Consider the following 115,343-nt stretch of genomic DNA (forward strand, 5'->3'; position numbering starts at 1 on the left):
ATTATTGATGCTAAATCAGGGGTTTCAGGTGCTGGCCGTAAAGCGAGCTTAGGCATGATTTATAGCGAGAATGCCGATAACTTTAAAGCGTATGGTGTTGCAGGTCACCGTCACCATCCAGAGATTGTTGAAGCACTAGAAAATATTGCGGGAAAGAAAGGCGGGTTTGATGGTCTATTGTTTGTACCGCATTTGGTGCCAATGATTCGCGGTATGTTGAGTACAATTTATGTGGACTTAACAGAGACAGGTAAGCAAACAGACTTACAAGCTTTGTATGAAAACTTCTATGAAAATGAAAAATTTGTAGATGTTATGCCTGCAAACAGCTCACCTGAAACACGTAGTGTGCGTGGAGCAAACGAGTTACGTATTGCTTTGTATAAACCACAACCAAATAAACTCATTATTTTGGCGGCGCAAGATAACCTTGTAAAAGGTGCATCTGGTCAAGCTGTACAAAATATGAACCTTATGTTTGGTTTTAATGAAGACGAAGGCTTACAAGGGATTGGTTTATTACCATAAAAAACTCTTTTTTGCTTCACACACATTTAAATTTCGATTTAAATGTGTGTCTTGACTCTGATCTTAAACACTGAGATGACGATGCAAAACTCGGAACAGACGACTTCTGTAGAAAGTTCGTTGCAAAAGAAAAAATTTTTAAACACTAATAAACCTTTGTTTATTGGTGCCGCTATTTTAGTAAGTGGTTGTTTTGCGCTCGGCTATACAATTGGACACCGTCAAGGTTTAACTGTTGTAGGTTACGATGCAGATGCAGAGCAATTGGTTGAAGTAGTGCAAAAGCAAAAAACAGCGTTAGATGCAGTCAATAAAAGCCTGAACGCTGCTGTACAAGAGCGTGATGTTGCTGTTACAAATGCGAATGATCTGTTTACAGCACTGAATCAAGCAAATGCTGATAAAACACAACAAGAAGGTATGAGTAATATCTACCGAGAAATTTTAAGACAACGCGGTGGTTTAAGCTTAACGATTCAAAATTTGGCAATTAAGCCATTACCAGAAAATGCTTATGAATATCAGCTTGATCTGGTACAAGTGAGTCCAAGTAAACGCCGTGCTTCTGGCTCAGTAGAGATTAGGCTGATTAAAGATACAGAAGTTTTGGTTGTACCGCTTGAAGATAAGAACTTTAACTTCACTGATTTTGAACGTTTAACAGGCCGTTGGACAATGCCTAAGGGTTTCACACCTCAGTTTATTGAAGTGCGTTTAACGGGTGGTTCTGATACACCTGTGATTAAGCGTTTTAGTTGGCAGCGTGGTGCACCTGTCGAAACACCTTCTGCTTTTGTTGCAGAAATTCCCCAAGCTGAAGCAAATTCACAATAGTAACATCATATGCGAACAAATAAGCGTCAAACAAATTTAAAAGATATTAAGGCTTCTTTTCAGCAGTCTGGCTATGTCGATTGGCACTTCAATCCACGCTTAAGTGATTCGCAAAACGAAGATCATGATGGAGAGGTTGTTGTTCAAACAGCACCTCCCGAACTCAAGCGTCCGCCCTTATATGCAGTAGTATTATTGAACGACGATTACACACCAATGGACTTTGTAATTGAAATTTTACAACAATACTTTGCAATGAATCTTGACCAAGCAACTCAAGTAATGCTAACAGTACACTATGAAGGTAAAGGTACTGCCGGGGTATATCCAAGAGACATCGCGGAAACCAAGGCAAACCTTGTTAATAATTACGCTCGATCTCAAGGTCATCCATTACTTTGCCAGATTGAGCCTAAAGCATAAGGGGGTCACATGCTCAGTCGTCAATTAGAAGTATCATTACGTTTGGCTGTTAGCATGGCTCGTCAAAAGAGACATGAGTTTCTTACAGTTGAACACTTACTATTAGCCTTACTCGATAACGATTCGGCTGTGAATGCATTAAAGGCATGCGGAGCTGATATTGTTTCTTTACGTAAAGAATTAGAAGAATATGTAGAACAACATACTCCTAAGCTTGGCGAAAATAGCGAGCAAGCTCCACATCCAACTGAAAGTTTCGACCGCATTTTGCAACGTGCAATTTTCCACGTTCAATCGAGTGGTGGTGATCGTACTGTTGAAGGTGCGGATGTTTTGGTCGCAATGTACTCAGAGCGTGATTCTTTTGCTGTTTATTTACTTAAACGTCATCAAATTAATCGTTTGACTTTGACTCAATACTTGTCTCATGGGACACGTAAAGACGAAGTTCAGGTTGAAGAAGAAGTTGAAGACATTGAGGGTGAAAGCAATTCAGGCAATGCAGGGCCATTGGAACTTTATACGCTTAATTTAAATGTTGAAGCGCAAAAAGGAAAAACAGACCCACTTATTGGCCGTGAAAAAGAAATTGAGCGTACAGCACAAATTCTTTGCCGCCGTCGTAAAAACAACCCATTGCTAGTGGGTGATCCAGGTGTAGGTAAAACTTCCATTGCAGAAGGCCTTGCGTGGCTCATTGTAAATGGTAAAGCACCAAAACCGCTGAGCAATGCAGAAGTCTATAGTCTCGACATTGGGGCATTGGTCGCGGGTACAAAATACCGTGGTGACTTTGAAAAACGTTTAAAACAATTGCTGAATGCTTTGAAGAAAAATCCAAATGCGATTTTATTCATTGATGAAATTCATATGATTATTGGTGCAGGCTCAAGTATGGGCAGCACTATGGATGCATCGAATCTCATTAAACCAGCTTTGGCAAATGGTACGTTACGTTGCATCGGTTCAACGACTTTCCAAGAATATCGTCAGGTATTTGAAAAGGATCATGCGTTATCTCGTCGTTTCCAAAAAATTGACGTAAATGAACCAAGCATTTCTGAAACTATCGATATTTTACGTGGCTTGAAAACCAAGTTTGAAGATTTCCACCACGTACAGTATGACGACAAAGCTTTGGTTTCTGCGGTTGAGCTTTCTGCGAAATTTATTAATGATCGTTTCTTGCCAGATAAAGCAATTGATGTCATTGATGAAGCAGGTGCTCAGCGTCGCTTGAAAGCAGAAAGTGAAGACAGCTTAATTACTGTTGAAAATATTGAAGACATCGTTTCTAAAATTGCGCGTATTCCGCCTAAGACTGTATCTAAAGATGATAAATCAGTACTTGAAAATCTTGAGCGTGACCTAAAACGTGTTGTCTTTGGTCAAGACGAAGCAATCACTGCTTTGGCTTCTGCAATCAAGTTGTCACGTGCTGGTTTGAAATCGCCAGATAAACCTGTTGGTAGCTTTGTGTTTGCTGGCCCAACGGGTGTTGGTAAAACTGAAGTTACTAAACAATTAGCGAAATTGCTAGGCGTTGAGCTTGTTCGTTTCGATATGTCTGAGTATATGGAACGTCATGCTGTTTCTCGTTTAATTGGTGCTCCTCCAGGTTATGTAGGTTATGACCAAGGTGGTTTGCTCACAGATGCGATCCATAAAAATCCGCATTGTGTCTTGTTGCTTGATGAAATTGAGAAAGCACATCCTGATGTGTTTAATCTGTTGTTGCAAATCATGGACCATGGTGCGTTGACAGACAATAATGGTCGTAAGTCAGACTTCAGAAATGTCATTATTGTATTGACCACAAACATTGGTGCAGAAAGTATTTCACGTGCAAGCATTGGATTTACAGAGCAAGACCATAGCTTAGATAACCAAGATGCAATGAAGCGTGCATTCTCACCAGAGTTCCGTAACCGTTTAGACAGTGTTATTCAGTTTAAAGCTTTACCAACCACAGTAATTGAATCTGTCGTTGATAAATTCTTAACAGAATTACAAGCTCAGTTAGATGAAAAACGTGTGGTTCTAGATGTTGATCAAAGTGCGCGTGACTGGTTAGCAACCAATGGTTATGATCGTTTAATGGGTGCTCGCCCAATGCAACGTCTCATTCAAGAACACTTGAAGAAACCATTAGCTGAAATGATTCTGTTTGGTGAACTTGCAGATCATGGTGGTAATGTGGCGGTATCAGTGAAGAAAGAAGATGGCAAAGCAGTTGGTCTTAAACTTGAAGTTTTTGAAGATCACCATACGGCAGAACCAGCTTAATTTATGTTAATTGATAGTCTTTCTATAACCCGAATACTCAGTGTGTTCGGGTTATTTATTATTACTGCCATCGCTGAGATATTAGGTTGTTACTTTCCTTATCTTATTTTGAAAGAAGGGAAGTCTGCTTGGTTATGGTTGCCAACAGCCTTAAGCTTGGCTCTCTTTGTTTGGTTGCTTACATTACATCCTGCTGCCTCTGGACGAATTTATGCGGCCTATGGGGGTATTTATATTTTTACCGCGCTGATGTGGCTACGTTTTGTCGATCAGGTTGCTTTAACGAGATGGGATATTTTGGGTGGGTTGATTGTACTTTGTGGTGCCAGTTTGATTATTTTACAGCCGCAAGGATTAATCCGTTAATTATGAAAGTGGCCAGTTAAGTTTTAAGTGAAAAAGTAAGAAATATTTTCGCAAAAAACACTTGTCAAACTCATCAACAATGCGTATTTTAGATTTAAGGAACATTTTTTAATATTTGAGATAAAGATGTTAAATCAATCTGTGAATTCTAACGCTTACTTTTATTTCTGGCAATTTAGATAGTTGCCTGAGCGTATTCGGGCACGAAAGTTGCCCATCACAGTTAATACCTGATCGGCAACCCCGATCAGGTTTTTTTATGCTTTATCTTTTTCAAATCGAGGAACTCAAAATGAACAACATGACTTATTCATACTTTAGCAACTTTTATTGGTTTTACTTTTGCCTACCTTTGCCAACGAATAGATCCAAAACGCTTAAATAAATGATCGGACTGATTCGGTTTCAGTCCAAAGGAAAAGACCAATGAATGCTTTAAATACTCTACTAACTCAAAGTAATACAAAAGAAACACCAGTTAGTTTACCTGTCCAGTTAAAAGCTAAATATCCGCTTGTGCAGACCTTCGCACGTCAAATTGCAGAACACCGCCAAATTATTCAAAATATTCTTGCTGGTAAAGATCAGCGCTTAATGGTTATTACAGGACCATGTTCAATTCATGACCCAGTTGCGGTTCTTGAATACGCAGAAAAACTGCAAAAATTACAAGAAAAAGTAAAAGATCAAATATTCATTGTAATGCGTGCTTATATTGAAAAGCCGCGTACAACTGTGGGTTGGAAGGGTTATATGTATGATCCAAATCTTGATGGATCATCTAATCTACAATTAGGTTTAGAAAAATCCCGTGAGCTTTATTTACAAATTATTGAAAAGGGTTTGCCAATTGCGAGCGAAATTTTAAGTCCAATGGCAACTGGTTATTTTGATGATTTGTTGGCTTGGGGAGCAATTGGTGCTCGTACCAGCGAGTCTCAGATTCACCGTGAAATCTCAAGCCACATGCCATATAGCATTGGTTTCAAGAATGGTACAGATGGTTCAATTCAAATTGCTTTAGATGCTATTCAGTCGGCACAAAATGAGCATCAATTTTTAGGAATGAATCAGCAAGGTTTACCTTCTGTCATTCAGAGTGCTGGTAATCCATTGCCACACTTAATTTTGCGTGGAGCAAATCATGGTCCTAATTATGATTTAGCTTCAATTCAGGCAATACGTGAAAAACATAAACAAGATCTTCCTGCTTTAGTTATTGACTGTAGTCATGGCAACAGTGGTAAAGATCCTTTACGTCAACCAGAGGTTTTACAGCAAATCGTTGCTGAGCGCTTAAAAACTCAAGTAAAGGGTGTCATGATTGAAAGCCATTTAGTTGATGGTAATCAGAAAATTTCATGTGAAATGACTTATGGTCAGTCAGTGACAGATGGTTGTTTAGGCTGGGATAAAACGGAGCAGCTTTTGTTAAGCATTGCTGAACAATTAAAGGTAAATGAGTTAGCTCATTCAGCTTAATATTTTATAGATTTAAAAAAAGGGATCTGTTTTAGCAGATCCCTTTTTTTAAGAAGCGTGTTTTAGTTCGGATAAAAAAGTGGTGATTTCATGACCGAACTTTTTCGGTTCGGTTAATAATGGCGTGTGACCTGAGCGCTCGAAATAAATTGCTTTTGCATTTTCAACACTGTGTGCAATAAGTGTTTGACCAGTTTCTGGGTAAAGTGTCGAATTACGACCAATAAAGAAAGTAGTAGGGCACTGTAATTGTTGAAGCGCCTCACGATAATCTTCATTGTGAAAAAGATAATTTTCGACATACCAAAATAAGTAGTCTAAACGTTGAATGGGTAATAGATACTTCTGTAAAAAAGGTTGTTTTAAAGCCGTTTTAAAAACAAATGGGCTAAATGGATTGTTGCTTTGCAATTCAATAAAATCTACCCATAATCGTACAAGTTCCTGACGGTCTGGAAGCGATAATTCATAAAGGTATTTAGCATTTTTGTGTTTTGCCAATAATTGATAAATATCATTGAGCAGTTGTTTAAATTGAACATGTAGTGGACCAAATAAACCATATTGCCACGTCGAATCTACTGATATTTTTGGAGTTTGATCAATATGTAAATAGGCTTTTAATTGCTGCGCCAGATGAGCATGCTTCATACCATGCATTGCTGTGGTAGCACCCATTGAGTAGCCCATTAAAATAAAGTTATCAAGTTTTAATTGCTCAATTAAATGGGCAACATCTTGCCAGTGACTTGATATAGCATCTTGATCGGGAATGGCACAATTTTTTGAACCGCCAAAACCACGCCAGTCAGGAATAATAAATTCGTATTCTTTACGATTTGCATAGATAAACGGTAGCCATTGCCAACTCTGCATACCTAAGCCAGATAATACTAATACCGGTTCACCACGACCAACACGGCGTACAAATAAACTTTCCTGATCGGGCATGGTGTAATAAGGCATGTTTATTCTCCAGATACATTATCTTGAGCAAAAAGTTTTAATTGAGGAATGACTTGTTCTAACCATTTGATCCATTCAGTTTCCATGGTAATACCGAGTTCCAAGATCATTTTGTGGATATATAGCACTCGATTATTCAAGTCATCGTTATCTTTAAAATCTTTATCATAAATACTTTGATAAAGCTTAAGCTTTTCTTTGTGTAAACCAAGATGTCGCAATAGTTCAGGCAATATTTGATTATTGCTCAATTGTGCTTCTGCACGCAATCTTACCATTAAGTCATCTCTAAGCTGTGCAGGTTCACTTTGCTGTGTCATCCATGAAGCCAGTTCTATACGCCCAAGTTGTTCGACCTGATAAGTTTTTTTTCGGCCACTATCCATCTCATTTTCTAAAGTAGAAACCCAGCCTTTTTTTAGCATGTTATTGAGTTCACGATAAATTTGCTGATGCGTGGCATTCCAAAAAAAGCCCATAGAACGGTCAAAACGGCGAGCGAGTTCAAAGCCAGTGCTTGGGCGTTCTAGTAAGCTGGTTAGTAAAACATGGGGAAGTGACATGGCAATCCGTTTGTAAGCAAAAGTAAAGTGTGACTCATAAGATTATGCAACATGTTGCATAAAAGTCAAAATTTGATTATAAATTTGTGCAACAAGTTGCATTAAGCAAGCAGATTAGCAAGCCAAGGAGTTGTTATGTCGTTATATCCACATTTATTAAAACCATTAGATTTAGGTTTTACGACATTAAAAAATCGCGTATTGATGGGATCTATGCACGTTGGTCTAGAAGAGGCGCCAGGTGGTTACGAACGTATGGCAGCTTTTTATGCAGAGCGTGCTAAAGGGGATGTTGGACTCATTGTTACTGGCGGTATTGCACCTAATCAGGCAGGTTTAACCTTTGCTCATGCTTCTAAGTTAGATAGCACAGAAGAAGCTGAAAAACATAAAGTCATTACCGAAGCGGTCCATGCTGCTGGCGGAAAAATTGCATTACAAATATTACATACAGGCCGATATTCTTATCAACCAGAAATTGTTGCACCTTCGGCAATTCAAGCACCAATTAATCCAATTAAACCTAAAGCAATGACTTCGGCTGAGGTTCAACAAACTATTGATGATTTTGCAAACTGTGCGAAGCTTGCGCAATATGCCGGTTATGATGGCGTTGAAATTATGGGCTCTGAAGGTTATTTAATTAATGAGTTTATAGCAGCCAGAACAAACCATCGTGATGATGAATGGGGTGGTAGCTATGAAAACCGCATTCGTTTTCCTATCGAGATCGTAAAACGCACACGTGAAATAGTCGGTGAAAAATTTATTATTATTTATCGTTTATCAATGCTTGATTTGGTTGAAGGTGGCTCTACTTTAGAAGAAGTTATTCAGCTTGCTAAAGCGATTGAAAAAGCAGGCGCTACCATTATTAATACGGGCATTGGCTGGCATGAAGCCCGTATTCCAACAATTGCCACAAAAGTACCAAGAGCTGCATTTACTTGGGTCACCGAAAAATTAAAAGGCGAAGTTTCAGTTCCATTAATTACCTCAAACCGTATTAATACACCTGAAATGGCTGAGCATGTATTAGCATCGGGTCATGCTGATATGGTTTCAATGGCACGTCCAATGCTTGCAGATCCTGAGTTCGTTTTAAAAGCAAGTGAAGGTCGTAGTGATGAAATCAATACCTGTATTGGCTGTAACCAAGCCTGTCTTGATCACATTTTCTCTATGAAAATCGCAACATGTCTAGTGAACCCTCGTGCATGTTATGAAACTGAACTGTTTTTTAAAGAAGCTCAAAATCAGAAGAATATCGCTGTCATTGGTGCAGGGCCAGCAGGTCTCAGTTTTGCTGTATATGCGGCAGATCGTGGACACCAAGTTAAAATCTTTGAAGCAAGCCATCAAATTGGTGGTCAGTTTAATATCGCTAAAACTGTGCCAGGCAAAGAAGAGTTCTACGAAACACTACGTTATTTTAGTCGTCAAATTGAATTACGCCCAAACATTGAGCTTGTATTAAATCATAAAGCAACTTATGAAGAGTTAAGTCAATCAGGCTTCGATGAGATTGTAGTTGCAACGGGCGTAACACCTCGTCAATTGCAATTTGAAGGTATTGATCATCCAAAAGTGTTGAGCTACTTACAAGTACTTAAAGAGCGTGTACCAGTAGGTCAACGTGTTGCCATTATTGGGGCAGGTGGTATCGGTTTCGATACCGCTGAGTACCTAACCCATGAAGGTGAAAGTGGTAGTTTAAATCCTGAAAAGTTCTATGAAGAGTGGGGTATTGATACTCACTATGAACACGTTGGTGGTTTAAAGCAGCCGAAAGTTGAAGCTTCTGAACGAGAAATCTATTTGCTACAACGTAAAGCTTCTTCAGTAGGTGCGGGACTAGGTAAAACGACTGGTTGGATTCACCGTACAGGGCTTAAGAATAGAAACGTGAAAATGTTAGCAGGCGTACACTACGAAAAAGTCGATGATCAAGGTCTTCATATTACGGTTGATGGAAAACCAACAGTGCTTGAAGTTGATAATGTTGTAATTTGCGCGGGCCAAGAATCATTTACTGCAATGTATGACCAATTAAAAGCAGATGGTAAGAATGTTCATTTGATTGGTGGTGCTAAAGAAGCCGGTGAGTTGGATGCTAAACGTGCTATTCGTCAAGGTGCTGAACTAGCAGCGGTTCTTTAATGAGTTAAGTGAGCATTGTCTTAAATAAGAGAATGCTCACTACTAAAACCAATTTGAAGGAAAAGAAAAATGACACTTGAAACAACGAAACAGTCATTAGAAAAATGGCACCAAATGATTCAATCAAACGACTTATCGAACTTAAATGATTTGCTCGCAGATGATGTCGTTTTCCGTTCACCGGTTGCTTATAAACCTTATGAGGGAAGACAAGTTGTTTTCTTTATTCTTACTAACGTGATTCAGGTATTTGAAAACTTTACCTATCACAGAGAATTCTACACAGAAGATGGCGAAAATGTAGTGCTTGAGTTTAGTGCGAATGTAGGCGACAAATCATTGAAAGGGATTGATATGATCCGTTTTAATGAGCACGGTAAAATTATTGACTTTGAAGTAATGATTCGTCCAATGAGTGGTTTAGCTGCATTGGCTGAGCAAATGGGTGCAAGAATTACTCAGTTCAAACCTCAATAGTTTTTTATTAAATAGCCTAAGTTTTTTGAGGTATATTAAAAGTGGTTAAAACTTTCAACATTGCTTTTATTGCCTATATTATTTGTGCAAGGCAATAAAGTCCGAAAGAATACTCCACGTTTATTAGAGCCTAAAGGTGAACGAGAAGGTGGCATTGGTCAAGGCAAGCCTTTATCTCTGCTTATTTTGGGAGATTCAGCAGCAGCTGGCGTGGGTGTAGAAACACAAAAAGATGCTTTGTCTGGTGCTATTATTCAAGAACTGCAAAATGAATTTTTCCTCCAGTGGAAACTTCATGCCAAAACTGGTGATACGACCCGACAAGTTTTTCATGCTTTACAGCATTTAGAAGAGCGGAAGTATGATGTAATTGTGACATCTATTGGTGTAAATGATGTTACTAATTTGACTTCTGCCAAATCATGGATCCAACAACAAAAACAATTATTTGAGCATATTCAGAAACGTTTTCAACCAAAACTAATCATTGTTTCTGGAGTGCCTCCAATGCAACATTTCCCAGCTTTACCCAATCCATTGGCTTGGTTATTTGGGCAATATGCAGAGCAAATGAATCAAAAATTACAGCAATGGTTAGCACCACAGAGCCAGTTTAAATTTCTTCAATATGATATTGAAACTTTTCAAGCCATGAATTTGACAATGGCAAGTGATGGTTTTCATCCTAGTAAGGAAGTTTACGAAATTTGGGGAAGGCAGATTGCAGCTTTAGTGCGGCAATCATTTCACTCATAGTCATAGGTAGTCATTGGATATGGGCATATCTGTTTTTAGTAAAATTAAAGATTTCGGTTCAGAGTTGTTCGATTTAGTATTAGGGGCGGAGCATCCAAAAGTTTATTATGATCCTCAAGGGCAAATAAAAGATGTGTTGGAGAAGCTCCCTCAACTCAAGCAGAAATATCGTCCTACACCTTGGTTGACGAATAATCATGTTCATTTACTCTATTTCGATCTTATTAGAAAACAATCAATAAAATTGGAATATGACCGGATTGATCAACTTACGATGAGTGATGGCGGTATTACCGCAATTGCTTGGTATGGCTATAATTTACCAGCAGATACACCAACGGTTGTAATCATGCATACCATTACAGGTACTCCTGAGAGTATGCGTGAGTTGGTACGCGATTTAAATCAATATACAGGCTGGCGAATTGCATTATGCCTTCGCCGTGGTCACGCAGGTTTACCAATGCCTGTGCCACAAATTTCTCTTTTTGGTTCAACTCGTGATTTAAAAGAACAGCTTGACAATATTCAAAGCTTATTTCCCGCATCAGATTTATATGCGGTAGGTTCATCGGCAGGTACAGGCTTGCTTGTTCGCTATTTGGGTGAGCAAGGTGAAGATACGCCTTTTAAAGCTGCCTTTGCGATGTGTCCAGGTTATAACACGGAAATTGGTTTTAAAAATGTTCATCCTTTTTACAGTAAAATGATGACCAAAAAGCTCTTTAAGTATTTTATTTATCCGTATCAAAATACGTGGAGCAAAATTGCATCTTTAGAAAAAGTTTTATCGACTAACAATTTAGAAGAATTTGAAAAAGAATACTTCGAAATGGCTGGTTTTCAAGATTACGAAACTTACTGTAAATCTATTAATCCAATTTATGTTTTCGAGAATATTAAAATTCCATTAGTGATTCTGAATGCTGAAGATGACCCAGTTTGTTCTATTAAAAATTTGGAGCCATATAAAGAGCCAATTCAACAAATGAGTACGGTGGCTGTAGTGACAACTAAAAAAGGGAGTCATTGTGCATTTTATGAAGGGTGGCGTAGCACTTCATGGGCAGCACGTCTCATGTCTGATTATTTTTTAATTGAACGTAATAAATAGACAATCATCAGATGCATAAATAAAGCCCAGACTTTGGGCTTTATTTTTTACTTTTTAAGATAAAAGTAGTGATCTATCATTTATTCCAAGTTTTACTTTGGTAGCAGCAATCAGAGCTTTCTTATCTGTCTGATTGGGGTGAAAGTTAAAACGATAATATTCAAGAAACTTTGGAATTAAAGCTTTATATTGTGTGCTTGCAAAACCAAAAAAGTTGCGCCAAGTTTTAAAATTAGTCAGTTGTTTGTCGCGTTTCATTAAAACAATTTGGTAAATGGTCGAAAAAGCGGTAATCAGGATTAAACTAAAAGTAAATACTGAAATACGTGGAATATAAGCACTTAATCCGTTGCCATATAAATGCTGATATAAGTCGAATGCAACAGCTTTGTGTTCGGTTTCTTCTACGCTGTGCCATAGCCATAAGTTACGAATAGTTGTGTCAGTCATAAGCTCATTTACTGATTGCATCATGCTAACTACAAGTACTGCGGTGTAGTGCTCTAAACCAACCGTTACAAGTAAATTCCATTTTTTGCTAAAAACTTTTTCAATACCTTTAAGAATAATCCCTGTTGCTTTTTCTAGAGACTCAGGATTTAAACCATGCTGCTGTGCACTAACATGAAAAGCATGATGCTCCTTAGAATGCATTGCTTCTTGGCCAATGAACGCACCAATCTCTCTGTCTAAAGTTTCATTCTCTTTTGCCTTAGTACGTAAAGCGCGGACAGATCTAACAAAGTATGATTCTCCTTCGGGAAACAAAGTAGAAAGACCTGTGAAATAATGGGTGAGTGAGGGCTCGTGATTGCACCAATAACGTGGAATATTTTCAAAATTGTAGTCCATACGACGTACTGGAAAAGAGGCGGGTGCACGGTTTAAAGCTGTTTTCATTTTCTTGCTCCAATCTTTTTATTTGTAAGTTCCAAAAAGGAACTTGTTGATAAAAAGTATAAGTAGATAGGGTTGGAGTCAATGATTTTTGAATGGATGAAACTAGATTGTCCCGAAATGATAGACAAAGAAGTTTTGAAGATAAAAGCAAAGAAATTAAATTTATTTTTATTATGAATATTATATAAATGCCCAAATCAAAAAATTAATTTGGGCATTATCCGACACAGGCTTAGTTCTTAAGCGCTGGTGTTGCAGCGGCAATTGCAGCAGCCACTGCATCATCTTCTGTCTTAGCAGATTCAGTTGCCTTAGCTGGTTTTGACTGAGCTTTTTCAGCTTTAGGTTCTGCTTTAGCCTCAGTTTTCTTTTCTGGTTTAGGTTCTACTTTTGGTGTCTCAGATTTAGGTTGTTCAGCAACTTGTGTCTGTGAAGATTCATCAGAATGTGCAGGACGAGTTTCACGGCGAATTTCAGTTGTAGTGTTGTTTGTTTCTTCACGATGAACTTCAACTTGTGGTTGTGCTTCAACTTGAGCTTCTTGATGAGTATCCACACTCTCTAAAGACTCAAATTTTGCAGGCTTCGCTGGTTGAGGTTCTGAAACAGCAGTTTCAACCTTGTCTTGCTCTTCTTCTTTAGGCGTCTCTTTTTTAACGCATGCGGTTAACAATAGTCCAGCCGCAATTGCAGCACAGATTAAAAGTTTTTTATTTGCCATTGCCCTAAACAACATTTAATTGAGGAATTGGCATTATAACAGTAAATAGCAATGAAAAAATCATGTGAGATTGAGCTAATTTTTTATTAAAAATGCTGCTAGAATAACCAGTTGTTTATTGTTCTTTGAATTGATGCGGTTTGACTTTGCTTTATAGGGGCAGAGTACAGTAAAATTGCCAAACATTGTAGGCCGATTTCGGCTTGATTGTATGAGAAACTTAATGACCCATTTTATTTTTGTCACTGGTGGTGTGGTTTCATCACTAGGTAAAGGTATTTCTGCTGCTTCTGTTGCTGCACTTTTGGAAGCTCGTGGCTTGAAAGTCACAATGGTTAAAATGGATCCTTATATTAATGTCGATCCAGGGACAATGAGCCCATTCCAGCATGGTGAAGTTTTTGTTACCGAAGATGGTGCAGAAACCGACCTCGATCTGGGTTATTACGAACGTTTCTTACGTCGCGCTAAAATGACCAAGCTAAACAACTTTACGAGTGGTCGCGTATATCAAGACGTTTTAAATAAAGAGCGTCGTGGTGATTACTTGGGTGGTACAGTTCAGGTTATTCCTCATATTACCGATAATATTAAAGAACGTGTTCTTCGCGCAGGCGAAGGCTATGATGTTGCTATTGTAGAAATTGGTGGCACCGTAGGTGATATCGAATCATTACCGTTTATGGAGTCGGTTCGTCAGTTAATGGTTGAGCTTGGTCATAAACGTACCATGCTTATGCATTTAACCTTGTTGCCATATATTAAATCGGCAGCAGAGTTGAAAACTAAACCAACTCAGCACTCTGTAAAAGAGTTACTTTCAATTGGTATTCAGCCAGATATTCTGATCTGCCGTACTGAATATGATGTAGATGTTGATACTAAACGCAAAATTGCATTGTTCACTAACGTAGAAGCGCGCGCTGTAGTGGTATGTAAAGATGCGAAAACAATTTATCAAATTCCACGTACATTCTATGAACAAAACGTTGATGACTTGATCTGTGAACGTTTTGGATTTAATGATCTTCCAGAAGCAAATCTAGAAGATTGGGATAATGTAGTCGAAGCATTATTGAACCCTGAATACACTTTACGTGTAGCTATGGTTGGTAAATATGTTGAATTACCAGATGCTTATAAGTCTGTAAATGAAGCATTATTACATGCTGGTATTAAGAATCGCGTAAAAGTACAAATTGATTACGTCAATGCTGAAGAGCTTGAGAGTCAAGATGTATCTATTTTAAGTACAGCTGATGCAATTTTAGTTCCGGGTGGTTTTGGTGAACGTGGTACTGAAGGCAAAATGAAAGCTATTCAGTACGCTCGTGAAAATCGTATTCCTTTCTTAGGAATTTGTTTAGGCATGCAATTGGCAGTTATTGAATATGCTCGCCATGTTGCAGGCATGCCAGAAGCTTCTTCTACAGAATTTAACCGCTCTACAAAATATCCACTTATTGGTTTAATCACTGAATGGTTGGATGAGCGTGGTGAATTACAACAACGTAGTCTCGAATCTGATTTGGGCGGAACAATGCGTTTAGGTGCACAAAAATCAGAATTGGTTGAAGGTACAAAAACACGTGAAGTCTACGGAAAAGCTGAGATCACTGAACGTCATCGTCACCGTTATGAAATGAATAACCGTTTCATCGAGTCGATTGAAAAAGCTGGTATGAAAATTTCTGGTTATTCTTCAGCACAACATTTGGTTGAAACTGTAGAAATTCCTGAACATCCTTGGTTTATTGCTGTACAATTCCACCCGGAATTTACAAGTTCACCACGTGATGGACATCCATTATTTGCTAGTTTTATTGACGCTGCGAAAACTCAGCATCAAAAAAGTAAATAATGCGATTTAAATAAACTGGGAAAGTTTAAATGTCACAATTAAAACCACAAGAAGTTGTACGTTTAGGCGATATACAAATGGCAAATCATTTGCCATTTGTATTATTTGGCGGAATGAACGTACTTGAATCAAAAGATTTAGCTTTTGAAATTGCAGAAACGTATGTAGATATTTGCAAACGTTTAGAAATTCCTTATGTTTTTAAAGCGAGTTTTGATAAGGCAAATCGTTCTAGTCTACATTCATTCCGTGGCCCTGGACTTGAAAAAGGTATTGAATGGTTAGGTGATATTAAAAAGCATTTTAATGTTCCGATCATTACTGATGTGCATGAGCCATATCAAGCTGCACCAGTTGCAGAAGTAGCCGATATTATTCAGTTACCTGCTTTCTTAAGTCGTCAGACTGATCTTGTTGAAGCGATGGCAAAAACACAAGCTATCATTAATATTAAGAAAGCTCAGTTTTTAGCACCTCATGAAATGCGTCATATTCTGCACAAATGTTTAGAAGCAGGAAATGATAAACTCATTCTTTGTGAACGTGGTTCAGCATTTGGTTATAACAATCTTGTTGTAGATATGCTTGGCTTTGACATCATGAAAGAAATGAATGTGCCAGTTTTCTTTGATGTGACACATGCGTTGCAAACCCCTGGTGGTCGTGCTGATTCGGCAGGTGGTCGCCGTGCTCAAATTACAACTTTAGCACGTGCTGGAATGGCAACTGGCTTGGCTGGGCTATTCTTGGAAGCTCATCCAGATCCAGAACATGCAAAATGCGATGGGCCTTGTGCATTACGTATGTCACAACTTGAGCCATTCTTGGCGCAAATAAAAGAATTGGATACTTTAGTTAAAGGATTCAAAAAGTTAGATACCCATTGATGCAGTAATCTGCATCTCGTTATTCATTCAACAGAGGAATTGTTCATGAGCCAAATCGTTGACATTCGTGCACGTGAAATTTTGGACTCTCGTGGTAACCCAACCATCGAAGCAGACGTAATTTTAGAATCTGGCGTTGTTGGTCGTGCATGTGCACCGTCTGGTGCTTCAACTGGTTCTCGTGAAGCTTTAGAACTGCGTGACGGTGATAAATCACGTTACTTAGGTAAAGGCGTTCGTACAGCAGTTAATAACGTTAATACGTTGATTCGTGATGCTTTGTTGGGTAAGTCAGTTTTTGAGCAAAAAGACATTGATAACACAATGATCGCGCTTGATGGCACTGAAAACAAAGAAAAATTAGGTGCTAACGCAACTTTGGCTGTGTCATTGGCTGCTGCACGCGCTGCTGCTGAAGAAAAGAAACTTCCTCTTTTCCAATACATCGCAGATCTTCGTGGTCAAACAATTTTGACAATGCCTGTACCGATGATGAACATCTTGAACGGTGGTGAGCATGCTGACAACACTGTTGATATTCAAGAGTTTATGATTGAGCCAGTAGGCTTCACTTCATTTGCTGAAGCTTTGCGTGCTGGTGCTGAAGTATTCCATTCTTTAAAATCAGTTTTAAAGAAACAAGGTTTGAATACTGCTGTGGGTGATGAAGGTGGTTTTGCGCCTAACCTTCGTTCAAACGAAGAAGCAATTACTGTAATTCTTCAAGCAATTGAACAAACTGGTTATAAAGCTGGTTCAGATATGATGCTTGCACTTGACTGTGCATCTTCAGAATTCTACAAAAACGGTCAATACGTTTTAGAAGGTGAAGGTAACCGTGCATTTACAAGTCATCAATTTGCAGACTACTTAGCTGGTCTTGTAAATCAATATCCGATTATTTCAATCGAAGATGGTTTAGATGAATCTGATTGGGAAGGTTGGAGCTACTTAACTTCAATCCTTGGTGATAAAATCCAATTGGTTGGTGACGATTTATTCGTAACTAATCCTAAGATTTTACAACGTGGTATTGATGAGAAAGTTGGTAACTCGATTCTTATCAAATACAACCAGATTGGTACATTGACTGAGACTTTAGATGCAATCTACCTTGCTAAAGCAAATGGTTACTCAACTGTTATTTCTCACCGTTCTGGTGAAACAGAAGATTCAACTATTGCTGATTTGGCAGTAGGTACTGCAGCTGGTCAAATCAAAACTGGTTCACTTTGCCGTTCTGACCGTGTTGCTAAATATAACCAATTGCTTCGTATTGAAGAAATGACTAAAGCGGCTTACCGCGGTAAAGCTGAGTTCAAAGGTTTAAACTAATCTTTTGAATAATGCTTTGCTTATTTAAATATTGATGAAAAATTAATATTTAAAATAAAAGTGCTATTTCTACTTCTTAGAAATAGCACTTTTTTATTTATCCTAAACGCCGAGTTTTTAAAGATTCAGCCCAACTATGATGATGACAACGAGAACATTGTTGATCGAGTTTATTTAAAACCTTAGTCTCGCCACATTTCATACAAGAATAAAAAGTATTAATTTTAAGTACATCAGCTTTACGATAGGCATCTGGGAATAAAGGAAGTCCCCATTTAACATCTTCATCCTCATAATAAAGTAAGCTCAAAATGCCATCGGATTCAAGTAAGGCTGTTCTGACTTGACCTAAATGTTCTACGTTTTGCTGGCGCATTTCTGAGAAAAATTCATCGTGAGAATATGTTTGTTTCTGAAAATCTTTGTAGACCAAAAGACCCTCTTTGACGACGCAAAGAGCTCTTCCTTCTAACAATGTTTCAATTTTTTTGTGCTTTACCATACCCCAAGTGATAAGGCGATATAAAAAGAGGATTGCAACAAAAACCACTAAAGCGTGTGCAATTGGAACGTCTTTAGTAAACATAGGGTCACCAGCTGCAGATCCTAAACATAAAATGATAGCCAGTTCGAATAAAGAGAGTTGTCGGATACCACGTTTACCAGATAGTCTTAAAAAGCTAATGATAATAATGAACATGACAGTGCATCTTATTAAAATTTCTAAAGCAAAGCCCCATGTGGTATCACCAATAAAAATATTAGAAAGATCCATCTTTATCTCGCTTTTTCAAATTTTACAGATAGGGTAGATTTAAAATTCATAGCAAAATAAAAATCAAAAAACTATAGTTTTTAAGTGGTTATTGTTTAAAAGTACAAAAGATGTGTGATCGTGTATTAATTAAAAATAAATGAAATTCGTAGTGCGATTTTAATACATAGATTATTGTAGTCTCTTAAGAGTAATTATTTTGGTTTGGCCTATGATGTATGTGGCACTTGCTTTTATTGGAGTTCTTTCAGGGCTGATTAGTGGAGTGGTTGGAACTGGATCATCAATTATTTTATTACCAATTCTTGCTTATATTTTTGGGGCCAAACTTGCTGTACCTATTATGGCAATTGCTGCAATTATGGGGAACATTTCACGTGTGATAATGTGGCGTAAAGAGCTTAATATTAGAGCATTTCTTTTATTTACAAGTTTGGGCATACCAGCAACGATACTAGGAGCCAATACATTATGGGTGATGTCACCTACGTTATCCAACTTATGTATAGGTGTATTTTTCTTCTTTTTAATACCGATTAGACATTACGCCAAACGTCATAGTTTTAAATTTAGTTCATGGCAAATGGTCATTGCTGGGGGAGTGCTGGGCTATATCACAGGTGTTGTTTTTTCGACAGGCCCCTTATTACTCCCAGTTTTTAATGGTTTCGGTTTAACGAAGGGGGCTCTCTTGGCAACAGAGGCTGCCGCTTCATTTGGTATTTACGTAACAAAAAGCTTAACTTTTGGTGCACTAGGCGTTTTAAAACAAAATATTTTAATTGCGGGAGTTGCTGTTGGTTTTTCTCAAATTATTGGCAATTATATTGGCAAAACTTTTGTAATAAAGATGTCTGAGAAAACTTTTGATTTATTGCTAGATTGTATGTTGGTGGTTGCTGGTTTTTCGATGATATTGGCAGTTTTTAATCATTCTTAACAGTAACTTTTATATGCATAGATTGATTTATAAACAGTTGTGTTTATAAACATTATTTTCCTTTCCAATTGAGTTTAATTTTGACAAAATGAAACATGTCACAATGGTCAATTTAAAGTAATATGGCCATTCATAGTTTTGCAGGAATTTTGCAGGAATTTTGCATGTCGCTTGTAAATTGTCATACAATACAAAAACTTAATAAAGTTTTTAATTAAAGCTCTTAATGCTATGTTAGAAGTATTTCGATCCACTTCAAGCAAACTTATTTTGCTACTGGTTATTGTTTTAGTAGCTATATTGCAATATCAGTTCTGGTTAGGTGAGGGTGGTTATTTTCCTCATCAAGCACTTATGCAGCAAATTCAACAGCAAGCTGAAGTAAATGATGAGCTTAAAGAGCGAAACCGTATTTTGGCAGCTGAGGTTTTCGACCTAAAAAATGGTACGGAAGCGATAGAAGAACACGCTCGTCTGGATCTTGGTTTAGTTAAGCCTCACGAAACATTTGTTCAAATGAGTACAATTAGTACTAATTATAAGCCTATTTATATTGACCCGAACGCTAAAGTAGATTTGGAAACTAATGAGACACCTCCATCACCAGATATCCCAGACTAAACTATGGGCAGTTATTCCTGCTGCTGGTTCAGGAAGTCGATTTTCCAAAACTGAATTAAAGCAATATCAATACATTCAAGATGCGACAGTGTTAGAGCATACTGTTAAGCGTTTAGCTGAGCTTCCATTAGCTGGCTATGTCTTAGCAATTGGTGCGCAGGATACTCTTGCTTCTACTTTAGCTTTTAGCGAAAAGTATAAGGCACATTTTTGTAATGGTGGTGCTGAGCGAGTCTATTCGGTTTTAAATGCGCTAAATTATCTGTCACAAATTACAGATGAAGATGATTGGGTGTTGGTACACGATGCTGCACGACCTTGTGTAACCCTTGATTGCTTAAATGCTCTTGTTTTGCATGCGATAAGTTCAAATCAAAGTGCTATTTTGGCAATTCCTGTGCGCGATACGTTGAAGCTTGTAGATAAAGAACAACAGATTAACAAAACCGTAAGTCGAGAGTTGTTGTGGCAGGCTCAAACTCCTCAAATTGCAAAAATTGGGACACTTAAAAAGGCGATTGAACAAGCGCTAATTAATAATTTGACTATTACTGATGAGGCAAGCGCGCTTGAGTTTATGGGGGAGAGCGTACATGTAGTTATGGGACGGTCTGATAATATAAAAATTACTTATCCCGATGATTTAGAACTTGCGCGTTTGATTCTGCAATCACAATCTTAATATTTTATATACTTAATAGCAGGCTATTTTATTTTAAAATAGCCTAAGTATACGTTTCATTTCTACACATCTATTCAAAATAATTTATATTTTTTTATAGAGGAAGTAGATAACATCATTATGTAATTTAATTAGATAATGTTCGATAGTCGAACAAAAAAATCCTAAATCGAACAAAAGTGTATGTAGCTTACTAGATCAAAATCTGAAAATTATCAAAAATAATCAAAAGGGAAATCTAAGGGAAACACTCGGGATTGAGTGAAATATTTATCTATCTTATTACCCCAGTGTGCCTATTCTCTTACCTTTCTCTTCTTCAATGAGCACAATGGAGTTGTCTAATGATTGACAAAAGTAAGTCCTCACTAAGCGAGGTTCTATCGCAAATTAAAGATGGTGCAACCATTCTGATTGGTGGTTTTGGTACCGCAGGACAACCCGCTGAACTCATTGACGGTCTTATTGAATTGGGTATTAAAGATTTAACCATTGTCAGCAATAACGCCGGTAATGGCGATTATGGTCTGGCGAAACTGCTGAAAGCTGGTTCGGTTAAAAAAGTGATTTGTTCTTTCCCTCGTCAGTCAGACTCTTATGTATTTGATGAACTGTACCGTGCCGGAAAGGTCGAACTTGAAGTGGTTCCACAAGGTAATCTGGCGTGTCGTATTCAAGCTGCTGGTATGGGTTTAGGTGCTGTGTTTACCCCAACAGGCTTTGGAACTCTTTTGGCTGAAGGTAAAGAAACCCGTCAGATCGATGGTAAAGATTATGTACTCGAATATCCGATTAAAGCTGACTTTGCCTTGATTAAAGCATACAAAGGCGATCGCTGGGGTAATCTGGTTTACCGTAAATCTGCACGTAACTTTGGCCCGATTATGGCCATGGCTGCAGATGTCACGATTGTTCAGGTTTCCGAAGTGGTTGAGCTAGGCCACCTAGATCCAGAGCACATCATCACCCCAGGTATTTTTGTACAGCATGTTGTACAAGTACAGCCCGCACAGTAAGCAATAAGGAGAAATAACATGAGCTACCAGAAACTCAGCCGTGACCAGATTGCAAAACGTGTGGCACAAGATATTCCCGATGGTGCCTATGTGAACCTAGGCATTGGCTTGCCAACCAAGATTGCGAGCTACCTACCTAACGATAAAGATATTTTCCTTCATTCTGAAAATGGTTTATTGGCATTTGGTCCTCCTCCAGCGGCAGGTGAAGAAGACCCTGAACTGATTAATGCGGGTAAAGAGTTTGTGACCATGCTTGAAGGCGGCAGCTTTTTTCACCATGGTGATTCCTTTGCCATGATGCGTGGTGGGCACCTTGATATTGCCGTGCTAGGAGCCTTTCAGGTTGCAGCGAATGGTGATTTGGCGAACTGGCACACGGGTGCACCGGATGCGATTCCTGCCGTGGGTGGTGCGATGGATTTAGCTGTAGGTGCTAAGAAAGTATTTATCACTACAGACCATGTGACAAAGCAAGGTGAACCAAAGATTGTGGCTGAGCTGAGCTATCCAGTTACGGGTAAACACTGCGTAGACCGTATTTACACCGACCTCTGTGTGATTGATGTGACCAAAGATGGTTTGAAAGTGATTGAGAAAGTGGAAGGTCTTAGCTTTGATGAGTTACAGGCTTTAACGGGTGCCACTTTGATTGATGCAACTCAAGGGTAAGGAAGTAGGGAAATGACATTAAAAAACGCTTATATCATCGATGCCATCCGTACACCATTTGGCCGTTATGCCGGTGGCCTTGCACCTGTCCGTGCCGATGACCTTGGCGCTGTGCCGATTAAAGCCCTCATGCAGCGTAACCCAAATGTAGATTGGGAACAGGTCGATGATGTGATCTATGGCTGTGCCAACCAAGCCGGTGAAGATAACCGTAATGTCGGTCGTATGTCGGCACTGCTTGCTGGTTTACCGTATCAGGTGCCGGCAACCACCATTAACCGTTTGTGCGGTTCTTCACTCGATGCGATTGCCATTGCTGCCCGTGCCATTAAAGCAGGTGAAGCGAACTTGGTGATTGCAGGTGGTGTAGAAAGCATGAGCCGTGCACCTTATGTGATGGGTAAGTCTGACAGTGCTTTTGGCCGTAGCCAGAAGATTGAAGACACCACCATGGGTTGGCGCTTTATTAACCCTAAACTTAAAGAATTGTATGGTGTAGACACCATGCCCCAGACTGCCGAAAACGTGGCTGAACAGTTTAACGTGAATCGTGCAGATCAGGACCAGTTTGCCTTGGTGAGCCAACAACGCACCGCAAGCGCGCAAGCCAAAGGCTTTTTTTCTAAAGAAATCGTGGCAGTTGAAATCCCTCAGCGTAAGGGCGATGCTGTTGTGATTGATACCGATGAACATCCACGTGCATCGACCACGCTTGAAGGTTTAAGCAAACTTAAACCTGTGGTTAAAGCAGATGGCACTGTAACAGCAGGTAATGCTTCAGGCATCAACGATGGCGCAGCAGCTCTACTGATTGCTTCCGATGATGCTGTTCAGGCTTATAACCTCAAACCACGTGCCAAGATCATTGCTTCAACAGCGGTGGGTGTAGAACCACGTATTATGGGCTTTGCTCCAGCGCCAGCCATTAAAAAACTACTTAAACAAGCCAACCTGACTTTAGAGCAGATGGATGTGATTGAGTTGAATGAAGCTTTTGCTGCACAAGCTTTAGCAGTCACCCGTGATTTAGGCTTGCCAGACGATAGCAACAAAGTAAATCCAAATGGTGGTGCAATTGCATTGGGCCATCCACTGGGTGCATCAGGTGCACGCTTAGTCACTACAGCTTTAAACCAGCTTGAACAAACAGGTGGTCGTTATGCCTTATGTTCAATGTGTATTGGTGTAGGTCAAGGTATTGCTTTGATTATTGAGAGAGTCTAATCATGAGCCAGTTATATGCCAGTTTGTTTTATCAAAAAGATGTCACCGACATCTTTAGTGACTCATCTTTAATCAAATATATGATTGAGGTTGAAGTCGCGTTAGCTCAAGCACAGGCACAAGTTGGCGTGATTCCTCAAAATGCGGCTAATACCATTGCTCAAGTAGCTGAACAGGCAATAGAAAAGTTTGACTTTTCAGCCTTAGCCGTGGCAACTGGCTTAGCTGGAAACATTGCAATTCCGTTCGTAAAACAACTAACGGCAATTGTTAAAGATGTTGATGAAGATGCTTCACGTTATGTGCATTGGGGCGCAACAAGTCAGGATATTTTAGATACAGCTTGTATTTTGCAATGCCGTGATGCGTTGAATATTGTAGAAGCTCAACTTCAACACTGCTATGCGACTGCATTAGAACAAGCCAAGCAATATCGCTATCAAGTCATGATTGGGCGTACATGGTTACAGCAAGCTTTGCCTATTACCTTGGGACACAAGCTTGCTCGCTGGGCTTCTGCATTTAAGCGTGATTTAGATCGTATAAATGCAATGAAATCACGTGTATTTACTGCTCAGTTAGGTGGGGCTGTGGGTTCTTTAGCTTCTTTGCAAGATCAAGGTTCATCTGTGGTCAGTGCATTTGCCAAAAAACTAAATCTGACTGTACCGACAAGTACATGGCATGGTGAGCGCGACCGTATTGTAGAAATCGCAAGTGTGCTTGGCATGATTGTTGGGAATACGGGCAAGATGGCACGTGATTGGTCGCTCATGATGCAAACTGAAATTGCAGAATTGTTTGAACCTACTGCAAAGGGTCGTGGTGGTTCATCAACCATGCCTCATAAGCGTAATCCAGTCGCAGCAGCTTCAGTACTTGCAGCAGCAAATCGTGTACCAGCACTTATGTCTAGTATCTATCAAAGCATGGTGCAGGAACATGAGCGTAGCTTAGGTGCATGGCATGCAGAATGGTTAGCTGTTCCTGAAATTTTTCAGCTTTGCGCTGGCGCATTAAGTCGTACTGGTGAAGTTTTACAAGGTTTCGAAGTTAATACTGAGCATATGCAGCAGAACCTTGAGTGTACCAACGGGCTGATTATGGCAGAAGCTGTGATGATGGCGCTTGCTCCAAAAATTGGACGTTTAAATGCTCATCATGTTGTTGAAGCAGCTTGTAAAACAGCCGTGGCTCAAAAGCAGCATTTATCTGAGGTTGTTAGTCAGTTAGATGAAGTAAAAGAACATTTTAGTCAAACAGAAATTTTGGAAATATTTAAAGCAGAAAACTATTTGGGCAACATTCAAGCTCAAATTGATGCTGTTCTGCAAGAAGCACAAGGAGAGTCAAAGTGAAACAGACTATTCGTAATCGTCAAGGAAAACAGTTAGCAGTTTATACAGATGGTCTAAAAGATGCTCCAGCACTTGTGTTATCTAACTCGTTAGGAACAGATCATGGAATGTGGCAGCCGCAAGTAAATGAGCTTAAAAGTCATTTTAATGTCATTACATACGACACACGTGGTCACGGTGAAAGCGATGTAATTATTGACACCACATTGCAAAACTTAGCTGAAGATGTTGTTGATATTTTAGATGCCTTAGATATTGAAAAAGCCCATTTTTGTGGAATTTCAATGGGCGGAATTACAGGGCTTTGGTTGGGTATTCATTATCCAGATCGCTTTCTAAGTATTACGGTTGCGAACTCGGCAGCCAAAATTGGACAGGCTGAAGCGTGGTTAAGTCGTGCTGAATCAGTAGAACAAAATGGACTGGCTGAGTTGGTAAAAACCACACATACACGTTGGTTTAGCGAAAAATTCGACTATCAACATAATGTAGTTGCACAAACGACGATTCAAAGTCTGGCAAACACACCAGCACAAGGTTATGCCAATGCGTGTCGTGCTTTAGCACATGCTGATTTAAGAGATGAAATTGGAGAAATTCAAATTCCAGTGTTGCTGATTGCAGGAACGGAAGATCCAGTAACTACAGTAGTCGATGCTGAGTTTATGCAGAAGGCTATTAAGAATAGTCAGCTTGCTGAATTGGAAGCATCTCATCTTTCTAATATTGAGCAACCGCAAAGATTTACTCAGGAATTGACTAGGTTTATTCAACAAATCTAATAGCTTAGTAGTTTAAAAGGAATTGGCCTTAAGGAGGCAAATATGGCGTCTCAGGATTACGCTACACCAAACAAAAGTATCGATGCTCAAGCACTAATTAATGATGCACCACTCAGTAAGTATCAGTGGATGATCGCAATCATTTGTTTCTTGATTATTTTTACTGATGGTATCGATACAGCTGCAATGGGTTTTATTGCACCAGCATTGGCTCAGGACTGGGGTGTTGATCGCTCTCAGTTAGGTCCAGTAATGAGTGCTGCACTTGGTGGAATGATTATTGGAGCTTTGGTTTCTGGCCCAACAGCTGACCGCTTTGGCCGAAAAATTGTTCTAGCTATTTCTATGCTTGTATTTGGTGGTTTTACCTTAGCTTCTGCTTATGCAACCAACTTAGATAGCCTTGTCGTTTTACGCTTTTTGACAGGTATTGGTTTGGGTGCAGCGATGCCAAATGCCACTACATTGTTTTCTGAATACTGTCCAACTCGCATTCGTTCACTGCTCGTGACATGTATGTTCTGTGGTTACAACTTAGGTATGGCAACAGGTGGCTTTATTAGCAGTTGGCTCATTCCGACCTATGGCTGGCACAGTCTATTTTTACTTGGCGGTTGGTCACCTTTAATTTTAATGGTTCTAGTGGTTTTAGTTTTACCTGAATCTTACCGCTTCTTAATTGTTAAAGGTAAAAACCCAGAAAAAGTACGCAAAATTTTAAATCATATAGCCCCAACTCAGGTTCAAGATGCCACTGCATTTCATGTACCTGAAGAGAAAACTGAAACAGCTCAAAAGAAAAATGTCTTTGGGATTATGTTTTCTAAACCTTATGCGAAAGGAACACTTTTACTTTGGTTGACCTATTTCATGGGCTTAGTAGTTGTTTACTTGCTTACAAGCTGGTTACCAACATTGATGCGTGAAACAGGTGCTTCAATGGAACGTGCTGCATTTATCGGTGGATTATTCCAGTTCGGTGGTGTGGTAAGTGCATTGTTCATCGGTTGGGCGATGGACAAATTCAACCCGAACCGAGTCATTGCCATTTTCTACTTTGCTGCGGGTCTATTTGCGATTGCTGTTGGGCAAAGCTTAGGAAACTCAACATTACTTGCTGTATTGGTGCTTTGTGCTGGTATCGCAATTAACGGTGCACAATCTTCAATGCCAGCTTTGAGTGCTCGTTTCTATCCAACACAATGCCGTGCTACGGGTGTGTCTTGGATGACAGGTATTGGTCGTTTCGGTGCGGTATTTGGTGCTTGGATTGGGGCTGTATTACTTGGTAATGATTGGTCATTTACTGCCATTCTTAGCTTATTACTAATTCCGGCGTCTGCTGCGGCTGTTGCTGTATTTGTTAAATCACTTGTTGCGCATACCGATGCAACTTAATAGAGGTCTATCACGATGAATGATGAACAACGCTATAAACAAGGCATTGAGGTGCGGACGGAAGTTTTGGGTGAAAAGCATGTTGGTCGGTCTTTGCAAAACTTAAATGACTTTAACCAAGATTTTCAAAACTTTATTAGCCGTTACGCATGGGGTGAGGTGTGGTCTCGTCCGGGCCTACCGCGTCATACACGTAGTTTAGTCACTATCGCAATTTTATTGTCGCTTGGCCGTGAAGATGAGCTACGTATGCATTTACGTGCTTGTTTCAACAATGGTGTAACTAAAGAAGATTTAAAAGAGTTGATCTTACATAGCTCACTCTATGCAGGTTTACCTGCTGCAAATGCTGCAATGCATATGGCCGAAGAAGTCTTTAAAGAGTTGGGAATAGAAGTCAACTCAGTTGCAGCGAAAGAACAGGATTAAGGAGATAAAGATGTCACAACATAGCTGGGGTGCTTACGCCCAACGTAATACAGATGATCATCCACCAGCGTATACGCCAGGTTATAAAACAAGTGTATTGCGTTCGCCAAAAAATGCATTGATCTCTATTAACGAGACTCTAACTGAAGTTACTGCACCGCATTTTTCTTCAAACTTGTTCGGCCCAAAAGATAACGACTTGATTTTGAACTATGCCAAAGATGGTTTACCAATTGGTGAGCGTGTCATTGTGCATGGTTATGTTCGTGATCAATTTGGTCGTCCTGTAAAAAATGCACTTTTAGAAGTATGGCAAGCCAATGCTTCTGGTCGCTATCGCCATCCAAACGACAAGTTTATTGGTGCAATGGATCCTAACTTTGGTGGTTGTGGTCGTACCTTAACTGATGAAAACGGTTTTTATATTTTCCGTACCATTAAACCAGGTCCATATCCATGGCGTAACCGTATTAATGAATGGCGTCCTGCCCATATCCATTTCTCTTTAATTGCTGATGGTTGGGCTCAGCGTTTAATTTCGCAATTTTATTTTGAAGGCGATACGCTCATTGACACTTGCCCGATTTTAAAAACAATTCCTTCTGAAGATCAACGTCGTGCCTTGATTGCGCTAGAAGATAAAAACAACTTTATCGAAGCCGATAGCCGTTGTTACCGTTTTGACATCACTTTGCGTGGTCGTCGAGCGACTTACTTCGAAAACGAATTGACTTAATCAGGAGCACGAGCATGAACAACTGGAATTTTCAGGAATTAAAAGAAACTCCATCTCAAACAGGTGGTCCTTACGTTCATATTGGGTTATTGCCACAGCAAGCAAATATTGAAGTGTTTGAAAACAACTTTAATAACCAGTTGGTGCAAGACCAGACTAAAGGTGAGCGCATTCGTCTTGAAGGTCAAGTATTTGACGGTTTAGGTCTACCGTTACGAGATGTACTCATTGAGATTTGGCAGGCTGATGCAAATGGTATTTACCCAAGTCAGGCAGATACCCGTGAGCAAAAAGCTGATCCAGCATTTCAAGGTTGGGGCCGTACAGGTGCAGACTTTGAAACGGGTGTTTGGAGCTTTAATACAATTAAGCCAGGTGCGACAGCAGGCCGTAAAGGTTCAACTCAGGCACCACATATTGCATTAGTCATTTTCGCTCGTGGTATTAATTTAGGTCTTCATACACGTGTTTATTTTGACGATGAAGCTGAGGCCAATGCTAATGATCCGATCTTAAATAGCATTGAGTGGGCACCGCGTCGCCAAACTCTTGTTGCTAAACGTTCTGAAGAGAATGGTGAAGTTGTTTACCGTTTTGATATTCGTATTCAAGGCGATGACGAAACTGTATTTTTTGATATTTAAGGAACACCTAAGGCTACACCTGATTATTCATGGATATGTGTAGCCTTTTTAAGGATGAATGATATGAAAATGAAAAAATTATTAAGCTTAAGTTTGCTTACACTCCCATTTTTTGTAGCACAGGTGAATGCTGAACCTGTTGCTTTGGCTGCCCAGACACAACCTGCTATGACAACAGTTAAAACAATTGTTCCGATCACTGCAAAAACTAAAGAGCAAGCTTTAGCCCAAGCTCAAGTTATTGCAAATACATCGGATGCTGATTTAGCTGAGTTTCGTATCGATTTACTCAGTTTTGCAAGTGATACAAAACAAGTGATTGCATTAGGACATGAATTGAAAAAGATTTTAGGTCATAAGCCAATGATCGCCACCATTCGTACTAAAAATGAAGGTGGTCAGCTCGAAATTAGCGATGCTGATTATGGGAAGACTTATCAAGCTTATTTAAAAAATCCGTTCATGGACTGGTTAGATGTTGAAATGTTCCGTGATCAAAAAGTAGTTTCAGAAATTGTTCAAAAAGCACATCAAAAGAAAGTGCTGGTTGTTATGTCTAATCATGACTTCCAAAAAACACCAAGCCAAGATGAAATTGAAAAACGCTTGTTAAAACAAGATCAGATGGGTGCAGATATTCTCAAAATTGCGGTAATGCCGAAATCTAAACAAGACGTCTTCACTTTAATGAATGCCACTTTAAAAGTAAGTCAGCAAACCACTAAGCCATTATTGACAATGTCGATGGGGCAATTAGGTACGATTTCTCGTGTTGCAACTGCCAATATGGGCGGAAGTTATAGCTTTGGCATGATTGGTCAGGCTTCTGCACCGGGTCAAATCGATGTGACTAAGCTCAAACAGATTTTACAAACCGTTCAACCAACAAACCCATAAATCATAAGGATATGATGAAATGAATACATTACGTTTAACTACTCTTGCATTAGGTTTAATGGTTTCAGGAATAACCGCAGCACAAACTTATGTTGTTGATCGGTATCAAGATGATAGCAACAAAGGTTCTTTACGCTGGGCAATTGAGCAAGCTAATGCTAACCCAAGTGAATCGAGCGAGATCTTGATTCAGGCAGTAGGCAAAGCACCTTATGCGATTAAATTAAATAGTGCACTTCCTGAAATTAAAGCACCTGTCAAAATCATTGGTACAGAGTGGGATAAAACTGGTGAATACATCGCAATTGATGGATCAAATTATATTAAAGGCGAAGGAGCAAAAGCTTGTCCAGGTGCAAACCCTGAGCAGTACGGCACCAATGTTCGTACTATGACTTTACCGGGTTTTGTACTGCGTGACGTCAATAACGTGACTTTAAAAGGATTAGATATCCATCGCTTCTGTATAGGGGTATTGGTTAATCGTTCAAGCAATAACCTTATTCAGCATAACCGTATTAGTAATAACTATGGTGGTGCTGGTGTCATGATTACGGGCGATGATGGTAAAGGTAATCCGACAGCAACCACTACAAATAACAACAAAGTTTTAGATAACATTTTCCAAGACAATGGTGATGGTTTAGAACTGACACGTGGTGCAGCATTTAACTTAATTGCGAATAACCATTTTGTTTCTACCAAAGTAAATCCAGAGCCATCACAAGGTATTGAAATCTTGTGGGGCAATGACAATGCTGTAGTTGGAAACAAGTTTGAAAATTATTCGGATGGCTTACAGATTAACTGGGGTAAGCGTAACTATATTGCCTACAACGAAATGACCAATAACTCGATTGGTTTTAACATGACGGGTGATGGCAATATTCTTGATAGCAATAAAGTGCATGGCAATCGTATTGGTGTTGCCATTCGCTCAGAAAAAGATGCAAATGCAAGAATTACACTGACTAAAAACCTAATTTGGGACAACGGTAAAGATATTAAACGCTGCGAAGCAGGTGGTTCATGTGTACCAAATCAGCGTTTAGGAGCAATTGTATTTGGAGTTCCTGCGCTTGAGCATGAAGGATTTGTTGGCTCTCGTGGTGGTGGTGTGGTGATTGAGCCATCTAAACTACAAAAAACATGTACTCAGCCAAATGAACAAGGGTGTAATGCTCAGCCGAATCAGGGTATTAAAGCGCCTAAGTTAACAGCAAATAAAGGTTCAGTTAATATCGAAGTTAATGGTTTACCAAATCAACGTTACCAAGTTGAGTTTTTTGGCAACCAGAGTGCGACATCAAAAGAAGCTGAGCAGTATTTAGGGACTATAACAGTTGCCACAGACGCACAAGGCAACGCAAAAGCCAATTGGAAGCCAACAGTCAAAGTTGCCTCAATTACAGCAAATGTAACGGATCACTTTGGTGCCACTTCTGAGCTTGGGTTTGTGCAAGTTAAATAACAAAAAAATAAAGCGCCTCAAAACAGGGGGCGCATTTTAGAAAAGATAAAAGGGACTTGAAATGCCAAACGTAATCAAACTGAGTGTATTAACAATCGCTGTATTAGGTAGCCAATTTGCACTTGCGAATGAGCCGTGGTCACAAGACCGCCAATGGTTATTGGGTGACTGGAATGGTGAGCGTCAACAATTAGAGCAACAGGGTTATAAATTTACAGCTTCTATCATGAGCCAAGCTGCTACAAACTTAGATGGTGGCTACAACGACAATAATACATTTGAAAACGCTGCACAGCTTTCTTTAGGTGCAAACTTTGATTTAGAAAAAATCGCTGGATGGAAAGATACAACAGCGAGTCTTGTTGTGACTAAACGTGATGGTAATGCGCTTACTTTAGAGCGTATTAAAGACCCACGCTCTAGCCAACTAGGCAACGCGCAAGAAATTTATGGTCGTGGAAAAATCTGGCGCTTATCTCAAGCATGGATCAAAAAAGGTTTTGCGGATAATACCGTACAAGTCAAAGTTGGCCGTATGGGTATGTCAGAGGATTTTAATAGTTCTCAATGTGAGTTTCAGAACTTATTGCTTTGTGGTGGACAGTTAGGAAAATCAATTGGTTCAATTTGGTATAACTCACCAGTTGGTATTTGGGGTGCAAACGTTAAATATCAGTTTGCACCCGAGTGGACTTTTGGAATTGGTGCGTATGAGGTCAATCCAGACAATATTAAAACAGCATCAAATAGTGATGGTTTTAATCTGGATATGAATAATGTGAAAGGTGCAACCATACCAGTTGAGCTTGCATGGAAACCAAAACTTGCTCTATTTAATGGTTTACCGGGTGAATATAAAGTTGGTGCACTGTACTCAACCGCAGAGGCGAATGATGTTAAAACTGCGGGTAAGGTTCATGACGGGAAACAAAGTTTCTGGATTAATGCACAGCAACAACTTAGCCATGCCGGCCAAGATCCAAAACGTGGTTTATACGTAACTTTTAATGGCGTTGTAAATGATAAAGCAACGACTTTTGTTCAAAGTACTCAACAACTTGCACTTTGGTATAAAGGGCCATTTGACAGCCGTCCAAATGATTCGATTGGATTTGGTATTGCCAATTATGTAGTCAATGATCGTGCTAAAGATAAGCAAATCGCAACAAACGAAAGCCGTGGATATTATAGCTATGATCCGATCGCATCGAACTATATTCCAATTCAAGACGACGAATTAAATATTGAGCTGAACTATACCTATCAATGGTCTCCAGCTGTCATGTTGCGTCCAAATATTCAATATATCCATCAGCCTGCTGGTGTAAAAGAGGTTGACGATGCTTGGGTGGCGGGCCTGAGTGTAAAAGTTAATTTTTAACAATATTGATGGCTGGTTAGACATGGTTTAACTGGCCCAAATGCTTGAACTATTTGTGTTCAGTATATGTGGAGTAGGATCTATGTCTGAGTCAGATTCTAAGTTTCATATCTTATTCAAAATATGGTGTTTTATATTAGGCCTAGTTTTATTAGCTACCGGTGTTTTTTACATTGTAGGTGGTGGGAAGCTAGTATCTCTTGGTGGTTCTTGGTATTTCCTTATTTCAGGACTATTTATAACGGTTTCAGCAATTAGCATTTTCCGTAAAAAAGCATTGGGTGTTTGGATTTTTGCTGCTGTTTTTGTTGGTACGGTAATCTGGTCATTTGTTGATGCCGGCTGGGAGTTTTGGCCGTTATTCTCACGCTTAATGTTTCCTGCTGGTCTTTTTGCTGCGTTACTGTTTACATTACCTTCAATTCGACGTTATCAATTCCAAAATGGATCGGCAGCTCCAGCGTATGGTGTTGCTGGTCTAATTGTTGTAGGTATGTTGATTGCGCTCTATCAAATGTTCCAGCCGCACCCAACAGTAGCAAGTTCAGGTGAAAAGCTACCTTTAGTACCTGTTGATCCAGCTAAAAAACAGGTGAATTGGGAAAATTATGGAAATGATACGGGTGGTAGCCGTTTTGTTGCTCTCGATCAAATTAACCGAGATAACGTTCATAAACTAAAAGAAGCATGGCGTTTTAGAACGGGTGATTTTACAACGGGTAGTGGTAATGGTGCTGAAGACCAAATGACACCACTACAGATTGGTAATAAAGTCTTTTTATGTACACCACATAACAACATTTTTGCAATCGATGCTGATTCGGGCAAGCAACTCTGGAAAGCTGAAGTAAACTCTAAAGCCGATGCATGGGAACGTTGCCGTGGTGTTGCATACTTTGATTCGACTAAACCACTTGTTCAACCAACTTTGGCTGGTGCGAATGCAGTAACTACCGTTGCAACCAATACAGCATGTCCACGCCGTATATATACCAATACTCCAGATGCTCGTTTAATTGCAGTGAATGCGGACACTGGTGAGCGCTGTGCAGACTTTGGTGTGAATGGAACAGTTAATCTACTCGAAGGCTTAGGCGATGGAACAAAAGCTCCACGTTTTGAAGTCACTTCTGCACCAACGATTGCAGGTACCACCATTGTGGTGGGTAGCCGTATTGCTGATAACGTAGCAGCGGATATGCCGGGTGGTGTTATCCGTGGTTATGATGTGATTACAGGTAAACTCCGCTGGGCATTTGACCCTCGTAATCCTGATCCTAATCATGTTCTAAAACCAGGTGAAACGTATAAACGTAGCTCGGCAAACTCTTGGGCTGCTATGTCTTATGACCCACAAATGAATACAGTTTTCTTACCTATGGGTAGTTCATCTGTTGATATTTGGGGTGGTAACCGTAATCCATTAGACCATAAATACAACACTTCAGTTTTAGCACTTGATGCGACAACAGGTAAAGAGAAGTGGGTATATCAAACTGTTCACAACGACTTATGGGACTTTGACTTACCAATGCAACCGAGTCTAGTCGACTTCCCATTAAAAGATGGTACGACGAAACCAGCTGTTGTGATTGGAACCAAATCTGGACAATTCTTTGTTCTTGACCGAGTTACAGGCAAACCACTGACTAAAGTGATTGAGCAGCCTGTTAAAGCTGCAAATATTCCGGGTGAACAATATAGTTTGACTCAACCTCGTTCTGTTGAAATGCCTCAAATTGGTAATCAGACTTTAACTGAGTCAGATATGTGGGGCGCAACGCCGTTTGACCAACTTATGTGTCGTATTAACTTTAAGTCAATGCGTTACGAAGGTCTATTCACTGCACCGGGTACTGATATTTCATTAAGTTTCCCAGGTTCTTTAGGTGGTATGAACTGGGGTAGTATTGCTTTCGATCCAACACATCGTTACATGTTTGTAAACGATATGCGTCTTGGTTTGTGGGTTCAATTGATTAAACAAACACCTGAAGACATCAAGATTCAGGCGAGTGGCGGTGAAAAAGTAAATACAGGTATGGGCGCGGTACCAATGAAAGGTACACCTTATAAAGTGAATAAAAACCGCTTTATGTCTGCTTTAAGTATTCCTTGTCAAAAACCACCATTTGGTACCATGACGGCAATTGACATGAAAACTCGTCAAGTTGCATGGCAGGTACCATTGGGTACAGTTGAAGACACGGGACCTATGGGTATTAAGATGGGCTTGAAAGCACCAATTGGAATGCCGACTATTGGTGGCCCAATGGCAACTCAGGGTGGTTTAGTATTCTTTGCCGCAACTCAAGATTACTATTTACGTGCTTTTGATTCTTCTACAGGTAAAGAACTTTGGAAGTCACGTATGCCTGTTGGTAGCCAAGGAACACCTATCAGCTATGTTTCGCCTAAAACAGGTAAACAGTATGTGGTTGTTTCTGCGGGAGGAGCACGTCAGTCTCCTGACCACGGTGATTATGTAATCGCATATAGCTTAGAGAAGTGATTAAAGAGGGCAAAAGGATAAATTTTCTTTTGCCCTTATTTTTTAATATCTTTTTTCTATTAGAGTGTTCGCGGAAATTCTATAATTTTAGTGAGATAGCTTTACCAAATAGTAAAAAAGTGCTTGAAGTTATTGCTAAACTTAGAAAATTCTTATAAACGATTCGACATGAAAACTAGTCATAGCCTAACTATTAAGCAATTTTTTATAATGTTTTAACTATAAATAAACTTTAAAAATTTATTAAGTTTTGTTTAACTTAAGATCGTGAATTTTAATTAAAAATAAACATTATTCAGTTTTTAATCATCAAAAACCAGTTTTTTTTGTTGGAAAAACGAGCGTAAATATATATTTATATTATATTTATATAATTTATTGCATTACGCTAGAATGGTCGGCGCAGGTTATTACTACCCAGTAATAATTTGTATTTCAGGAATTTAAGCTTTAATTGGCTTAAGGCTCATCGAAAGATGGGCCTTTTTTTATGTGCATTCTATCCTAATTTTATAAAAATCTGAAAATAGCCTAAGCATTACTAAATAAAGAGACGAAAAATGAGTCTTTAATGACAATTTAGATATGATTTGTTAGATTAAAGCCACTTGATAATAATAGGTGATGTAATGAGATTTTTAGTTCTTGCAACTTTATCTGGTTTAGCTTTAATGGGTTGTGCTTCTGTTCAGCAAGCACCTAATACACAAGAAACAATTCGTTATGCTTCTAGTCCATGTTTTGGTGCATGTCCAATATACTCTGTAGAAGTAACACCTACTGGTTTAATTCGATTTGAAGGTAAACAATATACAAAAACACTTGGTGTTAAAGAAATCCAAGGTAGCGTAAAAGATTATCAAAAACTTGCCAGTGAATTAAAAACTTATCGTCCTCAAACAGGAACTCAATCAAAAACTGCGGGTTGCCAGCAAACTGCAACTGACATGTCTAGCTATTACATTACTTGGATTAAACCTAATGGCACGGAAACAAAATTAAGCCATTACACAGGTTGTATTTCTCCAGCAAACAACAGACTAAATAAAGTTATGGAAAAGTTACCTGAACAATTAGGCATCAAAGATTTAATCTAACGATAAAAGCCCCATAATTTGGGGCTTTTTTTTGTTAAGAATATTTATAGACTTAAGAGTTTTATTTTAAGTATTTCTAAATAAATAAGCGTATAATACATATTATAAAAACATATATTGTTTAGGTAAGTACATGTCAAATATTGTTTATGCCTTCTTAGGTGGTTTGCTACTGGGCATTGCAACAGTCGGTTATTTATATATAAACGGTCGCATCGCTGGAATTAGTGGTTTGCTTGCTCAAATCATTAATCCGTCTAAAGATATCTTTAAAGGCTCCGCATTCTGGTTTGTTGCTGGATTAATTATTACGCCCTTTATTTATGGCTATTTTTTTCAACCCGAAATTGAAATTAAAGCGAATATGTTTGCTCTTATTTTAGCAGGCTTATTGGTTGGTTTTGGTACTCGGCTTGGATCAGGTTGTACAAGTGGTCATGGTATTTGTGGGATGAGCAGATTGTCAAAACGCTCCATGATAGCAACAGGAGTTTTTATGTTCGCTGGCATGTTAACTGTTTATATCGTTCGTCATGTTTTGGGGTAATGTCATGAAAAACATTTTGGCTTTTATATTTGGTAGTTTGTTCTCGTTAGGTTTAATGATTTCTGGCATGTCTAATCCTGAAAAAGTATTAGGTTTTTTAGATATCTTTGGGCAGTGGGATATTAGCTTAATGTTTGTGATGTTAGGTGCGATTGCCGTGGCATTTATTCCATTTCAAAAGGCTATAAAAAGTCCTAAAACAATCTTTAATGAACAAATTCAATTACCAATGAATACACAGATTGACCAAAGGCTAATTGCTGGTGCTTTTATTTTCGGGATAGGCTGGGGAATAGCTGGAATATGTCCAGCGCCATCTTTAACACTTATCGGATTAGGACATTTTGAAGCGCTTTATTTTATTGTCGCAATGTTATTAGGAATGTTTATTTACCGAGTTTTAAATAAAGGAAATTAAACTTATGCAACAACCTCTAGTAAAAGATTTTTTTGATGAAAACACCAATACTTTTAGCTATGTTGTTGCAGATTTAGCGACTCGTCAATGCGCGATTATTGATAGTGTGCTTGACTACGACGCGGCTTCAGCAACTACAAAAACAACCAACGCTGATTTAATTATCGATTATGTTTTGGCTCAGAACTTTAAAGTACAATGGATTTTAGAAACCCATGTACATGCGGATCATATGACCGCGGCTCAATATTTAAAGTCTCAATTGGGTGGTACAATTGCGATTAGTCAAAAGATTTCAATTGTCCAAGAAACATTTTCTGCTATTTATAATTTTGATTTTAAGAAATTCAATGAAAATCAGCCTTTTGATTATTTATTTGAAGATCATGAATATTTCAAAATAGGAGAGTTAGATGCCTATAACATTCCTACACCTGGGCATACACCCGCTTGCTTAAGCTATGTGATGGGTGATGCTGTTTTTGTAGGTGATACTTTATTTATGCCTGATTATGGCTCAGCGAGATGCGATTTTCCTAAAGGAAGTGCGGCAGCACTTTATGATTCGGTACAAAAACTTTATACACTTCCTGACGACATGCGCATGTTTTTATGCCATGACTATAAACCCTAAGGCCGTGATGAATATGTCTGTCAAACAGATATTAGAACTCAAAAGCAAAGCAATATTCATTTAAACCAAAGAGTTTCCAAAGACTCATTCATAAAAATGCGTCAAGAGCGAGATGCTACTTTGGCAATGCCAAAATTAATTCTGCCTTCCATTCAAATTAATATGAACGGTGGAAACTTTCCGGAACTAGAATCAAATGGCATCCGTTATTTGAAAATACCTTTCAACTACTTCTAAAAATAGCCTAAGCAGTTATTCTGGATCTTTTTTATCTATCCGAATAGCCTAAGCTAGTTATAAAATTGACACCTTATGAAATAGCCTAAGTAAGATTTAAAGAACTTGTCTTAAATCCCGCGAAGTCTCTTGCAATAAAGGCAAAATGTGTTGGATTAAATATTCTTCAGTTGTTTTCATAGTTGGAGAAACAATATTTAAAGCTGCAACCACTTTAAAGTCTTGTCCATAAATGGGTACGGCGAGCGCATGAACACCTAATTCGTGTTCTTCACGTGAATAACACCAATCTTGCTCTCGAATTTCTTTTAGTAACTTTAAAAATTTATCATTTTCGACATGCGTATATTTGGTTAGACGCTGAAGAGGATATTTTTGAAGCCAGTCCAATTGTTCTTGCTGGCTTAAATGTGCCAGTAAAATTTTACCCGCCGATGTCGCATGAGCAGGTAAGCGGTTACCCAAATGTAGACCATATGGATTTACACGGTCGGTTTGTTGGTGGGCAGCACTACGGGCAATGGTAATGGCCTCATAACCATCAAGCACCATCACTGAATAAATAAGAGAAGTTTGGTTAGTTAGAAGATTTAACAAAGGCTGAGACACTTTCGGAAGCTGAGCTGCACCTAAATAAGCTCCTGAAAATTTAAGAACTTTCGGAGTTAAATAATAGTAGTGACCATCTGACTCAAGATACCCTAAATATTCTAAAGTTAATAAGTGACGTCTTGCTGCTGCTCGGGTGAGTCCGGTTTTTTCAGCCGCCATAGAAATATTTAAACGATGTTGATTACTACTAAAGCTATCTAAAATCGCCATGCCTTTACCAATGCCAGCAATGTAATCTTCATGACGAATCGTTTTTTTGTTGTCCTGATTCTGGATTATCCGTTCATCTTTACTCATTACTGGTCCTTGTACGATAGAAGCTTAGTAGATCAATTTGCTTTACTGAAAAAGTTTAATAATTTCATGTCGCAAAAATTGATGCCTTAAATTATCCCTTAAATCTTCGTGCCAAAACATACCCATTTTAATATTGGTCATCTCAAAAGGTAGAGAATGTAACCGAATCTTAGGGCTATAAGATAAATGCTGCAAAATCATACGGGGCATGGTGAGTATTGCGTCGGCTTGGGCTCCCAAGACTTGTAACGCGGTTGAGTAGTTTTGACAGCGCAGAAATACATTTCTTGAAATTTTTTGGTGTTGGTTTAAATAAATATCTTCAAGTAAAGCACCCGTACGGCGTGATGAAACACCAATGTGCCGTCCATTAATATAACTAGCTAAATCGACTTCTTTAAGTTGGCTGCAAATAACGAACTCATCTGTGACCAGAAGGTCAAAGGTAATTTTTGGAGATAAATATTGTTCTAGGTCAATTACGAAATCGAGCTGTTGTGTCGCCAAGTCAGTCATAATATGTTTTCGATCGAGTTTCATACTCACAAACTTCAAATCTAAATTAAGATTTTGAAAATGTTGAGCCAATCTTGGAAGAATAATCGGTTCAATTTCATCATGCACGGCGATTTTTAAGCTTTTTAAACTTGTTGGGTCGAACACATGTTTCTGTTGGCTAATATTTTGAATGGTTAAAAGTGCTTGCTTCACAGTTGGATAAATTTGTTCTGCAAAAGGCGTTGCAGACATTTTATTACCTACACGTATAAATACATCATCTTCAATTTGCTGGCGTAAACGCTGCAAAGCATGACTTGCTGCTGACTGTGTAATATTGAGACTGCTTGCTGCATTTGAAATACTTTTTTGCTCATAAATCGCGATAAAAAGCGGATATAAATTGATATCAATTCGGTGAAAAAAACTTAAGTCTAGGCCATGTAGGTTATGAATATTATTCATGAGACATTATTTAATAAAATCATTTCATTCATATTAAGTTTCAAGTTATGTTGATGTAAAGACCAGATAACGATGTAAAGGAAAAAGAATGTTTGAACTCTCAAAAAAAGCTCAGGATTTTACTGAGCGAACAATAAAATTTATTCAAGAAGAAATAGAACCTGTCGAAGCAAAATTTTGGGAAGAAGTTCATGAGTTAAATCCAGATGGAAACTGGAAAAAATGGCAGTGGCCCGAGCTTTTAGAAACTCTAAAATCTAAAGCCAAACAAGCAGGCCTTTGGAATATGTTTTTACCCGATGAAAAGCTAGGTGCTGGGTTAACTGTTCAAGAATATGCACATATTGCTGAATTAACTGGCCGCAGCTTATTGGCACCTACCGTTTTTAACTGTAATGCACCAGATACAGGAAATATGGAATTGTTATGGCGCTATGGCAGTGAACAGCAAAAACAGCAATGGTTAGAACCTTTATTAGACGGAAAAATTCGTTCGGTTTTTTGTATGACTGAACCCGATGTTGCGTCAAGCGATGCAACCAATATGCAAGCGACTGCGCTCATTGATGGTAATGAAATTGTTTTAAATGGCAAAAAATGGTGGTCGTCTGGTTTAGGTGACCCAAATGCTAAAGTCATTATTTTTATGGCACATACACCAGATGAAACCAAAGACCGCCATCATCAACACTCTATGGTTTTAGTACCAATTGATACGGCGGGTGTCGAAATTCAACGAATGTTACCTGTGTTTGGTGACTACGATGCACCACATGGACACGGTGAGGTTCACTTTAATAATGTTCGAGTGCCTCTTGAAAACTTTATTGGTGGAGCGGGTCAAGGTTTTGAAATTGCACAAGGTCGTTTAGGTCCAGGGCGTATTCACCATTGCATGCGCTGTATTGGAGCTGCAGAAAAAGCTTTAGAGCTTATGATTGATAGAGGCATGTCTAGAACGGCGTTTGGCAAAGAAATTTTAAAACTCGGCGGAAACCTAGAGCGTGTAGCCGATGCGCGAGTCGCCATAGATCAAGCTAGACTTTTAACCTTGTATGCTGCTTATAAAATGGATACTTTAGGAAATATGGCTGCTTTAACAGAAATATCTGCAATTAAAGTAGTGGCTCCGAGTGTATTAGAAAAAGTAGTCGACATGGCAATTCAGCTACATGGCGGTGCGGGCGTTTCAAGGGATACACCATTAACAGGCTTCTTTGCTCAAGCACGCAGCTTACGTTTAGCTGATGGTCCAGATGAAGTACATAAAGGCATGATTGCCAAATTAGAGTTGGCCAAACGTGGTTATTTCGGTCGTCATAAGAAAGTATAAGTTTAAAGGAAATGAAGATGTCAGTAATTGATATAGGCGGTGAAGTACGTGAAGGTGAAGAGCTTGATATTGGGGCAATTGAAAACTGGTTAAAAAGCCAAGGTGTTGAGTTGGTTAGCCCAGCAGTCGTTACTCAATATACGGGCGGGGCGTCGAATTGGACTTATCGTTTAAAGTATGAAAATACCGATTTAATTTTACGTCGTCCTCCAAAAGGAACAAAAGCGAAATCGGCCCACGATATGTCCCGTGAATATATGGTGCAGAAAAATCTTGCACCTTATTATCCTGTCCTTCCTAAAATGGTGGCACTTTGTCAGGATGAATCGGTCATTGGCTGTGATTTCTATGTCATGGAGCGCATTGAAGGCATTATTCCTCGTGCAAAATTACCACCTGAGCTTGGTTTTAATGAAGATGATGTACACCAGCTTTGTGTAAATGTCATTGATAAGTTGATTGAGCTACATCAAGTTCCTTATGAAAATACGCCTTTAGCTGAACTAGGCAAAGGTACTGGCTATTGTCGTAGACAAGTTGAGGGTTGGGATAAACGTTATGAAAAAGTTCGCACACTCAATGTTCCTTCATTTAAATATGTCCGAAAATGGCTAAATGATAATATCCCTCAAGACTCTACGACTTGCATTATTCATAATGATTGGCGTTTTGATAATGTGATTTTAGATCCGGAGCATCCAACAGAAGTGATTGGGGTGCTGGATTGGGAAATGGCGACCTTAGGTGATCCATTAATGGATTTGGGTAGCGCTTTGGCCTATTGGGTTGAGCCAACGGATAATATGATTTTTAGATCGACGCGCCGTCAGCCTACTCATTTAAAGGGAATGTTTTCTCGTAAAGAAGTCGTTGAGTATTATTTACAAAAAACAGGATTGAAGCCTCAAAACTGGGCTTTTTATGAAGTGTTTGGTGTATTCCGTTTAGCAGTGATTGCCCAGCAAATCTATTACCGTTATTACCACAAGCAAACCCGAAATCCTGCATTTAAAGATTTCTGGATCGTGATTCATGCGCTACATATCCGAGCTTTAAAACTTATTGCACAGCAAAAATTGCAGAAATCTGAATTTGCTCAGCAATCTATACAGAAAATACAGGGTATTTTAAGAAAATGACCACAATTTATCTGGTAAGACATGGACAGGCATCATTTGGTAAAAGTAACTATGATGAGCTTTCTGAAAATGGTGAGGCTCAGGCGACTTTATTAGGTCGTTATTTTAAGCAGATATTGAAAGAACAACCTTATGTGTTTGCTGGAACTATGCAGCGTCATGAGCAGACTGCAAAGCTCGCACTAAATGAATGCTTTCCAGATGCGGTAATTCATCATAATAATTTATGGAATGAGTTTAACCACCAACAGGTTTTTGCCCGTTATGAGCCACGTTTTGAACAGCCTGAGCTGTTAAAGGCTGACGTGGCGCAAGAACAGAATCCACGCGCATATCTTGCCAAAATATTTGAAGGGGCCATTGGACGATGGACAGATGGCGATTTTCATCATGAATATGATGAGTCTTGGCCACACTTTAAAGAAAGAGTCGAAACGGCACTACAGCAACTTTGTGATGATTTAGCAAAAACCAAACCTCGCTATGCAGTTGTTTTTACCTCTGGTGGTGTGATTTCTGTAGCAATTGGAAAATTGCTTGAACTGAGCCCTAATCGAACTTTTGCGTTGAATTGGGCAATCGCGAATACAAGTCTCACGACTTTGCGTTTGGTTGGAAATGAAGCTCAGGTTTTAAGTTTAAATGAACATCATTTTATAAAAGCTGAACGTCCCGATTTACTGACATGGATTTAAAAAAAGGATAAAAACATGGCAAAGACAATTTTGATTACAGGTGCAAGCTCTGGATTAGGCGCGGGTATGGCTCATGAGTTTGCAGCCAAAGGCTATAACTTAGCAATTTGTGCACGCCGTTTAGACCGATTAGAGACTTTAAAAACTGAACTTGAAACTGAGTATGGCATTAAGGTGCTTGCAAAAAGCCTAGATGTCACCAATTACGATCAGGTCTTTGAGGTATTTCGTGCCTTTAAACAAGAATTTGGCTATTTAGACCGAATTATTGTAAATGCGGGAGTCGGAAATGGTCGTCGCATTGGTAAAGGCAATTTTGAAATTAATAAGGCAACCGCTGAAACAAACTTTATTTCTGCTTTAGCACAGTGTGAGGCAGCCATTGAAATTTTTAGAGAACAAAATGCTGGCCATTTAGTCGTCATGTCATCCATGAGTGCGATGCGTGGATTGCCAAAACACTTATCGACTTATGCGGCAAGTAAAGCTGCGGTAGCTCACTTGGCTGAAGGTATTCGTGCTGAATTATTAGATACACCAATTAAAGTTTCAACCATTTTCCCAGGTTACATTCGTACTGAAATGAACGAAGGGGCTAAACATTTACCTTTTGAAGTCGACGCCAAAACTGGATGTAAAGCTTTAGTCAAAGCTATCGAAAAACAACCTGTAAAAGCTTATGTGCCACAGTGGCCATGGTTACCCATGAGTATTGCCATGAAGGTTTTGCCTTTAAGATTGGTCAATAAATTAGGATAAAAAATACCCCCTAAAGTTTAGGGGGTAATTTTTATTTAGAATTTTTTGGTGTAATTGACAAAAAAACGGTCTTCACCAAAGTCATTGCCGTGCTTAACATTGTAATCAATACGAATATATTGCAGAGCCACGCCTTTTAAGAAGGGTTGCTGAAACGCATAGTTTAAAATCACATTCGATTCTGTTTCATGATTTTTTTCACCATTGGTTGCTTCAAAGTCATGACCGTAAACATATTTCACCATCGCATTTAGACCCGGAACATAATCTTTAAAGTCATAGCCATACATGACATGATAAGACTTTTCATCTTTTTTAAAGAATCCGGTGGCGTTCCAGTTAATGAAATAGGTTTCTGGTAAGAAACCATCTGGTAAAGGGTATGCCGATTCACCGATAATTTGTTGGTAACCCAAACCAAAGGTATGGTTTTTTACTTTAACGGTTTCAAGTAATCCAATGTTCTGCGCATCAATATCAAAAGTATTGCCATCATCTTTTGCATTGAAGTATTTAAACTTAGAGGTGAGAGCAAAAGTTGGCTGCTTCCACGTATGTTCAAGCCCAACATAATGCTTGTTATACAGATCTTCTAAATTACCGAAGTAATATTCACCCTTTAAAGACGGCGTGAATTGATAGCGCAAGTCAATGTAGTTCAGGCCATCAGATTCTTTAGTAACCCCATTTGCCGTAAAGGAAAACTTTTTAAAGTCTTCTTCATTTCTTGGAGATACTTTTTCCACTCGGCCAATTTCGGCATAAAGCTGATCTGAAAGTTGTGACTTTAAGTTGGTTCCCCAATACGATGTGAGTAACTGACGACTAGCATCTACAGCCGTTACAGGTAAATCGAGCCAGAGTTCACCGACACTTAAAAGTGTTTTGTCATAGCCCAGTTTTAAAGTCGCGCCGTATTTTAAATAGTCGGATGCTTGAGATTGCGTTTCTTTATTAAAAGGCAAAACTGTGTCAGCGACATGTTTGTCTGAACTTAAGCGCACAGCATATTGAACAGAAGCATCAGCCCCAATCGTGATTGGCTTATCTGCTATGACTAAGGGGGTATCGTGCATTTTCGACTTATAAAATAAAGATGCTGCCTGAGACCAACTGCCAGTATCTTTGAGTGCATCATTATCAAAATCGCGGTTGATATAGGCATTTTTTAAAGTGAATTTCCATTCATCCTCAGTTTGCTGATTTGGATTTGCGGCCCATGAGTTGCTGCACATCAGTAATAAAGTAGCAACAGCTAAAGTGTGCGGTTTAAAACGGTGAAATAATTCCATAATCCATTTCCCAGATGTATGCCAGTCCTCGGCACTAAATAATTTCTAATATTTAAGTACTCTCTAAGCGTCTAGATAGAGAGTACCTTTTGCAAAAGGTGAGACCTATTAATTTAATTTTTCAAGCTTCATGCTTTCACTAAAGAATTTACAGCCCTTAAAAAGCAGAATTAAAGCCAGCACACAAGACAGGCCACCCACAATAGACAAAGACGACCCCACCATTAATGGATTACCAAAAACTTTATCTGTGATAATGGCCACCAATGTTGTACCAATGCCGAGCCCAATTAAGTTACTCACCAAAAGGAAGAGGGCAGAAAGGCGTGCTCTAAATTGGTTTGGGGCTAACATTTGCAAAGCAGTTGCCGAAATGACGAGAGGAAAAGATGCAAAGAACATGGCCGGAATGAGTAAACTTACTGAAAGCCACATTTGATCAGTTTGGGTAAAAAAGGCAATTGGAACAATCAGGCCAGCAATGCCAATCACACCTGTAATCATTGGCGCATCTTGACGTCCTTTTTTAATAAACCAGTCATTTAACCAACCTGCACAAAACACGCCTAATGTATTTGCAACCAACATTATCGTGCCAAGCATATAACCTGTTTCAGTCGGCGCAAGTTGGAACTTTCGGATATAAAATGCAGGTGTCCAGCTAGTTAGGCTATAGAGTGCCATTGCATAAAAGGTAAAACCTAAATAATGACATGCAAAGGTTTTCGAATGCTTTTTAATAAACTGAAGACATTGTGAAAATTTGACTTGGTCAACTTGTCCATTTTGATTGAGCTGTTGACCTTTACGTGCTGGGTCTTTAACGGTCAGAATAAATAGCAGACCAATAATAATGCCAGGTAAACCTACTACAAAAAAGGCAATTTGCCATGCCTTGAGTGAGCCTAATAGTGGAACTTCAATGAGTGTTACGCCTTTAAGCAAATTAATGACATAACCGCCAACTAAAAAGGCGATACCACCACCTAAAAAAGCGCCAATTGAATAGATCCCGACAGCACGTCCTAGTTTGTCCTTACTAAACATGTCGCTAAACATTGAATAAGCAGCTGGAGATAAAGCAGCTTCACCCACACCGACCGCCATACGGCTCAAAAACAGTTGAATAAAGTTTTTACTTAAACCACAAGTTGCTGTTGCTAAGCTCCAAACAATAATCCCTATTGAAATTAGTTTTGGTCGTGAAAAACGATCGGCAATATAGGCTAAGGGTAAACCCATAACCGCATAAAACAGTGAGAAGGCAAGGCCATGTAACAGGCTAAATTGTGTATCTGAAAGTTGGAGATCTGCTTTGATGGGTTCAATCATCAGCGCCAGAATTTGGCGATCAATAAATGAAAATATATATGCCAACATACAAAGTGTGACGACATACCATGCATAAGCATTGCTTTTCTTTTGTATCCTTTCAACAGCGATATTACTTTGGTTCATACACTTAATCCTTATGTATAAAACGCTTAAAGAAATTGATATCTAACTTTTATTATTCCTCTGAAGTTTTCGATATTTCCCCCTTTAGATAAGAATAATAAATAGGCTAGAAATGAGTAGTTTGGTCTCGTACAGACCGGAAGAGTGTTTTTAAATCCAATTAGGAGTTAATGGGTTTTTAAATATCATGGAATTATTATTTTCTTTTTATATGTAAAATTCCATTACTTATTGAGTATGTTAGAATACCTAAAAAGTATGTTAAGTAAACAGATGGTAATAATTTATTGAATTAAGAAACTGATTTTTATTTATTTTTTAATATTAAAACTTGTTTTGATAAAGAGCAGTGAGAAAAGAAGAACTGTTTCATGCTGCTCTTGAGTGTATCGAACCCGATAACAAGTCAAATAATTAACTTGATGGCATGAGGTCAAATAATTTTTTTAACTGGTGATTTAAATTGTGAAGCTCATCTTCTGAAAAAGCATTTAGGATGCCTGCCAAGGTAACCACACTAATCTGATTAATCTGTTCAACCAGCTCGACACCTTTGGGAGTTAATTTCACCATCGAAATTCGTTCATCAGTGGTAGAAGAGTAGACTTCAACAATTCCATCTTCTACTAAGCGATATACAGCTTTTGTGGCCGTAGTTAACTTTAAGGTAGAAAGATTAGCGATATCGGTAATACTGGCTTCACCCAAAGCATTAGTACTTAAAATGATTTTACGGCGTGTATTATCAATACCTAGTTTTTTTATTGATTTTTCAATGAGTTGTGAATATTTTCCGTTAACTTGAGAAACCCAAAAAAAAGGGAAGTTTTGAATACTCGACGGTTCTTTATTAGGAAGAAATTGTTCTAAATGATCAAGCATAGCTAAGCAATAACTTAGTGAAAAAAGGGTAATCCTATTATAAACAAAATTTTGGATATTTCCTTGAGAACAAATTATAAAAAATACTTGACAATTCCATTAAATTTTCCGATATTTTAATTAATGAATAAAAATACATGGAAAAGTGAATGAATATTGTTAGCCAAAGTGTGCACAAAGGAAGTGGCAAGCTCAAGGTGATGGTCAAGGACACAATTGATATTCAAGGTCTGAAAACCATTGCTGGTAGTCGAGCTTTATTAAATATTGAACCTGCTCAAGATGATGCTGAGGTGGTTAAAAACATTTTAAAAGCTGACTGTGAAATTATTGCCAAAACAAATTTGCACGAATTAGCTTTCGGTATTACAGGCATTAACCATGCTTTTGGTACACCCATCAACCCTAAATATCCTGAACTTATTCCAGGTGGCTCTTCGAGTGGTTCGGCTGCGGCAGTTGCTGCTAAACAAGCTGACTTTACTTTAGGTACAGACACGGGCGGCTCTATCCGTATGCCCGCTGCGTGCTGCGGAGTTTTTGGATTAAAGCCAACTTTTGGCCGTGTGAGCAGAAAAGGTGTATATCCGCCGTCGAGTTCTTTAGATTGCGTTGGTCCTTTTGCAAATTCAGTCGAGATGATTGAAAAGGCTATGCAAATTATTGATCCAACTTTCAAACCTACTGAATTTACTCGTACACCAAAACTTGCGGTTTTAGATGTAAGCGCAGATGAGGTTGTTTGGAACTGTATCCATCAAGCACTTCAAAAAGCCAATTTACAGACCACTTTAGAAAAAGTTGAACATTTTGAAGCGGCTTATGACGCAGGCATGCAGATTATTAATTATGAAAATTGGCAAGCTTTTGGTGAATTAACTCAAACGGGCTTAATTGGTTCTGATGTAAATGGCCGTTTATTAAAAGCGGCACACACCACTTTAGAGCAAGTAAAACAAGCGGAAGCTGTAAAAGAGCAGCTCACCCAAGAACTCGATGCTTTATTAGAAAAATATGATGCATTGGTTCTACCGACACTTCCGCAAATTCCACCAAAAGTTTCTGAAGCTGAAAACACGGTCGCTTTTTTGAATCTTACCGGTTTAGTTCGACCATTTAATTTATCAGGTCATCCCGTTATTTCAGTGCCACTTGAAACCAGTGAAGGTTTACCTGTGGGCTTACAGATCGTATCAAAGCATCAAAAAGATGAGCAATTATGCGCTATAGCTAAATTTTGTATTGATGCAATGCAATAAATTACAAGGAGTTAGATGATGAATAAGTTGTCTAAAATGGAGTTTGCTTCTCAAGACAAAGCAGTTGACTTAGATGCTTTGTGCCAAGAAATTCGTGAGCGTGCCTGTACAGGTGAATTTGATAATCAGGCGTATGTGAGTCAAGACGTTATTGAAAAGCTTAAGCAAATCGGTGTTTACCGTGCATTGGTTCCGAAACGTTTTGGTGGTGATGAATGTTCACCACGACAGTTTTGCGAATTGATTGAAACTTTATCTAAAGCTGATGGTTCAGTCGGTTGGGTGGCAAGTTTCGGTATGAGTCCTGCGTATTTGGGAAGTTTGCCTGAAGAAACACTGAAAGAATTGTACCAAAACGGACCAGATGTGGTGTTTGCTGGAGGTATTTTTCCACCACAACCTGCCGAAATTACCGATGAAGGTGTCGTAGTTCGTGGACGTTGGAAATTCTCAAGTGGTTGTATGGGAGCTGACATTGTTGGTGTGGGGATTTCACCGCTTAAAAATAATGAAATGCAGGGCTTACCTCGCATGGCAGTGATGCCTGCAAAAGAAGCCAAAATCGAAATGACTTGGGACACCGTTGGCTTAAAAGGAACAGGAAGCCATGACTTAGTCGTCGAAGATGTATTGGTCGAAAAGAAATGGACCTTTGTCCGTGGTGAACCTTCAAAACTCAGCGAGCCATTTTTTAAATATCCGTCACTGTCTTTAGCGACTCAAGTATTAACCGTGGTGGGTATTGGGGTTGCAGCTGCTGCATTAGAAGAGTTTGAAAAATTAGCACCGGGTAAAGCATCGATTACCGGTGGGTCAGAAATTGCCAACCGCCCAGTGACTCAATATGAGTTTGCTCAAGCTGATGCAGAGTTTCAGGCTGCAAAGTCTTGGTTTTATCAAACCATGGATATTGTTTGGCATGAAATTATTGCTGGTCGTGAAGCAACTGCTGAACAAATTAGCGATATGCGTCTGGCATGTACCCATGCAACTCGAGTATGCGCCAAAGTCACCCGAAAAATGCAAATGCTTGCGGGCATGACAGCGATCTATACCAACAATCCATTTAGCCGTTTTGTAAATGACACCAACGTGGTGACCCAGCACGCCTTTATGGGCGATGCAACTTTACAAAATGCAGGCTCAATCAGTTTCGGGTTAAAACCAACCCCAGGTTATTTATAAGTTTAATTTTTAAAAGGATATTGAAATGGAAGCTAAAAAATCATTACGCGTTTTGTTCTGCATGGGTATTAACCAAAACTTTTTTGACGCAGAACCTGCTGAAGCAAAAGCAGTTTGGGCAGCGTTTGGTGAAATGTGGAATGGCATTCATGACTTACCGGGCGTACATGTTTTTGGAAATCTTGATGATGACCAAAGCATGGTTGGCCCAAGTGCTGGCTGGCCTTGGACAACGTACTTGCTTGCAGATGTCCCAGATATTGAAACAGTACATGCGGCTTGTAATTTGTTTAGAACGACGGTGGTGGGTGAAGGTCCATATAAGCTTTGGAAATATTGCAAAGTTGAAGCTCGTGTTGGGCGCGAATTGATTATCCAACGTTAAGGCGATGGCAATGAATGACAAAGTGAATTTTGCAGAAATCATAGAGCGACTAGAACAGTTAGAAGCGCACAACGCCATTCGTAATTGTCTGAACCGTTATATGGAAATCTGCGACGAGCTCAATGTAAATACAGACCTTGATGAGTTGATGAATCTTTTTGATCAAGACTGTATTTGGGAAGGTGTTGGCGAGAAATATGCCAAATCCTTTGGCCGTTATGATTCTTGGCAGTCGATTTACGACATGTTTAAAAGTTATACCCAAAAAGAATCTCACTTTGTTATGAATGCACACTTTGTAAATTCAGAACAAATTTATGTAAATCAAAATGATGCAAATGCTTCATGGCTGATGTTGCAGACTTCAACGTTCAAAGATGGCCGTAGCCACTTAAATGCAGCAAAGCTCAATGTGAAGTTTCAAAAGCAAGCAGATGGAACATGGAAAATTAAACATTTCCAAACACAGAATATTTTCAGTCGTCCCGTATCGCATTGGCACAGTGAAGCCGAATTACCGGTACCTTCCCAGGAATGACCCAGGACATATTTAAAAGGACTATTGATATGAACAGTATTATCTCGACGCATAACATTGGCACTGATTACGATGCTTTGGTTCAAAGTGACCGTGCCCATACTTCTCTTTATAAAGATGAACGCATTTTTGATGAAGAAATGGAAAAAATCTTTTATAGCACTTGGGTGTGGGTTGCGCATGCTAGCGAAATTCCAGAAGGCGGAAGCTATAAAACCATTAATATCGGTAAACAGCCTGTTGTAGTGGTGCGTGACCGTAAAAAGAAAGTCCATGTACTTTTAAACCGTTGCCGTCACCGTGCAGCAACCGTATGTGAACATAAAAAAGGAAAAACCAACAGTTTTGTATGCCCATATCACGGTTGGAGTTATGCACTTGATGGCAGTTTACGTGGCGTGCCATCTCCGGAAAGTTACGGCGATTGTTTAGATAAGTCAGAATTACCGCTGGTGAGTCTACGGGTAGAAGAATATAACGGCATGATCTTCGCTTCATTTAAAGAAGACATTCAACCGCTTGAAGAGTTCCTTGGGCCTGCGAAAAAATGGATTGACCTGTTTATGAAACAAGGTGCGGGTTATCCAATTAAAGTGTTGGGTGAACACCGTTTCCGTTTCCCGGGTAACTGGAAAATCCAGCTTGAAAATACCACCGATGCATATCACTTCCCGTTGGTACATAAGTCATTCTTAAGTTCTGTCGATGAAAAAACCGAAGAACTCTTTAACTTCGAAAACCAGCCGGGCTTTGTTGAAGACTTAGGTAATGGTCACAGTGTTATGGTGATGATTCCTGAACTGGTCGATTTAGAAGAAGACTTAATGGAGCGACCAATTCAAGAGCGTTTTGAAGACTTGGCTCAAGCTTTGCGCGACGAAGGTCATGAAGAATTAGAAGTACGCCGTATTGTTCGAGCAGTTGGTGGTTCTGGCTTTAACTTAAATTTATTCCCGAATATTGCATGTTCAATGGCGTTCTTCCGTGTGTTACAGCCAATTTCAGTTGCTGAAACAGAAATTCATCACTCGGTGATTACGATGGACGGTGGTCCGCAAATTGCCAACCAATTCCGCCTACGTTTGCATGAACATTTCCAAGGTCCATTTGGTTTTGGTACTCCAGATGACTCTGAAGCTTGGGAACGCGTACAACACGGTGCCAATGCTGGTAATGATTTATGGATCATGCTCAACCGCGGTTTACCAGGCGAAGTCAAAACTGAAGATGGCTTAAAAAGTGATGTCAGTGCTGAAACAGGTATGCGTGCAGCATATCAGCAGTGGAAAAAGATGATGAAAGCTTAAGGAGAGAGCAATGAATATGAATCTGCAATTATTAAATGAAGTCACTGCTTTCATCTGGGCTGAAGCAGATATGTTGGACCACAGTGAATACCGTGAATGGCTCAATTTATGGAATGAAAAAGGTGTTTATATCATTCCGATTGACCCAAACCTCACTGACTACGAAAACAACTTAAATTATGCCTATGACGATAATCATATGCGTACTTTACGTGTCGAGCGTCTGGAAAATGGTGAAGCAATTTCTACAGCGCCTAAGGCCAATACGGTACGTAGTGTTTCTCGTGTACGTGTTATTCAAGACCAAGATAATGAAATCGTTTTGCGTTGTGCTCAAAACTTACGTGAATTCCGTAAAGAAAACCTCAAGCATTACACAGCTGATATTACCTACCATCTAACTCGTGATGCGGCTACAGGTTTTAAGATTAACCGTAAAATCATTAATTTGGTTAATTCTACCGATACCTTAGCTGGTATTAGCTACATTCTTTAGGAGCGGTAACATGAAACAGGTTGTTTTAGTGACAGGTGCTGCTTCTGGACTCGGTAATGTCATTGCTGAATATTTTGCGAGCCAAGGCCATCAAGTGATTTTGTCAGCGAGTACGCTTGAAAAAGCCGAAAACGCCAAGGCACAAAGTCAATATGCACAACATATGTTTCCTTTGAAATTAGATATTTCGGTTGAAGCAGATTTTCATGCTGCCGTGCAATGGATTGAAGAGAAATTTTCTAAACTTGATGTGTTAATTAACAATGCCACCGTCACCAAAGCAACGCCAGTATTAGAAATTACCGCAGCTGATTTTGATTGGGTGACCCAAGTCAACCAACGCGGCACCTTCCAAGCTTGCCAAATTATTGGTCAATATATGGCTAAAAAAGGTTATGGACGCATCATTAATATGGCGTCTTTAGCAGGACAAAATGGCGGTACGGCAACAGGTGCACACTATGCGGCAACCAAAGGTGCGATTGTGACGTTAACCAAAATTTTTGCCAAAGAGTTTGCGGCAAAAGGGGTAACGGTCAATGCAGTTGCACCGGGACCGATGGAGTCTCCAATCGTTCATAGTGTGGTGCCAGACGAAAAAATGGAACAGTTCATCCAAAATATTCCGGTTAAAGCTTTAGGAAATATGCATTTTATTGCTGAAACTTGTGGGTTGCTTGCGAGTCCAAATGCGGGGTTTGTGACTGGTGCAACATGGGATATTAACGGTGGTTTATTCATGCGTTAAGCCAATAGGCTACGCATGAAAAGGGAGTTAAATCATGACTACACTTTATGATGTTGTCGTTAAAAATCGCCATGTGGAAGGTGGAAATATTGCGGTCATGGAATTTGAATCTGCAACTTCTGCAACATTGCCAAAAGTTGAAGCGGGTGCGCATATTGATGTGCACTTACCAAATGGCATGGTACGTCAGTATTCACTTTGTCAAAATCCAAATGACGAAGGTAAGTTCCGCCTTGGAATTTTACGTGACCCTGAATCACGTGGGGGTTCAGTCTCGGCTTTTGATGAAATTAAAGATGGCATGCAAATTCAGGTCAGTGAACCAAAAAATTTATTTCCACTTTTAAAAGCCAAACACAGTGTATTAATTGGCGGTGGAATTGGAATTACGCCGTTAATCACGATGGCGTATCAACTTGCACATGAAGGTGAATCATTTGAGCTTCACTACTGTGGCGCTAGCCCTCAAAACTGCGCTTTTGTTGATGAAATTAAAAATGGTGTGTTAGCACAATACACAACTTTCCATTTTAAATCTGAAGGCGCAAGCCACAGAGCATTTTTTGAATCTACCATTAAAGATATTGACCCTGAAAGTCATATTTACACCTGTGGTCCAGTAGGTTTTATGGATTGGGTGATTAACCTCGCCACAACTCACGATTTTCCTGAGCAGCAAATCCACAAAGAGTATTTCCAAGTCGAAACTGACACGTCAGGAGATTCATTTGAGGTGGTGGCTGAACGTAGCGGAAAAATCATTATGGTCGAAGCTGGCGAAACCATTTTGCAGGCTTTGGCTAAAGAAGGCATCGACATTGAAATGTCTTGCGAGCAAGGCGTATGCGGAACCTGTATGTGCGATGTAATTGAAGGTGAACCTGATCATCGAGATGTTTATTTTACTGACGAAGAAAAAGCCAGCAATGAACAAATATTGGTGTGTTGTTCGCGCTCTAAAACACCGAGATTAGTTTTAGATATCTAATGCTCTCGCGATTTATATGGATGTAAGAGAAGGTTTAGGAGAAAGATGATGAATGTATTACAACAAATAGATGAGTTTACGGTTGATCCACTACAGTTCCGACGGGCATTAGGAAATTTTGCAACAGGCGTTACCATTGTTACCGCACAAAATGCACAAGGTGAGAAAGTTGGTGTAACTGCAAATAGTTTTAACTCGGTATCGCTCGACCCACCACTTATTTTGTGGAGTATTGATAAAAAATCGTCAAGTTTTTCAGTATTTGAAGACGCGACACATTTTGCAGTTAATATTTTATCAGGCACGCAAATTGAGCTATCTAATAAGTTTTCGAGACGTAATATTGATAAATTTGCAGACACCAATTTTCAACTTGGTGCAGGACGTGCACCCATTTTAGAAAATTGCTCTGCGGTGTTTGAGTGCGAACGCTATCAAGTGATTGAAGGCGGTGACCACTGGATTATTGTTGGCAAAGTGGTTCGTTTCCATGACCAAGGCCGAAGCCCGTTGGTCTACCATCAAGGCGCATATTCTTGTGTCATGCCGCATCCGAGCCTTCAAGTTAAGCAAACTGAAGATAACGGCGTAGACCAAACACATTATGGGCACTTATATAATAATGTTTGCTATTTGATGAGCCGTGCTTTTAAAGCGTATCAAACTGACTATATTCCTAAGCAAATGGCTTCGGGTTTCCGGACCAGTGAATCACGTCTTTTGCTCGTTTTAGCCAGTGGTACTGCTTCAAGTAAGGAAGATTTACCGCGCGATATTGCTATGCCAATGCAGGAAGTTGAAAGATCAGCTGAAATTCTAAAATTTGAAGGTTTATTGGTTGATCACGATAATTTGTATGCACTGACGGAAAAGGGTAAACAAACGGCACAGTATTTGTTTGATATTGCCGATAGCCACCAAAATGAAGTGTTTAAAAAATATTCTGAGGAACAAAAGGATATTTTTATTACCATGCTGCGAGATTTTGCAGGAGTAGCATAAGTCCCATTAAGCTGATAAATTGAATTGATTTATCAGCTTCTTTACATCTAGCTGACTATCATCAAAACAATTCCAAGGATAAGGAATTTTTGGCACACAATTTGTTTATTAATAAAACAAGATTGTAAAAAGCCAAGACAGTGCACCATCACAAACGCAAAATTTTGAGCGGTTGCACATGTATAGAGAGGTAAGGGATGAACCAATATGTAAGCGATGCATTACTCACATGGACGCACCATATAAAAAGTGTGTGCGGCAATTTTGAAACCGATTTTGACGGAACCCGTAATTTATTCATTGGTGAAGTTCAGTGCTTTTTATTGGGCGATACCGAAATTGCTTTTATCAAAAACAATGCCAATAAAATTGTCCGAAAGGCCGATGAAATCGATCGAGTGAATAATCGTTTTTGTTTTTTGATTTTGCAGTATTCGGGAAAAATGCTGCTTGAGTATAAAAATGAAACCTTAAGCCTAAATGAAGGCGATATTGTGTTGGTCGACCCAGTCGAAACAATTTCGATGTATCCGCAAGGTTTGGTAAGTCAGATTTCAGTACACCTCTCGCGTGAAAAATTACTTAAAGAAAATATTAGTACTGAATATTTTGGAAAACTGATTACGCAAAATATGAGTGGTTTTTTACTCAAGAATATTTTGAAAAATATGTCTGCTGAAAACATCAAACTTTGGTACGCAACCGAAGACGGTAATGCTTTTGAAGATGCACTGATAGCCTTAATCAAACCGACAATTAATTATAAAAATATTAATAGCTCAAATAATCTAATGGAAAAAGCTGAGCGTTATATTATAGAAAACTTAGCAAAACCTGACTTAACCCCTAAATTAATTGCAGAGCACATTGGGGTGTCGCTACGTCATCTTTACCGTCTATTTCTTCAAGAAAATTTATCTATTAACAAATATATACAGCTCAAACGCCTAGAAAAAGTCAAAGCAGATTTGCTTGATAAAAGAAATAAACAAAGCTCAATTACCCAAGTTGCCTTGAAATGGGGTTTTTGGGACGGTGCTCATTTTTCAAAAATCTTTAAAAAGACTTATGGTATTTCTCCTAAAGAATTTAGAGAGGGTATGTCGGTTTAATTCTTTCATCTCTCAATGTCATTTTTAGACAAATCCGACGTCATTCTTGAACAAGCTAGCCCTATGTAACTGTGTTGAAATTAAATTCATTAGAGCAGGTTAGATAAGCTTAATAACCATAAAACTATTAAGTTGGTCTAATAAATTTCACTCACAGGAAGTGCATTTTAACTATCTGATTCAGATAGTTCAGGGATAGATGAAAAGGATGAACCCAATGCGTAAACAACGATTATTGAATGACATACAAAAAATACTGGCACTTAACTTATCAATCGCTGCAAGCTTTTGGGGACTCAATACTCAAGCGTTTGCGCATGGTGGCAAGGCCGAAATGGTCTCACTTTATCAAAACATGAGTGAGCAAGGTGCTAAAGTTGTCAAAGACGATTTTACCAATACTTATATGATTACCAAAGGCTCTATCGTGGTAAGAGCCAAACCCAATTCAGATCAGGTTTTGATAAATGGCAAACCTTTCAAGCTCAGCGTGCCTTTATTAATTAAAGAGGGTAAACCTGTTATTGGAAAAGATTTTTTTAATGAAGTATTCCAGTCTGGGTTAGATCAAACCTTTAAAGTTGAAAATACTTTTCATCCGCTCAACAGTTTAAATTCTGACGAAATTAAAAAAACATTTGATGTGATTAACCGCTCGAAATATGCCTATAAAAATATGCGTTTTGCCGAGTTAAAGCTTAAAGAGCCTGAAAAAGCAAAAGTTTGGGATTACTTTATTAATCACAAAGAATTTAAAGAAGATCGTATTGCCTCATTTATTTTATTAAAGGGTAGTCAAGCGATTGAAGGTGAAGTTAATCTTAACACTCAACAAGTTACCAAATGGAATGTCCTTAAAGACACTCATGGAATGGTGCTGCTCGATAATTTTGAAGCCGTACAGCGTGTAATTGAGACGAGTAAAGAATATCAAGACGCGTTACGCAAACGTGGCATTAGTGATGTGAAGAAAGTGATTGCTACACCACTAACTGTTGGATATTTTGGCGGTAAAGATGGACTTGATAAACAACTCAATATATTAAAAGTTGTCGCTTACCTAGATGTAGGGGATGGTAACTACTGGGCACATCCTATTGAAAATTTAGTTGCTGTAGTTGATTTAGATAAAGAAAAAATTATTAAGATTGAAGAAGGCGCGATCATTCCTGTGCCAATGGCAAATCGACCTTATATGTCGAATAAGCCCGTAGCAAGTAAGCTAAAACCACTCAATATTACTGAACCTGAGGGTAAGAACTTTAGCATTACTGGCCAAACCATACATTGGGGGAATTGGTGTTTGCATGTGGCGTTAGACTCTCGTGTTGGCTTGCAGCTTTCAACAGTGACCTATAAAGATAAAGGTGTGAAGCGTAAAGTCATGTATGAAGGTAACTTGGGTGGAATGGTGGTTCCATATGGCGACCCTGATATTGGTTGGTACTTCAAATCTTATTTGGACTCTGGCGAATATGGGATGGGAACGCTCACATCATCTATTCTTCCTGGAACAGATGCACCCGACAACGCTGTTTTACTTGATGCCGTGATTGCAGACTATAAAGGCCAACCACAAGTAATTCCAAATGCCATTGCTGTGTTTGAACGTTATGCCGGACCTGAATATAAACATCACGAAATTTTTGGTAACCAAGATGCCAGTGAAGCACGCCGTGAACTTGTCGTGCGCTGGATTAGTACGGTTGGAAACTACGATTACATGTTTGACTGGGTATTTTCCCAAAATGGTGTAATTGGGATTAATGCGGGTGCAACCGGTATTGAAGCTGTTAAAGGCGTTAAATCACGCACCATGCATGACAGTACTGCCAAAGAAGACACCAAATATGGAACTTTAATTGACCATAATATTGTGGGCACAACGCATCAGCACATCTATAACTTCCGCTTAGATATGGATGTCGATGGTGAAAATAACAGCTTTATGCATATGGATCCTGTGGTGAAAGCCAATGACAAAGGTGGTGTTCGTACAAGCTCAATGCAAATTGACAGTAAAGTCATTACCAATGAGCAAAATGCGGCTGAAAAATTTGATCCATCCACTATTCGCTTACTCACCAATTTCAACAAGGAAAATAAATTAGGCAATCCGGTTTCTTATCAAATTATTCCTTTTGCAGGGGGAACACACCCTGTGGCGAAGGGTGCCAATTTTGCTAAAGATGAATGGTTATTTAAACGTTTGAACTTTATGGATAAGCAAATTTGGGTGACACAGTACAATCCAGATGAACGCTACCCTGAAGGGAAATATTCAAATCGCTCAACTCATGATACAGGTTTAGGCCAGTTTATTGGCAACAACGAAAATATTGAAAATAAAGACCTTGTGGTGTGGATGACAACAGGTACAACCCATGTGGCACGTGCTGAAGAATGGCCAATTATGCCGACAGAATGGGTTTATACCCTAATCAAACCTTGGAACTTCTTTGACAACACCCCGACTTTAAACTTGGGTGAAGACGAGCAAAACACGCAGCACGACCATCACTAAAGATCATCATGAACGAGTATGGGTAACGAATAAGTTACCCATACGTGAGCACGGTTAGGCCGTTCGCAAAAAAGGAATTTCTCAATGAAAAATTTATTTTCTCAGGTTATGAGAGGGGCTCTCTTTGTCTCATTTTTTTCAACTGTGCATGCGGGTGAGCTTGAAATTAAGCCAACTTTTGAAGCAACTTTTGGGGCCTTTAGTAGCGGTAAAAGCTATAACGGTGAAAACCTAGAGGATGAAAGAATCAATTGGCAAGAAGGTCATCTTAAATATGGTGCGAAGGGAAACTACACCTTTAAAAACAATCAGCTCTATGCAAGCCTAAGTGGTATTAGCTCGGCAACATTTGGTGATGGTGACGCCGGCCAAAATAGTAATGGCAAAGAACGTAAAACAGATGTGAATGAATGGATCATTGGTTTTAAAGACGGCACCAATAAAGATGAGTTAAGGGCCTATGATTTAAGTATAGGTCGACAAAATATTATGATTGGTGATGGGTTCTTCATTGCGGGTGATGCATTAAATCTCGGTAAAGTTCCTGCGGACGGCACATTAGATCGGGGCGGGGCATATTATCTAGCAGCTCGTCGAAGCTTCGATTTTACAAGTTTGCTTCAATACAAACCGCAAGAGAATACAACGTTAAAGCTGGCTTATTTAAAGTCAGACAATAAAGCACAATTTTCACCTGAACTCTTTGTGACTGATCTGATGTATCAGCTTAAAGATAAGGGTGTTGGGTTTACCTATTTAAACGTATTAGACCTTAAAGATGATGAACAGACTTCAGGACGACAAGACCTTAAAAACTATGCTTTACGTTTGAATTATCAACCTTTACTAGAGCTACAAGTTAAAACTGAGTTTGTGGTTCAAGATAAAAAAGATAGCCACGAAAATGCTGGGTACTTAGCACTGAACTATAACTTTTTATCTTCAAAATATACCCCCTCATTAGGTTACCGTTTTAGCCATTTTTCAGACCAATACGACCCCATGTTTTATGGAAATACAGTCGGCTTTGGCACATGGTTTCAGGGAGAGGTTGCTGGAAATTATGCTGGCCCATTCAATAAAAATGCAGATATCCATCAAGTCTCTTACAGTATGAATCTAAAAGAAAATTTCATGTTAGGTGCTTTGGCCTATAAGTTCACAACAGTAAATAAGTCTTTAAGTAATGTGGATGGACATGAGCTGGATGTGTTCTCGGTTTGGTCCGTCAATAAAAAACTTAACGTTATTCCGTTGGTTGGACTCTATAAACCAAAACACGATATCCAGAGTGGCGGCACTCAAAACTACGATGACAAAGCCAATGTGTATGCGCAGTTGATTCTGCAATACATCTACTAATAGATCCTTTTAAATAAATTGAGAGAAATAAAAATGAGTGAAGTACAGATTTTAGCAAGCGTACAGCAATTTATGGCGCGTCAACATGGACATTTTATTGATGGAAAATTAGTTGCTGCTGAGCATTTAGATAAAGTAGATATTGTAAATCCATCGACTGAACAAGTGGTTGCTCAAATTAGTATTGGTAGTCAACACGATGTTGAAAGTGCCGTGAAAAGTGCTGAAAATGCTTTTCAAAATGCTTGGGCTGAAACGACGCCGTATGAACGTGGCGTTAAACTAAACAAGTTAGCAGATTTAATTGAGCAATATGGTGAAGAACTTGCTCAGCTCGAGACTTTATCTACTGGAAAACTCATCAATATTTCCCGCCATCTTGAAGTGGCACAATCTGTTATTTTCTTAAGATATTTTGCAGGGTGGGCAACCAAAATTAATGGCCAAACCATGCAACCTTCTATTCCTTCTATGCAAGGTGAGAAATATACGGCCTTTACTTTAAGACAACCAATTGGCGTGGTTGCAGGGATTGTGCCTTGGAATTTTTCACTCATGATTGGTGTATGGAAAATCGGTTCAGCTTTAACAACTGGCTGTACCATTGTGCTTAAACCAAGTGAGTTTGCCAGCTTATCTTTATTACGTTTAGCTGAACTTGCCATTGAGGCAGGTATTCCGGCAGGTGTGATTAATGTGGTTACAGGTAAGGGCGATACAGGGCAATATTTAATTGAGTCACCGCTCGTTAAGAAAGTCTCATTTACAGGTTCAGTTCCAACCGGCATTGCGATTGGTAAACTCGCGATGAGCAGAGATTTAACCCGTGTCAGTCTGGAATTGGGTGGAAAAAATGCGATTGCCGTTTTAGCTGATGCAAATATTGATGAAATTTTGCCGACTTTATTGCAAGCAACTTTTGTACATCAAGGTCAGGTTTGTGCATCGCCAGAGCGTTTTTTTGTACACCATACAAAACATGATGAACTTGTCGAGAAACTCTCTAAAGCACTCTCTAGTTTCAAAATTGGATCGGCTATGGATGAGGGAAGTATGTTTGGTCCACTCTCTAATCAGCCACATTTTAATAAAGTGAAACATTATTTAGATATGGCCAAAGCCAACAACCAGATTATTGCTGGAGGTGAGGCTTTAGATCAGACAGGGTATTTTGTACAACCGACTTTAATTTCCTTTAAAAATACGGATGATCCTTTATTTTCAGAGGAAACTTTTGGTCCAGTAGTCGGGGTAATGCCATTCGAAACTGATGAAGAACTTATTCAGCTTATGAATCAGTCGCGCTTTGGTTTAACCGCAAGTATCTGGACAAATGACTTATCTAAAGCTTTGCGTTTAATTCCTAAGATTGAAGTAGGGACCTTGTGGGTCAATATGCATACGTTCTTAGACCCATCAGTTCCATTTGGCGGGGTAAAAGCTTCAGGAATTGGCAGAGAGTTTTCAGATGCATTTATTGAAGATTACACCGAATTAAAATCGGTGATGATTCGGTATTAATTTTAAAAACTAAATGCAGATATAAAAAATGGCCCTATAGGCCATTTTTTTGAATCATTAAATTAACCTAATAAAAAATCCTTTAGGATTTTATTAAAAGTTTCAGGCTGTTCTACATTGGAAATATGAGATGCTTCTATTTCTGCAAGTTGTGATTGTGGAATGCGTTGCTGCATAAATTCACCATCTGCAACAGTCGTTACTGGGTCTTGAGTTCCAGCAATCACCAATACAGAAATTTTAATATCTTTTAATTGCTCTCGGACATCCGCTTTAGCCAAAGCCTCACAACAATTGGCATAACCCATTGCGCTGCCAGCACTTAAGTCGTTACACAGGTTGTTGACAATTGAAGCATGACTTTGGATAAAGGGATCTGTAAACCATCGCGAAGCTGCTGTGGCTGCGATTGGCTGTAAACCTTGCTCACGTACTAATTTTGCACGGTCAAGCCATGCCTGTTCTTGTCCAATTTTAGCGGCAGTGTTTGCCACAACTACATGACTAAAACGGTCAGGGTAGTGAATTGCCAGCCATTGACCAGTTAAACCGCCCATAGAAATACCACAAAAAGCAGCTTTGCTAATATTTAGATGGTCAAGTAAATGGATAACGTCTTCACCTAGTTGCGCTATAGTGTATGGACCGTCAGGCGTAGATGATGAACCGTGACCACGAGTGTCATAGCAGATCACAAAAAATTGATCTTTTAACTCATTAAACTGTTTTTGCCACATACCATAATTGGTGCCCAAAGAATTGGAAAACACCAGAGCAGGGGAAGATGGCTCGCCAAAGGTTTGATAGTTGATTTGTGCATCGGCAGATTGAAAAGATGGCATGTGTTTCTCCTTAAAGTGCTTCAACACGTTCAATAATCAAAGCAATACCTTGACCTACACCAATACACATTGAACATAAGGCATAACGACCACCTGTTTGCTCAAGCTGGTTTAAGGCTGTAGTTACGAGGCGTGCACCTGATGCACCAAGTGGATGACCCAAAGCAATGGCACCGCCGTTTGGATTTATCTTGTCAGAGTTATCTGGTAAACCTAAATCACGGGTCACGGCCAAAGCCTGTGCAGCAAAGGCTTCATTTAGCTCAACCACATCCATCTGATCTAAAGTCAGGTTGGCTTGTTTAAGTAGTTTTTTAATCGCTGGTGCCGGAGCAAAGCCCATAATGCGTGGTTCTACACCCACTGCTGTTGAAGCAATGATCTTGGCACGCGGTTTGAGGTTGTAAGCTTGAACTGCTTCATCAGAAGCAATCAGTAGAGCTGCTGCACCATCGTTAATCCCTGAAGCATTCCCCGCAGTGATTGTGCCATCTGCTTTAACTACAGGTTTAAGTTTGCTTAAGCCTTCAAGTGTGGTGGATGCACGTGGATGTTCATCGCTATCAATCACAACAGCATCCCCCTTACGCTGAGGGATTTCAACTGCCACAATTTCTTTAGAAAAAAAGCCTTTGGCTTGCGCGCTTGCGGTGCGTTGTTGGCTCACCAAGGCAAACTGGTCCTGATCTGCACGATTCACGTTAAACTGTTCAGCCACGTTTTCGGCAGTCTGGGGCATGGTGTCTACACCATACAATTCTTTAAGTTTCGGGTTAATGAAGCGCCATCCCATGGTGGTGTCTTCAATCTTCTGGCTACGGCCAAAAGCACTGTCAGACTTACCCATCACATAAGGTGCACGGCTCATGCTTTCCACACCACCTGCAATCACCAAGTTTGCCTCACCTGCTTTAATGGCACGGGCAGCAATGGCAATGGCATCGAGTGAAGAACCGCATAAACGGTTAATGGTGGTTGCTGGTACTTGATACGGCAAACCTGCAAGCAGTGCTGACATACGGCCAACGTTACGGTTATCTTCACCGGCTTGGTTGGCACAGCCATAGATCACATCATCGACCTGTTCCCAATCTACATTTGGGTTACGCTGGATTAAAGCTTTAATCGGCACAGCACCAAGGTCATCGGCACGGACAGGAGCAAGACCACCGGCATAACGGCCGAATGGGGTACGGATGGCATCGATGATATAAGCGTTTTTCATTCTAACTTTCGTCCTTTACTTCAGGCCTTTTAGCCATTCTCCGTAGATATTTCACGGTGGCGACATGGATGTCGCCGTGTTGCTCAGCACAACAGGGAAGTTGTGTCTGAGTAACAAAGGTTTTTGGTTACTTTTTTTTAAAAAGTGACACGAATTAGCTGGTGGCATCTGGCTTAAACAGATAAGACTCCGTTGAGATGCTTTATAAATTTTCATATCAATGAATAACATCACGGCTGCAATTTACTGTGATATCCGTAGGTCTGTTGTATAAGCAATACCTTACTTTTGAAAGGTCAAAAGTAACAAAAACCTTTGTTGAACAGAGGAGGCTTCCATGCCTCCCTGTCCAACGGGCGACATCCATGTCGCCTGTCACGATAGCGAATACATTTTCGTAACCGCTTTACTCAAAACTTTTGCTTTAACTCGTAATTGGATGCTGTATAAACCTTACCCTTGAGTCGCATCAATCAAAGTTGCACCAGTTAAAGCCTGTAACTCATCAAAGCTAAGACCTTCCACTTTCTCAATCACCTTTAAACCATCTTTGGTCACATCAATCACACAAAGATCGGTGTAAATACGATCTACGCAGTGCTTACCTGTAACCGGATAAGTGAGCTCAGCCACAATCTTCGGTTCACCTTGTTTGGTCACATGGTCTGTGGTGATAAATACTTTTTTAGCACCTACAGCCAAATCCATCGCACCACCCACGGCAGGAATCGCATCGGGAGCACCCGTGTGCCAGTTCGCCAAATCACCATTCGCTGCAACCTGAAATGCGCCAAGCACGGCAATATCAAGGTGACCACCACGCATCATGGCAAAGGAGTCGCCATGGTGGAAAAAGCTGCCGCCTTCAAGCATGGTCACGAACTCTTTACCCGCATTAATCAGTTCAGGGTCTTCTTCACCTGCCGCTGGTGGTGGGCCAAAAGCCAACAGGCCATTTTCAGAATGAAGGAAAATATCTTTATCGTTAGGTAAGTAACTAGCGATCTTGGTTGGTAAGCCAATGCCCAAATTCACATAGGCACCATCTGGAATATCTTGTGCCACACGTTTTGCAATCTGGTCACGGCTGAGTTTCTGGTAGCTCATGTTATTTCTCCTTATTGCTTACTGTGCGGGCTGTACTTGTACAACGTGCTGTACAAAAATACCTGGGGTGATGATGTGTTCTGGATCTAGGCCACCGAGTTCAACCACTTCAGAAACCTGAGCAATCGTGACATCTGCAGCCATGGCCATAATTGGGCCAAAGTTACGTGCAGATTTACGGTAAACCAGATTGCCCCAGCGGTCGCCCTTATAGGCTTTAATCAAGGCAAAATCAGCCTTGATCGGATATTCGAGTACGTAATCTTTACCATCAATTTGACGAGTTTCTTTGCCTTCAGCTAAAAGTGTTCCAAAACCTGTTGGTGTAAATACAGCACCTAAACCCATACCAGCAGCTTGAATACGACACGCCAGATTACCCTGTGGAACCACTTCAAGCTCAACTTTCCCAGCACGGTAAAGTTCATCAAACACATAAGAGTCTGACTGACGAGGGAAAGAACAAATCACTTTTTTAACCGAACCAGCCTTAAGCAGTTTAGCCAAGCCATAATCACCATTACCGGCGTTATTGCTGACAATAGTTAAATCTTTAATACCCAGTTCAATAAGACCGTCAATGAGTTCAGCGGGTTGTCCTGCGGTACCAAAACCACCAATTAGAATGGTTGCACCATCTTTAATTTGCGATAGAACCTCGCTTAGTGAGGACTTACTTTTGTCAATCATGTGAGAAACCTTAGAGCATGAGGTAACGTGATGTATTACTACCGCTAAAAATTTATTGAAATTCTTAATGGTAGTAATAAATGGAGTAAATTTTGTGAGTCAAAAGCGAACTTTTAACTCACATACACTTTCAATTAAGCACTAGCGCGACGACGTTCAACTTCAGTTGAAGGAGCGGCAGCGGCATCTTTAACAAGTTCGATGTTAAATGTGATGTGTTTGAAAGCGTGATCTAAACCACGGCGTTGAATTTCAGCAGGGTCAGTTACATCAACTGCTGTTGCCACTAAACCGTCACGAGTTGCGAAGGCAAAGTCGTCCCATAAGTACTCATCACCCTCAATGTTGAATTGAGTAGTCAGCTTGCGGAAACCTGGCGCAGAAACGAAGTAGTGAACGTGAGATGGACGGTTACCATGACGGCCTAATTTGTTAAGAAGGGCTTGAGTTGTACCTTCTGGCGGGCAACCATAACCAACAGGCATCGTGGTTAATGCAACATATTTACCATCTGCATCAGTCAAAATACTACGACGCAAGTTGAAGTCAGATTGAGACTTATCAAAGAATGAGTAGTTACCCAAACTGTTAGCATGCCATACTTCAACTTTAGCATTTTCAATGATATTGCCATCAGTATCGGTTACCGTACCTTCAATAATTAAGGTATCAATTTTGCCAGACTCAGTACCATCATCCATACGAGCAAAACCAACAGATTCAGGCGCACCAGCTACATAAAGTGGGCCTTCAATAGTACGTGGTGTTCCACCCGTAACGCCAGCTTTTGCATCAGCTTCATCAGCACGTAAATCAAGATAGTGCTCTAAACCTAAGCCAGCTGCTAAAAGTCCAAGTTCGTTTGCTTGGCCTGCATCGGTAAAATATTCCAAACCTTTCCAAACTTCAGAAGGTTGGATGTCTAAATCTTCAATGGCTTGAAATAAATCCCCGAGAAGGCGCACAACAATTTGTTGAACACGTGCATCGACTTCACCTTTAGCAGTGTCGACATTCATTTGTTTTACAAGCGCATCAATTTGTTGACGGTTCATACTAAAACTCCTTAAGTATGCAATACGGTTTTGGGTGGCAGCGCTGCGGGCATTTTGTTTTGCTAGCGAATAAGTGCCGCCACGTTCCTTGTTACCTTCTGAATAATCTGCTTGGTTTTTAAATGGACTTCAGAGATCACATTTAAAAAATTCTTTTGGTTTACGAATCATCATCACGAACAGAAGAAGGGTGGCGATTAAGTGCCATCACTTCAATGTCCATATATGGATAGAGAGGTAAGCCCTGTAAAATGTTGTGCAATTCCTCATTGCTCTCAACATCAAAAATACTGATATTTGAATACTGGCCTGTAATACGCCAGATATGACGCCATTTACCTTGGCGTTGTAATTCTTGCGAATAAGCTTTTTCAACAGCTTTAATTTCATTTGCTTTGTCGGCTGGCATATCAAGTGGAATATGCACATCCATACGTACATGAAATAACATGGGAAACTCCTTATCCTGTTGCCTTAACGACGTAATTTCTCAATCTTATCTTCATCAATTTCAATGCCTAAGCCCGGAGCTGTTGGCAAATGCAATTCAAAGTTTTCGTAACGTAGCGGCTCTTTTAAAATTTCTTCGGTCAGTAATAAAGGACCAAATAATTCAGTACCGAACGCTAACGTTTCAAAAGTTGCAAATGCATGAGCAGAAGCAATACTTCCTACAGGGCCTTCAAGCATGGTACCGCCATATAGGTCGATTCCAGCTAAACCAGCAATTTTGCCAACTTCACATGCTTCAATCAGGCCACCTGATTGTTCAATCTTCACGGCAAATACATCTGCACCATGATTTTTTGCAATACGGTATGCACTGTCAGGTCCAGTTAAAGCTTCATCCGCCATAATGGCTACATCAAAACGATGGGTGAGGCGAGCAAGTGCTTCGGTATTTTGAATTGCACATGGCTGTTCAATTAAATCGATTCCACCATCTTGGAGCTGTTGAATACCATGAATACATTCAAGTTCTGACCATGCACGGTTTACATCTACACGTACACTAACATCAGCACCTAATGCTTTTTTAATCGCAATCACATGGTCAACATCTTGCTGTAAAGGACGTGCACCAATTTTAAGCTTGAACGTGTTATGGCGCTTTAGCTCAATCATTTTGCGAGCTTCAGCAATATCTTTTTCCGTGTCACCAGACGCAAGCGTCCAAAGCACAGGTAAACTATTACGCAGACGTCCACCTAAAACTTCGCTTAATGGCACGCCTAAACGTTTGGCCTGAATATCAAGTAGGGCAGTCTGAATGGCACACTTGGCAAAGCGGTTACCATTAATATTTTTACGAATCAGTTTTAGCGTTTGTGCAACATTTAAATCTTTAACTGATGTCAGTAATGGTGCAAAGTAAGTATCAATGTTGGCTTTGACACTCTCAGGACTTTCTTCACCATAGTTCAGCCCACCAATGGTGGTGGCTTCACCCCAACCGACAATACCATCCGTGGTCGTAATTTTAACGAGTACCAAAGTCTGGGTACGCATAGTAGTCACAGACAACTGGTGAGGACGGATAGTTGGAATATCCACAAGTATGGTTTCTATGGTTCTATACATGAAGTTTCAACTATTACGAACTTGTTTGTATACCATAGAAGAATGTAATAGCCTAAAATAGATATAGAACGGTATTTTAAGATACTAAAAAGGTATATTAATGGAATTAAGACATCTACGTTATTTTGTTACCGTGGTTGAAGAACAGAGCCTGACCAAAGCCGCAGAAAAGCTTTTTATTGCCCAGCCGCCTTTAACACGCCAAATCAAAAAACTAGAAGAAGAATTAGGGATCGATTTATTCGAAAAAGGCTCTCGTCCATTAAAAGTAACGGAAGCAGGGCTGTTTTTTTACCAACATGCGGTGCAAATTTTAACGCATACTGCTCAAGCTGCTTCGATGGCTAAAAAAATGAAGCTAGTCGAGAACGTTGTTAAAGTGGGTTATGTGAGTTCACTTCTTTATGGACGATTACCACAGGTGATCTATCTATTTAGACAAAAAAATCCTGACATTCATGTTGAGCTTATTGAGTGTGGTACACGAGATCAGGTTGAAGCATTAAAACTCGGTAAAATCGATTTAGGTTTTGGGCGCTTGCCGATTAGTGACCCAGCAATTAAGCGGCTTCTGCTCAGAAAAGAAAAGTTAAAACTCGCAATCCATAAAAAACACCCATTAAGTGAATTTCAAGATTCAGGAATTTATTTATCTCAAATTATTAATGAGACGATTTTTTCTTATCCAACCACACCTAAACCAAATTTTTCGACCACTATTCAAGCTTTATTTACCAAATTAGGTCTAGTTCCAGCCAAACTGACAGAAGTCCGCGAAATTCATATGGCACTTGGCTTAGTAGCATCCGGGGAAGGTATTTGTATTATTCCAGAAAGTGCCTGTGATATTGGTATGAAGAATTTAACTTACTTAAATATCTTGGATTTAGAAGCCTATAGTCCAATCTCTCTATCCATGCGCAACATGGATCAAAGTTCCTATATTCCTAAAATTTTAGATTGCATTGAAGAGATTTATAGCGAAGAAGATGTGTCTAGAAACTTGAATTTATAAACCTTTAAGGTTCTTAAAGTGGATATTTCATGTTATTTTAAAACTTTAAACCTATAGGTAATATGTATAAGGAATTATTGAATGAGAAAAATTTTAGGTTTAGTTTCACTTATTATGTCTACTAGCGTTGTACATGCAGAACAATTAAAAGAACAAGAAAAAACCTCTCCATATAGCGCAAATGTTACTTTTGCTAGTCAATATATTTCACGTGGTTTCCAACAAACATGGGGTAAACCAGCCTTACAAGGTGGATTGGATTATGCCAATCCTAATGGTTTTTTTGTAGGGACTTGGGCATCAAGTGTCAGCTCTAACTATCTGCGAGATGCCTCGGTTGAATGGGATTTTTATACAGGTTATTTAAAAACAATCGATAAATTTTCAATTGGGATGTCGGTTTTTTACTACTACTACCCAGGTGCGAAAAGTACACCAGAAACGGGGAGTAGCAGTTATAACTATGGTGAGATCGTACCTCAAATTGGCTATGGTCCTTTAAGCCTTAAATACTTTGTGACTTACACACCAGATTATGCTGGTTATAACTCTAAAACCATGGGGGGACCTGCTGGTAAAAGGTCGAGAGGATCAAGTTATTTAGATCTTAACTTTACCCAGCCTATCAGTGATACTTGGACTTTTGGCGCTCACTATGGCTATGAAAGAATCAAAAACTTTTCAGAGTCGAATTTTCAGGATGTTAAAGCCGAACTTATTAAAGATTTAGGTGATGGTTGGAGTACAGGACTAGCGTATACAAAAGCATGGGATAAAAATGCTTATTATAAAAAGTATAGCAATGGTGAGGCAGGCGCACCTGTTTCAAATCCGATCGATTCGACTTTTACAGTATCTGTAAAAAAGGTGTTCTAAGTTAAATTTATAAGTAATGCCTAATTAACTACGCTTGAAAAGATACCTCTAAATTCGAAATTTCAAACGTAGTTAAAATGGACTTTTTATTTATGCTTTTAAATTAATTACGGTAGGCAAATTAAGCACTATCTGAGCATCCTCAACTACATCTAAACGGAGAATTTGTGAAGTGCCAAGTTCATTTAGCACCTTTACATTAATTGACCGAGTAGCTAATGCTGTATATTTCAAGACGTGTTAATTTAGAACCAGTTCAGAAACTATAAGTTTAAAGTTAACTTTAAAGTCAAGTTTTTAATTTTGATTATGAAAGACTTTGACATTTAAATGAAATAAAAAAGGGGAAAGATGAGAAGAATTTAAGAAGGTACTTTCATATAAATTTGATTTTAAAAATACAATTAAGGTGATTGACCTTAAAGTTAACTTTAAGCTTAGTATAACTATCTAACTAAACTCTTATAACGAATCAACAAGTAGTTTTTCATCAGGAGAACAAAGATGGGATATGTAACCACAAAAGACGGCGTAGAAATTTTTTATAAAGATTGGGGACCACGTGATGCCCAAGTTCTATTTTTTCATCACGGTTGGCCTTTAAGTTCAGATGATTGGGATACACAGTTGCTTTTTTTCCTTAAAGAAGGTTTTCGTGTAGTTGCTCATGACCGCCGTGGACATGGGCGTTCGAGTCAGGTGTGGGATGGTCATGATATGGACCATTACGCAGATGACGTTGCAGAAGTGGTTAAACATCTGAATATTAAAAATTCAATTCATATTGGCCACTCAACAGGTGGCGGTGAAGTGGCTCACTATATTGCACGCCATGGTCAGGAAAATGTTAAGAAAGCTGTTCTTGTGAGTGCAGTTCCGCCATTGATGGTTAAAACTGAAAATAATCCTGAAGGTTTACCAAAAGAAGTTTTTGACGATCTGCAAAATCAGGTTCTCACAAACCGTGCACAATTTTTCCGAGACCTTCCATCTGGCCCATTCTATGGTTTTAACCGACCAGATGCGAAACCATCTGAAGGCATTATTGCTAACTGGTGGCGTCAGGGTATGACAGGCAGTGCAAAAGCACATTACGACGGTATTGTGGCATTCTCACAAACTGACTTCACCGAAGATTTAAAGAAAATCACTATTCCTGTTTTGGTATTACATGGTGACGACGACCAGATCGTGCCTTATAAGACGTCTGGTGTGAAATCTGCTGAGTTACTTCAAAATAGCCAACTCAAAATCTACCCAGGTTTTTCTCACGGCATGTTAACTGTAAATCATGAAGTGATTAACGCTGACTTGTTGGCGTTTATTCGTGAATAATTTAAAGCTTTAAACTTTAAAAAAGAGGCCTATTAAGTGCCTCTTTTTTATTTATAAGCAAATGAAATTGAAAGTAATAAATATAGAAATGCTAAAAGGTATTGACATTAAAGTTAGCTTTAACCTTAAAGTAAAGCCATACTGAATGAGGTCATTCCAATGAAAGTGTTCGAAAAATTAGTATTCCCAAATGGCTCATATGTTCCTAACCGTATTGCTAAAGCAGCAATGGAAGAAAACATGGCTGATTTAAACCATGCACCATCAGAAGAATTAATGCGTTTATATCAGGCTTGGGCAAATGGTGGTGTAGGTCTAATTATTACCGGAAATGTGATGGTAGACCGCCGAGCGATGACTGGACCGGGCGGCGTGGTACTTGAGGATGAAAAGCATCTGGATACTTTTAAACAATGGGCACAAATTAGCCGTTCCAAAGGTGCTCAGGTTTGGCTTCAAATTAACCATCCGGGTCGACAAATGCAGTCAAATTTAGGACAACAAACATGGGCGCCTTCTGCTGTTGCTTTAGATTTAGGAAAAATGTCAAATCGCTTTAACACACCAATTGAAATGACTGAATCTATGATTGCAGAAGTGATTCAGCGTTTTGCAAACACAGCACGATTAGGTGAAAAAGCAGGATTTACTGGTGTGGAAATTCATGCAGCGCATGGATATTTACTAAGCCAGTTTCTTTCTCCACTGAGCAATAAACGCCAAGATCGTTGGGGTGGTTCTTTAGAAAACCGCGCTCGTATTTTAATTGAGATTGTGGAAGCAGTTCGTAAAGTAGTTTCGCCACAGTTTACGGTTGCAGTGAAACTAAATTCAGCCGATTTCCAGCGTGGCGGTTTTAGCGCTGAAGATGCTCAGCAAGTGGTTAAAATGCTAAATGAACATGTAGTCGATTTGGTTGAACTTTCAGGCGGTAGCTATGAAGCGCCAGCGATGCAAGGCCAAGCACGTGATGGTCGCACACTTGCTCGTGAAGCTTACTTTTTAGAATTTGCGCAAGAGATTCGTAAAGTTGCCAAAATGCCTGTTATGGTGACAGGTGGTATACGCCGTAAACAAGTGGCAGAGAAAGTAATTGAAAGCGGTGTCGATATGGTTGGCATTGCCACAGCTTTAGCCATTGAACCTAATTTGCCAAATGCTTGGAAACAAGGTCAACATATTTCACCTGAACTCAAGCCAATTACATGGGAAAATAAAACATTGGCTTCACTTGCCAATATGGCTGTGGTCAAATTCCAGTTACGTAATGTAAGTGCTGGTAAAAAAACAAAGCCAAATGTTTCACCAGCTTGGGCTTTAATTTTGCAACAATCAGCGATGTCATGCCGAACCCGCCAATACAAAAAAGGCATGCGTGACTATTTATTTGCTTCTTAAAAAGTGAGTTGTGTTATGACAAATCTTAACGATTCAAACTGGATAATTTATGGAGCAAATGGCTACACGGGCGAGTTAATCGCTCGTGAAGCTGTACGCCAAGGTCTAAAACCGACTTTGGCTGGCCGTAACAAAGCTAAGGTTGAAGCACTTGCTCAAGAGTTGGGGCTTGATTATAAAGCTTTTGGACTTGATAACGTAAATGCGGTCAGTGAGCAACTCCAAGGTTTTAAACTGGTTATGCACTGTGCAGGGCCATTTTCAGCAACCTCAAAACCCATGATGGAAGCGTGTATAAATGCCGGCGCTCATTATCTCGACATTACGGGTGAAATCGCTGTATTTGAACTGGCACAGTCACTGAACAGCCAAGCTGAAAAAGCCGATATTGTGATTTGTCCGGGTGTTGGCTTCGATGTGATTCCGACAGATTGTGTTGCTGCTGCACTAAAAGAAGCACTGCCAGATGCGACCCATTTAGCACTTGGTTTTGACTCTAGAACAGGATTTTCACCGGGTACTGCTAAAACAAGTACAGAAGGCATGGCCGAAGGAGGAAAAATTCGTAAGAACGGAAAAATTACCACCGTTCCATTAGCACATTATGTCCGGACTATTGATTTTGGTGACGGTAAAAAAAGTGCCATGAGTGTTCCATGGGGAGACGTATCTACAGCGTTCTATACAACAGGTATTCCAAACATTGAAGTATTTGTACCCGCATTTCCCAAAATGATTTTTGGTGCGAAAATGATGAACTATGTACGTCCAATATTAAAAATCAATGCCGTGCAGAAGTTTATTAAGTCGCGTATTGAAAAAACAGTCGTGGGACCAAATGAAGAGCTTCGAGCGAAAGTACCTACCTATGTTTGGGGTGAGGCAAGAAATACCCGTGGGGAAATCAAAACTGCCCGTATTCAAACAGAAAATGCGTATAGCCTTACCGTAAATGGCTCACTGACTGTAGTGAATTATTTACTCAAAAATACCGTGAAAGGCGGTACATATACGCCAGCAAAACTGATGGGTTATAAACTAGTGACTGAGCTGCCGGGTTCTGGTCCGTTAGTCATTAATTAATAAAGCCCTTATTAAAACAGCATGTTGATTGATAGTCCCGAATAAGGAGTCATTCTTGTTCGAGTTATTTTTAAATATTTCAATTAAATATAGCTTTCTATAGATAAAAAGCAAAACAGAAAACAAAACACTCCATAAGAAATAATTCAAATTGAATATACTAAAAAGCGATAAATATTTTTCATAACAAAGGAATGAGAATAATGAGAAAACTTATACTCTTTCTACATGCATCGCTAGACAGTTTTGTGGAAGGTCCAAATGGGGCAATGGACATAGGCTGGATTGCTTACGATGCCGATTTGGCAAATCATGCAAAAGAAATTTTGAGCACTGCCGATACGGTGATTTGGGGACGTGCGACTTACCAAATGATGCATAATTACTGGCCAACCATGCTTTCAAATCCAGAAGCTTCGGAGCATGAACGAAATCACGCTGAGTGGATTGAAAAGACTGAAAAAATTGTTTTTTCAACCACCCTAGATAAAGTTGAATGGAATAATTCCCGTCTTGTAAAATACCATGTCGAAGAAGAAATTAATAAGCTGAAACAAAAAGCGGGTAAAGATATGGTGATTCTGGGAAGTCCACGGTTCGCGCACTATCTCATGCAACTTGGTTTAATTGATGAATATAAAATTACGGTTTCGCCCGTTTTAATTGGTAGTGGCTTACCACTATTCCAAGGCATTCAGGAAAAGACCAATCTTAAGCTTATTGAAAATAAAACTTTTGCTTCTGGTGCGATAGCTCTTCACTATCAAAAGATAAGTTAATTTTTTCTATAATATTTATATGAAAAAGACGAATTACAGGGGTAGTCTGTAATTCGTCTTTTTAGATTTATTGAATTGTACTTAAACGCTTAATCACTGCTTCAGCAATTTCTTTACTTGATTGAGGGTTTTGTCCAGTAATAATTCTGTCGTCTGAAACCACATACGACGTAAACGGAATAAATGCTTCTTTGTATTTTGCTCCACGTTCAATGAGTCCATTTTGTAAAGAAAATGGAACTTGAGACTTAATACCTGAAAGTGTTTCTTCTATATTTGCAAAACCTGTAACAGTTCTACCTGCAATTAAGGGTTTGCCATTTTCATCCTGTAAAGGCAATAAACCACCCACGCCGTGACAGACCGCTGAAACGACTCCACCTTGGCGATAGATCTGTTCGCTAATGTTTTGCAAAGCTTTATTGTTTGGGAAATCCCACATGGTGCCGTGTCCGCCAGTATAGTAAATAGCTTTGTACTGAGTAGGATTAATCGCGCTCGGAGCTAATGTTGTTTTTAAGCGCTGCATAAAGGCCGGGTCAGCTAAATGCTGACGAGCAGATTTGTCTAAGTAAATAGACTTTAAGCTACGTTCATCTAGTGGTACTTGACCACCTAAAGGACTTAAAAAATCCATTTCATAGCCAGCAGCTAAGACCACATCGTAAAAATGAGTGAGTTCAGTCAGCCAAAGTCCTGTTGTATCCGAACGGGAAGGGTAAGCCGAGTGATTGGTCATTACGACTAGAATTTTTCCATTTGCTTTGGTAAGGCTTTGAGCTTTATTTGACTCTGCGGCATGTACCACATGTGTAGTCAAAAAAATGGCAAAAATAATGCTTAACCAACGCTGAAAATTCCAAACTTTAAACATCACAGGCTCCTCATTTATCACCTGTAGCCAATCGTATGTTTAAAGCACACTTTAAGGTCAATAGAGTTGTTAAAAAATTACGGTGTTTTTGCTTTGTCGAAATAGAGATTCATAAGACGTTCTGCATTTTGCTCGCAGGTAATTTCATCGGGTTTGTTGTTGATTGCATCAATCATGGTACGTAAGTTTTGCTTACTCACCTTTAGCTTTTGTTCTAAAAGTTCTATTTCCTGAATTTTTAATTCAATTGTTTGGATGAGTGCGTCATGGTTCCAAGTGGCAACTTTTGAAGGCAAAAAAGCTTTAATTTCTGCTAAAGAAAAACCAACTTGCTGGGCTTGCTGAATCAAAGAAAGCTGCTTCAAATCGTTATCGGTATATTCACGATAACCATTCGATTTTCTTTTTGCTTTAGGTAAAAGTTTGATTTGCTCGTAATAACGAATTGTAGGGGTGCTTAAGCCACTTAATTTAGATAACTCGCTAATATTCATAGCTACAGACTCTATTGACATTCAAGTTAACTTTAGACTTATAGTCACTTAAAAGCAAGGTTCATAACTTTACCAAGCACACACTTTCAGTAACAGCTTTCTATGCTTTGATAGACGAAAGAATAGAATTATAAATATGAAAAATGAGGTGACAAAATGTCTAAACGCATATTACATGTCGTGACCAATGTTTCACGCTACAAGGATGTAGACCAACAAACAGGACTGTGGTTGGGCGAGCTCACCCATGCTTATGATGAGTTTGAAAAGCAAGGTTATGTGCAAGATATTGTCAGCCCAAATGGCGGAAAAACCCCAATCGAGCCTAAATCGCTTGCGCCTTTGGTTGCAGATAAATCTGTTAAAGCCAGAGAAAAAGACCAAGCTTTTATTACCCTGTTAGCAAATACTTTTAAGCCTTCCGATATTCATTGGCAAGATTATGACGTGATCTATTACACGGGTGGTCACGGTGTGATGTGGGATTTTTTAGATAACCCTGAACTGCAAGAAATCACCAAAAATATTTATGAAAAAGGTGGGATTGTTTCGAGTGTATGCCACGGTTATTGCGGTTTGCTTAACGTCAGACTTTCAAATGGCAAACGTCTAATAGAAGGTAAAAAGTTAACTGGCTTCGCATGGAGTGAAGAGGTTCTGGCAGGGGTAGCGAAAAAAGTGCCATACAATGCCGAAGAGTTAGCGAAAGAATATGGCGCTCGTTATGAAAAGGCTTTTATTCCTTTTGCGCCGTATGTGGTTCAAGATGGCAACTTGATTACTGGTCAAAACCCGTTTTCAGCTAAAAAGACAGCTTTAGCGATTATAGAAACGCTTGAAAAGAGTGCTTTGTGAAAATTATTCAAAGTTATAAATAAGATAAGCCGAATACTGCAAATGGAGTGTTCGGCTTATTTTTATCAAACTATGAACGCCACCAATAATTTTCAACATTCGGCTCGTTTAAGTTCAAGAGTTGTCCCATTTGCGGTGTGCTAATGGCTAAATTATTTTCATGAGCCAAACCTACAATCCGTTCAAACGGATCGTCCCAAGCATGAAGCGCCAAGTCAAAAGTACCATTATGTACAGGCAACAAATGACGACCCTTTAAATCGATATGCGCTTGTAAAGTTTGCTCTGGTTGCATATGAACATCGGGCCATTCAGGGTCATAAGCGCCAGTTTCTAACATGGTCAAATCAAACGGACCATAACGATGTCCAATTTCTTTAAACCCGTCAAAATATCCCGTGTCACCGCTAAAAAACACACGTAAGTCATTATCAATAATCACCCACGAAGCCCAAAGCGTCGCATTGCTATCGCCCATACCACGGCCTGAAAAGTGATGAGCAGGGGTGGCAACCAATTTTAGTCCATCTACATGGGTAGTATCCCACCAGTCAAGTTGTTGAACTTTTTCTGCTGGAATTCCCCATTTAATGAGCGTGTCACCCACACCAAGCGGTGTTAAGAAATGCTCAACTTTATCGTTCAGTTGCATGACAGCATGGTAATCGAGATGGTCGTAATGGTTATGCGACAAAATCACGCCTTTAATCGGCGGTAAGTCTGCAATGCTAATCGGTGGCTGGTGAAAACGTTTTGGACCAATCCACTGAAAAGGTGAAGCACGATCCGAGAAAACAGGGTCGGTTAACCAAAACTCATTTTGCAGTTTTAACAAAATGGTTGAGTGGCCCAAACGAAATAGAGAGCGGTCAGGTGCAGTTAAAAGCTGTTCTTTGGTTAAGCTTAAAACAGGAATTTCTTTGTTGGGTACTGTATCTTTGGGCTTGTTAAATAGAAACTTCCACATAAGTTGGAGCGTTTTGCCAAAAGAAGGCTTGTGTTGGTTTGGACGCGTATTTCTAAATTTGCCATTGTGCTGCTGAGATGGCATTAAGGGAGAAGGCAAGTCTGTTGTGTTTGAAATAGTCATCTTGTTTTTCCTTATTGGAACAAACCTATATATGCAAATAAGAACTTGGGGCTAAGTACTTATTTTGATTTAATTAAATGAGTATTTACTCACTCATTAATTGGTTTAAAAATAAGGACGCCGTGCATCCTTACTCCTTTATCTATATTGAAACTGCATGCCAAAACGCTTCAAAGCCAGATTTGCGATAACGCTCGGCTTGAGAAGGGTCTTGGGCAATAAAATTGAGAGTAACTTCGGCAAGCGCACCTAAAATTGAAGCAATAAATAACGGTGGATAATCTCTTAATTTGCCATCGTTAATACGTTCTTGAATGTTTTGGGTGAGGTCACAAAAGGTTTGCATACCAATTTGTTTGCTTTGCTCGGTAATTTGTTCCGAAGTTGAAAGCTGCGCCATGACTTTTCGTTTAAGGGGAGCTTCTAAACTCCAGTCTAAATAGCTTTGCCAGATATGCGACATTTGTGTTTGTAGGTCAGCGTTAGTTGGGTAACTAAGCATCATGACCTGACGTAGCTCAGCCTTTAGCGAAAGATATAACTGGTTAAGCAGTTCTTCTTTATTACTAAAATAGGTAAATAAAGTACCTTCTGCCACGCCAGCAACTTTAGCAATTTTTGAGGTAGACGCACGTTCGCCAAGCTCTGCTAATGTTTCAATAGCAGCGCTTAAAATTGCATTACGTTTATCTTCACTACGAGGACGAGCCATAAACAAATATATTAATTGAGTGATTACTCAATCATACATAAAAAATAATGAAACAGCAAATGTATTTATTCTGATGCATAGTACTGATGGTAAAGCTCAATTCAGTCGATTATGAATCAAGAGGGTGCTCGTAGTTATAGCCATACTTTAGAATTTTGACATATAGAGGTCTTGGGAATTGGACTTTGTAAATTAAGTAAAATATTGATTTATATAATAAAAAATTGAATAATACCCCCTATATTAATTTTAAAATTATTTAAATATGATACCCTTGCACATATCTTGTAATTGTCTTTCAAGACTACGAACACGACTGTCAATATCCAAAGGATCATCTTTGTGATTTTTTAATAAACATACAAATAAATTTTGAAATACTCTATGAATTTTATGTAGTGTATTAGTTTGCCTTAATTTTTCTAGTCCATTAATTGTTCTATTAATGTGGTGATGGATATAATCTACTTCATCTTGCAAAGCATATTCGTTATAAAACTTATATTTTTTATAATAATGTTCCATTAAATGATGAATATCCTCAGAAAAATATTTTCCATCAATGATTGGTACACTTATTTCTTGTATTGATCTAATACACGCTAAATCTGATAAAGATAAATTTAAATCTTGCTTTTTTTCCATTAAACAATTTAAGCAAAATTTTATAAGTTTTTGTTCATCAATGCATAAATTATATTCACTAGATACAATATTGTTAAATTCAATATTTTGTTTAATAATATCTAATACGTTCCTAAATTCTCTAGCTCCTATTCCATATTTTATTTTAGCATCTTGCTGAAATTTCTTTAAATTTCTATTGTTCCAGTAATTTTTTTTAGGTAATGAAAAGGCAATATTTTCAATATCTTTTCTAGAAAGATGTTCTGTATATGTACCAACTTTATACTCAGATAATAATTCCTCCGTTAAATATGAAAAATCAGAAGCTAATTCTGAAAACGAAATAAAATTTTTATAAAATCTTTTAATCCCGATTACACTATGATTAGTTAAATGTAACTTGTGATTTTGGTTGTAAGGATATCGAAAAGTCTCTCCAGTTGAATCAATTTCATGGAAGTTCAATATAAAATTATGAAATTTATGTAAATATAAATATAATCTTTGATCATGATTTAATTTTACTTCTTGTAAAAATAACTTCCATAATTTGTGAGTATCATGTGTTTTTAATAATGTAAGTTTAAGAAAATAATCTTTTTCATTTTTATTTTTTAAATAACTAATGCGTAATATTTGTTGTTTAAAAAATAATTCTAAAAAATGCCTTGCAGAAAAAAGTATGGGGTAAATACCATGATCCACACACCAAATAAATTTATCAAAGTCATTTTCCTTTTTAATGCCATTAATTAAAGCTTCTAATAAAATAACAGTAGATGACTGAAACCCATCAATATAGCTAGACATTCCAACCCAACCATTGTTTCCAACACAAGCATTATATCTAGTATCTTTTCCTGCTTTTTCACCACCAAATATCTTATTAACTTTTTGCAACTTAATTTCCTTTCAATCAAAATAAAATTAATTAATGTATGTCAATACTTTCAATTATTTCATAACATCATATTTCGTGCTTTAGCTTATATTACGGTTGAAAGCTTAGTAAAACAAGACGCTCAATTACCACATCGTTTCCGTTTCAAACATTATTTATGAGCTGTTCGACAAGGCCGTGTATCTAAGGCTGACTATAATAAGTGCCTGTTTATGGTACTTTAATCCCAATCATAGTCCTTTTAAGTGAGGGATCAACTGAGCAAACATTGGCATATTTAAATATCAGTAACTATAAGGAGACCGATTAAACTACTGTGTAAAATTAAATTGTTAAGCCCTTATTTAAGGTGTTCCTTAATTATGTAATTTAATGAAAAACAATAATTAATTAAATAATTTCTAGCCAATTTCACATTGACACCTTAATTGTTCAAGATTACCATTTGCGGGCTGGCCTACATTGCCAGCCGGTTTTGACGGACCGCTATTTGAACCACATCAGGATTATTTCTTCTGAGGAGTAGTCTTGTGTGCACACCCCGTTCCCTCCCGTAGCGGTAGGACGGGAGTGGGACACCTTTGGGTGTGCTGGAGTTCAAACCAGTCCGTCAACCTGCTTCCGTTCTGCCACCATAATTTATAATGCTTTGGCAGAACTCCCAAAAGAAGGAGTTGGCTATGCACATTCATAAATTATTGGCAGTCACTGTCAAAATCTATATCGACACCACTTAAATCACTTTAAAGCAGCTCGATCGCCTATAGGCTTTTCAGGCTTTAAATCGTTACGTCTAAAAAACTTGCTTCAACAATAAAACTTGAGATGTGCCAAGCACAGTCTTTAAGGCTTTGCTGTGTCTTTTTTTCTCCCAGAAAAGGCACAGGCTTTTTAATCTCACTTAGAAACAACAAGAACTTAAAACGGTAAAACTATGTCAAATTTAGAAATATCTTCGAAAAAACTACATGTTGTTCAAACTGCTATACGCCTATTTACAACTTATGGGTTCCACACAACAGGCGTAGACCTCATTGCCAAAGAAGCCAAAATACCGAAAGGCTCCCTTTATAACTACTTTCGCTCGAAAGAGCATCTTATTGAAATGTGCATTGCTTTTCAAAAGAGCAAGCTTAAAGAAGAAGTGCTCGCCATTATTTACTCAAGCCGTTACCGCACTTCAAAAGATAAACTCAAAGAGATTGTCGTTTTACATGCCAACTTTAATAGCCTGTACTACCTTTTACTTAAAGCCTATTTTGAAATTAAAATCGCTTACCCACAGGCTTACCTTATGGCAATTGAGTATAGAAAATGGCTGCATCATGAGATTTTTGACCTTATTTTTAGTTTAGAAACTCATGATTTAAAACCAAATGCTGACTTGGTTTTAAACCTTATAGATGGTTTGATGTTCCAGATTTTAAGCTCAAACAGTTTGGATGAAAGGGATGTGGTGGTGGAGAGGTTTTTTGGTGGGTAAATAATGATTCTTTTTAGTTTTTCAACTTTTAAGCTATCTCTATTTATTAGATGAGAAGTTGAAAGCAAAATTAATATTTAATTAAAGGAAAAAATGTACCGTTTGTTCAAAAGTTCATCTTATGTAAGTGTAGGAAAAATTGAATAATTTGTTGTTTTATGTAAAATAAAGTTTCTGTATGTACTATTCTGTATACTAGATGTTAAATAAAAACTTTATAACTTTTTCCATTATTTTTTTTGCAGGTTTTAATCAATATGTTTATGCCATCGAAGATGTCTCCTTACCGGGTCAAGTACTACAAGAGCAACGACTTAAAGAGCTGAATCAGCAATTACAAGACCAACTTACTCAGCAAACTCCTTATCAAAACAGCAAGCCTTTACAGGATTTTAAACATCTGGTTGTTGAAGAGAGCCCCTGTGTAGTAGTTAAAAAAATTAGTCTTGTACCGCTAAAAGAGCAGTCTGTTGCAGACTTGCAGCAATTTGACTTTGTGGTAAGAGCTATTCAAAAACATCCTCAGGCTGTTTTAGGAAAATGTATTGGCACGCAAAGCCTACATAACATTGTGAACTATGCCCAAAACGAGCTTTTAAAGAAGGGTTTTATTACCAGTCAAATTGTCGTGAATCCTCAAGATTTAAATCAGGGTAACTTATATTTAAGTATACAAATTGGTCGATTGAATAAGGTCGTTATACAAGAAGGAAAAATATCGTCATTACAGCTTAAAACAGGATTACCATTTAAAACGGGCGATATCATTAATCTAAAAAAATTAGATCAAGGATTGGAAAACCTAAAACGCGCTTATGCTGTAGATATGCAACTTACGCCAGCAGTTTCTGCGGAAAAAGAATTAACGGGCTATACCGACTTAATACTTAAACTACAACCCCTACAAAAAGTTAATTTCAACTTAAGTGTAGATAACTCAGGTAATCAGGAAACTGGTACCTATATGGGTAATATAGGTGTAGGAGTTAATAACCCATTTCATTTAAATGATATTTTATCTTTAAACGTGAGCCATTCATTAGATGACTTCCATGAAAACTTAAATCGAAGTTACTTCATTAGTTATCAATTACCTTTTGGCTATTATGATTTAGGTGTTAGCTATAACGATTATCAATATAGACAAGGAACGGTTACTCCTAAATATCCTGTTATCTATCATGGTAATAGTCAGCAAGCCAACCTAAATCTCTCTCGTGTCATTAGCCGTAGTGGTCAACATAAAACCAGCATTTATGGCAAGCTTTATCATAAAGAAAGTCAAAGTTTTCTAAATGATATTGAGATTAATGTCTTACATCGTAAAACTTCAGGTTGGGTTTTGGGTCTCCAGCACCGTCAATATTTAGGAAATGCAGTATTAGATGGCAGCATTGATTACCGTCATGGTATGGGAATAAATGCACTGACTGCACCAGAAGAAAATATTACCGATATTAATGGTAAACGTCTTGCTGTAGAAGGTTACTCTCGTGCTCCACTTTGGAATGCCGACCTACGTTTTACCATGCCTTTTCTTTTGCTGGAGACCCCAGCGCAATATCGCCTTAACTGGCGTGGTCAATATGCCCCTAAAATTTTAGTACCCAACGATCGTTTTTATATTGGTGGTCGTTATAGCGTGCGTGGTTTTGATGGTGAACTCATGCTTTCAGGGGATAACGGACAGTATTTGCAGCAAGAAATTAGCCTAAATACTCCTATGCCTAACACTCAGTTTTATATGGCGGTCGATCAAGGCTGGGTCAATGGGCGTAATAGCATACCGGGTCAGCGTTATTTACTCGGCAGTGTTTTAGGGCTACGCACCTATCAAAATAGTTTTTATCTGGATGCTTTTACAGGTCGGGGCCTTATTGCACCTGACAGCATAAAAAAAGACTGGGTTACCGGTTTTAGTATCAACCTTTCTTATTAATTTACTTTAGAAAAGACTTAATTCATGAACAAGAATAGTTATCGCATTATTTATAGCAAAGCACGTCAAATGTTTGTTGCCGTGGCTGAAAATGTAAAAAGCCAAACCAAGGCATCGGGCCAAAGTGAAGCAAGTGCACCGAACAATATGGCGAATACTGAATCTCAGGCATTTCATCAACTCTGGCAAGTGAAAGCATTAGTAGCCAGTATTAGTCTATGGATGCCTTTAGCACCTGTATATGCAGATATTGTAGCAGATGGTGGTGCAAATGCTGAAAATAGAGCAGTAATTGCTGCCGGAAGAAATGCTCAGGGGGCAGTTGTTCCTGTGGTTAATATTCAAACGCCAAAAAATGGTGTGTCTCATAATATTTATCAACAATTTGATGTACTAGCTGAAGGTGCTGTATTGAACAACAGTCGCCAAGGTGCTGCTACTCAAACCGTCGGTAATGTATCTGCCAACCCATTTTTGGCTACAGGTGAAGCGAGAGTTATTTTAAATGAAGTAAATTCATCAGCCGCTTCACGCTTTGAAGGGAACTTGGAAGTTGCAGGGCAAATGGCGGATGTCATTATTGCCAACCCGTCTGGTATCAATATTAAAGGTGGTGGCTTTATTAATGCCAATAAAGCAATTTTCACTACGGGTAAACCTCAGTTAAATGCTGATGGCAGTATCAAGCAGTTCACTGTAGATCAAGGTAAAATTACAGTTTCAGCGAACCCCAATTCTAAATTTGGACTGGGTGGAAATAACAACGATGCAAATTATGTGGACCTCTATGCGCGTGCACTAGAGCTTAGCGCTGAACTTCGTGCCAAAAATGATATTCAGGTCATTGCAGGGGCAAATAATGTTAGTGCAGATTTACAGGATACAACTGCTAAGACTGGTACAGGAACTACACCGACATTGGCTGTGGATGTCAAAGCGTTAGGTGGAATGTATGCCAATAATATTTATTTGGTTGGCACTGAAAAGGGTTTAGGTGTTAGTAATGCTGGAACTCTTGAAGCATTAAACAGTCTTGTTGTAACAAGTGCAGGTAAAATTGAAAATACAGGAGCACTCTACAATAAAAATCCTCAAAATAGCTTATTAAGCCTAAGTTCAGATGAGGGAAATGATATTGTTCATACAGGAACAATAATTACGAATGGGAATTTAATATTAGATTCTGGAAAAGATATAATAGTCGATCATGCTAGAATAGAAAAACACGGTGCTGATAATAAAAATATTATTTCTTTAAGTGCAAAAAATGACATTAATATCAAAAACAGTGCAAACATCCAAAACTTTGGTGAAGGTGGAGACCTTTACTTAGACGCAAATAATATCAATCTTGGTAATGATGTCAATTTAGGTGTAAATGGTGCAATTTCATTACAAGCGAAGCAAAATTTACAAGGTGATCGTGTTAGAAATATTTCTAGTATGTATGATTTGAATTTATATGCTGGAAACTTATTGTCATTCAATAATACTCATCTTTGGGCTAATTGGGGAAATCTAAATCTTAATACTGTAAATATTAATTCTAATCTCTCACTTAATTCAGTTGATTGGAGTGCAGGGAAAGATATCAATTTATATAGTTCAGGCGATCTTAATTTAAAGAATATTGGATTTGCACTTGATAACTCTGTTACTCGTTCCAAGAATTTTAATGCTTATAGTGGTAGTAATTTAGTTTGGGACAGTAGCGCTAGAGCATTACCACAAATTAATGGCGATATGAAAGTTGAAGCGGGCAACTTAATTGATTTAAAAGGCTCTAGTCTATCGAGTAAAGGAGATTTAAAACTACAAGCTAAAGCTCTAAATATAGGAACAGATCTAAACGCTGGCAAAAACTTAAGCCTTAATGCGACTCAAAGTGATCTAAATTTAAATAAAACACTTACTGCACAAAATAATATTGATATTACTTCTTTAGATGGAAAAATTACTGCAACGGGGTTAAATGCAACATCTGCACAAGGCAAACTTTCAATATTAGGTGCAAAAGATACTCTCTTCACTAATGCAGGCACAACCAACACAGTATTAAAAGGTAGTCAAGGTGTTACTATTGGCACTAGTGGTATAGGTAACTTAACAGTACAAAATGCAATTTTAGAAAGCCAAAGTGGCAATATTGTTGCGACTAGTGGAGCCAAAAATACATTAACTGATAGTACATTGACCGCTAAAAATAACATTGAAATATTTGCTACAGATAACCTTACAATAGATGGTATTAAATCTACATCACAGCAGCATACCGCATTAAATTCTAAAAAGAATATTTATATCAATAGTCAGGCTAATATTGATGATTCAGCAAACTTTAGCTCCACTAAAAACAGTGAGCTGAATTCAACAGGAGTACTGTCATTAGTCAGTGATAAAAGTTTAAATCTTCAAAATTCCAAACTTACAGGTGGAGCAATCTTAATTGAAGGTGATGTCTTAAATACAGCAAAATCAGTTGACTTAAATACCACAGGAAGTGATTTACTTAAAAATGATGCTAAATTAAATAACCTTAATGGCGATTTAAGTATTCAAACAAATTCAAACTTGACGATTGACCCTAAAGTTCACAACTTAAAAGCAGCAGGTGATATTGAACTTATTTCCAAGAATGGTACTTTAACTTTAAAAGGCTATGAAGGAACTGCGGGTAATGGATCTGAACAAGTTGTTAAGTTGGATACAGCTAATGGCGGTATTAATTTAGAAGGTGCCAAAGTCGATATTCAAGGTTCACAGTTAACAGCACAGAAAGATATTAAAATCGTTTCGAATAAAGATGATGTGCTGATTGATGGGGTGAAGAACAATTTTATAAATAGAAAAAAGCAGGAAAAACTTACCGAAGCTAATAATTTTAAAAAAAATATATCGGACAGTCTAGCTTTACTAAAATCACAGCAATTTTTTAGTGATTATGACAAGATGGTTAGTGCATATGAAGACTATACTTCTAGTAATTATGATTATAGTTTATATATAAAACATTATAATCTTTATAAAGATTTTATTTCTAAATATCCAGTTAGGCCAAATCCAAGACTTCTTATATTCGGAGGTGATGTACCACTATTTCATAGTATTATTTCTGTTCCGCAAAGAAGTACCCGCTTTGATGCATTATATTCATTTGAGCCTAAGTATGATGAAAATTATATAAGAGCCTTACAGGCAGAAGTTGACTTCTATAATACTGAATTAAATGGCTCAGAGCATGCAGAGACAAAACTAATTTCAAACTTTGGAAATATTAATATTACTTCTGCTAAAGGGTTATCTATTAGTGGTGGTAATATTTCTGCGAAATTAGGGCAAGTTAATTTGGAAGCAAGTGGTGCTTTAGCTGAACAATATAAAACTTCAACTACTAAAGGTGCAAATGCGCAGCCTACAGTATTAAATGCAAGTATTATTATTGATGGCCATACAGACTTTTATGATAAAGGTAATGAAAGCGATCAAAACTATAGTATGAGAACATTAGTTAGCCCTACTATTATCACTGGTGATAAAGGAGTTAATATAAGAACTGTAGGTAAATCCAAAGATGATAATTTGGTGTTACAAGCTACAGGTATTGCTTCAAAAAATGGCGATGTAAAAATAGAATCAAATAAAAGTATTTTATTTGATGCAGCGGTTGAGCAAAGTTATGACCGCTCAACAACTACTGAGAAGAAAAAATCATGGGGTGGTTTAAAGAAAAAGTATATTACCACTGTAGCTGAAAGTAATGATACTAATGCAGCTTCAGTTGATATTTCTGGTAAAAATATTTTCATTGAGACGAAAAAATTAGATCCATCTCTTAATAGTCCAGATAATAATATTGATATTTATTCAGGCCGATTCACTGCTGATGGAGGATTAATTTCGATTAACGCGGGTGGTAATCTTAATTTTTACACAGTAGAAGAGAGTTCTAGCAGTAATGTAGATATTACCAAAAAATCATCATTTGCTGGTATTAAATACAACACCTCTAAAACCAACGCAACACGTACTCAAGTGAGTGAGTTACCTGCAACCTTAAAAGCTGACTACATTGGTACTAAGTCGGGGTTTGATACCAGACTTGTTGGAACAGAGTTTGAGTATTTAAAAGGTGCATCAATTGAGGCTGGTGGAAAGTTAGAGCTAATTGCTGCGAAAACATCTATTACAGATCTCGTAAAAAAAGAAAAAAATTCCGTGGTTTGGCAATCGATGCAAGATAAAGGCTCAATTACCGAAACAGCTCAATTGCCAAGATTCAATGGGCCTGTTTTACCAACCATTAATGCTGCAGGAGGTTTAGTAGTCCAAGTTCCTATTAGTGAAAAAGATGCGAATAAAGCTGAATTAAGAGATGAAATTTTAAAACTGGCAAATCAGCCCGGAAATGCTTATCTCAAAGAATTAGTTAACCGTAAAGATGTAGATTGGCAGCAAGTCCTTCTTACTCAAAAAGATTGGGATTATAAGTCACAAGGGTTAACGGCGGCTGGTGCTGCACTTATTGTTATCATTGTAACTATTGCTACGATGGGTTCAGGTACAGCAGCAGCGGCTGGTGCTGCAGGTGGAACTGCTGCAAGTAGTACTACAGTTGGGCTTGGTGCGAGTATGATTGGCTCAGCTGGTGTTACAACAGCAACCGTTGGAGGTGTTACAACAATTACAGGTGTTTCTACACTTGGTGCTATGGCAAACGCAGCTATTACAAGTTTAGCAACTCAAGCAAGTGTAAGTTTAATTAATAATGGCGGTGATATCGGGAAAACACTTAAAGAGTTGGGAAGTAAAGACGCAGTTAAAAGTTTAGCAACTTCAGTTGTTACAGCAGGGGTTTTAAGTCAATTAAGTAATACAGAGCTAATGTCTGATTTGTCTAAGATGACAAAACAAGGCGAGTTTATGAAAGAAGTTGTCGGAAGAACAACTCAAGGAATTGTAAATGCTGGTGCTAGTTCACTGGTCACTACCGCAATTAACGGTGGAAGTTTAAGTGAAAATTTAGGTAATGCTTTGCTTACCAATACTGCTATGGCATTACAAGCATCTTTGGCAGGACAAATTAAGACACTTGAAAGTAGTGAATTAGATATGGACTATGTCCTTCATAAAGTTGCACATGCTGCTGCAGGATGTGTGGCAGCATCAATAAGTAGATCTGAATGTGAATCTGGAGCAATAGGAGCGGCAGTAGGTGAAATTGTTGCTGAACAGATGGATAAATCGATAGATATTAACAGTTTTAATAATGATAATGATATCCAAAACTATCAACAAAAAGTTCGTGATGTTTCTAAATTAGTTGCAAGTTCTGTTGCAACTTTGGCGGGATATGATCCAAATACGGCTGCAAACTCTGCTGAAGTCGCAATTTTAAATAATAGACAATTAAATCAATCTGAAATAATAAAAATCAGAATGTTAGCTGCAGGAAATGCTAATAAGGAAGCACGCTATAATATTGCAGCATGCGCTTTGGTACGTTGTGCTGAAGGTTATGAAGGAACAACAGAGTATGCATTTTTAAAGAGAATACAAGACGCTGGTAATTCTGCAGAATTTCAAGGTGAACGAGATATATTAATCAAACAAAATTTCAGAACGCCTATTATGGGTAGTATGACTACGAATCAGAAGCTTTTTGAATATTCTATTCTTGATAGAAAACAAGATAAAATTGACTCTAATTTTAGAGAGTTAAATGGTAAATATCAGATTACTACTAGAGCAGGTGGTGGAGTAATGGTTGTAGGTGGAGGCTTAGGAGTAGCTGGCTCTACTGCTTTAGGCTCAACTTGTGTTACGGGCGTTGGCTGTTTAGTTGCTTTAGGGGGATTTGTTTCATCTGCTGACTTAGTAATGGCAGGAGCTAAGCAAGCTTGGTCTGGTAAATCTGTAGATACAATTGGCGCCCAAGTTATTAGTGCTACAACAGGGTTAAGTACCTCTCAAGCCGAAATGATTTATGGCATGTTATCTATGGCTAGTGTTACCAATAGTGTTAGAACTAGTGCAAAGCAAGCAGTACAAGAACAAAGGGTGTTGATTAATAAACCCACAGTTACTAATTGTGTAAATGGAACAACGTGTTTTGTAGCGGGGACTTTAATTGAAACAAAAAATGGTCTCAAACCTATTGAAGAATTTAGTGGCAATGAATTGGTATGGTCTAGAAATGATCTTACGCTGGAATACGATTATAAACCTGTAATTGCAAAAAAGATTACACATAATCAACCAATTTTTGAAGTTGTTGTCCAAAACTCATTAGGTGTAACTGAAACTTTAAAGACAACTGAAGAACACCCATTTTGGGTAAAAAATATTGGTTGGCAGAAAGCATCAATCCTTTCGGAGGGAATGACATTATTAGATCGTGATAATAATGAATTAACCATTATTAGCCAAAAACTGTTAGCTAAACTTGATACTGTTTATAATATTGAAGTTAAAGATTACCATACATATCACGTAGGTAAGCTTGGGGTGTGGGTTCACAATTCTACCTGTTGTGACCTGATATACCAGAATATTGTAAAAGAAACAAAATATGGTGTAATTAGTAATCGTAAATTAGATAAAAATGCAATCGATTTAGATCTTAGTGTAGTAACTCGAGGTCAAGTCAAGCAAATAGCTCAAAATGGCGATCCTCTAGGAGTTAAGACAGAAGCATTGTTTGAAAATGTTGTTAAAGAACAAGGTGGTAAAGTTTTATCTGGCGGTAAGTATGGAAGTAATAATGGCTATGATCATGTCATCATCTTTAAAGATCCTCAGGGAAATACAAATTTAACTATGATCGTAGATAGTAAACAATTGGGGTCAAAAGGCGTGAAATTAGATCCTAACGCAGCTGGTGGAAAAATGCAGATGTCTGGTCAATGGGATCAGGTAGTACTTAATAAATTAAACCCCAATAGTGAGGCATATAAAGCTATTGATTCTGCTAAAGCAAATGGAACATTAGTAAAAGGTATTGCTTATGTTGATAAAAGTACAGAAAAGCTAATGCTTGTTCGTATTGATCCTAATAGTAAATGAGAGAAATAATGTTATGAACAGTATTAAAAATAAGGAAGAATATCAAAAAGCATTAGCACATGTAAGTCAACATGCTGAATTTAGAGAGGATATTCAAGAGAAAATAGATTATATTTCTCAACGAAAAGGAGATGTTGCATTTTGTATCGGGCGGTTACGAAGCTATTCTGAAGCGAACGCAATTGTATCTTGGTTTCGTGACAATGATTTAATTGCTTTTAAACAGTGGTGTTATATTGCTGCGAAGTTAAATCGAATGGTCATCCAATTTGACCCTATTGGATGGTTTCCAGCATATGAACATTTTTCAGCAATATTATCTGATAACGAAGAGATTATTTCTTGGTATAGTCAGCACCGAGTATCGTATGATCGACAAGGTTCAATTAAAGACCGTGATAATCCACGTAAGCCCGACTTTCATGGGTATCAGTTGATATTAGCTCTTAATCATGAATGGGATAAATTACGTGAACGTTGTGAACTCATTTTACAAACTGATTTAAAAAAGGATAAAAAGTATTTAATTGACCATCGTTTTTATCTTGCCTTAGCGAATGGTGATAAGAGTGAAATGGAAAATGTTTTGACAGAGTTAACTAGTCCTAAAATTGCCAAGGTCCGTAATTTTGAATTTGCATTTACTTTTACTGAGCATTTTATTGCGACTCATGCTGTAATTTATAGCAAATTAGCATGGAGAAATGGATATCAGTTAAATATAGATACGCCTTGGATACCTAAAGAATGGTTGCCTGTAGAGCCTTTACCTGAATATCCAGAGCCTTGGGAATTCATGAAAGAATTTGATATTTTCACTCCTTTTGAAGATGAGTGGAAAGATTGGTCTCCTAAAAGAAACACTGGATAAGTTTTGAAGATTTGGCGATGTCTAAGAAAAATAGTGGACTAAGCCTCAGTAAATTGCACTATTGTTATTAAAGAAAGCTCATCGATAGGTGAGCTTTTTTATTACACATTGCTTAAAATATATACAGAAACCTTGTTAAAACGAGTTGGAACGCTACAAACGCAGATGTTAATTTGAATTCCACTCTTCCCAATAAGTGAGGTGAGCAATGAAATTGTTAGCTCTGATTAGCATGGGAGTTGCAGCAAGTTATTGGTATAAAACTATAAAAGATAGCAAGCCAGCTCTTCTGAAACCAACTTTTGATGAAATAGTAAAAAACTTTGTATTAGCAGAATTTAAAGTCTAATACATATTATTAAATTTAGTTAAATAAAAAGCTCATCGGAAGATGGGCTTTTTTTCAATCTATCATTTCCATACAAAAGCCATTTATATTGTATATTTTTCAATCAATTAAAATATATTAATTAAAATTAATATATTGTTTTATAATGCTTTTTATCGGAAAATTTTACCAAAAGTTAAAAAAATCTTTATTTTAAATGATGAGGTTAATGGAAACCTCTTAAATAAAATAAAGGAAATAAAATGGATATTTTAAAATTAATCGGCGGGAATCTACTCGCTGTGGCTTTTATAACGGGAACACAGACAGCACATGCAGAATTTAAACGGTTTTCCGTATCTGCTGGATGGTTGCATGTCATGCCACAAGGAAAAGCAAATCCATTCAACATAAATACTGCTGTAGCAAATGGAACTACTGCCAAAGTTGGAACTATTTCTACTTCAGCATTTATGAAATCAATAGACCCTAATGCAAAATTATCAACAGGTGAAAATGCTAAAGAAATTCTTGATATGGTGTTTAGTCATCCAGTCGATGAAAATGGCAATCAAGGGCAGTCGGTTGGTCAACTATTAGGGCTTGTAGATGAAAATGACATGGTTTCATCTGATATAACAGGTACGGCGACCATTAAAGGTCTAGAACAATGGGAAGGCAAAGGTACAGGGCTTGAAGCAGAAGATGTAGATACATTGGGCTTAATGTTCAATTACTATATTAATGAGAACGTGTCTTTACAGTTAATCGGTGGGATTCCTCCAAAAGTTGATATTAAGGGGAAAGGAGAAATCAACGCGCCGTTATCTGGTTTTGCAAATCCTGAAGGGTTAGCGGCTTTAGTAATTGGAGATAAACTAGATTTGCTGCAAGATATTCCAATCACCAATCTTGGTAATAAGTCGAAAGCTGCTACGGTACGTGCATGGACTCCAGCATTAGAAGCCCAATATCAATTCGGTAAGTCCGGTGTAAATAAGTTTCGTCCATATATTGGTGCTGGTGTTATGTATTCACGCTTCTCCAATATTAAGTTAAACGACCAAATCAACTCAGACTTAATTGCTGCGGGCCACATGATTCAGAATGTACTAGACAATAATGCTGGAGCTGCATTGGATGGTAAAACTTCAAGTGCAAACCCTTATGTTCGAGTGAAAACGACTGATGCGATTGCTCCAATTGTGAGTTTGGGCGCTACTTATGACATTACACCAAATTGGTATGCTGTTGGTTCCGTGTCCTATGCAAAGTTAAATAACCGAGCAAATATTGATGTGATTGATAGCAAAACAGGTAAGCAGTTAATTCATGCATCAACTAAAGTTGATATTGATCCTTTAATTACTTATTTGGGTGTGGGTTATCGCTTTTAATATTTTTCTGTAAATCAACCGTATTCATTACGGTAAAAAATCCCTGCTAAATATTGATTATTAGCAGGGTTCGATTAAAGGATGAGAGTAAATAAATGATTACCTAAACTGCTTTTTGAACCTTTTGTGCTTTCGGTAAAGTCGGTTTTCTTCCCAAATACAACGCAATCACGGCACCAATAAAGGTAAGAATGCAGAGTGGTAAAAGTGACACAGGGAAACTACCCGAATAATCTTTGACTATACCCATAATAGAGTTCATAAGCCCAGTACCCACATGTGCAATGGTATTTACCGCTGCAATACCAACAGCAACTAAAGTAGGTGGTAAGCGCTCAGAAACCAACGCCCAGAAAGGACCTTTAATGGCATAGTTACCCATCAAAACGAGTGAGAATAAAAGTAAGCTCAAGGTTAAAGATGAAGTAAAAATAGTAAGGAGCAAACCAAAACTCGTCACAAACAATGGAATAGCTGTGTTGAGACTCTTATTACCACTTTTATCGGCATGTACACCCCAAACAATCATGAAAGCGGCAGCTAAACCAAACGGAATCATATTTAAAAGACCCGTCTGCATGGCAGTTAAATGGAAAGCCTTTAAAATCTGAGGCATCCATAATGATAAAATATTGCTGGTTGCAGAGCTTCCTGCATAAATAATCGCGAAAAACCATAAATATTTATTGGTAATCAGAAGCTTAAACTTACTCTTTTTCTGTTCGGCACTGTCTTGTTTTTCAGTATTTAACTGTTGGTTTTTTTCAAAAGTTAAGGTACTCGATAGCCATTCTCTTTCCTCAGAACTTAACCATTTAACATGATTCGGTTTATTTGGAAGCCAAACTAAACATAATATGCCAAGAAGAATTGCAGGCAATGCTTCAAAAATTAAAAGCACTTGCCATCCACTTAAACCAACCAAGCCATGTAAACCCAACAGTAAGGCAGATAATGGTGAACCAATAAAATTAGATAAAGGAATGGCAACCATAAATACGGCAACAATTCGAGCCATATATCGTTTAGGGAACCATAGGGTTAAATACAGTAATACACCAGGGAAAAATCCGGCTTCGGCAGCACCAAGTAAAAACCGTGAAATTGCATATGAAATAGGGCCAGTAATGAAGGCGGTACAGCAACCGACAATGCCCCAAGTAATCATGATTCTGGCAATCCAGATGCGCGCACCCAGCTTTTCCATTGCCATGTTACTTGGAATTTCAAATATGACATATGCAATAAAAAATAAGGTGGCACCAAAACCAAAGGCAGTAGCAGTTAAACCAATTTCTTGGTTCATGGTTAATGCTGCAAAACCAATATTTACCCGATCAATATAGGCGATGAAATAACAAAGAATGAGGAAAGGAAGAATACGGAAAGAAAGTTTACGGATCGTTGACTTTTCTACTTCCGATATAGATATATCATTTTTCATACATACTCCTTATGTACGTGAGAAATCAAACAGCTCGGTAGGGTTCTGATTTAAAATTAAACATTGCTCATGTTTATCAAACACAATCTGTTTAAAAGCTCTAAATGCATTTTCATAAGTAATTAAAGATTCATGTTGGGTATGCGGCCAATCGCTTCCCCAAATGAGTTTGTGTAAAAAGCCTTTTTCTTTAAAAATGTTATAGGCCTGTCGTGCCGTATTTATGTTGTTTGGAGCGGCACCCAAACGGTAGAAACCGGACACTTTAATCCAGTGCTGTTTTACGTTAAGTAAGCTTAAAAATTTCTGATAATCCGGATCTTCAATCCCTTTAACAGGGTCAACTCGGCCAAAATGGTCAATTACGACATCAAAGCTGTATTCATCTAATTGTGGCAAAAGCTGTACCAGATATTTTGGCGGTGCGTGTAATTCAACTTGCCAGTTGAGGCTTTCCACATTTCTTAAAAATTTTTGCCAGTCAGGCGTATTTAGCGCAGGAGGGTTAAGACCAAATAGATTTAAACGAACACCAACGATGCCTTGTGCCTTGAGATTCACTAGCTCATCAAAAGTCGTCGTATATTGAACAACGGCGATTCCTTTTAAACGGTCAGGGTATTGCTGAATTGCGTTTAATATCGCTTGGTTATTGGTACCCAAAAAGCTGGGTTGAACCAAAACACCATGCGTGAAATTATGTTCATCAAGATGAGAGATAAAACTTTGTACAGTTGCCTCATAATCAGGTGCATAACGTGCTGTTTCGATACTGTGGTCCTGTGTCGAAAAAACATGTGCATGTGTATCTATACAGTTCATTTTCATCTCACATTACAAATTTTAAAGCGAAAATAGCGATTAAAGCGGCAATGACTCCTACAGGAATTGCTTTCAATAACAGTTGATTAAAGAATGTGGTTTTATCGATATCTGCTGGTGCTGAAGCCATAATGAGACTACCGCCAGAAGAGAAAGGAGAAATCGCTGTAGATTGAGCGCCAACCACAATACAAATAAAGAGCATTAGTGGATTTAGGCCAGAACTCAAAGCAAGAGCTGGAACGATGGGGAATAAGGTAGGCGCAACCACACCTAGAGTGCTTGAAAATACAGACATAATGGCACTGATCAGACATAACAGTACTGGAATAACCCACACAGGAACATTGTTTGCTAACCATTCAGATAGGGTCGTAATAATGCCAAGCTTCACACCTAATGCGATGAGCATACCGACACCGCAAATCATGATCAGTGTTCCCCAAGGCACAAGTGCAATGACCTTTTTCTCATCGGCAAGTTTCATAAGTAGACTTATGAGCGAGAAGGTAATGGCAAGGAAGGCAATATCAATTTTGGAGTTTAAAAAGCTAATCGTTTTTACATCGGGAAAAACAAGATGCAAGATTGGAAAAACTAAAACAATCGACATCATTAAAATAATAAGGAAGATGGATTGTTTCTGTTTTTTGTCGAATGGCTCAGGCTTTTGATCTTCAATCACAATTGAATTACTTTTTCTATTCCACAGGGTGTAAATTCCCAACACCGCAATTGGAATAATTAAAGTTAAGACAAAAATGCCACCGCTATATGAAAAAGCGGTTTGTGAGCTAATGCCAATATTTTCCATTAAGCTTCGGAAAATAATGCCACTTTGCGATGTCATAAAATTTGCGCCAGCTAGAGCGCCGTAATTTGCAGCCATCCCGCCAATAACCATATTCATATTAGTTTTTTTACACAGCAGCAGTGTAATGGGTGCCATAAAGGCAAGTACCGTATAAAAACCAGCACCTAGGCCAGCAATAATGGTTGCTGCGAAAAAAATCGCTAAAGGTAAAAACTGGGGAAACTTACGGCATTTATATAAAAGATGGCTGGCAAGCTTCTCTAGTGCGCCATTTGCCAAAGCAAAGTTATAAAACAGAGTGACAGATAAAATAATAAAGAAAATTTTGACAGGCCATAATTCAATAACTTCGGAAGGTTTAAGACCCATGCCAAAGCAACCAATCAGGTAGGCAAACGCTATCGTAAAAAATCCGATATTGATTTTTGTTTTATAACCTAAGCCTATAGATACAGCTAAAGCTATCAGCATCAATGCGGTCATATTATCTTCCTTGATAAATATATAAACATCTAAACATATATATGTTTGCTTTTTTGTATTACACAGAACTATGCTAATATTGTCAAATCGATTTCATAATGTTTAACGCAAATGCTTGATGAGACTGCATTTAAAAATTTTAAATTGCCAAGATATGAAAAGGTCCGTTGGGAACTTCAAAAACTACTGATTCAGTCAAAATGGACAGTTGAAGAGCCTATTCCAAGTGAACAAGAACTTGCGCAAATGTATAGCGTATCGGTAGGAACCGTTAGAAAGGCGGTTGAAGGACTGGTTGAAGATGGCTTATTGGTCAAACAGCAAGGAAAAGGAACTTTCCTAAAACAACCTAACTTTGAAAACTCGCTCATTCGTTTTTTTAGATTACGTAATAAAAAAGGCGATTTTATTCAGCCACAAGGACAAATCAAAAAAGTAGAAGTGTGTGATGCAATTCCGGAAGTAAACGCCGAGTTAGGGCTTGGGCACACCGAAAAGCTGATTTATATCGAGCGTGTTCGTAAGCATGAAGACGTCGTTGTGTTAAGCGAAAGAATCTGGCTGCCTGAACGCTTATTTAAAAATCTGGAAGAAATTCCAATCGCTGAGTTTGGGAATCTACTTTATCCTTTTTATTATCAGCACTGTGGCCAATTTATTTCTTCTGCAACAGAACGGTTAACTTTTGAGAAAAATATCAAAGATAGCCATTTAAATAATCTCCTTGAAGATCCTTTAGTGAAGGTATGCCGTATCGCAAAAAATCTTGAAGGCGTAGCAGTCGAATACCGTGAGTCTTATGGTTTGGCCGATAATTTTCATTATGAGATAGCAATTAATTAGTATCTAACGGTGATACCTGATTTCAGTGTTTATTTAATTGCTGCAATCAGGGTGTTTTTGTCTTTATAAATGATGATTAAAAGAAAAATTTAATTCTGCCAATACGGTGTGTCTCCATAGATTTCAGCAAAATAATTTATTACCACTCGAATATTTAAGGGCGGATGGCGGACATTTGGATAAATGGCCGCGATATGCTGGGGGTGTGATTTAATCGCGACTTCATATTCAGGTAAAAGCTTTATTAAATCACCTTGTTTTAAAGCCTCACCAATCAGCCAATCAGGAAACAAAACAATCCCCATGCCATGAAGCGCAGCTGTCATTAAACTCTCGGCATTGTTTGAAGACAGCAATGGAGTAATTGGATAATGTATCCATTCTTCATTGGGCTTTCTTACTAACCACCGGTTAGGACCTTCAAAACCTTTATAGACTAGGCATTTGTGCTGATTAAGCTCTGTCGGATGATCAAGCGTACCGTATTTAGCAACATACTGAGGAGATGCTGCCAAATGATATTTCTGTGTACCAAAAATACGGGCATGAAATGATGAATCAGTCAGTGCTCCAATACGAAATATTAAATCTGTGCTTTCACGTAATGGATCTATAAATTCATCGGTTTGAATTAGTTCTATTAAAAGTCTTGGATAACGCTCTGATAACCCAGCTAACCACGGCGCAATATGCCGTTGCCCAAAAAACACAGGGGCATTAATGCGGACGAGTCCCGATGGCTCTATGGTTTTATCTTGTAAAGCCTTTTGAGCTTCATCAAATTGTTCGGTAATTTTTTTCGCATATTCAAAAAATAATTTGCCCGATTCGGTCGGTGTGATTGCTCGCGTATTTCGGTAAAAAAGTTGCTGGCCTAACGCATCTTCAAGCTGTTGGATGGTGCGAGAAATCATAGATGCAGACACATCTTCTTTACGTGCTACATTTGAGAAGTTGTGAGCATTGTAAACACTAATAAAGAAGCGAAGCGTGCGGATATCAATCGAATTTGTTAAATCCATTTGTGCAATTTCTGCAAAAGTGATTCATGAATTATGCTGTTTTTCAGATGAATTGGCTACCTTAGTATTCATTGCCTAGATACAGATGAGGCAATGTAGATGCAAATTCTATTACTACTCCTAACCATTTTAGGGGGGATGGGGCTATCGGTCGAAGCAGGGCTTCTAGGGCCGTTAGGAAAGGAAGTGGGTGAGTTGTGGGCCACGTTTAGTATTTTTGGTGTGGGTGCAGCACTTACCTTTTTACTCATGTTGTTTTTTAGCCCACGCAATAGCCCTTCATTTTTTACACTTCCATCTTGGCAATTACTCGGTGGCGTTTTAGGTCCTGCTTACGTCATTATTTTGACTATTACGACTCCAATTATTGGTATTGCTATGACCATGATTGGCATTTTAGCGGGACAGGTATTTAAAAGTCTGATTATCGACCACTATGGTTTACTGGAAACTCCACATCGGAAAGTAGACCGTAAACGAGTGGTGGCACTCATCTTTATTGTTGTCGCACTTGTACTTGTGGCAAAAGCGTAGGAGATAGCCATGACAATTTTAATGATTCTTCTTGCCGTCATTGGCGGTGCTTTGCTGAGTGTACAGGCCGCAATTAATGGTCAACTTGGAGTGAAAGTTGGTGTATTTCGTAGTGCTTTTTTGACTTTCTCGGTCGGTGCTCTAATTACGGCTCTCCTTATTTTTTACTTTGAACCCAAACAAACTTTAACGTTACTAGATGTTCCTAAATGGCAGTTATTAGGTGCCATGTGTGGCGTACCTTATATTGTCATTATGGTACTGGCTGTACAAAGAATCGGAGCTGCGGTTGCCACTGTGGCTGTGATTTTTGGACAACTTTTGATGAGTATCTTGATTGATAACTTTGGCTGGTTCGGTAATGAAATGCTTCCTTTTTCACTGTATCGATTAGGAGCGCTAATTTGCTTAGGGATCGCTTTGTACTTTATCTATTCAAGTAGCAAAGATAAAAAGGTAGAAGGGTAATGCTGTAAAAAATTTTATAAAGACTTTGTGTGGAGCAATTTATCCCTCTACGCAAAGTCTTTTTATTTTTATTAGATTTTAATAGTGTCTGATTAAATATTCTATTCAGAAAAAAGTTCAAAACATACTCTTCTTAACCATTGGTTGCTTGGTGTTTGATGAACTCGTGCATGCCAATGCTGCTTCACACTATAAGTCGGAAAATAATAAGGAGGTTCTAAAACTTTTAAGCCACCTCTGACTAAAAGCACCTGACTTAAATAATGAGGAATGGTCGCAATCGCGTCTGTGTCTTGAACAACTAAACCAACCCCTAAATAGCTTGGCAAACGAACCAGAATATTACGGTTTACTCCTAGTTTTTGTAACTCATGCTCCAGCACGTAATGTCCACCCGTTGCAAAAATATCGACATGTAGCTCTTGGCGAAATTCTTGGTCTGAAAGCGTTGTGCCTGTAAGCCTCGGGTGTTCTTTACTGGCAATACAAATATAACGTTGCTGGAAAAGTGTTTGCTGATAAAAACCTGCTTCAAGCTGAGGCAAAAAACCAATGGCTAAATCAATGTCTCCATTTGACATCATCACTGGTGTATTGGCATCAATAGGGACAATTTCTAAGCGAATATTGGGGGCATGGGCACGTAAATAATTGATCAGTTTAGGTAATAAAACCAGATGGCTAATATCAGTCATGCTGATTTTAAATTGATAATTTGAAGTCTGTGGATCAAATTCAATATTGTAGTTTTGAACCAGTTTTAGTCGGTTCAGAATTTCTACAACCAGCGGATATATTTGTTTAGATAACTCAGTAGGTTGCATCTTATTTTCAATACGGACAAAAAGTGGGTCCTGAAAATGCTCACGTAATTTATTTAACGCAATACTTAAAGTCGGTTGTCCGATTTCAAGCTGTTCAGCAGCTTTAGACACACTGCTATGTTTATAAATTTCAAAGAAAATTTGTAAAAGCCGAGTATCAAGATCAAACACTTTAATTTCCTTGTATTGATTTTATCAATACAGACTATTGTTTTTTGTGCCTAGATTCAACAATTTTCGATTGTTACATTGATGATCAAGGAAGAATAGGTCGTAAAAGTACAAAGCATTCTTGTACAAATTGGCCTTAAATAGAGGATCTGAAATGGAACAGTTAGCAACGCTAGATGACTTGCCAAAACGTTATCTTGGTCAACTTGAAGAATCAAATTTAGTCCCTTTATGGCCAAGTTTACGTAATGTATTGCCTCCGCATAAACCTATGCCGCAGACGGTAGCGACCGCATGGTATTTTCAGAATATTAAACCTTTATTACTCGAAGCAGGTGAGTTAACACCGATTGAAAAAGCTGAACGCCGTGTATTGGTTTTAGCCAATCCCGGACATGGTCTGGAAAATATGAAAGCCAGTTCGGTCATGTATCTTGGCATGCAGCTTTTGTTACCAAAAGAGTGGGCGCCATCACATCGACATACCCCAAATGCAGTGCGTCTGATTGTTGAAGGTGAAGGCGCGTATACGACTGTTGAAGGTCAAAAATGCATGATGGAGCATGGAGATTTAATCCTTACGCCATCCGGGCTTTGGCATGAACATGGACATGATGGCGATGAGCCTGTGATCTGGTTAGATGTACTGGATTTACCTTTGGTTTATTACATGGAAGCTTCTTATGTACAACCGGGTGAAATCCAAAAAGTGACCAGTGCCGGAAATGCTCATCATTATGGAACGGGGATTGTACCCACTGCACATTTTACCCGTGAAAATGCCTCATATCCGATCATGCGCTACTCTTGGAAAGAAACCAAAAAAGTTTTGCATGCGCTTGCAGATGATAACAACCATCAAGCTCCAATTCAGGTGACTTACATCAATCCTGAAACCGGTGATGACTGTCAAAATATTATTGGTTATTCGGCTTTAATGCTCAGACCAAATGAAAATTTACAGCTCCAACCGCGCTCTACTGCCCAAATTTTTCATGTGATTGACGGTCAGCTCCAAGTCAAAATTGATCAGAAAGATTTCAATTTAAATAAAGCTGATACGGCCTGTGCGCCATGTTTTTCTCATATTGATTTAATCAATACCTCAGATCAACCATGTTATTTGTTTATCGCAGATGAAGCCCCCTTACAACGGAAACTGGGTTTGTACTCGGTGCGTGAGCGCCAGTAAATAGAATATTTTATAAGGATATAAATCATGTCAAATACTCAACAACCGATATTAATTGCTGGTGGCGGCATTGGCGGATTTGCAGCTGCACTCGCTTTGGCAAAACAAGGCTTTAAGGTACAGGTTTTTGAACAAGCCCCTGAAATTGGTGAGATTGGTGCTGGAATTCAACTAGGGCCAAACGCATTTCATGCTTTTGATGCGCTAGGAATTGGTGAAATTGCTCGCAGTAAAGCAGTCTATACCGACTATATGGTTATGCATGATGCGATTGATGAATATCAAGTCGGTAAAATTCCAACCGATGAAAAATTCCGTGAACGTTTTGGTAACCCATATGCGGTGATTCACCGTGCCGATATCCATGGTTCATTGGTTGAAGGTGCTAAACAATACGGCCACTTGGAAATCATCACTAATTGCCAAATTCAAAAAGTTGAACAGGATGATGCGGGCGTAACGATTACCGATCAACATGGCACGCAATATCATGGTCAGGCACTTATCGGTGCTGATGGGGTTAAATCTGTTGTGCGTGATACCTACGTGGGTGACCCAGCATTGGTTACAGGTCATGTGGTTTACCGTGCTGTTGTACCTGAAAGCGAGTTTCCCGAAGACTTGAAATGGAATGCAGCCAGTATTTGGGTCGGGCCAAATTGCCACCTTGTGCATTATCCACTACGCGGCGGAAAGGAATATAACGTTGTTGTGACGTTCCATAGCCGTGAGAAAGAACAGTGGGGCGTAACCGACGGCTCTAAAGAAGAAGTGCTGTCTTATTTTCAAGGAATTTGCCCGAAAGCTCGTCAATTGATTGAGTTACCTAAAAGTTGGCGCCGCTGGGCAACTGCAGACCGTGAACCTATTGAAACATGGACTTTTGGCCGTGTGACATTACTTGGCGATGCAGCACATCCAACCACGCAATATATGGCGCAAGGTGCATGTATGGCGATGGAAGACGCCGTAACTTTAGGTGAAGCGTTACGTGTTACCGACCATGACATTTTAAAAGCTTTTGATATTTACCAAAAAGCACGTGTGGCACGTACAGCGCGTATTGTTTTGTCTTCACGTGAAATGGGCAAAATTTACCATGCCAAAGGTGTGCAACGCTTGGTTCGCAACGATTTGTGGCGTGGACGTCCTACCGAACGTTTTTATGATGCAATGGAATGGTTATATGGCTGGAATGTCAATAACTGCCTTGATGCAGTGAAAAACTATCAAGGGAATGTGGCATGAAACTTTATAGCTTTTTCCGCAGTGGTACATCACATCGGACTCGCATTGTATTGAACTTAAAGGGTTTGGCTTACGAAGCGACTTATATATCGCTTGCTAAAAATGAGCACCATCAAACTGCTTTTAAAGCTTTAAATCCGCAAGGATTTGTACCGGTACTTGAAACTGAATCGGGGAACTTATTGCAAAGTCCAGCCATTATCGAATGGCTGGAAGAACAATATCCCGAACCCGCTTTATTACCTACAGATGCATTAGGTCGTGAAAAAGTCCGTGCCATTGCTGCTTTAGTTGGATGTGACGTCCATCCATTAAACAACAAGCGTGTTCTTGAATACTTACGTCAGAACTTAGGGCTGGATGATGCACAAATCAACGCATGGTGTGCCAAGTGGATTCAGGATGGATTTGCAGCTTTAGAGCATATTTTGGAACAAGACCAGAATCGAGAAAAGTTCTGCTATGGCAATCAACCGACCATTGCAGATGCCTATTTAGTTCCACAAGTAGTTTCTGCCGAGCGTTTTAAAGTCGATTTATCGGCTTATCCAAACATTAATGAAATTTACCAACATTGCATGACCTTAGAAGCATTTCAAAAAGCAGCACCTGAAAAGCAGGCCGATGCATTTTGAGTCGTGATTAACTTAATAGAAGGAATTTAGATATGTCATTTATTTTTGAACCAATGACCACTGCGGGTCTATTTATTCACGGCTCAGCGCATAAATTTCCAGTACGCCGTGTGTATTGCGTTGGCCGTAACTACGCTGCTCATGCACGTGAAATGGGTTTTGACCCAGACCGTGAACCACCTTTTTTCTTTTGTAAGCCAAATGACCTTGAGTCAGTTATTCCGGTAAATACAGATGCGGTTGATATTCCATATCCATCTGAAACTTCAAATTTTCATTATGAAATCGAGTTGGTCGTTGCAATAGGTAAAGATGCCAAAAATGTCTCGGTTGAGGATGCAGCGAACTATATCTATGGCTATGCAGTTGGTTTAGATATGACACGCCGTGACTTACAGATGGCAATGCGTGAAAAAGGTCGCCCATGGGAAATCGGTAAAGCTTTTGATTTTTCTGCACCAATTGGCCCAATTCATCCGATTACTCAAACGGGTGAAATCAATAATGCCGATATTCATTTAACTGTAAATGGTAAAACCGAACAGCACAGCGATGTCAGTCACCTGATTTGGTCTGTGGCTGAAACGATTGCGAATTTATCTACGTTATTTCAACTAAAAGCAGGTGATTTGATTTTTACAGGAACTCCAGAAGGTGTGGGTGCTGTAGTGAAAGGTGATGTTATGCGTGCAGACATTACCGGGCTGACTGGCATTACGGTGAATGTGAAATAAATCAAATTGATCTGATTTATTGAAATAGGTGCTCAACCTAAATAAAAAATACAGTTGGGCACTTTTGCTAAGGATTGCATATACGCCAATGTATTGGCGAAAGGAGCTCTCATGTCTCAAAATTCTATAGACGTACAAAGTTTCATTGATGAAATACCGCTATCGTCTTTGCAAAAATTAATCATGTGGTTGTGTTTTTTGATTGTTGCGATTGATGGATTTGATACCGCAGCAGTTGGATTTATTGCACCTGCTTTAAAGGCAGAGTGGGGGTTGCAAGCAACCGATTTGGCACCTTTATTTGGCGCTGGCTTATTTGGACTGATGGCTGGTGCACTCATTTTCGGACCTTTATCCGATAAATTAGGCCGTAAACCGATTTTGATTGGGTCGGTCATTATGTTTGGAATTGCCAGTGTTTTTGCCTCTTTTTCAGCAGATTTACAAACACTGATTATTTGGAGATTTCTCACTGGTTTGGGTCTAGGTGGGGCTTTACCCAATGCAATTACTTTAACCTCTGAATATGCGCCTACATCTCGTCGCTCTAATCTTGTAACCATGATGTTCTGTGGCTTTACTGTGGGTTCCGCTCTTGGTGGTATTTTTTCGGCTCAGCTACTTCCTCATATTGGCTGGCACGGTATTTTGCTCATTGGGGGAGTATTACCTTTAGCGACTGTACCTTTCTTATATTTTTTATTACCTGAATCTATTCGATTTTTAGTGCTTAAAAAGAAGGGTACCGAAAAAATTGAAAAGATTATTCACCGTATCGCACCGCATTTAAATAGTACTCCGACTTTGGTTCCAACAGTCAATGAAGTCGAAAAATCAAGCTTGAAAGATTTGTTTAATAAAGGCTTTGCTTTGGGCACTTTTTTGATTTGGTTTACATTTTTTATGAGCCTTCTCATTATTTATATGATTTCAAGTTGGATGCCTACTTTACTGACCAATGAGGGCTTTAATTTATCCAACGCATCATGGCTTACTTCAATTTTCCAAATAGGTGGAACCATTGGTGCGATTGTCTTAGGCCTGCTAATGGATAAGATGGATGCAACCAAAATTTTAAGTACGGCTTATGTTTTTGGCGGATTGTTCCTGATTTGTTTGGGGTTTGGAATTGAACAGGCAAATACGGCTTTATTGATGTTTGCCATGTTTGGGGTAGGTGCAGGAATTAGTGGTTCGCAAGTGGGAGCAAACGCTTTTGCATCTAGTTTTTATCCAACACATTGCCGAGCAACAGGTGTAAGTTGGGCCAACGCAGTAGGGCGCTCAGGATCGATTGTGGGATCAATTATGGGCGGCTGGTTAATGTCATTAAATCTCTCCAGTTTTGAAATTTTAAGCATTTTAGCGGTACCAGCATTTTGTGCTGCGGTTTCGTTGTTACTCATTAAACGTTTAAAGAAAAATCGCTCTCAACTTTTAGTCGCTTCAAATTGAGATAACACGATTCCACCGAAAATATATGTCTGTGCCAAAGGATGGCGCAGACAATAGTTAAAGGATGATTTGTTTCATGAAATATTTAAAAACACCATATTTAAAGTTTTCTACCCTTTTATTTATCTGTAGTGGTCATTCAGTGTTGTGGGCAGCAGATACTACTCAACAAGGTGAAGATGAATGGAAGTTCACGCTAAAGAATGCCTATATCAACCGTAATTTTGATAATGATGCCTTAAAAGATACTGGCAGTTGGTCTCAGGCAGCATCATTATTTTATAAATCAAAAATGAATGACACTCCGTTAATCATAGCAGACAAGCCAATCACGATTGGGGCCGATGCTTCTGTTCAATATGCCGTTCGCTTGAGTTCAGACAAACACGTTGCAGACACGGTTTTGCCTTTTAATAAAGAAACACAGTCACAAGCATCTGACTTTTTAAAATACGGCGCAACTTTAAAACTGGGCTACGATAAAACTTTATTAAGCGTAGGCGAACTCTGGTTAGATTTACCTGTAACGGCTGTAGATGCCAGCCGACAATTACTTGCTTCTTATTGGGGAACTAATCTTAGGTCGCAACTTTCAGATCAGCTCTATGCCGAAATTGGCCGAGTTGAAAAAGTGTCACCACGCAATGAAGAAGACTTTAAAAAGTTTTCTTTCACATCAAATGGAGTTACTAAAGAATCTGATGGTTTGAACTACATTGACCTACGCTATCAATTTACGCCGTCACTGAAGGGTGAATATTACTTCGGTAATTTAGAAGGCCTCTACAATAAGCACTATGTAGGACTTGAGCATAACTGGAAACAACCTAACTTTGCGCTTACTTCTAAATTTAAGTACTTCAATGCCAAAAATGACGGCAATACTTTTGATATCGATGCGCAAAACATTGGAGTACTAGAAACACTCAAAGTAAAAAATCATACCTTTGGCTTGGGTTACCAACAAATTATTGGTGAATCGGCATACCCATTACCGGATGGTTTCTTACCAGAGACCTATTTCATTAACTGGAATGCCACTGGCTTCTTTAAAAAAGATGAAAAGTCTTACCATGTCATGTATGGCTACGACTTTAAAGATTACGTGCCGGGCTTAAATGCGATGGTGAAATATGTTTACGGAAATGACTTTAAAGCAGCCAATGGTGAGAAAAATCATGAAACTGAGTCAAATGTCATTCTAAACTATGCATTTCAACAACCTTTCTTAAAAGGTCTTGCCCTGCAATATATTCGGATTGATTACAACGTTAAACACGGCAATGACTTTGGTGAAGACCGCTTGTTTGTAAACTATACCAAAAAGTTTTAAAGACTTTTTAAAACTCATCATTTAAAAAGAGACCATTCAATGGTCTCTTTTTTTTTTAATTAAGTCACAACCTCAAATTTACTTTTTATTGGTATCTACAGAAACTACAACAGATAGACCTGGGCGCAACAACTTAATATCTTTTTGATTTTCAATAAGCTTGATGCGTAAAGGTAAACGCTGAACAATCTTAGTAAAGTTACCTGTCGCATTGGTCGCCGAGATCGGAGAGAAAAATGCCCCAGTAGATGGAGAGAAGCTGTCTACTACACCTTTTAACTCAACATTGTAAGCGTCAACATAGACAGTGACAGGCTGACCGATTTTAATTTGTTTTAGCTCAATTTCACGGAAGTTTGCTTCTACATAAACCTGATCTAAAGGAACAACCACCATGAGTGGATTACCGGCGCTTACAAAGTTACCTACGTTAGCTGACTTTTGACCAATCATGCCATCAATAGGTGCTCGAACTTCTGTATAACTCAAATTCAGCTTTGCTTTATCAAGTGCCGCTTGAGCTTGTTTTAAAACAGCTTGTTTGGCTTGAACCTGAATTTTATATTGGTTGAGCTGATACTGTGCATCGGTAACTTTTTCTTTACTGCTGTCTAAGTCAGCATATTGCTCAGTCAATGTAGTTTTTGACTGTTGTGTAATTAATCTAGACTCAGCACCAAGTGCCTGTAGTTGCTCATAACGCGCCGTATTATCTTTGGTGAGTTTAATTCCAGCTTCTACTTTTCTAAGCTGAGCCTCTGTTTCTCGAATAACAGTCGGTTGTCTTTCTACTGCCAGCTTTGCTTCATTTAAATCAGCTTCAGCTTTAGCATAATTAGACTCTGCTTCAGCTAAAGCCGCTTCATAATCTCTTGCATCAATCCGTGCCAAAAGCTGGCCTTTTTTTACGGTCTGATGATCTTTAATATAAATTTCTTCGATATTTCCAGAGACTTTAGGAGCAATGGTTGAGTACTCTACATCTACACGTGCATCGTCTGTTTCAATAGTCGAAGATGGTAAAAATATAAGTTTTAAAACCCATAAAATAGAGGCTAAAACAATAATGAACGCAATAACCATAACCCAGTGTTTTTTTAGATATTGCATCTTTGTTAATTTGGCTGACTCGGTCGCAGAGTGATCTTGGGCTTCTAGAGTACTCATAAAGATTTTCCTGAGTTATGACTATTCATTAACTTAATGAGAGCAATGCGTGGTGGATAAGTTCTAACGGGTAAAATCAGCATAACGATAAATAAAATTGCAGTAAGGCCAGCTAAAATTAGATATTGATCGCTAATAACTAAAACAGATTGTTGCGCCTGAATCGCAGAACTTAGGGCAGATAAACCGCCTGAAACACGATCTGCACCATTTGCGGTAAGCACAGGCGGAGTAAGTGGATTAATGACAGGGCCTTGAATATTTTGGAAAACATGTTGTGCAGTATTTTCAATTAGCCGTGTTGAGTGGTATTCACCACGTACGCGATTGACCCAATCCAATATGCACACACCCAGTACACCGCTAATCGCACGCGGAGTGTTAATCATCGGTGATGCATAAATTGCCATGGTTGGATGAACACTGTTTGTACCCATCATTAAGAGTGAGAGCACAACACAGGTTTGGCCCAAACATGAGATGGCATGCCAAAAGTAAAATTGGTCTTGATTCCAAGTGGTATCGAGTTGACTTGCACCTAAACAACCGGCCATCACCAGAAGCAAACCAAAGCCATGTACATAACGGCTGTCGACCCAAGCTTGATTTAAAAGCTTAATAACAATTGGAATATAAATAAATTGTAAGGCCGCAATTTGTAAACCAATCCACATGGTTTGAGTTGGTTTATAACCATGTACAGCGCTTAAGTAATTGAGTGGTAAAGTGCTTGTTGACATGCCAATAACCACAAAACAAAACAGGGCAATAACGGCATAGGCAAAATTTCGTATTTCGAGCATTTGCGGTTTAATTAATGGAGTTGGATAGCGCCATTCATGTATTAAAAATAAAGGTAGGGTAATGGCACTGATTAAAGCCAAAACACAAATCAATTTTGAATGGAACCAGTCCAAGTGATTGCCATGTAAAAGCATGGTACTTAAGCTTGCTAAGCTAATAATGGCTAAAATGGCACCTGTCCAATCGTAAGTTTTTATTTTTGAATAATTTAATGGATCTTGCGGAATACCAAAGTAAACCAATGCAGCACTTAGCGCACAAAAAGGAATGGTTTGGAAAAATATCATTTTCCAACCAATCACATCTAAATAAAATGCAGAGAGTGCAGCACTTAAGTTGGGAAAGAAAGTTGCTGTTAGCGCATAGCAGGCCAAACCCCATAAACGGATTTCTGGCCCTAGAAATCTAAGTGCACAGGCCATGAGTAAAGGAATGGTTAAACCATTGGCAAGTCCTTGCAAGCCGCGTAATAAATAAAATATTTCAATGTTGGGACTAAAAGGAATTAAAACGCTAGAGAAGAGACAAAGACCTATGGCAAAAAGAAGGACTCTGCGCATGGAAAAAATAACGGCCCAACTGGTAGAGAGGATCATGCCAATAATCATGGCACTGGCATAAATACTGCTGACCCAATAACCAGAGTCAACACTAATACCCATTGCACCGCGAATATCGACCAAAGTAATACTGGTAATTCGGTTATTAAATTCGACAGTCATTGCTGCAAAAATTGCACCTGCCAAACCGATGAGTGGTCGTATATTCATCTTTTACCTTAAATTTTAAAAATGAACTCGTTGCATAGTGCAGTTATTGAGCTCAACTGTACCGATCGGTACTGTACTATCTTATTAAAATTACGTCAATTCTCGATTTTGAACTTTTCGATGAGTTACACTAATCACGAAATTTCTAAATATATTTGCAGGTTCGTATGTCAGATTGCATTAAAGCCAATGAGAAAGATCAAAAAATTCTAGACGCAGCAACCAAGTTTTTTCTGATCCACGGTTTTAGTGGCACGACGACAGACATGATTCAAAAAGAAGCTGGTGTTTCAAAAGCCACCATGTATGGTTGTTTTAAAAATAAAGAAGCGATGTTCGCTGCAGTCATTGAACGCCAATGCGCCAACATGCAAAAACAAATTATTTTAGTTGAGACGCAAGCTAAAAATTTACGTTCAGCTTTAACCGAGATGGGTAAAACTTATCTCTGCTTTATATTGTCACATTCAGGTTTGGCTTTTTTTAGGGTTTGTATTGCTGAAGCAGTCAGATTCCCAGAATTATCTGAAAAATTCTTTGAACTTGGGCCACAAAAACTGGCAAATATTATTGCGGGTTATCTTGAAAAATCGGTCAAACAAGGAGAAATTGAGTTAAGTTCTTCTTCTGAAGCTGCTGCAAATATCTTTTTATCGCTTTTACGAAGTGATGCTCATTTAAAATGTCTGACCCATCCTGATTATTTAATATCTGAGAGTGAAATTGGTATTTGGGTTGAATATGTAGTCGATTTATTTTTAAAGAATATCAATTATCAAGAAAATAAACGGTCTATATAAAAATGATAAAACGAAGGCCGCGAGAAGCGGCCTTTTCCATGTGTCTTTAAGACCACGATACTATGCATAGAAGGTGCCAATTTGTCACAGTCATCAATGATGTTAATACTGATATCGATATTGTTAGGATTATGGTGAAAACTTTAACGGTCTTATTATTCATTCATCTAAATATGAATGATACTATCAATATTTTATAGAAATCTTTGTAACAGTTCTGAACTTAAACTACAATCGTATATTATTTTTTTATCAATATCAACTTGATATGAGTTTTGTTTTATATATAATAGAAAAATCATAATTTCTAAATTTTATTTAAACATGACAGAAAAAACTAAAATTTTCATTAGTTATAGCCACAAAAATGAAAATCATTTTTTAGCATTAATGGCCCATCTTAACGCTATTGCAAAGTATAATAATTTAGAAATTTTTACAGATCAAATAGTTGATATTGGCCAAGATTTAGATGAAACAATCCAAAATAATTTAAAAAATGCTCATATGGTTGTTTGTATTGTGAGTACTGACTATCTAAATTCTGATTATTGTGTAAGAAAAGAATTAGAAATAGCTGTTGAGAAGCAAGTTATTGATAATACTAAAATTTTCCCAATAATTGCTGAAGAGTGTATCTGGAAACGAACATATTTTGGTAACATAAAATGTGCACCAAAGGATGGCGTGCCAGTTAGTAAATATGAGAATATAGAGTCAACCTATTTAACAATAGTTGATCAACTTATGAATCAAATTGAAAGAAATAGAGAAGTTGAGGCTGAAAAAAAAAAGAGAGCTTAATTCCAGTTCTACCGATGCAATCTGATAAATTTCATAGGTATATTAATGACTTAGGGATAAACATAAAACATCCTGAGAAAGATTTAATACTTTTAAATGATGTTTTTGTATATCCCGATATGGAACATATAAGTAGTAATACTACAATAAATTATAAGCATATTTCTTCTGAAGATATCATTAATAAATTCAATTATGCATACTTTATTGGATCTGATAAATCAGGAAAAACTGCTTTATTAAAAAAATACTGTAGTGACTTAGTAGAATTAGGTTATCAAGTAGTTATATTGAAAGCTGATGAGATAAAACATTATAGTGCTGAGCAATTAGTGAAAGCTTGTGCTAATAAGTTTGGTATTAATTATGATTATGAAAATAATAAATTTGCGCTATTAATTGATGATTTTCAAAATATTAAAATTAGTGAAAAATATGAATCTTCATTTTTGGAATCTATAACGAATTATTTTAGTAAAATATATTTTTTTGTAGATAAACAGCATTTTTTTGGTGATAGATCAAAGCATCTAAATGTAAAATTTGAAATTTTTGAAATAAAAAATTTAGGTCATCTTAAAAGAAATGAGCTATATAGTAAATGGTATAGTATAGGTGTTGAATCTTTATATACTCAGAATGATTCAGAGTTTCTAAAGAAGATAGATAATCTAACTAATCATTTTGATTTATTATTAAGAAAAAACGTCATGGATGCTAAACCCATGTATATATTAACTATTATTCAAACTTTGGATAATATTAATTTATCAAGGGATTTTTCTTTAACTTCGTATGGTCATTGTTATAACACTTTAATTTTAAGCTTATTGCAGAAAGTACGTGTAAATCATAATGATTTTGATAGTATCCTAAACTTTTTATCTTTTTTAGCATATGAGATGTTTAAAAGGAAAATAAAAAGTATTTCTGAAGCTGATTTTGATGGATTGGTAGAAAATTATCATAAAGAGTATGTACTCTCATTAGATATAAAAAGTATATTGATGGACTCAAATATTCTTTATGTAGATGATAATTTGGAGCTTATTTTTTCTCAAAAATATATTTATTATTTTTCATGTTCAAAGTATATTGCAATTAATCAAAGTAACTTGTCTGCTTTAGTAAAAGAATTATGTGAAACAATTCACACTGAAGAGAGTGCAAATATATTAATATTTTTAGTGCATCATTCTAACTCTACAGATTTTTTAGACTATATTCTAGAATATAGTTCAAATTTATTAATTGACTTTAATCCACATTATTTAACTTTAGACCAAAATAAAATATTAAATGAAAAGTTTAGAAAAATTTTATCTAAAGAGATTAAACAAATCCGCCTCGAAAATAAAAATGTTTATGAAGAAAGAAATAAAAACTTAGCTTTACGTGATCAGAATGGTGATTCTGATACTATCTTAGATTCAGCCGTAAATTCTTTTGAGGATTCAAAAGATGAATTAAAGGAAAATTTAGAACAGAATGTTGAATTAAAGCAAATGAATGATTCAAGTACAATATTCAGATGTTTAGAGGTTTTAGGTCAGATTGCTAAAAATAAGCATGGTTCTTTTAATAGGAATCGATTAGAAGGTTTATTGAATTCAAGCTATGGATTAGGTTTAAAATCTTTATCATTCTTTTTAGATGTTTTAATGAGGTCAGATAATGATCTTAAAGAATTTATGATATCTATTATTCAAGAGAAAAGTAAAACTTCTGAAGAGGAGGCTCTTTCGATTGCTGAAAAAATGACTTTTGAAATGTGTAAATCAGTTTGTAGATATCTTATTAACTTTATTGCTAAGGCTACTGCTTCTCCACAGTTAGAGGTTATTGTTAATGAATTGTTGTCAAGAAATAATAATCCTGCATATCAATTAATATATATTCAAACTCAATTACAGTTGGGACGTATTCCTAAAAATGAAATTAAAATTTTATATGAGCAAGAAAATGAAAAAAATATGATTGTGACTAATCTTCTTCAAAATATGGTTTTAAATTATATTTATATGAATAAAATTCAATTTTCAGAAAAAAAATGGATTAGTTCCGTATTACAGATCCCTATGAATAATCAATATAATAGAACACCTGAAAGTTCTATTATACAAACAGTACTTTAGAGCAGTTTAAAAAATACAAGTAGGTAATTACTAGATTACTATTAAATTGGTTGAATAGTCTTTATATAGTTTGTTTAGTATAAATTAGAGGCCTGAAAAATCAGGCCTCTCCCTTAATTATTATTTTGAAGTTTCTAAGCGAACTTGAGAAATGCTCAGTCCTTGAGAACTTACCTTTTGCTTCACTGGGTTAAGGGTTAAATCGGTAGCAACAAACTGAACCTCTAAGTCTTCAGCAGGTACGCCTAATTGATTAACTTGATCGCTGACTTGATAGACCAATTGACCCATAGCACCATTGCTCGCATGACCGCCGTGGCTATGATCTAACACACCGAAATAGTTAATTGTGGCAACATAAATTTTTTGGTCAGGTTTATTTTTAGGAGATAAATAAATCTTATATGTCAGATTTGGATTACCCACCATTTGTACATTATCTAAGATTAAATAAGTTTGTCCTGATGAAAGTGTGGTTTGAGAAAGTTGACTAGCACTTTTTAAGAAGGTTGTGGTTTGAGGTGCTAAAGCTACTTTTTGACTTACACCCATCAGTTGAATGGTTTTATTGCTGCTGACTGGTTTATGCGCTTTTTTAAATAGATTTACTTTTCCTGCTTGACTACCCATAACTGGTGCTTGAACTTTACATGCGTTTTCATTGGTATAACGCACCGGAATTTTACCAGGGGTAAATACATCAGCAATGGTCATGGTGACTTTATTACCGTTTTCGTCTGCAAAGGTGTATCGAGTGTTATACCAGCTATCTGGCATACCTAAGTTTTTCTTTGCCCACTCAAGTGTAATGGGTTGTCCATTGGCTTTTTTATTTAGCCAACATTGCCACAAGCGGTCGATATTGGCATGGTGCATATAAAATACAGGGTCTAAACCTGCAATTGGTACAAATCCCATATCTGGCAGCACACAGTTTTTACCTACCGCGCAGTGCATTACACCATGAGGCTGAGACTGTAACTGATTGGAAAATGATGTGAAGTCATTCCATTTAAATGCTTGGGCAGCGCTGGCATCGTCTGGATCTATAGCGCTGATATTCTCATTTAAACCTGGTGTACGGAACTGGTCATATAAACTACCTGCTTGTTTACCTCGAACCAATTGAGGCAGCGCTAGTCCTTTCCCATTAGCCGCTTTTTCTTGGTAATAGTCCCAATAAGGAAGAGAGTAATCTTGTCCAACATACTTACGCACTGTTCGCTCGTAAAAAT

105 protein-coding genes and 3 pseudogenes (2 of these 108 running past the window's edge) are annotated in these 115,343 nt (G+C 38.4%); 77 read left to right on the plus strand and 31 right to left on the minus strand.

Annotation, left to right across the window (positions count from 1 at the left end):
* The 6 genes from argC to ACLCEG_RS00600 all read left to right on the plus strand — a co-directional run.
* Window positions 1-528, plus strand: partial view of an N-acetyl-gamma-glutamyl-phosphate reductase gene (gene argC / locus ACLCEG_RS00575; protein WP_348901515.1) — the 3' portion only. Its footprint begins 528 nt before the window's first position; the window shows 528 of its 1,056 coding nt (coding positions 529-1,056); its start codon lies beyond the left edge, outside the window; it ends in the stop codon at window positions 526-528.
* A gap of 75 nt (window positions 529-603) precedes the next feature.
* Window positions 604-1,362: a DUF6776 family protein gene (locus tag ACLCEG_RS00580; RefSeq protein WP_077163309.1), complete on the plus strand. Its 759-nt coding sequence runs from the start codon at window positions 604-606 to the stop codon at window positions 1,360-1,362.
* 9 nt (window positions 1,363-1,371) lie between these two features.
* Window positions 1,372-1,785: an ATP-dependent Clp protease adapter ClpS gene (clpS, locus tag ACLCEG_RS00585; protein WP_001260033.1), complete on the plus strand. Its 414-nt coding sequence runs from the start codon at window positions 1,372-1,374 to the stop codon at window positions 1,783-1,785.
* 9 nt (window positions 1,786-1,794) lie between these two features.
* Complete coding sequence (gene clpA / locus ACLCEG_RS00590) at window positions 1,795-4,071, plus strand: ATP-dependent Clp protease ATP-binding subunit ClpA (protein ID WP_004701310.1); 2,277 nt, start codon at window positions 1,795-1,797, stop codon at window positions 4,069-4,071.
* A 3-nt stretch (window positions 4,072-4,074) separates the two neighbouring features.
* Entirely contained in the window at window positions 4,075-4,437 is a 363-nt protein-coding gene (locus ACLCEG_RS00595) for a YnfA family protein (protein ID WP_019458779.1), read from the plus strand.
* 426 nt (window positions 4,438-4,863) lie between these two features.
* The gene (locus tag ACLCEG_RS00600) at window positions 4,864-5,919 is read left to right on the plus strand and encodes a 3-deoxy-7-phosphoheptulonate synthase (RefSeq protein WP_410564988.1); all 1,056 of its coding nucleotides are present in this window, start codon (window positions 4,864-4,866) and stop codon (window positions 5,917-5,919) included.
* Window positions 5,920-5,967: 48 nt separating this feature from the next.
* On the opposite strand, the gene ACLCEG_RS00605 is transcribed toward ACLCEG_RS00600, so the two are convergent.
* Both ACLCEG_RS00605 and ACLCEG_RS00610 read right to left on the minus strand, forming a co-directional pair.
* Window positions 5,968-6,885: an alpha/beta fold hydrolase gene (locus ACLCEG_RS00605; RefSeq protein WP_406520820.1), complete on the minus strand. Its 918-nt coding sequence runs from the start codon at window positions 6,883-6,885 to the stop codon at window positions 5,968-5,970.
* 2 nt (window positions 6,886-6,887) lie between these two features.
* Complete coding sequence (locus tag ACLCEG_RS00610; RefSeq protein WP_004701316.1) at window positions 6,888-7,448, minus strand: PadR family transcriptional regulator; 561 nt, start codon at window positions 7,446-7,448, stop codon at window positions 6,888-6,890.
* 135 nt (window positions 7,449-7,583) lie between these two features.
* On the opposite strand from ACLCEG_RS00610, the gene ACLCEG_RS00615 reads away from it, so the two are divergent.
* From ACLCEG_RS00615 to ACLCEG_RS00630, 4 genes are all read left to right on the plus strand, one after another.
* Window positions 7,584-9,608 (plus strand): FAD-dependent oxidoreductase, encoded by a 2,025-nt coding sequence (locus ACLCEG_RS00615; RefSeq protein WP_410564992.1) that lies wholly within the window; start codon window positions 7,584-7,586, stop codon window positions 9,606-9,608.
* Between the two features lie 69 nt (window positions 9,609-9,677).
* Window positions 9,678-10,085, plus strand: a complete 408-nt coding sequence (locus tag ACLCEG_RS00620) for a nuclear transport factor 2 family protein (RefSeq protein WP_151761000.1) — start codon at window positions 9,678-9,680, stop codon at window positions 10,083-10,085.
* 60 nt (window positions 10,086-10,145) lie between these two features.
* Window positions 10,146-10,841, plus strand: coding sequence for an SGNH/GDSL hydrolase family protein (locus ACLCEG_RS00625; protein ID WP_410564995.1), 696 nt, complete (start codon window positions 10,146-10,148; stop codon window positions 10,839-10,841).
* 19 nt (window positions 10,842-10,860) lie between these two features.
* Window positions 10,861-11,955, plus strand: coding sequence for a YheT family hydrolase (locus tag ACLCEG_RS00630; RefSeq protein ID WP_410564998.1), 1,095 nt, complete (start codon window positions 10,861-10,863; stop codon window positions 11,953-11,955).
* A 54-nt stretch (window positions 11,956-12,009) separates the two neighbouring features.
* Here the strand turns inward: ACLCEG_RS00630 and ACLCEG_RS00635 are convergent, their stop codons facing one another.
* Window positions 12,010-12,855: a metal-dependent hydrolase gene (locus tag ACLCEG_RS00635; RefSeq protein WP_410565001.1), complete on the minus strand. Its 846-nt coding sequence runs from the start codon at window positions 12,853-12,855 to the stop codon at window positions 12,010-12,012.
* A 232-nt stretch (window positions 12,856-13,087) separates the two neighbouring features.
* Window positions 13,088-13,576, minus strand: coding sequence for a hypothetical protein (locus tag ACLCEG_RS00640; protein WP_004701329.1), 489 nt, complete (start codon window positions 13,574-13,576; stop codon window positions 13,088-13,090).
* Between the two features lie 223 nt (window positions 13,577-13,799).
* Here ACLCEG_RS00640 and ACLCEG_RS00645 point away from each other — a divergent pair, with 223 nt between their 5' ends.
* The 3 genes from ACLCEG_RS00645 to eno are packed head-to-tail and all read left to right on the plus strand — an operon-like array spanning window position 13,800 to window position 17,659.
* Entirely contained in the window at window positions 13,800-15,437 is a 1,638-nt protein-coding gene (locus ACLCEG_RS00645; protein ID WP_004701331.1) for a CTP synthase, read from the plus strand.
* A gap of 29 nt (window positions 15,438-15,466) precedes the next feature.
* Window positions 15,467-16,324, plus strand: coding sequence for a 3-deoxy-8-phosphooctulonate synthase (gene kdsA / locus ACLCEG_RS00650; protein ID WP_004701333.1), 858 nt, complete (start codon window positions 15,467-15,469; stop codon window positions 16,322-16,324).
* 45 nt (window positions 16,325-16,369) lie between these two features.
* A complete protein-coding gene (gene eno, locus ACLCEG_RS00655) occupies window positions 16,370-17,659 on the plus strand; it encodes a phosphopyruvate hydratase (RefSeq protein WP_004701335.1) in 1,290 nt (429 codons plus the stop codon).
* Between the two features lie 97 nt (window positions 17,660-17,756).
* Here eno and ACLCEG_RS00660 read toward each other — a convergent pair whose 3' ends face one another.
* Window positions 17,757-18,434, minus strand: a complete 678-nt coding sequence (locus ACLCEG_RS00660; protein WP_200028020.1) for a DUF421 domain-containing protein — start codon at window positions 18,432-18,434, stop codon at window positions 17,757-17,759.
* 211 nt (window positions 18,435-18,645) lie between these two features.
* Here ACLCEG_RS00660 and ACLCEG_RS00665 point away from each other — a divergent pair, with 211 nt between their 5' ends.
* The 20 genes and pseudogenes from ACLCEG_RS00665 (at window position 18,646) to ACLCEG_RS00760 (ending at window position 38,130) form a co-directional block, all read left to right on the plus strand.
* The gene (locus ACLCEG_RS00665) at window positions 18,646-19,374 is read left to right on the plus strand and encodes a sulfite exporter TauE/SafE family protein (protein WP_410565004.1); all 729 of its coding nucleotides are present in this window, start codon (window positions 18,646-18,648) and stop codon (window positions 19,372-19,374) included.
* Window positions 19,375-19,605: 231 nt separating this feature from the next.
* Complete coding sequence (ftsB, locus tag ACLCEG_RS00670; protein WP_004701341.1) at window positions 19,606-19,995, plus strand: cell division protein FtsB; 390 nt, start codon at window positions 19,606-19,608, stop codon at window positions 19,993-19,995.
* Window positions 19,961-20,677, plus strand: a complete 717-nt coding sequence (gene ispD / locus ACLCEG_RS00675; protein WP_410565006.1) for a 2-C-methyl-D-erythritol 4-phosphate cytidylyltransferase — start codon at window positions 19,961-19,963, stop codon at window positions 20,675-20,677. Before ftsB ends, ispD begins: the two co-directional genes overlap by 35 nt.
* A gap of 344 nt (window positions 20,678-21,021) precedes the next feature.
* Window positions 21,022-21,693, plus strand: a complete 672-nt coding sequence (locus ACLCEG_RS00680) for a 3-oxoacid CoA-transferase subunit A (RefSeq protein WP_198072559.1) — start codon at window positions 21,022-21,024, stop codon at window positions 21,691-21,693.
* 18 nt (window positions 21,694-21,711) lie between these two features.
* Entirely contained in the window at window positions 21,712-22,365 is a 654-nt protein-coding gene (locus tag ACLCEG_RS00685; RefSeq protein WP_004792017.1) for a 3-oxoacid CoA-transferase subunit B, read from the plus strand.
* Between the two features lie 12 nt (window positions 22,366-22,377).
* Window positions 22,378-23,589, plus strand: a complete 1,212-nt coding sequence (gene pcaF, locus ACLCEG_RS00690) for a 3-oxoadipyl-CoA thiolase (RefSeq protein ID WP_410565009.1) — start codon at window positions 22,378-22,380, stop codon at window positions 23,587-23,589.
* Window positions 23,590-23,591: 2 nt separating this feature from the next.
* On the plus strand, window positions 23,592-24,947 hold the full coding sequence (pcaB, locus tag ACLCEG_RS00695; RefSeq protein WP_410565011.1) for a 3-carboxy-cis,cis-muconate cycloisomerase: 1,356 nt from the start codon (window positions 23,592-23,594) through the stop codon (window positions 24,945-24,947).
* Window positions 24,944-25,729 (plus strand): 3-oxoadipate enol-lactonase, encoded by a 786-nt coding sequence (gene pcaD / locus ACLCEG_RS00700; RefSeq protein ID WP_410565013.1) that lies wholly within the window; start codon window positions 24,944-24,946, stop codon window positions 25,727-25,729. The genes pcaB and pcaD (ACLCEG_RS00700) overlap by 4 nt, the downstream gene beginning before the upstream one ends.
* Before the next feature lie 42 nt (window positions 25,730-25,771).
* On the plus strand, window positions 25,772-27,127 hold the full coding sequence (locus ACLCEG_RS00705; RefSeq protein WP_019458798.1) for an MFS transporter: 1,356 nt from the start codon (window positions 25,772-25,774) through the stop codon (window positions 27,125-27,127).
* Between the two features lie 15 nt (window positions 27,128-27,142).
* Window positions 27,143-27,556 carry a 4-carboxymuconolactone decarboxylase gene (pcaC, locus tag ACLCEG_RS00710; RefSeq protein ID WP_019458799.1) on the plus strand — a complete coding sequence of 138 codons (414 nt, stop codon included), beginning with the start codon at window positions 27,143-27,145 and terminating at the stop codon, window positions 27,554-27,556.
* Window positions 27,557-27,566: 10 nt separating this feature from the next.
* A complete protein-coding gene (gene pcaH / locus ACLCEG_RS00715; RefSeq protein ID WP_000077913.1) occupies window positions 27,567-28,292 on the plus strand; it encodes a protocatechuate 3,4-dioxygenase subunit beta in 726 nt (241 codons plus the stop codon).
* A 14-nt stretch (window positions 28,293-28,306) separates the two neighbouring features.
* Window positions 28,307-28,936, plus strand: a complete 630-nt coding sequence (pcaG, locus tag ACLCEG_RS00720; protein ID WP_004701359.1) for a protocatechuate 3,4-dioxygenase subunit alpha — start codon at window positions 28,307-28,309, stop codon at window positions 28,934-28,936.
* A 69-nt stretch (window positions 28,937-29,005) separates the two neighbouring features.
* Window positions 29,006-29,833, plus strand: a complete 828-nt coding sequence (aroD, locus tag ACLCEG_RS00725; RefSeq protein WP_410566517.1) for a type I 3-dehydroquinate dehydratase — start codon at window positions 29,006-29,008, stop codon at window positions 29,831-29,833.
* A gap of 19 nt (window positions 29,834-29,852) precedes the next feature.
* Window positions 29,853-31,304 carry a NosD domain-containing protein gene (locus ACLCEG_RS00730; protein ID WP_410565016.1) on the plus strand — a complete coding sequence of 484 codons (1,452 nt, stop codon included), beginning with the start codon at window positions 29,853-29,855 and terminating at the stop codon, window positions 31,302-31,304.
* 61 nt (window positions 31,305-31,365) lie between these two features.
* The gene (locus ACLCEG_RS00735; RefSeq protein ID WP_410565019.1) at window positions 31,366-32,685 is read left to right on the plus strand and encodes a carbohydrate porin; all 1,320 of its coding nucleotides are present in this window, start codon (window positions 31,366-31,368) and stop codon (window positions 32,683-32,685) included.
* A gap of 82 nt (window positions 32,686-32,767) precedes the next feature.
* The gene (locus ACLCEG_RS00740) at window positions 32,768-35,197 is read left to right on the plus strand and encodes a glucose/quinate/shikimate family membrane-bound PQQ-dependent dehydrogenase (protein WP_410565021.1); all 2,430 of its coding nucleotides are present in this window, start codon (window positions 32,768-32,770) and stop codon (window positions 35,195-35,197) included.
* 629 nt (window positions 35,198-35,826) lie between these two features.
* Entirely contained in the window at window positions 35,827-36,294 is a 468-nt protein-coding gene (locus ACLCEG_RS00745) for a DUF6438 domain-containing protein (RefSeq protein WP_004701369.1), read from the plus strand.
* A 133-nt stretch (window positions 36,295-36,427) separates the two neighbouring features.
* Window positions 36,428-36,841: a YeeE/YedE family protein gene (locus ACLCEG_RS00750; protein WP_200001690.1), complete on the plus strand. Its 414-nt coding sequence runs from the start codon at window positions 36,428-36,430 to the stop codon at window positions 36,839-36,841.
* Between the two features lie 4 nt (window positions 36,842-36,845).
* On the plus strand, window positions 36,846-37,259 hold the full coding sequence (locus ACLCEG_RS00755; RefSeq protein ID WP_410565024.1) for a DUF6691 family protein: 414 nt from the start codon (window positions 36,846-36,848) through the stop codon (window positions 37,257-37,259).
* 4 nt (window positions 37,260-37,263) lie between these two features.
* Window positions 37,264-38,130, plus strand: a pseudogene (locus tag ACLCEG_RS00760) (MBL fold metallo-hydrolase).
* 96 nt (window positions 38,131-38,226) lie between these two features.
* Here ACLCEG_RS00760 and pcaU read toward each other — a convergent pair.
* Together pcaU and ACLCEG_RS00770 are read right to left on the minus strand one after the other, a co-directional pair.
* Window positions 38,227-39,039, minus strand: a complete 813-nt coding sequence (gene pcaU, locus ACLCEG_RS00765; RefSeq protein WP_410565026.1) for an IclR family transcriptional regulator PcaU — start codon at window positions 39,037-39,039, stop codon at window positions 38,227-38,229.
* A 42-nt stretch (window positions 39,040-39,081) separates the two neighbouring features.
* Window positions 39,082-40,002: a LysR family transcriptional regulator gene (locus ACLCEG_RS00770; RefSeq protein ID WP_031983087.1), complete on the minus strand. Its 921-nt coding sequence runs from the start codon at window positions 40,000-40,002 to the stop codon at window positions 39,082-39,084.
* Window positions 40,003-40,090: 88 nt separating this feature from the next.
* Between ACLCEG_RS00770 and ACLCEG_RS00775 the strand changes: the two genes are divergently transcribed.
* Genes ACLCEG_RS00775 through ACLCEG_RS00790 form a run of 4 tightly spaced genes read left to right on the plus strand, consistent with a single transcriptional unit; the run spans window position 40,091 to window position 43,928 of the window.
* Entirely contained in the window at window positions 40,091-41,335 is a 1,245-nt protein-coding gene (locus ACLCEG_RS00775) for an acyl-CoA dehydrogenase family protein (RefSeq protein ID WP_410565029.1), read from the plus strand.
* A gap of 17 nt (window positions 41,336-41,352) precedes the next feature.
* Window positions 41,353-42,474: a phosphotransferase family protein gene (locus tag ACLCEG_RS00780; RefSeq protein ID WP_410565031.1), complete on the plus strand. Its 1,122-nt coding sequence runs from the start codon at window positions 41,353-41,355 to the stop codon at window positions 42,472-42,474.
* The gene (locus tag ACLCEG_RS00785) at window positions 42,471-43,169 is read left to right on the plus strand and encodes a histidine phosphatase family protein (protein ID WP_410565034.1); all 699 of its coding nucleotides are present in this window, start codon (window positions 42,471-42,473) and stop codon (window positions 43,167-43,169) included. Before ACLCEG_RS00780 ends, ACLCEG_RS00785 begins: the two co-directional genes overlap by 4 nt.
* Before the next feature lie 15 nt (window positions 43,170-43,184).
* Entirely contained in the window at window positions 43,185-43,928 is a 744-nt protein-coding gene (locus ACLCEG_RS00790; protein ID WP_348896601.1) for an SDR family oxidoreductase, read from the plus strand.
* A gap of 35 nt (window positions 43,929-43,963) precedes the next feature.
* On the opposite strand, the gene ACLCEG_RS00795 is transcribed toward ACLCEG_RS00790, so the two are convergent.
* From ACLCEG_RS00795 to ACLCEG_RS00805, 3 genes are all read right to left on the minus strand, one after another.
* Window positions 43,964-45,220: an OprD family outer membrane porin gene (locus tag ACLCEG_RS00795; RefSeq protein ID WP_410565038.1), complete on the minus strand. Its 1,257-nt coding sequence runs from the start codon at window positions 45,218-45,220 to the stop codon at window positions 43,964-43,966.
* Window positions 45,221-45,328: 108 nt separating this feature from the next.
* Complete coding sequence (locus ACLCEG_RS00800) at window positions 45,329-46,678, minus strand: spinster family MFS transporter (protein WP_410565041.1); 1,350 nt, start codon at window positions 46,676-46,678, stop codon at window positions 45,329-45,331.
* A 414-nt stretch (window positions 46,679-47,092) separates the two neighbouring features.
* A complete protein-coding gene (locus ACLCEG_RS00805) occupies window positions 47,093-47,560 on the minus strand; it encodes a MarR family winged helix-turn-helix transcriptional regulator (RefSeq protein WP_004701395.1) in 468 nt (155 codons plus the stop codon).
* Window positions 47,561-47,709: 149 nt separating this feature from the next.
* Between ACLCEG_RS00805 and ACLCEG_RS00810 the strand changes: the two genes are divergently transcribed.
* The 13 genes from ACLCEG_RS00810 (at window position 47,710) to ACLCEG_RS00870 (ending at window position 61,987) form a co-directional block, all read left to right on the plus strand.
* A complete protein-coding gene (locus tag ACLCEG_RS00810) occupies window positions 47,710-48,819 on the plus strand; it encodes an amidase (protein WP_410565044.1) in 1,110 nt (369 codons plus the stop codon).
* Between the two features lie 36 nt (window positions 48,820-48,855).
* A complete protein-coding gene (locus tag ACLCEG_RS00815) occupies window positions 48,856-50,004 on the plus strand; it encodes an acyl-CoA dehydrogenase family protein (protein ID WP_410566519.1) in 1,149 nt (382 codons plus the stop codon).
* Window positions 50,005-50,029: 25 nt separating this feature from the next.
* Complete coding sequence (locus ACLCEG_RS00820) at window positions 50,030-50,389, plus strand: hypothetical protein (protein WP_000387554.1); 360 nt, start codon at window positions 50,030-50,032, stop codon at window positions 50,387-50,389.
* A gap of 4 nt (window positions 50,390-50,393) precedes the next feature.
* Window positions 50,394-50,927, plus strand: a complete 534-nt coding sequence (locus ACLCEG_RS00825) for a nuclear transport factor 2 family protein (RefSeq protein ID WP_410565047.1) — start codon at window positions 50,394-50,396, stop codon at window positions 50,925-50,927.
* A gap of 29 nt (window positions 50,928-50,956) precedes the next feature.
* A complete protein-coding gene (locus tag ACLCEG_RS00830; RefSeq protein WP_410565049.1) occupies window positions 50,957-52,234 on the plus strand; it encodes an aromatic ring-hydroxylating oxygenase subunit alpha in 1,278 nt (425 codons plus the stop codon).
* A gap of 10 nt (window positions 52,235-52,244) precedes the next feature.
* On the plus strand, window positions 52,245-52,730 hold the full coding sequence (locus ACLCEG_RS00835; protein WP_004792056.1) for an aromatic-ring-hydroxylating dioxygenase subunit beta: 486 nt from the start codon (window positions 52,245-52,247) through the stop codon (window positions 52,728-52,730).
* Between the two features lie 10 nt (window positions 52,731-52,740).
* Entirely contained in the window at window positions 52,741-53,478 is a 738-nt protein-coding gene (locus ACLCEG_RS00840; RefSeq protein WP_410565052.1) for an SDR family NAD(P)-dependent oxidoreductase, read from the plus strand.
* Window positions 53,479-53,512: 34 nt separating this feature from the next.
* Complete coding sequence (locus ACLCEG_RS00845) at window positions 53,513-54,466, plus strand: PDR/VanB family oxidoreductase (protein WP_410565054.1); 954 nt, start codon at window positions 53,513-53,515, stop codon at window positions 54,464-54,466.
* Between the two features lie 45 nt (window positions 54,467-54,511).
* Window positions 54,512-55,468, plus strand: coding sequence for a p-hydroxyphenylacetate 3-hydroxylase reductase component (locus ACLCEG_RS00850; RefSeq protein WP_410565057.1), 957 nt, complete (start codon window positions 54,512-54,514; stop codon window positions 55,466-55,468).
* Window positions 55,469-55,665: 197 nt separating this feature from the next.
* A complete protein-coding gene (gene feaR, locus ACLCEG_RS00855; RefSeq protein WP_004708584.1) occupies window positions 55,666-56,580 on the plus strand; it encodes a transcriptional regulator FeaR in 915 nt (304 codons plus the stop codon).
* A 208-nt stretch (window positions 56,581-56,788) separates the two neighbouring features.
* Window positions 56,789-59,104 (plus strand): primary-amine oxidase, encoded by a 2,316-nt coding sequence (tynA, locus tag ACLCEG_RS00860; protein ID WP_079393533.1) that lies wholly within the window; start codon window positions 56,789-56,791, stop codon window positions 59,102-59,104.
* Window positions 59,105-59,248: 144 nt separating this feature from the next.
* The gene (locus ACLCEG_RS00865; protein ID WP_410566522.1) at window positions 59,249-60,466 is read left to right on the plus strand and encodes a hypothetical protein; all 1,218 of its coding nucleotides are present in this window, start codon (window positions 59,249-59,251) and stop codon (window positions 60,464-60,466) included.
* Window positions 60,467-60,499: 33 nt separating this feature from the next.
* Window positions 60,500-61,987 (plus strand): NAD-dependent phenylacetaldehyde dehydrogenase, encoded by a 1,488-nt coding sequence (locus ACLCEG_RS00870; protein WP_410565059.1) that lies wholly within the window; start codon window positions 60,500-60,502, stop codon window positions 61,985-61,987.
* A 62-nt stretch (window positions 61,988-62,049) separates the two neighbouring features.
* On the opposite strand, the gene pcaD (ACLCEG_RS00875) is transcribed toward ACLCEG_RS00870, so the two are convergent.
* Window positions 62,050-62,829 (minus strand): 3-oxoadipate enol-lactonase, encoded by a 780-nt coding sequence (pcaD, locus tag ACLCEG_RS00875; RefSeq protein WP_410565062.1) that lies wholly within the window; start codon window positions 62,827-62,829, stop codon window positions 62,050-62,052.
* A gap of 10 nt (window positions 62,830-62,839) precedes the next feature.
* Window positions 62,840-64,054 carry a 3-oxoadipyl-CoA thiolase gene (pcaF, locus tag ACLCEG_RS00880; protein ID WP_410565064.1) on the minus strand — a complete coding sequence of 405 codons (1,215 nt, stop codon included), beginning with the start codon at window positions 64,052-64,054 and terminating at the stop codon, window positions 62,840-62,842.
* A 337-nt stretch (window positions 64,055-64,391) separates the two neighbouring features.
* On the opposite strand from pcaF (ACLCEG_RS00880), the gene ACLCEG_RS00885 reads away from it, so the two are divergent.
* Window positions 64,392-64,517 (plus strand): hypothetical protein, encoded by a 126-nt coding sequence (locus ACLCEG_RS00885; protein ID WP_410565067.1) that lies wholly within the window; start codon window positions 64,392-64,394, stop codon window positions 64,515-64,517.
* Here the strand turns inward: ACLCEG_RS00885 and ACLCEG_RS00890 are convergent.
* The 5 genes from ACLCEG_RS00890 to ACLCEG_RS00910 all read right to left on the minus strand — a co-directional run bounded on the left by ACLCEG_RS00890 (window position 64,508) and on the right by ACLCEG_RS00910 (window position 68,487).
* A complete protein-coding gene (locus ACLCEG_RS00890) occupies window positions 64,508-65,161 on the minus strand; it encodes a 3-oxoacid CoA-transferase subunit B (protein ID WP_004792076.1) in 654 nt (217 codons plus the stop codon). The two genes, ACLCEG_RS00885 and ACLCEG_RS00890, sit on opposite strands and share 10 nt — an antisense overlap.
* An 18-nt stretch (window positions 65,162-65,179) precedes the next feature.
* The gene (locus ACLCEG_RS00895; protein WP_019458830.1) at window positions 65,180-65,851 is read right to left on the minus strand and encodes a 3-oxoacid CoA-transferase subunit A; all 672 of its coding nucleotides are present in this window, start codon (window positions 65,849-65,851) and stop codon (window positions 65,180-65,182) included.
* A gap of 134 nt (window positions 65,852-65,985) precedes the next feature.
* Window positions 65,986-66,906: a catechol 1,2-dioxygenase gene (gene catA, locus ACLCEG_RS00900; protein ID WP_019458831.1), complete on the minus strand. Its 921-nt coding sequence runs from the start codon at window positions 66,904-66,906 to the stop codon at window positions 65,986-65,988.
* A 160-nt stretch (window positions 66,907-67,066) separates the two neighbouring features.
* The gene (gene catC, locus ACLCEG_RS00905) at window positions 67,067-67,357 is read right to left on the minus strand and encodes a muconolactone Delta-isomerase (protein WP_060466463.1); all 291 of its coding nucleotides are present in this window, start codon (window positions 67,355-67,357) and stop codon (window positions 67,067-67,069) included.
* A 23-nt stretch (window positions 67,358-67,380) separates the two neighbouring features.
* On the minus strand, window positions 67,381-68,487 hold the full coding sequence (locus tag ACLCEG_RS00910; RefSeq protein WP_039252198.1) for a muconate/chloromuconate family cycloisomerase: 1,107 nt from the start codon (window positions 68,485-68,487) through the stop codon (window positions 67,381-67,383).
* A 100-nt stretch (window positions 68,488-68,587) separates the two neighbouring features.
* Between ACLCEG_RS00910 and ACLCEG_RS00915 the strand changes: the two genes are divergently transcribed.
* Both ACLCEG_RS00915 and ACLCEG_RS00920 read left to right on the plus strand, forming a co-directional pair.
* Window positions 68,588-69,502: a LysR family transcriptional regulator gene (locus tag ACLCEG_RS00915; protein ID WP_077163271.1), complete on the plus strand. Its 915-nt coding sequence runs from the start codon at window positions 68,588-68,590 to the stop codon at window positions 69,500-69,502.
* An 81-nt stretch (window positions 69,503-69,583) separates the two neighbouring features.
* On the plus strand, window positions 69,584-70,378 hold the full coding sequence (locus tag ACLCEG_RS00920; RefSeq protein ID WP_100193529.1) for a TorF family putative porin: 795 nt from the start codon (window positions 69,584-69,586) through the stop codon (window positions 70,376-70,378).
* A gap of 90 nt (window positions 70,379-70,468) precedes the next feature.
* On the opposite strand, the pseudogene ACLCEG_RS00925 reads toward ACLCEG_RS00920, so the two are convergent.
* Window positions 70,469-70,570 (minus strand): annotated as a pseudogene (locus tag ACLCEG_RS00925) (acetoacetate decarboxylase); the annotation flags it as partial.
* Window positions 70,571-70,882: 312 nt separating this feature from the next.
* On the opposite strand from ACLCEG_RS00925, the gene ACLCEG_RS00930 reads away from it, so the two are divergent.
* The 4 genes from ACLCEG_RS00930 to ACLCEG_RS00945 all read left to right on the plus strand — a co-directional run bounded on the left by ACLCEG_RS00930 (window position 70,883) and on the right by ACLCEG_RS00945 (window position 74,973).
* Entirely contained in the window at window positions 70,883-71,713 is an 831-nt protein-coding gene (locus ACLCEG_RS00930; RefSeq protein ID WP_240061210.1) for an alpha/beta fold hydrolase, read from the plus strand.
* Window positions 71,714-71,872: 159 nt separating this feature from the next.
* On the plus strand, window positions 71,873-73,111 hold the full coding sequence (locus ACLCEG_RS00935; RefSeq protein WP_410565070.1) for an NADH:flavin oxidoreductase/NADH oxidase family protein: 1,239 nt from the start codon (window positions 71,873-71,875) through the stop codon (window positions 73,109-73,111).
* 15 nt (window positions 73,112-73,126) lie between these two features.
* Window positions 73,127-74,194, plus strand: coding sequence for a saccharopine dehydrogenase family protein (locus ACLCEG_RS00940; RefSeq protein ID WP_410565072.1), 1,068 nt, complete (start codon window positions 73,127-73,129; stop codon window positions 74,192-74,194).
* 203 nt (window positions 74,195-74,397) lie between these two features.
* Complete coding sequence (locus tag ACLCEG_RS00945) at window positions 74,398-74,973, plus strand: dihydrofolate reductase family protein (protein ID WP_410565075.1); 576 nt, start codon at window positions 74,398-74,400, stop codon at window positions 74,971-74,973.
* A 67-nt stretch (window positions 74,974-75,040) separates the two neighbouring features.
* On the opposite strand, the gene ACLCEG_RS00950 is transcribed toward ACLCEG_RS00945, so the two are convergent.
* On the minus strand, window positions 75,041-75,847 hold the full coding sequence (locus ACLCEG_RS00950) for a type 1 glutamine amidotransferase domain-containing protein (RefSeq protein WP_410565078.1): 807 nt from the start codon (window positions 75,845-75,847) through the stop codon (window positions 75,041-75,043).
* 77 nt (window positions 75,848-75,924) lie between these two features.
* Window positions 75,925-76,341, minus strand: a complete 417-nt coding sequence (locus ACLCEG_RS00955; RefSeq protein WP_004701448.1) for a MerR family transcriptional regulator — start codon at window positions 76,339-76,341, stop codon at window positions 75,925-75,927.
* A 156-nt stretch (window positions 76,342-76,497) separates the two neighbouring features.
* Here ACLCEG_RS00955 and ACLCEG_RS00960 point away from each other — a divergent pair, with 156 nt between their 5' ends.
* Window positions 76,498-77,196 carry a type 1 glutamine amidotransferase domain-containing protein gene (locus tag ACLCEG_RS00960; protein ID WP_022574429.1) on the plus strand — a complete coding sequence of 233 codons (699 nt, stop codon included), beginning with the start codon at window positions 76,498-76,500 and terminating at the stop codon, window positions 77,194-77,196.
* 70 nt (window positions 77,197-77,266) lie between these two features.
* On the opposite strand, the gene ACLCEG_RS00965 is transcribed toward ACLCEG_RS00960, so the two are convergent.
* From ACLCEG_RS00965 to ACLCEG_RS00975, 3 genes are all read right to left on the minus strand, one after another.
* Window positions 77,267-78,286, minus strand: a complete 1,020-nt coding sequence (locus ACLCEG_RS00965; protein ID WP_410565081.1) for an MBL fold metallo-hydrolase — start codon at window positions 78,284-78,286, stop codon at window positions 77,267-77,269.
* 142 nt (window positions 78,287-78,428) lie between these two features.
* Window positions 78,429-78,998, minus strand: coding sequence for a TetR/AcrR family transcriptional regulator (locus tag ACLCEG_RS00970; RefSeq protein WP_000113716.1), 570 nt, complete (start codon window positions 78,996-78,998; stop codon window positions 78,429-78,431).
* 255 nt (window positions 78,999-79,253) lie between these two features.
* Window positions 79,254-80,525, minus strand: coding sequence for a hypothetical protein (locus ACLCEG_RS00975; protein WP_410565083.1), 1,272 nt, complete (start codon window positions 80,523-80,525; stop codon window positions 79,254-79,256).
* 69 nt (window positions 80,526-80,594) lie between these two features.
* Between ACLCEG_RS00975 and ACLCEG_RS00980 the strand changes: the two are divergent.
* The 7 genes and pseudogenes from ACLCEG_RS00980 to ACLCEG_RS01010 all read left to right on the plus strand — a co-directional run.
* Window positions 80,595-80,836: pseudogene (locus ACLCEG_RS00980) on the plus strand (metal-dependent hydrolase); the annotation flags it as partial.
* Between the two features lie 624 nt (window positions 80,837-81,460).
* Window positions 81,461-82,009 carry a TetR/AcrR family transcriptional regulator gene (locus ACLCEG_RS00985; protein WP_410565086.1) on the plus strand — a complete coding sequence of 183 codons (549 nt, stop codon included), beginning with the start codon at window positions 81,461-81,463 and terminating at the stop codon, window positions 82,007-82,009.
* Window positions 82,010-82,208: 199 nt separating this feature from the next.
* Entirely contained in the window at window positions 82,209-83,948 is a 1,740-nt protein-coding gene (locus ACLCEG_RS00990) for a ShlB/FhaC/HecB family hemolysin secretion/activation protein (RefSeq protein ID WP_410565088.1), read from the plus strand.
* 24 nt (window positions 83,949-83,972) lie between these two features.
* Window positions 83,973-91,010, plus strand: coding sequence for a DUF637 domain-containing protein (locus ACLCEG_RS00995; protein WP_410565092.1), 7,038 nt, complete (start codon window positions 83,973-83,975; stop codon window positions 91,008-91,010).
* Between the two features lie 13 nt (window positions 91,011-91,023).
* On the plus strand, window positions 91,024-91,881 hold the full coding sequence (locus tag ACLCEG_RS01000) for an Imm49 family immunity protein (RefSeq protein WP_410565095.1): 858 nt from the start codon (window positions 91,024-91,026) through the stop codon (window positions 91,879-91,881).
* A 208-nt stretch (window positions 91,882-92,089) separates the two neighbouring features.
* On the plus strand, window positions 92,090-92,230 hold the full coding sequence (locus ACLCEG_RS01005; protein ID WP_039252089.1) for a hypothetical protein: 141 nt from the start codon (window positions 92,090-92,092) through the stop codon (window positions 92,228-92,230).
* 242 nt (window positions 92,231-92,472) lie between these two features.
* On the plus strand, window positions 92,473-93,606 hold the full coding sequence (locus ACLCEG_RS01010; RefSeq protein ID WP_068933756.1) for an OmpW/AlkL family protein: 1,134 nt from the start codon (window positions 92,473-92,475) through the stop codon (window positions 93,604-93,606).
* Window positions 93,607-93,709: 103 nt separating this feature from the next.
* Here ACLCEG_RS01010 and ACLCEG_RS01015 read toward each other — a convergent pair whose 3' ends face one another.
* Genes ACLCEG_RS01015 through ACLCEG_RS01025 form a run of 3 tightly spaced genes read right to left on the minus strand, consistent with a single transcriptional unit; the run spans window position 93,710 to window position 97,169 of the window.
* A complete protein-coding gene (locus ACLCEG_RS01015) occupies window positions 93,710-95,050 on the minus strand; it encodes an MFS transporter (RefSeq protein ID WP_410565100.1) in 1,341 nt (446 codons plus the stop codon).
* A 9-nt stretch (window positions 95,051-95,059) separates the two neighbouring features.
* A complete protein-coding gene (locus ACLCEG_RS01020; protein ID WP_212283907.1) occupies window positions 95,060-95,872 on the minus strand; it encodes an amidohydrolase family protein in 813 nt (270 codons plus the stop codon).
* Between the two features lie 7 nt (window positions 95,873-95,879).
* Complete coding sequence (locus ACLCEG_RS01025; RefSeq protein WP_410565102.1) at window positions 95,880-97,169, minus strand: SLC13 family permease; 1,290 nt, start codon at window positions 97,167-97,169, stop codon at window positions 95,880-95,882.
* A 111-nt stretch (window positions 97,170-97,280) separates the two neighbouring features.
* Here ACLCEG_RS01025 and ACLCEG_RS01030 point away from each other — a divergent pair, with 111 nt between their 5' ends.
* Complete coding sequence (locus ACLCEG_RS01030; protein WP_019456733.1) at window positions 97,281-98,012, plus strand: GntR family transcriptional regulator; 732 nt, start codon at window positions 97,281-97,283, stop codon at window positions 98,010-98,012.
* An 89-nt stretch (window positions 98,013-98,101) separates the two neighbouring features.
* Here the strand turns inward: ACLCEG_RS01030 and ACLCEG_RS01035 are convergent, their stop codons facing one another.
* Entirely contained in the window at window positions 98,102-99,034 is a 933-nt protein-coding gene (locus ACLCEG_RS01035; protein WP_410565106.1) for a LysR substrate-binding domain-containing protein, read from the minus strand.
* Window positions 99,035-99,133: 99 nt separating this feature from the next.
* Between ACLCEG_RS01035 and ACLCEG_RS01040 the strand changes: the two genes are divergently transcribed.
* Both ACLCEG_RS01040 and ACLCEG_RS01045 read left to right on the plus strand, forming a co-directional pair.
* A complete protein-coding gene (locus tag ACLCEG_RS01040) occupies window positions 99,134-99,568 on the plus strand; it encodes a DMT family transporter (RefSeq protein ID WP_410565109.1) in 435 nt (144 codons plus the stop codon).
* Window positions 99,569-99,577: 9 nt separating this feature from the next.
* A complete protein-coding gene (locus ACLCEG_RS01045) occupies window positions 99,578-100,036 on the plus strand; it encodes a DMT family transporter (protein WP_410565112.1) in 459 nt (152 codons plus the stop codon).
* Window positions 100,037-100,137: 101 nt separating this feature from the next.
* Here the strand turns inward: ACLCEG_RS01045 and ACLCEG_RS01050 are convergent, their stop codons facing one another.
* Window positions 100,138-101,031, minus strand: a complete 894-nt coding sequence (locus tag ACLCEG_RS01050; RefSeq protein WP_204085036.1) for a LysR family transcriptional regulator — start codon at window positions 101,029-101,031, stop codon at window positions 100,138-100,140.
* Window positions 101,032-101,185: 154 nt separating this feature from the next.
* Here ACLCEG_RS01050 and ACLCEG_RS01055 point away from each other — a divergent pair, with 154 nt between their 5' ends.
* The 6 genes from ACLCEG_RS01055 to ACLCEG_RS01080 all read left to right on the plus strand — a co-directional run bounded on the left by ACLCEG_RS01055 (window position 101,186) and on the right by ACLCEG_RS01080 (window position 107,628).
* Entirely contained in the window at window positions 101,186-102,223 is a 1,038-nt protein-coding gene (locus ACLCEG_RS01055) for a cupin domain-containing protein (protein ID WP_410565116.1), read from the plus strand.
* A 27-nt stretch (window positions 102,224-102,250) separates the two neighbouring features.
* Entirely contained in the window at window positions 102,251-103,471 is a 1,221-nt protein-coding gene (locus ACLCEG_RS01060) for a 3-hydroxybenzoate 6-monooxygenase (protein ID WP_410565119.1), read from the plus strand.
* Window positions 103,468-104,106, plus strand: a complete 639-nt coding sequence (maiA, locus tag ACLCEG_RS01065) for a maleylacetoacetate isomerase (RefSeq protein ID WP_410565122.1) — start codon at window positions 103,468-103,470, stop codon at window positions 104,104-104,106. The genes ACLCEG_RS01060 and maiA overlap by 4 nt, the downstream gene beginning before the upstream one ends.
* 32 nt (window positions 104,107-104,138) lie before the next feature.
* Entirely contained in the window at window positions 104,139-104,840 is a 702-nt protein-coding gene (locus ACLCEG_RS01070; protein ID WP_410565125.1) for a fumarylacetoacetate hydrolase family protein, read from the plus strand.
* A gap of 111 nt (window positions 104,841-104,951) precedes the next feature.
* Window positions 104,952-106,295 (plus strand): MFS transporter, encoded by a 1,344-nt coding sequence (locus ACLCEG_RS01075; RefSeq protein ID WP_191011662.1) that lies wholly within the window; start codon window positions 104,952-104,954, stop codon window positions 106,293-106,295.
* Window positions 106,296-106,371: 76 nt separating this feature from the next.
* On the plus strand, window positions 106,372-107,628 hold the full coding sequence (locus tag ACLCEG_RS01080) for an OprD family outer membrane porin (RefSeq protein WP_191011661.1): 1,257 nt from the start codon (window positions 106,372-106,374) through the stop codon (window positions 107,626-107,628).
* Window positions 107,629-107,706: 78 nt separating this feature from the next.
* Here the strand turns inward: ACLCEG_RS01080 and ACLCEG_RS01085 are convergent, their stop codons facing one another.
* Together ACLCEG_RS01085 and ACLCEG_RS01090 are read right to left on the minus strand one after the other, a co-directional pair.
* The gene (locus ACLCEG_RS01085; protein ID WP_191011660.1) at window positions 107,707-108,795 is read right to left on the minus strand and encodes an HlyD family secretion protein; all 1,089 of its coding nucleotides are present in this window, start codon (window positions 108,793-108,795) and stop codon (window positions 107,707-107,709) included.
* Window positions 108,792-110,369: an MFS transporter gene (locus tag ACLCEG_RS01090; RefSeq protein WP_410565129.1), complete on the minus strand. Its 1,578-nt coding sequence runs from the start codon at window positions 110,367-110,369 to the stop codon at window positions 108,792-108,794. Before ACLCEG_RS01090 ends, ACLCEG_RS01085 begins: the two co-directional genes overlap by 4 nt.
* Window positions 110,370-110,536: 167 nt before the next feature.
* On the opposite strand from ACLCEG_RS01090, the gene ACLCEG_RS01095 reads away from it, so the two are divergent.
* From ACLCEG_RS01095 to ACLCEG_RS01105, 3 genes are all read left to right on the plus strand, one after another.
* Window positions 110,537-111,169, plus strand: coding sequence for a TetR/AcrR family transcriptional regulator (locus ACLCEG_RS01095; protein WP_410565132.1), 633 nt, complete (start codon window positions 110,537-110,539; stop codon window positions 111,167-111,169).
* 324 nt (window positions 111,170-111,493) lie between these two features.
* Window positions 111,494-111,973 carry a toll/interleukin-1 receptor domain-containing protein gene (locus ACLCEG_RS01100; RefSeq protein WP_191011657.1) on the plus strand — a complete coding sequence of 160 codons (480 nt, stop codon included), beginning with the start codon at window positions 111,494-111,496 and terminating at the stop codon, window positions 111,971-111,973.
* 14 nt (window positions 111,974-111,987) lie between these two features.
* Window positions 111,988-114,108: a toll/interleukin-1 receptor domain-containing protein gene (locus ACLCEG_RS01105; RefSeq protein ID WP_191011656.1), complete on the plus strand. Its 2,121-nt coding sequence runs from the start codon at window positions 111,988-111,990 to the stop codon at window positions 114,106-114,108.
* Between the two features lie 120 nt (window positions 114,109-114,228).
* Here ACLCEG_RS01105 and ACLCEG_RS01110 read toward each other — a convergent pair whose 3' ends face one another.
* Window positions 114,229-115,343, minus strand: the 3' portion of a protein-coding gene (locus tag ACLCEG_RS01110; protein ID WP_191011655.1) for a tyrosinase family protein. 433 nt of this gene lie beyond the right edge of the window; 1,115 of the gene's 1,548 nt are visible here — the last part of the coding sequence; the start codon falls outside the window, past its right edge; it ends in the stop codon at window positions 114,229-114,231.

The organism is Acinetobacter sp. H1(2024), assembly GCF_046557555.1.
Classification (GTDB): domain Bacteria; phylum Pseudomonadota; class Gammaproteobacteria; order Pseudomonadales; family Moraxellaceae; genus Acinetobacter; species Acinetobacter seifertii.

Excerpts from the sequence above, each read along its gene's own strand:
- ACLCEG_RS00580 (WP_077163309.1), top strand. The coding sequence starts at position 604 with ATGACGATGCAAAACTCGGAACAGACGACTTCTGTAGAAAGTTCGTTG.
- clpS (WP_001260033.1), top strand. The coding sequence starts at position 1,372 with ATGCGAACAAATAAGCGTCAAACAAATTTAAAAGATATTAAGGCTTCT.
- clpA (WP_004701310.1), top strand. The coding sequence starts at position 1,795 with ATGCTCAGTCGTCAATTAGAAGTATCATTACGTTTGGCTGTTAGCATG.
- ACLCEG_RS00595 (WP_019458779.1), top strand. The coding sequence starts at position 4,075 with ATGTTAATTGATAGTCTTTCTATAACCCGAATACTCAGTGTGTTCGGG.
- ACLCEG_RS00600 (WP_410564988.1), top strand. The coding sequence starts at position 4,864 with ATGAATGCTTTAAATACTCTACTAACTCAAAGTAATACAAAAGAAACA.
- ACLCEG_RS00605 (WP_406520820.1), bottom strand. The coding sequence starts at position 6,885 with ATGCCTTATTACACCATGCCCGATCAGGAAAGTTTATTTGTACGCCGT.
- ACLCEG_RS00610 (WP_004701316.1), bottom strand. The coding sequence starts at position 7,448 with ATGTCACTTCCCCATGTTTTACTAACCAGCTTACTAGAACGCCCAAGC.
- ACLCEG_RS00615 (WP_410564992.1), top strand. The coding sequence starts at position 7,584 with ATGTCGTTATATCCACATTTATTAAAACCATTAGATTTAGGTTTTACG.
- ACLCEG_RS00620 (WP_151761000.1), top strand. The coding sequence starts at position 9,678 with ATGACACTTGAAACAACGAAACAGTCATTAGAAAAATGGCACCAAATG.
- ACLCEG_RS00630 (WP_410564998.1), top strand. The coding sequence starts at position 10,861 with ATGGGCATATCTGTTTTTAGTAAAATTAAAGATTTCGGTTCAGAGTTG.
- ACLCEG_RS00635 (WP_410565001.1), bottom strand. The coding sequence starts at position 12,855 with ATGAAAACAGCTTTAAACCGTGCACCCGCCTCTTTTCCAGTACGTCGT.
- ACLCEG_RS00640 (WP_004701329.1), bottom strand. The coding sequence starts at position 13,576 with ATGGCAAATAAAAAACTTTTAATCTGTGCTGCAATTGCGGCTGGACTA.
- ACLCEG_RS00645 (WP_004701331.1), top strand. The coding sequence starts at position 13,800 with ATGACCCATTTTATTTTTGTCACTGGTGGTGTGGTTTCATCACTAGGT.
- kdsA (WP_004701333.1), top strand. The coding sequence starts at position 15,467 with ATGTCACAATTAAAACCACAAGAAGTTGTACGTTTAGGCGATATACAA.
- eno (WP_004701335.1), top strand. The coding sequence starts at position 16,370 with ATGAGCCAAATCGTTGACATTCGTGCACGTGAAATTTTGGACTCTCGT.
- ACLCEG_RS00660 (WP_200028020.1), bottom strand. The coding sequence starts at position 18,434 with ATGGATCTTTCTAATATTTTTATTGGTGATACCACATGGGGCTTTGCT.
- ACLCEG_RS00665 (WP_410565004.1), top strand. The coding sequence starts at position 18,646 with ATGATGTATGTGGCACTTGCTTTTATTGGAGTTCTTTCAGGGCTGATT.
- ftsB (WP_004701341.1), top strand. The coding sequence starts at position 19,606 with ATGTTAGAAGTATTTCGATCCACTTCAAGCAAACTTATTTTGCTACTG.
- ispD (WP_410565006.1), top strand. The coding sequence starts at position 19,961 with ATGAGACACCTCCATCACCAGATATCCCAGACTAAACTATGGGCAGTT.
- ACLCEG_RS00680 (WP_198072559.1), top strand. The coding sequence starts at position 21,022 with ATGATTGACAAAAGTAAGTCCTCACTAAGCGAGGTTCTATCGCAAATT.
- ACLCEG_RS00685 (WP_004792017.1), top strand. The coding sequence starts at position 21,712 with ATGAGCTACCAGAAACTCAGCCGTGACCAGATTGCAAAACGTGTGGCA.
- pcaF (WP_410565009.1), top strand. The coding sequence starts at position 22,378 with ATGACATTAAAAAACGCTTATATCATCGATGCCATCCGTACACCATTT.
- pcaB (WP_410565011.1), top strand. The coding sequence starts at position 23,592 with ATGAGCCAGTTATATGCCAGTTTGTTTTATCAAAAAGATGTCACCGAC.
- ACLCEG_RS00705 (WP_019458798.1), top strand. The coding sequence starts at position 25,772 with ATGGCGTCTCAGGATTACGCTACACCAAACAAAAGTATCGATGCTCAA.
- pcaC (WP_019458799.1), top strand. The coding sequence starts at position 27,143 with ATGAATGATGAACAACGCTATAAACAAGGCATTGAGGTGCGGACGGAA.
- pcaH (WP_000077913.1), top strand. The coding sequence starts at position 27,567 with ATGTCACAACATAGCTGGGGTGCTTACGCCCAACGTAATACAGATGAT.
- pcaG (WP_004701359.1), top strand. The coding sequence starts at position 28,307 with ATGAACAACTGGAATTTTCAGGAATTAAAAGAAACTCCATCTCAAACA.
- aroD (WP_410566517.1), top strand. The coding sequence starts at position 29,006 with ATGAAAAAATTATTAAGCTTAAGTTTGCTTACACTCCCATTTTTTGTA.
- ACLCEG_RS00730 (WP_410565016.1), top strand. The coding sequence starts at position 29,853 with ATGAATACATTACGTTTAACTACTCTTGCATTAGGTTTAATGGTTTCA.
- ACLCEG_RS00735 (WP_410565019.1), top strand. The coding sequence starts at position 31,366 with ATGCCAAACGTAATCAAACTGAGTGTATTAACAATCGCTGTATTAGGT.
- ACLCEG_RS00740 (WP_410565021.1), top strand. The coding sequence starts at position 32,768 with ATGTCTGAGTCAGATTCTAAGTTTCATATCTTATTCAAAATATGGTGT.
- ACLCEG_RS00745 (WP_004701369.1), top strand. The coding sequence starts at position 35,827 with ATGAGATTTTTAGTTCTTGCAACTTTATCTGGTTTAGCTTTAATGGGT.
- ACLCEG_RS00750 (WP_200001690.1), top strand. The coding sequence starts at position 36,428 with ATGTCAAATATTGTTTATGCCTTCTTAGGTGGTTTGCTACTGGGCATT.
- ACLCEG_RS00755 (WP_410565024.1), top strand. The coding sequence starts at position 36,846 with ATGAAAAACATTTTGGCTTTTATATTTGGTAGTTTGTTCTCGTTAGGT.
- pcaU (WP_410565026.1), bottom strand. The coding sequence starts at position 39,039 with ATGAGTAAAGATGAACGGATAATCCAGAATCAGGACAACAAAAAAACG.
- ACLCEG_RS00770 (WP_031983087.1), bottom strand. The coding sequence starts at position 40,002 with ATGAATAATATTCATAACCTACATGGCCTAGACTTAAGTTTTTTTCAC.
- ACLCEG_RS00775 (WP_410565029.1), top strand. The coding sequence starts at position 40,091 with ATGTTTGAACTCTCAAAAAAAGCTCAGGATTTTACTGAGCGAACAATA.
- ACLCEG_RS00780 (WP_410565031.1), top strand. The coding sequence starts at position 41,353 with ATGTCAGTAATTGATATAGGCGGTGAAGTACGTGAAGGTGAAGAGCTT.
- ACLCEG_RS00785 (WP_410565034.1), top strand. The coding sequence starts at position 42,471 with ATGACCACAATTTATCTGGTAAGACATGGACAGGCATCATTTGGTAAA.
- ACLCEG_RS00790 (WP_348896601.1), top strand. The coding sequence starts at position 43,185 with ATGGCAAAGACAATTTTGATTACAGGTGCAAGCTCTGGATTAGGCGCG.
- ACLCEG_RS00795 (WP_410565038.1), bottom strand. The coding sequence starts at position 45,220 with ATGGAATTATTTCACCGTTTTAAACCGCACACTTTAGCTGTTGCTACT.
- ACLCEG_RS00800 (WP_410565041.1), bottom strand. The coding sequence starts at position 46,678 with ATGAACCAAAGTAATATCGCTGTTGAAAGGATACAAAAGAAAAGCAAT.
- ACLCEG_RS00805 (WP_004701395.1), bottom strand. The coding sequence starts at position 47,560 with ATGCTTGATCATTTAGAACAATTTCTTCCTAATAAAGAACCGTCGAGT.
- ACLCEG_RS00810 (WP_410565044.1), top strand. The coding sequence starts at position 47,710 with ATGAATATTGTTAGCCAAAGTGTGCACAAAGGAAGTGGCAAGCTCAAG.
- ACLCEG_RS00815 (WP_410566519.1), top strand. The coding sequence starts at position 48,856 with ATGGAGTTTGCTTCTCAAGACAAAGCAGTTGACTTAGATGCTTTGTGC.
- ACLCEG_RS00820 (WP_000387554.1), top strand. The coding sequence starts at position 50,030 with ATGGAAGCTAAAAAATCATTACGCGTTTTGTTCTGCATGGGTATTAAC.
- ACLCEG_RS00825 (WP_410565047.1), top strand. The coding sequence starts at position 50,394 with ATGGCAATGAATGACAAAGTGAATTTTGCAGAAATCATAGAGCGACTA.
- ACLCEG_RS00830 (WP_410565049.1), top strand. The coding sequence starts at position 50,957 with ATGAACAGTATTATCTCGACGCATAACATTGGCACTGATTACGATGCT.
- ACLCEG_RS00835 (WP_004792056.1), top strand. The coding sequence starts at position 52,245 with ATGAATATGAATCTGCAATTATTAAATGAAGTCACTGCTTTCATCTGG.
- ACLCEG_RS00840 (WP_410565052.1), top strand. The coding sequence starts at position 52,741 with ATGAAACAGGTTGTTTTAGTGACAGGTGCTGCTTCTGGACTCGGTAAT.
- ACLCEG_RS00845 (WP_410565054.1), top strand. The coding sequence starts at position 53,513 with ATGACTACACTTTATGATGTTGTCGTTAAAAATCGCCATGTGGAAGGT.
- ACLCEG_RS00850 (WP_410565057.1), top strand. The coding sequence starts at position 54,512 with ATGATGAATGTATTACAACAAATAGATGAGTTTACGGTTGATCCACTA.
- feaR (WP_004708584.1), top strand. The coding sequence starts at position 55,666 with ATGAACCAATATGTAAGCGATGCATTACTCACATGGACGCACCATATA.
- tynA (WP_079393533.1), top strand. The coding sequence starts at position 56,789 with ATGAACCCAATGCGTAAACAACGATTATTGAATGACATACAAAAAATA.
- ACLCEG_RS00870 (WP_410565059.1), top strand. The coding sequence starts at position 60,500 with ATGAGTGAAGTACAGATTTTAGCAAGCGTACAGCAATTTATGGCGCGT.
- pcaD (WP_410565062.1), bottom strand. The coding sequence starts at position 62,829 with ATGCCATCTTTTCAATCTGCCGATGCACAAATCAACTATCAAACCTTT.
- pcaF (WP_410565064.1), bottom strand. The coding sequence starts at position 64,054 with ATGAAAAACGCTTATATCATCGATGCCATCCGTACCCCATTCGGCCGT.
- ACLCEG_RS00885 (WP_410565067.1), top strand. The coding sequence starts at position 64,392 with ATGCCTCCCTGTCCAACGGGCGACATCCATGTCGCCTGTCACGATAGC.
- ACLCEG_RS00890 (WP_004792076.1), bottom strand. The coding sequence starts at position 65,161 with ATGAGCTACCAGAAACTCAGCCGTGACCAGATTGCAAAACGTGTGGCA.
- ACLCEG_RS00895 (WP_019458830.1), bottom strand. The coding sequence starts at position 65,851 with ATGATTGACAAAAGTAAGTCCTCACTAAGCGAGGTTCTATCGCAAATT.
- catA (WP_019458831.1), bottom strand. The coding sequence starts at position 66,906 with ATGAACCGTCAACAAATTGATGCGCTTGTAAAACAAATGAATGTCGAC.
- catC (WP_060466463.1), bottom strand. The coding sequence starts at position 67,357 with ATGTTATTTCATGTACGTATGGATGTGCATATTCCACTTGATATGCCA.
- ACLCEG_RS00910 (WP_039252198.1), bottom strand. The coding sequence starts at position 68,487 with ATGTATAGAACCATAGAAACCATACTTGTGGATATTCCAACTATCCGT.
- ACLCEG_RS00915 (WP_077163271.1), top strand. The coding sequence starts at position 68,588 with ATGGAATTAAGACATCTACGTTATTTTGTTACCGTGGTTGAAGAACAG.
- ACLCEG_RS00920 (WP_100193529.1), top strand. The coding sequence starts at position 69,584 with ATGAGAAAAATTTTAGGTTTAGTTTCACTTATTATGTCTACTAGCGTT.
- ACLCEG_RS00930 (WP_240061210.1), top strand. The coding sequence starts at position 70,883 with ATGGGATATGTAACCACAAAAGACGGCGTAGAAATTTTTTATAAAGAT.
- ACLCEG_RS00935 (WP_410565070.1), top strand. The coding sequence starts at position 71,873 with ATGAAAGTGTTCGAAAAATTAGTATTCCCAAATGGCTCATATGTTCCT.
- ACLCEG_RS00940 (WP_410565072.1), top strand. The coding sequence starts at position 73,127 with ATGACAAATCTTAACGATTCAAACTGGATAATTTATGGAGCAAATGGC.
- ACLCEG_RS00945 (WP_410565075.1), top strand. The coding sequence starts at position 74,398 with ATGAGAAAACTTATACTCTTTCTACATGCATCGCTAGACAGTTTTGTG.
- ACLCEG_RS00950 (WP_410565078.1), bottom strand. The coding sequence starts at position 75,847 with ATGTTTAAAGTTTGGAATTTTCAGCGTTGGTTAAGCATTATTTTTGCC.
- ACLCEG_RS00955 (WP_004701448.1), bottom strand. The coding sequence starts at position 76,341 with ATGAATATTAGCGAGTTATCTAAATTAAGTGGCTTAAGCACCCCTACA.
- ACLCEG_RS00960 (WP_022574429.1), top strand. The coding sequence starts at position 76,498 with ATGTCTAAACGCATATTACATGTCGTGACCAATGTTTCACGCTACAAG.
- ACLCEG_RS00965 (WP_410565081.1), bottom strand. The coding sequence starts at position 78,286 with ATGACTATTTCAAACACAACAGACTTGCCTTCTCCCTTAATGCCATCT.
- ACLCEG_RS00970 (WP_000113716.1), bottom strand. The coding sequence starts at position 78,998 with ATGGCTCGTCCTCGTAGTGAAGATAAACGTAATGCAATTTTAAGCGCT.
- ACLCEG_RS00985 (WP_410565086.1), top strand. The coding sequence starts at position 81,461 with ATGTCAAATTTAGAAATATCTTCGAAAAAACTACATGTTGTTCAAACT.
- ACLCEG_RS00990 (WP_410565088.1), top strand. The coding sequence starts at position 82,209 with ATGTTAAATAAAAACTTTATAACTTTTTCCATTATTTTTTTTGCAGGT.
- ACLCEG_RS00995 (WP_410565092.1), top strand. The coding sequence starts at position 83,973 with ATGAACAAGAATAGTTATCGCATTATTTATAGCAAAGCACGTCAAATG.
- ACLCEG_RS01000 (WP_410565095.1), top strand. The coding sequence starts at position 91,024 with ATGAACAGTATTAAAAATAAGGAAGAATATCAAAAAGCATTAGCACAT.
- ACLCEG_RS01005 (WP_039252089.1), top strand. The coding sequence starts at position 92,090 with ATGAAATTGTTAGCTCTGATTAGCATGGGAGTTGCAGCAAGTTATTGG.
- ACLCEG_RS01010 (WP_068933756.1), top strand. The coding sequence starts at position 92,473 with ATGGATATTTTAAAATTAATCGGCGGGAATCTACTCGCTGTGGCTTTT.
- ACLCEG_RS01015 (WP_410565100.1), bottom strand. The coding sequence starts at position 95,050 with ATGAAAAATGATATATCTATATCGGAAGTAGAAAAGTCAACGATCCGT.
- ACLCEG_RS01020 (WP_212283907.1), bottom strand. The coding sequence starts at position 95,872 with ATGAACTGTATAGATACACATGCACATGTTTTTTCGACACAGGACCAC.
- ACLCEG_RS01025 (WP_410565102.1), bottom strand. The coding sequence starts at position 97,169 with ATGACCGCATTGATGCTGATAGCTTTAGCTGTATCTATAGGCTTAGGT.
- ACLCEG_RS01030 (WP_019456733.1), top strand. The coding sequence starts at position 97,281 with ATGCTTGATGAGACTGCATTTAAAAATTTTAAATTGCCAAGATATGAA.
- ACLCEG_RS01035 (WP_410565106.1), bottom strand. The coding sequence starts at position 99,034 with ATGGATTTAACAAATTCGATTGATATCCGCACGCTTCGCTTCTTTATT.
- ACLCEG_RS01040 (WP_410565109.1), top strand. The coding sequence starts at position 99,134 with ATGCAAATTCTATTACTACTCCTAACCATTTTAGGGGGGATGGGGCTA.
- ACLCEG_RS01045 (WP_410565112.1), top strand. The coding sequence starts at position 99,578 with ATGACAATTTTAATGATTCTTCTTGCCGTCATTGGCGGTGCTTTGCTG.
- ACLCEG_RS01055 (WP_410565116.1), top strand. The coding sequence starts at position 101,186 with ATGGAACAGTTAGCAACGCTAGATGACTTGCCAAAACGTTATCTTGGT.
- ACLCEG_RS01060 (WP_410565119.1), top strand. The coding sequence starts at position 102,251 with ATGTCAAATACTCAACAACCGATATTAATTGCTGGTGGCGGCATTGGC.
- maiA (WP_410565122.1), top strand. The coding sequence starts at position 103,468 with ATGAAACTTTATAGCTTTTTCCGCAGTGGTACATCACATCGGACTCGC.
- ACLCEG_RS01070 (WP_410565125.1), top strand. The coding sequence starts at position 104,139 with ATGTCATTTATTTTTGAACCAATGACCACTGCGGGTCTATTTATTCAC.
- ACLCEG_RS01075 (WP_191011662.1), top strand. The coding sequence starts at position 104,952 with ATGTCTCAAAATTCTATAGACGTACAAAGTTTCATTGATGAAATACCG.
- ACLCEG_RS01080 (WP_191011661.1), top strand. The coding sequence starts at position 106,372 with ATGAAATATTTAAAAACACCATATTTAAAGTTTTCTACCCTTTTATTT.
- ACLCEG_RS01085 (WP_191011660.1), bottom strand. The coding sequence starts at position 108,795 with ATGAGTACTCTAGAAGCCCAAGATCACTCTGCGACCGAGTCAGCCAAA.
- ACLCEG_RS01090 (WP_410565129.1), bottom strand. The coding sequence starts at position 110,369 with ATGAATATACGACCACTCATCGGTTTGGCAGGTGCAATTTTTGCAGCA.
- ACLCEG_RS01095 (WP_410565132.1), top strand. The coding sequence starts at position 110,537 with ATGTCAGATTGCATTAAAGCCAATGAGAAAGATCAAAAAATTCTAGAC.
- ACLCEG_RS01100 (WP_191011657.1), top strand. The coding sequence starts at position 111,494 with ATGACAGAAAAAACTAAAATTTTCATTAGTTATAGCCACAAAAATGAA.
- ACLCEG_RS01105 (WP_191011656.1), top strand. The coding sequence starts at position 111,988 with ATGCAATCTGATAAATTTCATAGGTATATTAATGACTTAGGGATAAAC.